Here is a 113500-nt window from a genome sequence, read left to right on the forward strand (position 1 = left end):
GCCGCCATTAACAGCGGGAAGTTCCACGGGATGATTTGCCCGACCACGCCCAGCGGTTCATGAAAGTGGTAAGCGGCGGTGAATTCGTCGATTTCCGCTGCGGTGCCTTCCTGTGCGCGCACGCAGCCCGCGAAGTAGCGGAAGTGGTCTACCGCCAGCGGCAAATCGGCAGCCAGGGTTTCACGCACCGGCTTGCCGTTATCCCAGGTTTCGTTGACTGCGATATATTCCAGTTTCTCTTCCAGTCGATCGGCGATTTTCAGCAACACCAGCGAACGTGCCTGCGGGGAAGTTTTACCCCAGGCATCCGCAGCGGCCTGTGCTGCCGCGACTGCGTTATCGACATCGGCCTTGTCCGAGCGCGGGAATTCGCCGATGGTGGAGCCGTTAATCGGGGTCGTGTTGACGAAGTAATGACCGTTCACCGGCGCAACGAATTCGCCGTTGATAAAGTTGCCATAACGCGATTGCAGAGTGATGAGAGAACCTTGTTCTCCCGGAGCAGCGTAACGCATGGTGTTTCTCCTTGCGGGACAGAGTGGCGAATAACAACTATGAAACCTGTTATTAACATTGATCGATCAATGTCAGCCTGTCAGATCGCAGAGCGGGAAACTGTGACCGCACCGAAGGAAAATTCCGGGATTGTTGATTTGAGATTTTGCACAGGCGCTAAACTAGGGTTGCGACTAAAGAAAAAGCCTCTGTCACAACAGTTTTCGGTCGCCAGAAATGGCAATCCTTCGACTATCGTGCAGGATTTTTAGTCGCCAGAAATGCCAACCCTACGAACATCGCGCAGGGTTTTCGGTCGCCAGAAATGCCAACCCTACGAACATCGTGCAGGATTTTTAGTCGCCAGAAATGCCAACCCTACGAGCATCGTGCAGAGTTTTCGGTCGCCATAAATGGCAGCCCTTCCGTCCTCATGCACGATTTTCGTAGGGTGCACATTTACGCACATCAAAAATACGCGTAAATCTCCCGCTTCGTTGCGGAAAATTCCGAGTTTTGCCGCATATGCAGCGAAAAGCGAAACAAACGCAATGAATTTGGTCAATATGAAACAGGATACTCATCAGGAGAAAGAGATGTTGGCTTCAGCCCTGACGTTAATGCGCGCCAAAGCGAACTTTGTTCAGCAATTTATTCGAAACCCGCGCAAGATGGGCAGCATCACGCCCTCCTCTGCTGCGCTGTGTCGCACCATGTGTGATGCCGCCAGCTGGGATCACAGCCTGCGTATCGCCGAACTGGGTGCCGGAGACGGGGTGTTAACCCGGCATATTCTGGACAGAATGTCGCCGCAAGCGCAGTTGGATGTGTTTGAGATCAGCCCGGATTTAGTCGAGAGCTTGCGCGAATGGACCGATCCGCGCATGCAGGTACGTGCCTGCTCGGCCGAATACCTGTCTGGTGAATACGATGTGATCTTTTCCGGCCTGCCGCTGCTGTCGCTGCCGCCGGAAACGCGTGAAGCGATTCTGAGTGCCGTCCACGATGTGCTGGGCCCGCGCGGTGTATTTATCCAGTTTCAATACACCTCATTGACCCAACTTACCCTGTCACGCTACTTCACGTGGCAGCGCCAGCGGGTGCTGAAAAATATGCCGCCCGCCTGGGTTTATCGCTGCACTCGGCATTACGCGCCCTGAGCCTGCACGCGCGGCTGCGGCCGCGTTTGCAACCAGAAACGACGCAACAACTCGCGTGACCAATCCTCACCAGCGACCTGCGCACCATCATCACACACGCCCGCCGGTAAACAGGCGGTCATGATGTCGCGGGTAAACTCCGGGTGGAACTGTACCGACAGCGCCTGCGGGGAATAGCGTAAAATCTGGCAACCATCCAGCTCAGATTGCGCCAGTACCACGGCGTGCTGCGGGGGACTAATCACCGACTGGCGATGCGAAAGCCATGCCTGAAACTCGCCGGGCAGCGTTGCTAGCCACGGATCGCGCTGCGCCTGCTGCGTCAGGGTTTTCAATCCACGTTCCCATCCGTTCGGGTTATCGCCCACTTTTCCGCCCAACGCATACGCCATCAGCTGATGGCCGTAACAGACGCCCAGCAGTGGCAGCTCGGCTTCCATGGCACCACGGATCCATGCGGCCGTGCGCTCGCTCCAGTCGGCGTGGTCGGTGACCATTGCCCAGGAGCCGCTAAGAATGGCGCCGCTGACGCGATCAAACGCCGGCAGCTCTTCGCCAAGATGCGGGCGGACAATCACATAGTCATCAGGCTGCAGTTGCAGCGCATCAATAAACCAGACGGGTTGTTCACCAATTTGCGCCACGACCTGCGGTGGCGGCACTTCGAGTTGAATCAGAGCAAGGGGTAACGCGCGGGTGTGTGTCATTCCGAATTCATTCCTTCACGGAGTCAGCTTTCGGACATCCACTTTGACAGGAAATCAGTGACCTGTCTTATTTTTTTCCTGCATAAGCTCATACCTTGATGAAAAAAATTTTTGCACAATGTCACAGAAATGCACGGCTTCGTGCCATGATTAGCCGGTGATACCCCCTTTCATGTGAAGGATGACATTGTGGCAGTGCGGCATTTCTTTTTGGTTCTGATGGTGGTTTCCATCTGGGCTTTCAACAACGTGGCGGTGAAGTGGGGATTGCTGGAACTTCCGCCGCTATTCCTTACCTGGATGCGTTTCGTGGTGGTGGCGATTGTGCTGGTGCCATTCTGCCGCATCACGCGTGAACAGCTGCCGTGGCTGCTCACCCTCGCCTTCACCTTTGGCTTTATGCATTTCTCGCTGCTGTTTGTCGGCATGCGCTACACCGATGCCGGAACCGGCGCAATTGTGGTACAGCTCGGTACACCGATTGCCATGCTGCTGGCGATGCTGGTGCTGAAAGAGAAACTGCGCCTGGTGCAGTTATTCGGCATCGCGGTCTCGTTAAGTGGTGTGGCGGTGCTCTCCGGCAGCCCAACCATTCCTGCGTGGTGGGTTTTATGTATTTTGCTGTGCAGTGCCTTTGGCTGGGCCATCAGCAATATGATCGTGAAGAAATCGCCGCCGATAAAACCGCTGACGCTCACCGGCTGGATCTCATTCCTTGCCGTGCCGATTGTCGGTGCCGCTTCCTGGCTTACCGAATCGCACCAGTTTTACGCATTAAGCCACGCGGGCTGGCGCGGCTGGTTTGGTATTCTTTACAGCGCGCTGGCTTCCTCGATCGTGGCTTATACCTTGTGGTATTGGTTACTGAAAAAGTACAACGTCAACTTAATCATGCCTTACTCGCTGCTCACGCCTGTGCTGGCGGTTTTGATGGGCGTATTCGTGCTGGGCGACAGCATGAACAGCTTCAAGATCCTCGGCGCGTCTCTGGTGGTGCTCGGCACGGCCATTGCGGTGATCAACCTGCGCAATCTGCGCATGCACGCGCGTTTTCCGCGTTTACGCCGCCGTTAGATCCCCTCTGCTATGCTTGAGTCTCGCGCGTTTTCCGGAGACTCAATATGGATACTCAATCTGCTGCCGCATTATGGCAGCAACTGTGGCAAGGATTGCGTGGCGCGGAACCCCTTCCCGCGCTTAGCTTTCTCCAGCCCGATACCTTTTCCTCTGCGTTTGCCGTCAGTGAACTGGCCGCCACCAGCATTGGGCTCGCAAGCCAGGCAGTGAGCGACTTGCTCGGGCAATCGGCCCCGGTTAGCGTCAATGTGCGGCTCGCCTCTCGCTGGTTTCAGCACAGCCTCACGCCGTTAAATCGTCCTCCTGCCGCACTTTGGGACCCTTTTGCTGGCGACTATGCCACCACCGATGGCTGGATCCGTCTGCACACCAACGCCCCGCATCATCGTGCCGCGATGGAGCAGGTGCTGGGGCAACAAGCCGACCGCGCCGCATTAGCGCAACGGGTGTCTCAGTGGCAAGCGGCCGCGCTGGAGCAGGCCGTGATCGAGGCTGGCGGCTGTGCTGCGCAGATGCGCAGTGAGCAACAGTGGCTACAGCATCCACAAGGCGTGGCCGTCAGCAGTGAAGCACTGATCGCCCAACAGGCCACGGGGGATGCGCCCACGCCTGGCTGGCAACTGCCCATTGCACGCCCACTGCTGGGCGTACGCGTGCTGGATCTGACGCGCATTATCGCCGGGCCGGTCGCCACGCGTTTTCTCGCCAGCCTTGGCGCGCAGGTTTTACGTATCGATCCTTACGGCTGGGAAGAGCCAACACTGGAACAGGAGATCACCTGCGGCAAACGCTGTGCGCGGCTCGATCTTAAATCCAGAGCGGGCATTGAGCAGCTGCGCGATCTGATCAAACACGCTGATGTGCTGGTGCATGGCTATCGCGCGGATGCGCTGGAAAAGCTGGGGCTGGATGCAGAATCACGCCGCAAACTGTCGCCCGGATTGGTGGATGTTAGCCTGAATGCGTGGGGCTGGAGCGGGCCATGGCGAAATCGGCGCGGCTTTGACAGCCTGGTGCAGATGGGATGCGGCATCGCTGAACAGGGCATGATCTGGCGTGGTAACGTCCAACCGACGCCGCTGCCAGTGCAGGCACTCGATCACGCCACCGGCTATATGATGGCCGCCGCCGTACTGGAAGGGATGAGACAGCGTCGGGAAAATCACGTTGGCTGGCAGGCACGCTTATCACTGGCGCGCACCGCAAGACTGTTGCAACAGTTTGGCGCGTCCCCGCCACAGCCGCAGCATGGCATTGCGGCACAGCACGGCGATGCCCTGCCGACAGTAGAGATCAACGCGTGGGGGATTGCCGAAAGATTGCGTGCCGCTGCGTATCTGCCCGGCACGCCGATGATCTGCGCCACGCCGGGCGTTAAGCTCGGCAGCAGCGTAGCCAGCTGGTGATTAGGCTTCTTCGCCGTTGCCTTCGTTCAGTTCATCGTACATCGCCTGAATGGCTTCACGGCTAAGCGCAGCCAGCGTGCGGTAGAAGGCGCTGGTTGCGTGCGCTTCCACTTTGCCCAGGAACGCACCGCACCATGGCAGCAGGTAGTCGTCAAACAGCGCCAGCTGCGCGGCGAACTCATCTTCCGCTGACTGATCTTCCAGCCACGAGGCCGCCAGCAGCAGCACGCCAAAATGATCGGCAGGTGCATCGCTTAACGGCATGCCACGTGAGGCGAGGAAGGCACGGACATCCGCTTCCTGCGGACCGTTTGGCCACTGTGAGGCGTAAGGCGGTACGCTGCATTCGCTGCCGACGAACAGTGCGTTGTAATCCGCCGCCAGGGCCTGCGGATCGCTATTCTGCTGCAGACGTGTTAACAGTTCATCCTGCTCCAGCGGCCACTGAGCCTTCAGTTTGCCTTCACGCAGCATGGTGAAGAGCGGCACCAGCAATGGATCTTGTGGCTGGCGGTTGAACAGCGAGCCGATGACGCGGCAGAGAATGGAAAACTCATTCATGCAACAGAATTCCTTGAGGCTAAAAGTTAAAAGTCCGCAAATTCAGCAATGTGCTTACCGGTTCGCTGTTCGAGGAAGTCGAGCAGGCGGCGCGGCGTGACATTTAACACGCGATCCTCGGGAAAATCCACTTCGCGCGTAATGCGGATGCAGTGTTCGAAATGACCAAGGGTAAATGCGGTGTGCGAATCCGACCCAAACGCCAGACGCCCGCCGGCATCACGCACCGCTTCAGCAATGGCGCGACAGTTCGGTTCGCTGCCCGGACGTGAGTGAGTAAAGGAAGAGTTGTTGATCTCCAGCGCCACATCATAATGCGCGGCCGCTTCGGCAATGGCGCGGATATCCACCGGGAATTTCGGGTTGCCAGGATGCGAAATAATGTGCACCAGCCCACCGGCCATGGCGGCAATCATCGCTTCCGTGTGATGCGCTTTATCACGCGGTGCATACACCGGCTCATGGAACCCCGCCACAATCAGATCCAGCGCATCCAGCATCGGGCCGCTGCAGTCAATTTCACCCTGCTGATTTTTGATGTTGGCTTCAATACCACGCAACACGCCTACGCCATCGATCACGCGTGGCCAGATACGCATATTAACGAAGTGCCAGTAGTGCGGCGCATCCGCCATATCCGGGCCGTGATCGGTGATGGCAAACAGCTTCAGGCCATTCTGCTTCGCCTGCACCATATAGTCATGCAGTGTGCTGTAGGCGTGGGTACTGGCAACGGTGTGCATATGCAAATCGACGGGATACATCCTCTTCTCCTGACTCAATGTGAATTAATAACCGCGCTGACGATCGACTAAACCGCCCGGTTGATCCCCTTGCTCCAGAGCAAGTATGGCACCAGCAATGAAATCCATCGCCTCGCCGGGCAACGTAATAGCCGCAGTATGTGGCGTCAATGTGACATGTGGATGAGACCAGAGCGGGTGATCCGCCGCCAGTGGCTCGGTCTGGAACACGTCCAGCGCCGCACCCGCCAGTTGACCGCTGTTCAATGCAGCCAGCAGATCGGCTTCCACCACGTGCGCGCCGCGCGCCAGATTGAGGAAAAAGGCACCCTGCGGTAACACGCGCAGAAACTTTTCATCGATCAGGTTGGTGGTTTCCGGCGTGGTGGGCAACAGGTCGATCAGCACCTGAGTGCCATCGAGAAACGCATCCAGCTGATCGCGACCATGGAAGGTTTGCACGCCTTCAATCTGCTTAGCCGAGCGGCTCCAGCAACGCAGCGGGAAGCCCCACTGACGTAAGCTTTCAAGCACGCTACTGCCCAGCACTCCCGCACCGAGCACGCCGATGGTGAAGTCGGCGCGATCCGCTGTGTCGAGTGGTTGCCAGTGCGCCTGTTGCTGCTGCTGACGATAGTCGGCAAAGCGGCGGTACCAGCCCAGCACGCACCAGTTCGCATACTCCTGCATCTGACGCGCCATACCGGTATCTTCGAGGCGGAACAGCGGCACGTCATCGGCTAGCATTTCAGGATGAGCGCGCAGTTGCTTAAGAATTTCGTCGACGCCCGCGCCCATGGCAAACACGCCTTTTAACGGACGGCCAGCCAGCATCTCGATGGGCGGCGAACGCACGATGGCATAATCCGCCGGAGCCGTGTCGCCCGGCTGCCAGTAGCGCACGTTGGCTTGCGGTAAACGCTGACGCAGTCCCGCAAGCCAGCGATCGGGGGCTTGCGACGGGTGATACCAGATAATCTCCATACAGCTCTCCTTTTTTCCTTCAGCCTCAGGCAAATAGCGGTGAAGGGCAAGCAAAAACCTCACTGTTAATGCAATTTCTTGCGTGATTAATTCCCACGGCTTCACATTTCCATGGCTTGAGGCGGCTAAGCGGCGCGTTAGCGACTAAAGTTGTTCGAGTGGTCAATGTGTTAGCACACCACCTTTTCGGACAAGGAGAAAAACCGATGATAAAAAATGTCAAATTCACGCCCGCGCCACTGACGTTGTTACTGAGCGCGGCGCTGCTGGCCGGCGCCTCTGTTGCGCAGGCGGAAGATACCAGCCGAATGCTAAGCAGCCAGCCCCAGCCGCCCGATATCCGCCTTGGGCCTCTGTTTAATGCGGTACAGCAGGCAAAATTTTATCCGGATCAGAAAACCTTTGCCGATGCGGTTCCGAAGTACAATCCTTCTTCGATACTGGCGGACTGGCAGATGCAAAAGAGCCAGCGCAACTTCGACCTCAAGCATTTCGTGGACGCTAATTTCACCCTGCCTAAAGAGCAGGACAAATACGTGCCGCCTGCCGGACAAAGCCTGCGTGAACATATCAACGGCCTGTGGCCGGTGCTGACACGATCAACACCGACCGCCAGCCAGTATGATTCCCTGTTGCCGCTACCGAAACCCTATGTGGTTCCCGGCGGCCGTTTCCGCGAAGTTTATTACTGGGACAGCTACTTCACCATGCTGGGCCTCGCCGAGAGCGGGCACTGGGATCGCGTGCAGGATATGGTGGATAACTTCGCCACCGAACTGGATAAATACGGCCACATCCCGAACGGCAATCGCAGCTATTATCTCAGCCGTTCACAGCCACCGTTCTTTAGCCTGATGGTGGATCTGCTGGCAACGCACAAAGGTGATGATGTTTACCGCCAGTATCTGCCGCAGTTGCAGAAAGAGTATGACTACTGGATGGCGGACAGCGATAAAGTCGCGGCCGGAGAAGCCAGCAAGCGCGTGATTAAACTGGGTGACGGCACGCAGCTTAACCGTTACTGGGATGACCGCGATGCTCCACGCACCGAGTCCTGGCTCGACGATGTGAATACCGCCAACAAAGCGCCAGATCGCAATAAACAGCAGGTGTATCGCGATCTGCGTGCCGGTGCGGCCTCCGGTTGGGATTTCAGCTCTCGCTGGTTTACCGATGCCCACAATCTGGCCTCGATCCGCACCACCCAGCTGGCACCGGTCGATCTTAACAGCCTGATGTTCCATCTGGAGCAGGTGTTGTCCAAAGCCTCGAAACTGGCACAGCAGGATGACAAAGCCAAACAGTTCGCGGCCGATGCTGAAAAACGTCAGGCGGCGATTAATCGTTATCTGTGGGATGAGAAGCAAGGCTGGTACGCCGACTATGACTGGCAGAAAAAACACGTTCATCCGCAGTTAACCGCCGCTACCCTGTTCCCGCTGTATATGCAGGTGGCGAGTGAAAAACAGGCGGACCGCACCGCCAAAGCGGTTGAGAAACAGCTGTTGAAACCGGGAGGTTTGGTGACGACAACCGTTAATAATGGTCAGCAATGGGATGCACCAAATGGCTGGGCGCCGCTGCAATGGGTGGCGGTGGAAGGTCTGGAACATTACAAGCAACCCAAGCTGGCGCAGGAAATTGGTCAGCGCTTCCTGCAGAACGTGCAGGCCACTTACGACAAAGAGCACAAGCTGGTTGAAAAGTATGTGGTGGAAGGCGCGCAACTGGGCGGGGGTGGTGGCGGTGAATATCCGTTGCAGGACGGCTTCGGCTGGACCAATGGCGTGACGCTCAAACTACTGGATAAATACTGCCCGAAAGATAACACCTGTAATAACGCGAGCGATATCCCGAATATGCCCGCGCTGAGTGCGGGGAAATAACCCTCATACTTTAAATAAAACCGCTGCTACTGCTTTGTTTGTCAAACGGTAGCAGCGCAATCGGTTCGCGCTGTCAAAGCCAGGGGGCTTAATGCCCCCCCCTCAGGCATGCGATGTCACACTTAACGCAGTGAAGTCATTACCTCAGGTTTCCACACCCTCGCGCACCGCGACAGATTGTATGACTGAATCATGAAACCATTACTCACTTAAAGCCGTACTCGCTACGCCACCCTTCCTGTTCATGTCCTCACAATCTCTTTCACTCACATTAACAACTTGAAACACACCTCACTTAAAGATAATAATTCTCACTCTTAATTTTAATCGCATTCTCAACTTTCGGCAGTGCCGGTTGAGTGCTGCTTTTGTTCTGCTGCCCGTTAAAGGATTTCCGATGACGCTTTTTACCCTTAATCGTGCCCGCGTGCTTTGTGCGCTGGCTCTGGCCCTTCCTGCTGCAACCTTCGCAGAAGAGTCCATCGTGGTCACCGCGCAACCGCAGGAGAGCGCCAGCTCACCGACGCAAGGCTATCTCGCCACCCGCAGCAGCAGCAGTAAAACCGATCAGCCGCTGATCACCACGCCGCAGTCCATCTCGGTGGTAACACGTCAGCAGATGGAAGATCAGGGTGCGCAGGATCTCAATCAGGTACTGAACTATACGCCGGGTGTATTCACCAACTTCGGCGGCGCCGCCACCCGTTATGACACCATCGCGCTACGTGGTTTCCATGGCGGCGATGTCGACAACACCTTCCTGGATGGCTTGCGCATCATGAGTGATGGCGGCAGCTTCAACATCTTGCAGGTGGATAACTGGTTCCTCGATCGCGTTGATGTGATCAAAGGCCCCTCCTCCGCACTTTACGGCCAGACTGTGCCAGGCGGATTGGTTAATCAGGTGAGCAAGCGGCCGCAGTTTGCTGAAGAGGGCCATTTCCGCCTGTCGACCGGCACTAACGCCACCAACAGCGCCGCCTTTGACTACACCAATGCGATTAACGATCAGTGGGCCTTCCGTCTCACCGGCATCACGCGTAACAGCGACACGCAATACGATCACACCCGTGAAGAGAAATATGCGATTTCGCCACAGCTGCTGTGGCAACCCAGCGAAGACACCAGTCTGGTGCTGCGTGCCTATCTGCAAAAAGATCCGTCCGGCGGTTATCACGGTTCCGTACCGGCTGAAGGCACGCTTTACAGCCATAATGGCCGCAAGCTGAGTGATGGATTCTATGAGGGCGACAGCGCACTGGATCAGTTCAAACGCCACGAACAGATTTACAGCTACGACTTCTCGCACCGCTTCAATGAAGTGTGGTCTGTCTACTCTACCGCCAGCTATAGCCACTCTAATGTCGATCTCGATCAGGTGTATCAGATTGGCTGGGACGCCACCAATCCTGATTTGCTGACGCGCTACTACTCCGGTGAACGTTCTTCGCTTAGCGCATGGGCCAACGACAACCGTCTGCAGGCTGATTTTGCTACCGGCGCGCTGCAGCATCGGGTGATCCTCGGTGCCGAATACCACCGTTATAAAAACGATTTGAGTAAAGCCAGTGGCTATGCGAGTTCATTAAACCCTTGGACGGGCGAAGCGGTCGGCAGCATGCCGGATTACAGCTGGACCGAACAAACGCGTCGCTATTATCAGACCGGGCTCTACTTGCAGGATGAAATGCAACTCGACCGCTGGCATCTGGATCTCTCTGGCCGCTACGATCGCATCGTCTCCAATAATGGCACCAGCCGTCGCCAGGATGACCACGTCAGCGGCCGTGCTGCGCTGCTGTATGCGTTCGACAGCGGCATCTCACCTTACGTCAGCTGGAGCCAGGCGATTACCCCGGCTTCTTTGACCGATCCAGACGGCAATCAGCTGAAACCAACCACTTCCGAGCAGTATGAAGCCGGTGTGAAATACCAGCCGGTGGGCACACGCGATATGTACTCCATCGCGCTGTACGATTTGACGCAAAACGATGTGGCGAACCGTAACGTGGTGGACAGCACCTACAGCCCTTCCGGCAAAGTGCATTCGCAGGGCATTGAGCTGGAAGCACGTAATCAACTGACGCCGCGACTCAGCACCATTGCCGGTTACACGCTGAACCATCTGCGTTTCAAAGATTCCGTTGACGGAAATGATGGCCATACACCTTACGTCACGCCGAACAGCATGGCGTCATTCTGGGGGCACTATCAGTTTGATTACGGCCTGAGCGCCGGTGCGGGTGTGCGTTATATCGGTAAGCAGTGGGCTGATAATGAAAACACCACACGTTTGCCGTCAGTGACGCTGTTTGATGCATCCGTACGGGCCGATCTCGGTGCGTGGAATTCACAGTTGAAAGGGGCATGGCTGCAGGTCAATGCCAATAACCTGACCGACAAAAAGTATCTCGCCGCCTGTTATGGCACCGGTTACTGCTATCGCGGTGCGGAGCGGACCATTACCGCCACCGTGGGTTACGATTTCTAACCGCCATAAAAAAATCCGCATCCCGTTGGGGATGCGGATTTCATAAAATCAGAGTGCGCTACTAGGTTCGAACTTTACGATAGATCCACAGCACCACGATGGCACCAATGACCGCCACCACGAAGCTGCCAAAGTTGAAACCGTCAACTTTGCCGAAGCCAAACAGGGTACTGATCCAGCCACCAACCACCGCGCCGACAATCCCTAATACCACAGTGATGATGAATCCGCCGCCATCTTTACCTGGCATGATCCATTTAGCGATGATCCCGGCAATCAAACCAAAAATAATCCATGAGAGAATACCCATTTACTGCTCCTTACGTTATGAATCAAGGTGTTCACTGCCATCAGTATAGTCGGATATTTTTAATTTGCTTGAGGATCATCACAGTAAATAGAGAGTTAGCAGGCTAAAGCTTTTTGTTAAAACGTCGATAACAGTTCGATAGCCGTGTCACCCGTGATAATAACAATCGGATAAGTGGAGCAGGATGTGAAAGACGCCGATAACGAACAATATCTCAAACGAGGCACCCTTGCTGTTTTAAACGTAATGAAGGATTTGTTGCGTTTCCAGACCCCTTTAATGGTCAGTTTTTCGCGCGGTCAATTTATTAGCCGCATGCTGGATGCGGATGAAGATCGCGTCATTTTCGATCTCGGCAGCAATGCGCTGGATAACGATTTAGCGCTGCAGGGCGGCGAAGTGAATATCGCGGCAGAAACCCAGGGGGCAAAAGTAGAGTTTGGCTTGATCAAACTTGAGCGCACCGAGTTTGAAGGCTTACCCGCTTTCACTGCCCCACTGCCTGAGCTGCTGTGGCAGATTCAGCGTCGTGAATTTTTCCGTGTTTCTGCCCCGATGGAGCCGGTGTTTTACTGCCATACGCAGTGGCCGGATGGCAGCAATGCGCGTTTTCGCTTGCAGGATCTCTCTCTCGGTGGTGCGGGCGTATTGCTGGATGACAGCTTGCCTGAAGGCCTGAATCGGGGTGATACCTTTAAGAACCTGCGTGTGGAATTGGGCGAATACGGTCATTTTGAGGTCACCGCACAGCTGCTGCATATTGGCGAGCGCAGCACGGTCACCAGCAAGAATGAAACCCGCACAACCCCCCGTCTCAGCTTCCGCTTTACCGCCATTGAGCCGGTGCAGGAACGCCAGCTACAGCAGGTGATCTTTGCGCTGGAGCGTCTGGCGCGCGACAAAGCGAATCGCTTCCAGTAATTGAGTAACATGCGGGGATCAGAGTGAACCCCGCCGATTTCTCTTCGACATGATTTATCACGCCTGGGCAAGCGCGGTGTGACTCGCCCTCGTGCGATACGTTGTCTTTGAGACGATAAAGATTAATGGTGCGGTTGATAGCGACAACGCGCCACCGCTTCCAGCCAGCCGCGATAATTCTCCTGCATAAGGGTCGCGCGATCGCTGCGCGGCTCAATCACGCTGCCACCCTGCAACGCCTGCATATCACTGCCCTGCTGCCACCAGCCTAATGAGCGCCCCGCCAGCAGCGCGGCACCAAGGGCGGAGACTTCAGCGGTGGGGGCACGTTTCAGCGGCCGCTGCAACACGTCTGCCTGTAACTGCATCAGCCAACTGTTTTCGGTTGCCGTGCCATCCACACAGAGCGCGGGCAACTGCACACCACTGGCCTGCTCCATCGCGAAGAACACATCGGCAATCTGGAAGGTGATCGATTCCAGTGCCACGCGCGCCAGCACCTCTGGCGTGGCGGCATCGGTAAGGCCACATACCATGCCGCGCGCCTTCAAATCCCACCAGGGCGCGCCCAGGCCTGACAAGGCAGGCACGAAATAGATGCCCTGATTATACTCGCTGCGCTGCGCCATTGCCGTCAGTTCACGCGGATCGCTGATGCCCAGCATGCGTCCCAGCCAGGCCGCGCCTGAACCGGTATGGGTGATGTTGCCTTCAAAGGCAAATCGCAGCGTGCCATCGTGCCACGCCACCGTGGTACTGAGGCCGTTTTCGGTCAGCAAAGGTGTGGCCATTGACATCATCAGCGATGAACCGGTGCCGTAAGTGGCTTTCACCACCTCTTCACCCGCACTGCGTTGCGCCTGCAGTGCCGCATGGGAATCGCCAATGCGCGACAAAATGGGCGTACCCGCTTTCAGTCCGGCGATGTCCTGTACCGTGACAACACCCTGCGCACTGGCGGAGGGCACAATATGTGGCAGCGCCGCGCGCGGGATATGGAACAGCGTCAGCAGTTCCTCATCCCAGTCACCGCTGTGCAAATTGTAGAGTTGGGTGCGGGCCGCATTCGCGTGATCGGTAATAAAACTTTCGCCGCCGCTGAGTTGCCAGCTGAGCCAGCTATCCACAGTGCCAATACAGAGTTCACCGGCCTGCGCACGCGCCTGGCCATCCGGTATCGCCGCCAGCATCCCGGTGAGTTTGCCTGCGGGAAACATCGGATCGACCGCCAGGCCCGTTAAGCCGGTGATGCGTGGCGCTTTACCCGCCATGCGTAAATCACGACAAAACGCTTCTGAGCGACGATCCTGCCAGCTCACCAGCGGCGTCAGCGGTTGCCCGTCGCGGCGCTGCCAGATCAGCACCGACTCGCGCTGATTGCTGATCGCGACGGCGGCCACCTCTGCTCCGTCGCACTGCGCCAGACAGCTTTCAATCGCCTGTTTCACCGCCTGCCAGATCGCCAGCGGATCCTGTTCGGCCAATCCGGGCTGCGGATGGGCTAGCGTCAGAGGCTGGCTGCCGCGCGCCACCACCTTGCCTGCGCGGTCCACCGCTATGGCTTTCGCGTTCGTGGTACCTTCATCAATTGCCAGTATTAATGGACCCGCCATGTTTACGCTCCTGCACACATGCGCACTGCACTCTTCACCACGCTGGCGGCGTCAATACCATGATGCGCGCGCGTGGAGGCACGGTCGCCAGCAATCGCGTATTGACCATCGGGGATGCCCAGACGTAACAGCGGAATGCCGCAGCCGCCTTCAGCCAGCACTTCGGCCACCAGACTGCCGACGCCGCCGTTAACATTGTGCTCCTCTACGGTGATCACCGCCGGATAATGCTTTAACAGCTCTTGCAGCCGTTGGGTATCGCAGGGACGAATTGATGGAATGGCGATCACACCTGCGCTGATTCCCTGTGCATGCAATTGCTCAGCCGCGCTCACCGCCTCATGCACGGTGGAACCCATCGCCACCAGCACGATGTCGTTGCCTTCACGCATGACGTCGATTTGACCGGGACGGAACTGGTAGTTTTCGTCGTGCAGCTGAGGCAGGTCCTTGCCATCCAGACGGATGTAAACCGGACCCACATGCGCAAGGGCATAATCGATGATCTGGCGGCACTCCAGCGGGCAGGATGGCGCGTAAATCTCGATATTACCTAAGCCACGCATCACCGCAATATCATCAATGCTGTGGTGGGTGCTGGCCAGCGGTCCGTAACTGGCACCGGCATTTAGGCCAAACAGTTTGACGTTGGTGTTGTTGTAGCAGACGTCCACTTTTACCTGCTCGTTGGCGCGGGAAATCAGGAACGGTGCGGCATTACAGGTCACCGCCACTTTTCCACCGATTGCCAGACCAGCTGCTGTGCCCACCAGCGTTTGTTCCGCAATACCGACGTTGATCAGGCGATCCGGGAACGCCTTAATGAAAGGTGATATTTTTGCCGTTGAGGTGGAATCCGCCACCACTGGCACCAGATCCACACCGCGATTGACCGCGTCAATAAAGGCTTCCACCATCACCGTGGCCAGGTGTTTTGCATTACTCATCTTTTAATTCCTCCAGTGCCAGTTCGATCTCTTCCCCTTTCGGCACACGGTGATGCCACTCTGGTTTGCCCTGAATAAAGGAGATGCCAAAGCCTTTCTCGGTATGCGCCACAATCACCTGCGGTTTGCCGTTACGTGGCAGGTTTTCAATGGTTTCCACCACGGAAGCCATGTCATTACCGTTGCACTCAGTGACCTCCAGGCCGAAGGCGCGCCATTTATCCGGCAGCGGATCGGTGTTCATGATGTCGCGCGTGTGCCCTGCCAGTTGCAGTTTGTTCTTGTCGTTGATGATCACCAGGTTATCGAGGTTGTAGTGCGCCGCCACCAGCGCAGCCTCCCAGTTACTGCCCTCGGCCAGTTCACCGTCGCCGGTTACCACGAAGACGCGGCGGTCGCTGTTATCTTTCTTCGCCGCCAGCGCAATACCCACCGCCACCGGTAAGCCGTGCCCCAGTGCACCGGTGTTGAGTTCCACGCCCGGCGTTTTCTGCCGCACCGGATGGCCCGGCAAATGTGAATCCGAATGCTGGTAAGTGGGCAGCCATTCGGTTGGGAAGTAACCCGCCTCTGCCAGCACACAGTAATAGCCGCCGACCGCATGCCCTTTCGATTGGATGTAGATATCACGCTGCGGATCGTTGGTGCGATCCGGCGCGCAATTCAGGATGCGGAAATAGAGCGCCGTCAGGATTTCGACCTGAGAGAGATCGGCACCGGTGTGTCCACCCGCCGGACTACCGGCATTGAGCTGGATGATGCGGCGACGTACGGCGCGCGCTTTCGCTGCCAGGTCCGCCACCGAATATTTGAAAGGATTCATAGACACCTCTGCATTTTAAAGCGTTATTGAATATATATTCACAACAGGTAAAAAAATTTACCCAGATTTTTACCCTAAATAAGCTGAGTTGCGGGAAGGCGGCCAACTCGTCAATCCCCAGGAGCCTACTCAGGTAAGTGACTGGGGTGAGCAAGTGCAACCCACGCACCTGCGGCTCAGCTTATGACGGGTAATGATTAACCTTTGGCCTCACCTTCCTGAATCAATGCCTTCTGCGCCACCACGGCGGCTTTTTGCTGCATGCGGCTTTGCATCTGATCGATGATAACCGCCACGATAATCACGATGCCTTTGATCACCATTTGCCAGAACTCACTGACGCCCATCATGATCAAGCCATCCGCCAGAAAACCGATGACAAAGGCCCCCACCAGCGTGCCGAGAATGGTGCCGCGTCCGCCAGCCAGTGAAGTACCACCGAGCACCACTGCCGCAATCGCGTTCATCTCGAATGAGGTGCCGTTCGCCGGATGGCTGGCCACCAGCTGCGAAGACACCACAATGCCAGCAATCGCCGCACAGAAACCTGAAAGGGTGTAAACCCAGATTTTCACCGACTTCACTTTGACGCCGGAGAGTTCCGCCGCACGCTCGTTATCACCAATCGCATACACCTGACGGCCAAACGGCAAGCGGCGCGCCACATAGGCAATCACCAACGCCAGCACCACCATCATCCAGATCGCCCACGGTAAGCCGAGAAAATACCCCGCACCGATTTTGTCGAAACCGGTGTTACCCAGCAGCGGATTGCCCTGCAAGCCGGGGAAGGTTTCGCCGCCAGAGGTCAGCATCGCCGCCCCGCGCAGGATGTACATGGTGCCCAGCGTGCAGATAAACGGGGCCACGTTGTATTTGGTGATGATCCAGCCATTCACCGCGCCAATCAGTCCGCCTACCACTAACACCACGGGCACAATCACCCAAACGCTGGGAAAGATGGCGATGCCAAACATCGGCAACACAATGCCTTTGGTGATCAACCAGCCGGCAATCATGCCGCACAGGCCCAGCGTGGCGCCGATGGAGAGATCAATACCCGCAGTGATAATGACAAAGGTGATGCCGAGTGCCAGAAACGCATTGATGGCGATGTGTTTGACCATGATCACCATGCTGCCCACGGCGAGAAAATCCGGCACGGTAATAGCAAAGAAGCCGACGATGAGGAACAACGCGATAAAGGTGCGCAGTTTTAACAGCAGCAGAATCATGCCTTCACGCGAGTTGAAAACCTTACCTGGCGAAGCGAGCGCCATTGCGCCATTGTTTTTCATGCTCAGAACCCCTGTGCACTTGCTTTAACCAGCGCCGCCTCTTCCGCTTCCGCGCGCGGCAGGTCAGCTGTCAACTTGCCGCCAGACATCACAAGAATGCGATCGGCGACGGCCATAATTTCTTTTAAATCGGAGGTGGAGAACACCACGGCAATGCCCTGCTCTGACAGTTTCACCATCATGCGGAACACTTCCGCTTTGGCACCCACATCAATGCCCCGGCTGGGCTCATCCAGCAGCAGTAAACGTGGATTGGTGAGCAATGAACGGCCAATCACCACTTTCTGCTGATTGCCGCCACTCAGCGCACTGATCGCCACGTCGGGCGACGAGATTTTGATGGCCAGATTGCCTACCGTACTGTTTACCGCTTCGCGTTCAGCTTGTTCGGAGATCACGGTGCGATGCGATAAACGTCGCCACAGGCTGGCAATGGTGAGATTGCTGGCCACGGAGGAGACCGGGAAAATACCGGCCCGTTTACGATCTTCCGGCACCAGGCTCATGCCCATACGAATACGTTCGGCGGTTGGCAAGCGTGTGGGTAGCGGTTTGCTGTCCAGCCACAGTTTGCCGAGATAGTTGCGCTGGCCGCCGAGCAGGCACTCAAACAGCTCGGTGCGCCCCGCGCCCATCAGGCCATAAATGCCGACGATCTCCCCGGCGCGCACATTGAAACTGACATCGTCCACCAGCGTATTGCCATGGGCACTGACACAGGTGATGTGCTCGGCTTCCAGCACCGCCGCCCCGAACTGACGATTAGGCGGCAGAAAGTTACTCACCGGTTCGCTGCCGAGCATTTCACGCACGATCCAGGGGACATCGATTTCGCTGACCTTCGCTTCCGCCTGAAAACGTCCGTCACGCAGGATGGTAATCACATCACCTATCGCCATCAGCTCTTCCAGCCGATGTGAGATATAAATGATGGAAACCCCCTGCCGCGTCAGTTCACGAATCACGCGGAACAGAATCTCCACTTCGGTTTTGCTCAACGCCGAGGTCGGCTCATCCAGAATTAAGATGTCGGCGTTTTCTGCCAGCGCTTTGGCAATTTCCACCAATTGCTGCTGACCCACTTTCAGGTTACCGACTATCTCGTCCGGTGAAATTGGCTGGTCGAGACGTTGCAATAACGCAGCCGTACGGCGCTTCTGTTCTGCTTCGTTAATCGGGCTGATGCCGCGCTGGATTTCCCGTCCCAGAAAGATGTTCTCCGCCACGCTCAGGTTTTCAAACAGGTTGAGTTCCTGGTGCACCATGCCGATACCGTGACGGGCGGCGTCTCGCGTACTGCTCAACACCACTTTTTCGCCGTTAAGGAACATTTCGCCGCTGGTGGGCTGCTGTACCCCAGCGAGGATCTTCATCAGCGTGGATTTCCCCGCCCCGTTTTCGCCGATGATGACGTTCACTTTGCCGCGCCACACGCGATAATCGACACGATCCAGCGCCAGGGTGCCTGGAAACAACATCGACATCTGTTTGGCCTGCAGGATGATTTCATCGCTCATCATGGATTCCCCTGCTGCAACTGAATCGCCACCACGTCATCCACCTGATTCGACTCGATACTGACGGCCAACAGCGCCTGCACCGGCTTGCCGACCCAACTGGCATCCACCGGCGGTAACTGCTGGACGGCATGGCGGTTCAACGCTTTAGTCAGTTGTGCGTATTGCACCTGATTGGTGAACTCTTCAAAGCGATAGCCCGCCGCATCACGAATCGCATTACTGCGCAGTACCGGCCCAATCAACACCTTGACCGGTTTGCCATTGATGGTGACGGTCAGGCTGCGTTCCCGTTCATTGCTGTTATCAAAGGCGGTGACGGTTCCTCCGGCACGCACAAACACGCTTTCGCTGCCCCCTGCCTTGACGGTATGACTTTTGGTTTCCATATCCGCCCAGCTCAGCGCCTGCTTCTCAGCCGGTTGCTGCACCCGGCTGGCCCAGCTCGATTCGGCGATCTGCTGTGGCGTCTGGTTGCTGTAGCCGGGTTTGGCATTCGGATCTTTCGGCATGATGGGATTGCCGTTTGCATCGAGATCCACCACGGTGCAGGCGGTCAATATCAGCGATAAGAGCCCAACCATCAGCCCGGCTGCTGCTTTTCCCTTCATGCCGACCTCCGTCTTATTTCGCCAGGTTGAAGTTTTTCAGCTTCGCGGCGTTGCTGTCGTCGATCAGCACGCAATCCATCAGCTGCTTCTCTTCTTTTTGCGCTTTGCCGTTTTTCAGGTAGTAATCCACCTGCTCAACCGCCATTTGTGCCTGATCCCAGCCTGGCTGCAGCACCGTGGCTTTGATGTTGCCTTTATTAATGATGGAGTCACGCGTGTAGTCGCTGCCATCAAAGCCGACCACGATCACGTTGGTTTTACCGGCGGCTTTCAACGCGGCTTCCGCACCCAACGCCATGGTGTCATTCCCGGAAATCACCCCGACGATGTTGGGATTTTTCTGCAGAATGGTTTCCATGCGACTGAAGGCTTCGGTCTGGCTCCAGTTGGCACTCTGCTGCGCCACCATCTTCATATCGGGATAGTCATCCAGCACATCGTGATAGCCTTGTGAGCGCACGCCCGCGTTGGTATCCGACTCTTTGCCCAGCAGCTCAACGTAGTCGCCTTTGCCGTTCAGTAACTTAGCGAACTTCTCTGCGCCCAACTGCGCGCCCTGATAGTTGTTGGAGACAATCTGCGCCACGGCGACGCCGGTTTTGTTGATCTCACGGTCAATCAGGAAGGTGGGGATGCCGGCATCTTTGGCTTTTTGCACCGGGCCGACAGTGGCGTCAGCACCGGCGTTATCCAGAATGATCGCTTTGGCTTTACGCGCGATGGCGGTTTCGATCAGCTGGTTCTGTTTGTTTACGTCATCATCGTGCGAGGCCACCAGCGTGGTGTAACCGAGTGCTTTGGCTTTCTGTTGCGCGCCATCGGCTTCGGCTTTAAAGAACGGGTTATCGTGAGAAGGCGTGATAATAGCAATCAAGCCTTTCTCTGCCGCCAGCGTTGCCGCTGAGGCCAACATCAGTGAAGCCAGTAGGGTCATTTTGAGGACAGAAGCTTTCATTGATTTTTCTCCGCTTGAATATATATTCAATTGCGATTTTATATGCATAATGACTATGCGCTGGCTTCCTGAACTCGTCCATCGCGCGATCCTGAAAAAGCGAAAACGATCACAAAATGTTCTGCGTTGTTATTTATGACAGCCTGATTAACAATACCAGGCAGGTTAAGAGAGAGAAAAAACCATGGCAAAACAGGACGAACAGCGGCTGATGGTGAAAATCGCCACGCTTTATTATGTGGAAGGCATGAAGCAGTCCGACATTGCGCAGCTGCTGAAGCTGTCGCAATCCTTTGTGTCACGCATTCTCAATCGCAGCGTGAAAGATGGCGTGGTGAAGATCAGCGTGGTGCCCCCCGCCAACGTCTTTCCCGAACTGGAGAAGGCGATTGAGCAGCAGTATCAGCTGCCACAGGTGATTGTGGTCGATGTGCCGGATCAGGCTTCCGCGCTGCAAATTAAACAGGCGATTGGCTCAGCGGCGGCGCACTATCTGGAAACCCGCCTGCGCGCCGATGAATTGATCGGCATTTCATCATGGAGTGGCACCATTCGCGCGATGGTGGACGCGTTGCATCCGCTGAGTGCGCCCTGCAAAGGCGTGATCCAGTTGCTTGGTGGGGTGGGTGCGAACGGCAACGTGCAGGCCACCATCCTGACGCAGAATCTGGCGGCGCTGCTGGATTGCCCGGCCTGGCTGCTGCCGTCGCAGTCGATTGAGCATTCAGTGCAGGATCGTCAACGCTTATCAGTCAACCCAGACGTGGCCGTGGTGCTGGAAAAGTTTGATCAAGTGGATCTGGCGATTGTCGGCATTGGCGATCTTGAGCCTTCCGCGCTGCTACGCAATTCCGGCAACTACTATGACGGCGAGATGCTGCGCACGCTGGCCGAGCGCGGTGCGGTGGGCGATATCTGTTTGCATTATTTTGATGCTGACGGAAAACCGGTGTTGAACGCCGAGGAAGATCCGGTGATTGGCATGGAGCTGGCGCAGGTTAAACAGTGTGCGCAAGTGGTGGCGCTGGCAGGCGGCAAAGAGAAAGCCCAGGCGATTCGCGGAGCGTTGCGCGGTGGATATGTGAAAGTGCTGATTGTGGATTATCCAACGGCACGATTGCTGATGGAATGATGTCATTGAAGCTGGCGCCATGAATGGCGCCTCTATCGGAAAAGAGTGCGCAGTGAAGCGCACCGGAAGATATCAGCCAATGGTGCGATAAGCCGTGGTGACCTTCCACAAATAACGTGGTGCCTGTGCCGCCGGATGTTTATCCTGCACATGCTGATAGAATTCGTCCGGCGTCATCGAGTTGATCATCGCAATCGCCCGATCGCGATTTCGTGAGAAGGTGCGCAGCAACGCACCGGCACCGTTGGCGTAAGAAACGATGGTGGCATAGCGCAGCGTCAGTGGATTTCGAATCCCGGCCAACTCAGAATCCTGCAGCAGCTTGAGATATGCCGCGCCGATATCGATATTTCTCGCTGGATCGCGCAATTCCGAAGACGTCGGCTGACCGTGACGTCCCTGAGTGCGATACACCGCACGCCCCGCCGTTGAGGCTTTAATCTGCATCAACCCTACCGCGTTTGAACGGCTGGTAACGGTGGGATTGCCCCCGGATTCGACACTAATAATGGCGCTGATTAACTTCTCATCAACGCCATAATGACTGGCGGCATCTTCGGTAAACATTGACCATGCATCATTCACTTTCGACGGGGGTGCCTGGGTTAATGGCGTATTTTTCTCTGGCACGACCGTTTTTTCTGGCTCACTGGCACAGCCCGCGAGCAACAGCGCAGATAGCATAAGTAGTCGAATTTTCACTGATTTTTGGTTCCGCAATAGAGTTGGCGCAAGCTATGATACCTGGCGCAGCGCAATGCAAAATTACCGTTTATCCTAAATACGTAAAAAACCTTGTGCTGCCGTGACATCGGTAACGGATTTCGCCATCATCGGCAGGCCACTTTAAATCAGGATGAACGCTATGCTTTCCCCCCGATCCATTCGTCTGATCGCCCCCTCCGGCTACTGCCATAATCAGGATGCGGCCCAACGTGCAGTGAGTCGTTTACAGGCTCAGGGACATCAGTTGGACAACTTATCAGCGATTACACGCCGCTTCCAGCGTTTTGCGGGCGAGGACGGGGAACGGTTGAATGATGTGAACCAGCTGGCAACACTGAGCACGCTGCCCGATATTGTGCTGGCGGTGCGCGGTGGCTACGGTGCCTCGCGCTTGCTGGATCAGATTGATTATGTCGGTCTGCAGCGCCGGCTGCTAAATCAACCTATCGCGCTTTGTGGACACAGTGATTTCACCGCGATTCAACTGGCGTTACTGGCGCAAACCGGGCTGGTGACCTTCAGCGGCCCGATGCTGGCCGGCAACTTCGGCGCAGAGGCATTATCCGAATTTACCCTGTCACACTTTTGGCAGGCGCTCTCTTCTCCTACAGTCAATATAGGCTGGCAGACCCACAGCCCGGATGCGGGACGCTGGCAAGGGACCTTGTGGGGCGGCAATCTGGCGATGATCTGCTCTCTGATCGGCACACCGTGGATGCCGCAAATTGAAAACGGCATTTTGGTGATCGAGGATGTGAATGAGCATCCTTTCCGCATAGAGCGCATGCTGATTCAACTGCAACAGAGCGGCATTCTGGCGCGCCAGCGGGCGATCATCACCGGCAGTTTCACCAGCACGTCACTGTCTGCATATGACAATGGTTTCGATTTTGCCAGCGTATGGCAACGCATCCGCGATGAATATCAGCTACCGGTGATCAGCGAACTGGCGTTTGGCCACGATGCCGACACCGTCACGCTGCCGCTGGGCGCCAGCGCCACCTTACAGCTTGAACAGGGCGAAGCACAGCTTGCCTTCACCGGCCACCCGACATTGCGCTAACGTTTTGCCGCAGGAGACCGACATTGAAGCCACTGTACGAAGATTTGTGGATCTCCACCCCGGAATTTCCCGCCGAAGAAACGGCGCAAGATTTAATGATGCATGGCTTTATGCTGCGCCATCCGCGCGGCAATCTGGTCATCGGCCGTGTCGAACATCCGCTCGATCATGAGTTTCTCAATGATGCGGGCGGCGTGATTCGTCACTACCTCACCCACTGGCATGAAGCCGCCCCAGGCGCCGTGGCGATCCAGCAGCGTTTTAACAGTGCGCTCTACTGTCACAGCCGTTCACTGGGGCCCGTCAGTCTGATTGTCGAACCCGATGAGACCTTCATTCAGCAGGAAAGCCACTTTGGTGACTTCCATCTGCTGCCCACACCCGGCCACACACCCGGCAGTTGCAGTTACCTTTATCACTCCCCGCTGGGCCAGACCTATCTGTTTGTTGGCGATACCTTGACCTGTGACTACAACCGCTGGATCAGCGTGTTGGTACCGGAGAGTAATCCGCTGGAGTTGCAGCAGTCGCTGGAACTGTATCGCGCACTGCGCCCGGATGTGGTGCTGATGAGTACCACGCGTGGTCACTTATCATGGGCGAAAGTCGATTTGCAGAGTTGGCTGGCGGCGATTGATGAGGCAGAGCAATCGCCGCTGGATTTGCGCCAGCAGCCACTGATCTAGTTACAGCGATTTACTGAGGTAATGACGCTGATGCAGACGCGGATAATTATCGAGGCTGAAGCGTAAGGTGTAGCCCATCTTTTCATAGAACGGGCGCGCCTGGAAACTGGCCGTATCAACCTGCGCATAAAGGCAACCACGGGCGCGGGCTTCTGTTTCGGCGGCCTGAATCAACTGTGCGCCAGCCCCCTGCCCGCGTAACGCATCGCCGACCCATAGCAGGTCGATGCGCAGCCAGTTACCAAAGGTGGAACCGGTCAACCCGGCCAGCTTGCGGCCAGAAGCATCCTTAATGAAGACGCCAATCGCCTGCATCTCACTGGGATCGATAAAGCGGCTGTTATATTCGGTGAGGCCGAGACGAACATCATCCAGATCCTCTGCGGTAACGGTGTTAGTTACGCTTAATTGCATCGTCTTCTCCTTTGACTGGCAACTATGAATTGGGCCGCTGGCTATCGTCGTAACGTTCCAGCGAAAGAATTTCCGCATCGCGTTTTTCGGTGCGATTGCAGGGGATCAGTTTATCGCTATCGGCATAGACAAAGAACGTATCGTCATTATTTTTGTTCACAATCAGCTGATCGCCATTACGAAAACGCGTGATCGCCACTTTATCCCCGCCTTGCAAACGCGTGCGCTGTTGCCCTGCTGCAATTTGAAAATGACGTGTTGGCCACATCAGCGTGCTTAAACCGTATTCCGCACGCGATACCGTCATGGTCGGGCGCCCCGGACAGGTAATTTGAAATTCGGTTTCGCTCCAGGCCGGCGCGATTTGGCACGCCATTAAGCCAACGGCAATAGCTATCGCCTTCATTGGGATCTCCGCTGAGGTTAGATGATGATTTCGTTGGGTTTTATGCAGAGAAGCGTAACACAGATAAAAGAGGGAAGACGAATAATGGCCCGTTGAGTACGGGCCTGCAAGGATAGAAGGGTAAAGAAAACGTTAGTTAACCGAGTTCATGTCTTTAATTTGATTACGGTTTATCTGCTGTTCTTTACCATCAATATCTTTGTAAGTAATCATGCCGGTATCTTCATCCACTTGAGGTTTACCCTGCACCACAATGGTTTGCCCATCGGTGGTGTGCATGACGTGATCGGATGCGCAGCCCGCCAGCAGTAGGCCGAGGCTAAAAGTACCGATTAAAAGCAATGTCTTTTTCATCTCATCCTCCTTTTGGATTCACTGTCAGGTTTAGCACAGCGCGGAGTCATGTGAACCAGGAGAAAGATTAATCTGTGCAGAACAATCGCTGCGCATCAGCCGATATCGACTGAGCAGCAGCTATATTGCATGGATTTCCATCGCAAACGGATGGGGAAGGAATGACCGGAAGGGATTACTCTGCTGCAACCTGTGCAGCGACTAACATTAACGCCAGACCCGCATCTTCCGGATCGAAGCCTTGCATCACTTCTTGTATGGCCGCTACACAGTTCATAATCTGCTTTTTTTTGTCGGCTTCTAATTTATCAATCGCGTGCTGAAGAATCATTAAACTGGCTTCTTCTTCTTTCATAGATTTGCCCTTGTTTTGCTTACCTGATGCGCAACGCTGGCAAGAATAACGTTTATCTGCTACCAAAGTCACCCCTTTACATTCTTACCGCTTAACGATTAAGCAAATGACAAATGGGAAGCGGTGCCAGACCTGCTATGATCAGCATATCAGTGGGCATTGACGGGCCACTGCAAACAAGGAATCGAACCAGGACAGGATCATGTTGCGAATCACGGTAGTACTCACCCTCTTATTATTGGCTGGTTGCAGCTCCACGTCCAAAGGTGTCGACTGCCCGGGCGAAGTCGCGACCATTTATGGACAATCAATGGGGCAGACTCGGGCGCGCATTTTCGATTTGGTGAATGCCTTTACGGTTACGCGTGATGGCGTGGCGGTGAAAAGCGGCACATTGCACTCCAGCGATCGTTTCCAGTATGTCCCTTCTGCCGTGACGCCTGAGGGCTTCACCGCTCAGCGGCTGTCAGATAAGCAATTCCGTCTGATCAACCCTTATCAGAACACCATGATTACCTGGACGTGCCCTTAAACGTGCTTAGCCGGGAAAGATGGTTTATTGTCAGGCTTCCTCACGCTGCGGACCTGTACTATGGAAAAGAGTCTGGACAATAACGGCTACATCGACTTCCCCTTCCCCGCTTCCACCAACGCAGATGGTTCGGTGAATCCTTGTGGATTTGACCTCACGCTGGAGACCGATCGCATCGACGAGATCTCAGCGGGTAAACATTCCGAAAATTTACGGCGTTTACTCGAAGAGGTGAATTTGCAGGAGGGAGTATTTATGACCTTAGCCTGTGACTGGCAGCAGCGTGATGACGGCGTGTGCGGATTTATCGATGTGGCTTTACGCCCGGCGCTATCGAGTGGCAGCAGTGAAGAGACGCAAAGTCTGGATCAGGCATTTGAACTCTATCTGAACCGACAAGAGAAGCAGCACAACATGCAGAGCGGCACCCTGGTCAATTACGCCCGCGCCGTGCTGGATTGGGGCTGGTCACCTTTGCATCAGCGTCATATGCGCTATGAGAAAGTCACCATTCGCTATTATTGTCAGCAAGCCGACGATGCCGAGTGGTGTTTCGATCATCTACGCCATTTTTTAGTGACCTGGTATCCGGCTTACCGCGGCAATCCCTGAGGGCGTCTCGTGACACCCTATCGGGCTTAGGGTTTGACCAGACGAATCGCATGCTCCAGCATCCGCTGTTCGTCGCGTTCATTATGGGCGCGATGATGCCGGGTTCGCTGCAGTAATTCGGTAATCTCTGCTCTTTTCGTTTCATGGCCACATTCGGAAAGGACGATCACCGCATCGCCAATTACCCGGCATACTTCATCGTAATCGTCGTCGTTCAGCACATCACGTTTCATATTTCCTCCCGCTGCCGTTGAGCTAGTTAGGCAAGATGCATCACGCCCCCTGCCATCTTCAAGCCTGGACAGAATTCTCTGTTCCTGCAAACAGCTGTTACAACCTGAATGCTCGTTGGGTTGCTGGTCTGAAAATCTGTGACTACGCTAAATCGTAATATTCACAACCAGCAGGGAGTCATCATGACTGATAAAGCGGAAGCAAAATTGAATGAAGCAGCGGGCGCAGTTGAAGAAAAAATCGGGGAATGGACCGGCTCTCGCAAACATCAGGCTAAAGGTGCCGCGCGTCGTTATCCCGCGCAAGCCAGTTATGCTGTGCAGGATGCGGCAGACTGTGTGGTAAAATCGGTACGTGATAATCCGGCAACTGGCCTGGCGGTAGCAGCCAGCATCGGCATTATTGTCGGTTTCCTGCTGGGCAGGAAATAAGCTGCGATGGGGGGCCTTCCTGGCCCCAACGCTTATTGATGATGACCGGCCTCATCCAACCTTTCCTGAATATGTTCATCCGGCGTCTCAGCCACATCAGCCGTGCTGTTATTCACATCCAGATGACGACCATGGTGCACAGTGATATTCACTGGCACGTCAGGTAATTGTGCACAGCTGCCAAATGACACCAGTAAAAAGAACCACGCGGCTAATGACGTCTTTGCCATCTTCACTTCCACCCACACTGTTTTGAGTCGGGCCAGATTGCCTGACAGAGTGCAAATTAGCGTCAGCACTGCGCAAAGCTGTGTGGGCAGTTGTGAGCAATCAGGCTTGTGAACGACGCGCTTTGTAACGTGCGACCATGGTCATCAGCGCCTGATAAATCAACCCGGCGTATAAGCTTTTCACTATAACCATCGGGATCGCCTCGCCTTGCGCCTGCCACGACATAAACCACATGAAGATGCCCCACAATAGAGAAAACAGCAGCCAGCCTTTAACGAATTTGATTACACCCTGCATACCACCTCCAAATCAGAAGCGTTGAAGATAGCGGTTTCAATCAGAAAAGGCACGATGAAGGCCGTCTGATTGCTAGCTGTTTCAAAGTTTTTCGAAATGTATTGTTCAAATCCGTTGATTCTCGCGGAGAGAGCTCGCAAAACGACATTGTAAGGCATGCATACCTTAAGTCAGCTTCGCTAAGTTACTCGCAGTCACACTCCAACCCCTAACAATCGCATTGCATGAGTGTGTATCGTGTGTATAATTTCACCTCAAGGACAGCAATGAAAAGCGCAGAGTTGATTAAGCTACTAAAGCGCAATGGATGGATTCTGGAGAGAATTAAGGGCAGCCATCATCAGTTTTCACACCCGGCATTTGTCCACCTCATCACCGTTCCGCATCCCAGGAAAGATTTAAAAAAAGGCACGCTGATGCAGATTCTTAAGGATGCAAACCTGTTTCATCATCACTAACTCACCTTTCAATTTTCAGGAGAAGCTATGCTGTTTCCCGCCTTAATCGAAGTCGATGCTGATGGCTCAGCCAGTGGTTTTTTTCCTGATGTCACAGGCTGCTATTTTGCTGGCAACACCCCGGAACATACACTGCACGATGCCCACAAGGCATTACATGCTCACTTTGAATTGATGGTCGAAAAAGGGTTGCTGATCCCTGAGCCTTCGCAGCGTTGGATGAACAATCTGAGTCAGCCGGGGATCTGGATGTATGTGGATATTGATATCACTCGCTATCTTGGAAAATCTGAGCGTATCAATATCACCATGCCACATCTGTTAATTGAGAAAATTGATCGTGTTGTGGGTCATGATGCGCGTTATACCAGCCGCAGCCATTTCCTCGCTGAAGCGGCACGCAAAGCATTGTCCCAATCGTGATGAACTATGCAGATTGCGCACGCGTCGCTTATAGCCCGCAGACGGATTGTGATTGAATCCCCGCCAACGTTGTCAGGCATGTTGTGAATATGAATTATTTAAGCGATATCCAGAAATTTATTGAGAGTAACACCCTGCTATCCACCACTTTTAGCTTGCTGCTGCTGGTGATTGCGGGAATGGTGACGCATCTGATCTGCAAATTCTTTGTGGTGAAGGTGGTGCGCAAGGTCTTCTTTAGCACCCACAAAAAACAGGTTCCACTCGATAAAGATGTGCGGCTTTCTGAAAAGCTCTCTAATTTTATTCCGGTGATCACGGTTTATTACCTGCTGCAGTTTATGCCAGACCTGCCCGAACATCTGCTGATTGCTATTAAGACTATCTGCGGCATTTTGTTCTTTGTTTATCTGTCGCTGTTCTTCACCGAAGTGCTGGAGATTGTTAACAACTCCTACTCCCGCAAATCAAAGCGTAAGAATCACTCGATCAAGGGCTATATTCAGGTCGGCAAGATCCTGGTGCACATTATTTCGGCAATCATGATCCTGGCCATTATGTCGAATAAATCGCCAGTGATTATTATCTCGAGTTTGGGTGCGGTTGCTGCGGTATTGATGTTGGTGTTCCAGCACACCTTAATGTCGCTGGTGGCGAATATTCAGGTGTCATCCAACGACGTGCTGCAACTTGGTGACTGGATTGAGATGCCGGATAAAGGCATAAGCGGCGAAGTAATTGATATTGCACTGCACACCATTACGCTGCGTAACTGGGATAACACGTTGTCACGCATCCCGACGAAAAACTTCCTCACCGAAACCTATACCAACTGGCAGGCAATGTTTTCCTCCGGCGCGCGCCGTATTATGCGTAGCTTCCACCTCGACCAAATGTCGATTCGCTTTCTCGATCACGAACTCATTCAGCAGATGAGCCAGATTCGCGGTGTTAACGAGCAGCTTTCAGCGTTAATGGATGGCCGTGACAGCAATGCCGTGGGCGAACGCTGGTTTGCTGACAATGGCATGACTAACCTGACGGTGTTCCGCAAATATCTCACCGCGTGGCTGTCGCAGCGCGATGATATTAAGCAGGATATGTATATCGTGGTGCGCACCATGAAGCCCTCGCCGGAAGGTTTGCCGGTAGAAGTTTATTGCTTCACCTCGTCGATATTTTGGGTCGAATATGAGAATTCGCAGTCAGCGATCTTCGAATATATCTATGCGATTGTCGGCCAGTTTGGGCTGCGCATGTATCAGCATCCGGGCGGCAATGATTTCTGGCGCTTGTCGCAGCAGCATGCGTCATCCGCCAAATCCGTTGAACAGCAGGCCGATTAATTTAGCGCATAAAAAACGGGAGCCATGGGCTCCCGTCTCAATTTCTGGCTGGCAGAAATTACATGTTCGCGATGATCGCGTCACCAAACTCTGAACATTTCAGCAGTTTAGCGCCATCCATCAGACGCTCGAAGTCATAGGTCACGGTCTTAGCGGCGATTGCGCCTTCCATGCCTTTAACAATCAGGTCTGCGGCTTCGAACCACTCCATATGACGCAGCATCATTTCTGCGGACAGGATAACGGAACCTGGGTTCACTTTATCCTGACCAGCGTACTTAGGTGCCGTACCGTGGGTGGCTTCGAACAGTGCACATTCGTCACCGATGTTTGCGCCTGGTGCGATACCGATACCGCCAACCTGTGCCGCCAGGGCATCAGAGATGTAGTCACCGTTCAGGTTCATACAAGCGATAACGTCGTATTCGGCTGGACGCAACAGGATCTGCTGCAGGAAGGCATCAGCGATCACGTCTTTCACGATGATCTCTTTGCCGGTGTTCGGGTTCTTGAACTTCATCCACGGGCCGCCATCGATCAGCTCGCCGCCGAACTCTTCTTTCACCAACTGGTAGCCCCAGTCTTTGAATGAGCCTTCGGTGAACTTCATGATGTTGCCTTTGTGAACCAGGGTCAGAGAATCACGATCGTTGGTGATGGTGTACTCAACCGCTGCGCGTACCAGACGTTTAGTGCCCTCTTCAGAGCACGGCTTCACGCCGATACCACACTGCTCAGGGAAGCGAATTTTCTTCACGCCCATCTCTTCACGCAGGAACTTGATCACTTTATCCGCTTCTGGCGTGCCCGCTTTCCACTCGATACCGGCATAGATATCTTCTGAGTTTTCACGGAAGATCACCATGTCGGTATCTTCTGGGCGTTTAACCGGGCTTGGGGTACCGGTGTAGTAGCGAACCGGACGCAGGCACACGTACAGATCCAGCTCCTGACGCAGCGCAACGTTCAGAGAACGAATACCGCCACCGACTGGGGTAGTCAGCGGGCCTTTGATGGCAACGCGGTATTCTTTGATTAAATCGAGGGTTTCTTGCGGCAGCCAGACGTCCTGACCGTAAAGTTCTACTGATTTCTCACCAGTATAAATTTCCATCCAGGAAATTTTGCGCTCGCCGTTGTAGGCTTTTTTCACAGCGGCATCAACCACTTTCAGCATAACAGGGGAAACATCAACGCCGATGCCATCACCTTCGATGTAAGGAATGACTGGGTTATTCGGAACAGTGAGTTTGCCCTGAACCAGGGTGATTTTTTGACCTTCCGCCGGAACAACTACTTTGCTTTCCATCAACCTCTCCTTCGAGCGATTTTTTGTTAATGATTTGTAAGATGCGGGTCAATACTACTTGAATATTTCCGCTACGCCAATCACCGCAGTTTCGCGTTATAATGCGCCGATTGTTTCTGACTGCAAAGCCCATGCGAAAAACTTCTCAACGAATTCACCAGGATAAGCGTCCAAACACCGCCGCACGCCAGCCCGTGCGCCGTGACACACGTCCAAAAGGACCGCGACGCGTCATACTCTTTAACAAACCTTTCGATGTTTTACCGCAGTTCAGTGATGAAGCGGGACGCCGCACGCTCAAGGATTTCGTGCCGGTGAGCGACGTTTATGCTGCCGGCCGCCTCGATCGCGACAGCGAAGGTTTGATGATTCTGACCAACGATGGCGCGCTCCAGGCGCAACTGACGCAGCCCGGAAAGCGCACCGGAAAAATCTATTATGTGCAGATTGAAGGTGCACCACAGGAATCAGATTTATCCCTGTTACGCAACGGCGTCACCCTCAATGATGGACCCACGCTGCCTGCTGGCGTGGAATTGGTCACTGAACCAGAGTGGCTCTGGCCGCGCCAGCCGCCGATCCGCGAGCGTAAAGCGATCCCGACCAGTTGGTTGAAAATCACCCTGTACGAAGGGCGTAACCGTCAGGTGCGGCGCATGACGGCACATATTGGTTTTCCCACCTTGCGCCTGATTCGCTTTGCCATGGGCAAATATCAACTCGACGATTTAGCCCTGGGAGAGTGGCGCGATATCAGTGCCAACGTTTAGAGCACCACTTTTCAATAACTTTTAGTTAACAATTTCGGAGGAAGGATGTTTAAACCTCATGTAACGGTAGCTTGTATCGTGCAGGCGCAAGGCGAATTACTGGTGGTCGAAGAGCGTGTTCACGGCCGTATTACGTGGAATCAGCCGGCGGGTCATCTCGAAGCCGATGAAACGTTGCTCGAAGCCGCACAGCGTGAGTTATTTGAAGAGACCGGAATAGACGCTAAACCCGAGTATTTCCTCGGTGTGCAGCAGTGGATCGCGCCTGACGATACACCTTTTGTGCGTTTCCTGTTTGGCCTCGATCTGCCAGAAAAATGCGAGACGTCTCCGCACGATCGTGACATCGATTGTTGCTGGTGGCTGCCGCCAGAGCAGATTCTGACGGCGAATCGCCTGCGTTCACCGCTGGTCGCTGAGAGTGTACGATTGTGGCAACAAGGCGCACGTTATCCGCTGCAACTGGTGGCGCCGTTCCAATGGCCGTTTCACGAAGGTGCGCGCCCGGCTTCGGCATGATAGAATGCGCCGCCTGTTTTTATCGTAATTAAGAGTGCGTCATGTCTGACAACAGCCAGAAAAAAGTGATCGTCGGGATGTCCGGCGGCGTCGATTCTTCCGTATCCGCCTGGTTACTGCAACAGCAGGGCTATCAGGTTGAAGGCCTGTTCATGAAGAACTGGGAGGAAGACGACGGCGAGGAATATTGCACCGCCGCTGATGATCTGGCTGACGCTCAAGCCGTGTGTGACAAACTCGGCATCAAACTGCACAAAATCAACTTCGCCGCTGAGTACTGGGACAACGTGTTCGAACACTTCCTGGAAGAGTACAAAGCGGGCCGCACGCCAAACCCCGATATTCTGTGCAATAAAGAGATCAAATTTAAGGCCTTCCTTGAATTCGCGGCTGAAGATCTCGGTGCAGACTTCATCGCCACCGGACACTATGTGCGCCGCGCCGATGTGAATGGCACCAGCCAGTTACTGCGCGGTCTCGACGGCAATAAAGATCAGAGTTACTTCCTCTACACCCTGAGCCATGAACAGATTGCGCAAAGCCTGTTCCCGGTGGGTGAACTGGAGAAGCCTGAAGTTCGGCGTATCGCTGAAGAACTGGATTTGATCACTGCGAAGAAAAAAGACTCGACCGGCATTTGCTTCATCGGCGAGCGCAAATTCCGCGACTTCCTTGGCCGTTACTTACCTGCACAGCCGGGCGAAATCGAAACCGTTGAGGGTGAGATTGTCGGTGAACACCAGGGGCTGATGTATCACACGCTGGGTCAGCGCAAAGGATTGGGGATTGGTGGACGCAAAGAGAGCAATGACGATCCCTGGTATGTGGTCGACAAAGACGTCGCACGCAATCGCCTGGTGGTGGCTCAGGGTGCAGAACATCCACGCCTGATGTCTGTTGGCTTGATTGCTCAGCAACTGGATTGGGTTGATCGCCAAACAATGACGGCCCCGTTGCGCTGCACGGTGAAAACCCGTTACCGCCAGACCGATATTCCCTGTGAAATCATTCCGCTGGATAGCAATCGTATTGAAGTGCGTTTTGACGAGCCGGTTGCGGCCGTCACGCCTGGCCAGTCGGCCGTATTTTATCTGGGTGATGTTTGCCTCGGTGGCGGCATTATTGAACAGCGCCTGCCCCTGGCAGAAGCCTGAGGTCGGCGCTGCCGACGCGATGACAGGAGTTAAGCGTGGCCAAGAACTATTATGAGATAACGCTCGCGCTCGCGGGTATTTGTCAGTCCGCGCATCTGGTGCAGCAATTAGCGCATCAGGGCAGTTGCAACAATGCCGCATTAACCGTGTCGCTGCGCAGCCTGCTGGATCTGAACCCCGGCTCGACGCTGGCGGTATTTGGCAATGATGAAGCGAATCTGCATCTCGGCCTGGAATCGCTGATGGCGGTGCTGAACAGCGGCAGCCGCCAGGGTGCCGGGGCCGAACTGACACGTTACACCCTGAGCATGATGGTGCTGGAACGCAAATTGCACGGCAACAGCGCGGCGCTGAACACCCTTTCTCAGCGTATTGCGCAACTTGATCGCCAATTAGCGCATTACGAGCTGGAATCTGAAACCATCACCAGTGCCATGGCCGGGATTTATGTCGATGTCATTAGCCCACTGGGTCCGCGCATTCAGGTCACAGGTTCGCCGCAGGTATTACAGAATTCTCAGGTACAGAGTAAAGTGCGTGCCGCCTTGCTGGCAGGTATTCGTGCTGCTGTACTGTGGCAGCAGGTGGGCGGTGGCCGCCTGCAGCTGATGTTCTCGCGTCAGCGTTTGCTGCGTGAAGCCAAAACCATTTTATCCCGGTTGGGCCCGGCGTATTAAGCGCCGCCCTGCCCTAATTTGTTAACGATTCAGGAGTTGCACTGATGGAATTATCCTCTCTGACCGCCGTCTCACCTGTCGATGGCCGTTATGGCGATAAAGTCAGCCCGCTGCGCGCCATTTTCAGCGAATACGGTTTGCTGAAATTCCGCGTTGAGGTTGAAGTTCGCTGGTTACAGAAACTGGCTACGACCGCAGAGATCAAGGAAGTTCCTGCATTTGATGCTGACGCAAACGCTTTCCTTGACGCCATTGTCGCCAATTTCAGCGAAGAAGACGCGGCGCGCATCAAAACCATCGAACGCACCACCAACCACGACGTCAAAGCGGTTGAGTACTTCCTGAAAGAGAAAGTGGCTGATGTCCCTGCGCTGCATGCGGTATCAGAGTTCATTCACTTCGCCTGTACTTCTGAAGATATCAACAACCTGTCGCACGCGCTGATGCTGGAAACCGCTCGCCGTGACGTCATCGTGCCTTTCTGGAACAAAATTATCGATGCGGTGAAAGGGCTGGCGCACGAATATCGCGATATCCCGCTGCTGTCTCGTACGCACGGCCAACCCGCTACGCCATCTACGATGGGTAAAGAGATGGCCAACGTCGCTTACCGCATGGAGCGTCAGCTGCGTCAGTTGAGCAAAATCGAGGTGCTGGGCAAAATCAACGGCGCGGTCGGCAACTACAATGCCCACATTGCTGCCTATCCGGAAGTCGACTGGCATCAGCTGAGCGAGCAGTTCGTGACCTCACTGGGCGTGACCTGGAACCCGTACACCACGCAGATCGAACCGCATGATTACATCGCAGAACTGTTTGATTGCATCGCGCGTTTCAACACCATCCTGATCGACTTTGACCGTGATATCTGGGGTTACGTTGCCCTGAATCACTTCAAGCAGAAAACCATCGCCGGCGAAATCGGCTCTTCCACCATGCCGCATAAAGTGAACCCGATTGACTTCGAAAACTCGGAAGGCAACCTCGGTCTGGCGAATGCGGTGATGCAGCACCTGGCGAGCAAACTGCCGGTTTCCCGCTGGCAGCGCGATCTCACCGACTCTACCGTACTGCGTAACCTCGGCGTCGGCGTGGGCTACGCGCTGATCGCTTATCAGGCAACGTTGAAAGGCATCTCTAAACTGGAAGTGAACCGCGATCGTCTGCTGGACGAACTGGATCACAACTGGGAAGTGCTGGCCGAGCCGATCCAGACCGTGATGCGCCGCTACGGTATCGAGAAGCCATACGAAAAGCTGAAAGAGCTGACGCGTGGCAAACGTGTGGATGCAGCCGGTATGCAGGCCTTCATCGACAGCCTCGAACTGCCGGAAGAAGAGAAAGTGCGTCTGAAACAGATGACACCGGCCAACTATCTCGGCCGCGCCATTCAGATGGTTGATGATTTAAAATAATCATTAAGGGTGTGCCTGCGGGCACACCCTACTCTTCCTCTCAGGCAGTCGAGCGCCTGCAAATCGGCAAGTGCATCAATCCCTTGTTGCCTGCGTCCGGAATGAATACTCGCCGCGTTTTCCTGCTGTCGTTCAAACGATGACAGTCAAGTGTTGTTCTCTTGTTTAGCTCGCTTAACATATACTCTTGCCATCATCACTGAGTTTGAAGGTAAGGAAATTCTATGCGTGTTCTGGTTGTGGAAGATAATGCACTGCTGCGTCATCATCTCGCCGTGCAGTTACGTGAAATGGGTCATCAGGTGGATGCTGCCGAAGATGCCAAAGAAGCCGACTATTTCCTGCAGGAACACATTCCCGACATTGCGCTGGTCGATTTAGGCTTGCCTGACGAAGATGGCATGTCGTTGATTCGTCGCTGGCGCGGTGATGCTGTGCGTCAACCGATTCTGGTGTTGACGGCGCGTGAAGGCTGGCAGGCTAAAGTGGAAGCACTCGAAGCGGGTGCCGATGACTACGTCACCAAACCTTTCCATATCGAAGAAGTGGCTGCACGTTTGCAGGCGCTGATGCGTCGCAACAGTGGACACGCTTCACAGATCATTGCGATGCCGCCGTTCCAGGTTGATCTGTCACGTCGTGAAGTCACCGTCAATGATGCGCCGGTTAAACTCACCGCATTTGAGTACACCATTGTAGAAACCTTGATCCGCAACGCCGGAAAAGTGGTCAGCAAAGATTCGCTGATGCTGCAACTCTATCCCGATGCCGAATTGCGCGAGAGCCACACCATTGATGTTTTGATGGGTCGCCTGCGTAAAAAGATTCTTGCGCTCCATCCGACCGAAGTGATTAACACCGTGCGCGGCCAGGGCTATCGCTTTGATCTCTGATTTATGAATTGGCTGAATCGCTTACGTCCTTTCTCATTACGCGCCCGGTTTTTACTGGCGACCGCCGCTATTGTGCTGTTTCTGTCGCTCTCCTACGGCATGGTTGCCGTAGTCGGCTATGTGGTGAGTTTCGATAAAAACACCTATCGCGTGATGCGCGGCGAGAGCAACCTGTTCTTCACCCTGGCGCAGTGGCAAAACAATAAGCTGACCATTGCCCAGCCAGAGCGTATGACGCTCAATTTCCCGACGCTGGTGTTTATCTACGATGAACACGGCAAGTTGCTGTGGCAGCAGCGTGATGTGCCGGACATCCGCAAAAACATTCGGCGTGAGTGGCTGCTCAAACCCGATTTTTATGAAATCGACACCACAAATCGCACCAGTCTGGCCGCCATCGGCAACAACTCCGAGGTCAAAGAGCGGTTGCATCAACTGGACAGCGACAACAACGACACCTTTACCCACTCGGTCGCCGTCAACCGTTACGATGCCACCACGAACTTACCGGCACTGACCATCGTAGTGGTCGATTCCATTCCCCAGGAACTGCAGCACTCGGATGTGGTGTGGTCATGGTTTAGCTATGTGCTGGCAGCGAACCTGCTGTTAGTGATTCCGCTGCTGTGGCTGGCCGCGCACTGGAGCCTGCGCCCTATTGGTGATTTAACCGCGCAGGTGCGGGAACTGGAAACGGGCCATCGCGAGAATCTGGACGACAATCCGCCGCAGGAGTTACGCAGCCTGGTGCGAAATCTCAACCTGCTGCTGACCAATGAGCGCCAGCGCTACACGCGTTATCGCACCACCCTGTCTGATTTAACGCACAGCCTGAAAACTCCGCTGGCGGTGTTGCAAAGTACCTTGCGCTCCCTGCGCAGCGGCAAGGAGCTCACCGTGGAGCAGGCTGAGCCGGTGATGCTGGAGCAGATCAGCCGTATTTCACAACAAATTGGCTACTACCTGCATCGTGCCAGTATGCAGGCCGATCATAATCCGCTGCAGCGCGATCTGCATTCGGTGTCGGCACTATTGGACAGCCTTTGCTCGGCGCTGAATAAGGTTTATCAGCGCAAAGGTGTCGAAATCACCCTGGATATTTCCCCCGAGTTGACCTTTATCGGCGACCAAAATGACTTTATGGAAGTGCTGGGCAACGTGCTGGATAACGCCTGCAAATACTGCCTGGAATTTATTGAGGTCAGCGCACGGCAAACCGACAAGGCACTGCATCTGTTTATTGATGATGACGGCCCCGGCATTCCTGAAAGCAAACGCGATCTGATCTTCGTGCGCGGTCAGCGTGCCGATACGTTACGTCCCGGCCAGGGCCTTGGCTTAGCCGTGGTCCGCGACATCCTCGAACAATACGCCGGTCAGGTGATCGCCAGCACCAGCCCACTGGGCGGTGCCCGCATGGAAGTGATTTTCCAGCGTCAGGAAGTTGAACATCACCGCGAGTAGAAAGGCCTGCGGGCTGTTATACTTGCCTGTATTCATGGCCCTAACCGGAACACTCGTATGGACTATCAGCTCGATATTAACTGGCCCGACTTTATTCAGCGCTACTGGCAAAAACGTCCGGTGGTGCTCAAGCGTGGTTTTAAAAACTTCATTGATCCTATTTCTCCTGATGAGCTGGCGGGTCTGGCGATGGAAAACGAGGTGGACAGCCGCCTGGTGAGCCATAACAACGGCAAATGGCAGGTTAGCCATGGTCCGTTTGAAAGCTACGATCATCTCGGCGAGAGCAACTGGTCGCTGCTGGTGCAGGCGGTTAATCACTGGCATGAACCTTCTGCCGCGCTGATGCGCCCGTTCCGTTTCCTGCCTGACTGGCGCATCGACGATCTGATGATCTCTTTTGCCGTTCCGGGCGGCGGTGTAGGCCCGCACTTCGACCAGTATGATGTGTTTATCATTCAGGGCACCGGCCGTCGTCGCTGGCGCGTGGGCGAAAAAGTGCCGATGAAACAGCACTGCCCGCATCCCGATCTGCTGCAGGTTGAGCCGTTTGATGCCATCATCGACGAAGAGATGGAGCCGGGCGACATTCTGTACATTCCACCAGGATTCCCGCATGAGGGCTATTCGCTGGAAAATGCCATCAATTATTCGGTCGGTTTCCGCGCACCCAATGGCCGCGAGCTGATTAGCGGTTTCGCCGACTTTATGCTGGCACATGAGCTGGGCAGCTATCGTTTCAGCGATCCCGATGTACCTTCGCGCGATTGCCCGTCACAGATTTTGCCCTCTGAAGTGGAAGGGATCCGTCAGGTAATGTTGGATGTGATCAACCAACCAGAACAGTTCAATCAGTGGTTTGGCGAGTTTATCTCGCAGTCACGTCACGAACTGGATATCGCCCCACCAGAGCCGCCGTATCAGCCTGATGAGATTTACGATGCGCTGCAGCAAGGCGATGCGTTGACGCGCCTTGGCGGCCTGCGCGTGTTGACGCTGGGCGACGCGGTATTTGTGAACGGGGAACGTGTGGCGTGCAGCCACCCAGAAGTGCTGGCGGCACTGGCACACAATCAGGTGTTAACGCTGGAAGATTTCGGCGATGCGCTGGACGATCCGTCGCTGCTGGCACAGCTTGCGGCGCTGGTGAACAGCGGCTACTGGTTCTTTGGTGAGTAATCTGTTGCACTAAAATCGCGCCTCTTTATCACGGCGCGATTTGTCACACGTGTTTGCCGCGACAGAGACGCTGTCGACTGCGCCGCCACGTAAGATTCTGATAAAAGGCCTGCTTAGCAGGCCTTTTTCATACTATTTCTTCTCTGCTGCCAGCGCAGACAAGCGTACTATCACATCTACCGCCTGCGACATCACATTTAATGACGCGAACTCGTGTTTACCGTGGTAGTTATATCCGCCGGTGAACAGGTTCGGACACGGCAAACCTTTCCACGATAGCGCAGAACCGTCGGTGCCACCGCGAATCGGCTTCACCACCGGTTCGATGCCGCAATCACGAATGGCCTGCAGCGCCAGCTCAATAATCTGCGGATGTGGCTCAACTTTCTCACGCATATTGCGGTAGCTGTCGCTGATCTCTACTTTCACTGAGCATTCAGCCTGCAGCCCCTTCCCAACGCGCGCAGCAATCTCTTCCAGCAGCTGTTTACGCTGTTCATAACTGTCGGCGTCGAAATCACGAATCAGATACATTAACTCGGCATGCTCAACCGTGCCTTTGATGGTATGCAGATGGAAAAAGCCTTCATAACCGTCAGTGAACTGAGGTTTTTCTTTGGCGGGTAGCTCAGCGTGGAAACGCATTGCCAGATCCAGTGCATTCACCATCACGTTTTTCGCACTGCCGGGGTGCACGTTATTGCCGGTGATTTTCACCATCGCGGTCGCGGCATTGAAGTTTTCAAATTCAAATTCGCCGAGATCGCTGCCATCAATGGTGTACGCCCAGTCCGCTGCAAAACCTTCAACATCGAAATGAGAGGTGCCGCGACCAATCTCTTCATCAGGGGTAAACGCCACACGAATCGCGCCGTGCGGAATATCCTCTTGGACCAGGCGTGCCATCGCCGTCATGATTTCAGCGATACCCGCTTTATCATCTGCGCCCAGCAAGGTTTTGCCATCGGTGGTGATCAGCGTATGGCCAATCAACTTGTGCAGGATCGGGAACATCACCGGCGAGAGGATTTCATCGCCGTTGCCCAGCGCAATGTCGCCGCCACGGTAGTTTTCGATAATCTGCGGATTGACGTTTTTAGCGGTGAAATCCGGTGACGTATCCATATGCGAGATAAAGCCAATCACCGGGGTCGGCCAGTCAACGTTGGCGGGCAAAGTGCCCATCACGCAGCAGTGATCGCTCAGGGATACATCAACAAATCCCAGTGCAATCAGCTCTTCCTGTAACTGACGCGCCAGCGTCCACTGCCCTTCACTGCTGGGCACCTGACGCGCCTGCGGTTTTGACTGAGTTTCTACTGCCACATAACTGAGAAAACGCTCAAGTAATTGATCCATTTGTCATCCCTCTAAAGAACGTGCGTTATTATCATGGCGCGTGAGGCGCGCCATGTTGCGTCAAATCATTATCCTTCAGGTTAGCGTTCTCAGCGCAAAGTGCTTAACCAGTTATCGTCTTACTTATACAGCCCGCGTAGAAAGGTATGCACAAAATCCGGTACCACTTCACTGGCTAAGCCGTACTGGCTTTCCGCGAACTCATTGCCAACCTGACTGGGCTCCAGATTGAGTTCAACGGTATGCGCACCCTGCAGTTTTGCTTCATGCACAAAACCGGCGGCGGGATAGACATGCCCGGAGGTGCCAATGGCGATAAACAGATTGGCTTTCTCGATCGCCTGATAAATCTCTTCCATGCCGAGCGGCATTTCGCCAAACCACACCACATGGGGACGGAGTCGGGCCGGGAACTGGCAGCAGGTGCAGCGATCGTCCGGCTTCACATCTTCCGTCCAATCCAGCACCTGTCCGCTGCTTTCACAGCGCACTTTTAGCAATTCACCGTGCATATGCAGCACGCGCTGACTGCCTGCCCGCTCATGCAGATTATCGATGTTCTGCGTCACCAACAGGAAGTTGTCGCCCAGTACCTGCTCCAGCTCGGCCAGCGCTTTGTGTGCGGCATTTGGCTGAATCTCCGGCTGTTGCAACTGACGGCGGCGCGCATTGTAGAATGCTTGCACCAGATCGGGATTACGATGAAATCCTTCTGGTGTAGCAACATCTTCAACCCGATGCTCTTCCCATAATCCGTCGGCAGCGCGAAAGGTTTGAATGCCTGACTCGGCGGAGATGCCAGCGCCGGTCAGTACCACGACGCGCGGTTGCGGGTGCGCAGCCAGTTCAGCTTTGCGATCGCGTTCAAAGATGCGCTGGCGAAAGCGCTGATGCACTTTGCGGCGATTTTTCTTGTCGCGGGCGAGTCGTAGGCGTCGGCGCGGTATGCGCATAAAAGCTCCTTATGCTGCGGTGGTTGTCACCGCATGTCGGGTGTTTGGCTCAGGATAATGGTTCCCGATAATAGCGGCTGCGCATGACGGCTGCATGCCACAGACGCTGAAAATGTGCGCAGCCGCGAAGGCGGCTGCGTTTTTTATCATTACTGTCCGCTCAGTACGCGAGCCGGATCGATTCGACTGGCACGCCGCGCCGGATACCAGCTGGCAATCAGGCTGAGCAGGATAGCGGTCACCAGCACCGAAATCACATCAATCCAGTGCAGCTCCGATGGCAGGAAATCAATGAAGTAGATATCCCCCGCCAGCAATTGATGACCGGTAAGATGCTCCAGTCCACGCACGATCGGCGTCAGGTTGAGCGCCACCAGCACGCCCACCACGACACCGCTGATGCTGCCGAGCAATCCGGCCAGCAAACCATACCAGATAAAAATGGCGCGGATCAGGCCATCTTTGGCGCCCAGCGTGCGCAGCACCGCAATATCACTGCTCTTGTCTTTCACCGCCATGACCAGCGTCGAGACGATATTAAAACAGGCCACGCCAATCACCAGCACCATCGCCAGATACATAATCGCGCGGATCATCTGGATATCGCGGTACATGTAACCGTAGGTGCCAATCCAGCTCTTAATATAGACATAGGAGTGCGTGGCTTCACCGGCATCGCGCACCAGTTTTTGCGCCTGGAAAGGATCGCTCATCTTCAGCGCAATGCCGCTGACGCTGTCACCCATATCAAGATATTTTTGCGCATCCGCCAGCGGCACCAGCGCCAGGCTGTGGTCGAGCATCCCGCTGAGTTGCAGAATGCCTGATACCTGCAGACGAATACGCTTCGGTTGCAGCAGCTTATTTTCACCGTCATTGTTCGGGATCATGATGGTGATCCAATCGCCTTGCTTCACGTTAAGCGATTTCGCAATGCCGCCACCGAGGATGATCTGCTGTTTATCCGCGCCGAACTGCTGCCACGCATCACCATCGACAAAACTCGGCAAGGCGCTCAGCCGCGATTCCTGTTGCGGATCGACACCCTTCACCTGCAACGCCTGCATCTTCGCGCCGCTCTCGATCAAGCCGGTAAAGTTAATGTAAGGCGCCGCTGCCGCGATACCCGGCACCTTTTCAATCGGTGCGATCATCGGCTGCCAGTTGCGGAAAGGCTGATTCACCGGTTCGATTTCACCGTGCGGGACCACGGCCAGAATGCGTTTGTTCAGCTCGCGTTCAAAACCGTTCATCGCGCTCAGGCCAATAATCAACACGGCAACACCCAGGGCGATGCCGATGGTCGAGATGATGGAGATCAGTGAGACCATGCCACCGCGCCGCCGACCGCGACTAAAGCGCAGGCCAAGCAGCAGGGATAATGACGAACCCATCAGATAGCTCCCAGCGTCAGATGCTCGCTTAGCTGACCGTCGCGCATCTCCATCTGGCGATTCAGACGTTTAGCCAGATTCAGATCGTGCGTCACCACCAAAAATGCGGTGCCCTGCTGCTGATTCAGCTCGCCCAGCAGTTTGAAAATCGCATCGGCATTACGCGCGTCCAGGTTACCGGTCGGTTCATCCGCCATTACCAGGCGCGGACGGTTTACCAGCGCACGCGCAATTGCGACACGCTGACGCTCACCGCCTGACAGCTCAGATGGACGATGCGCAGCACGTTTTTCCAGTCCGACCGCCGCCAGCATTTCCAGCGCGCGCGAGGCGGCTTCTGCTTTTGCAGTTTTGCCAATCAGCAATGGCATCGCCACGTTCTCCAGTGCCGTGAAGTCTGGCAAGAGATGGTGGAACTGATAGATAAAGCCCAGCTCGCGGTTGCGCAGTTCGGCTTTCGCTGCAGAGGACATGGCATTCAGTGATTTGCCGTCGAACACCACGTCACCCGAAGTGGGCGCATCGAGGCCGCCGAGCAGATGCAGTAAGGTACTTTTACCCGAGCCGGAGCTACCAACGATGGCCGTCAGTTCGCCTGGCTGCAGGCTAAAAGCCACATTGCGCAGCACATCGGTCTGCACGCTGCCTTCCTGATAGCGTTTGCACAGGTCACGACACTGCAACAAAGGGGTATTACTCATAACGTAAAGCCTCAGCGGGTTGAACGGCGGCAGCGCGCCATGACGGATAAAGGGTTGAGAGCAGCGCGACGATCATGGAGACCAGCGCGATAGTGACCACCTGCCAGACGTTGATATCGACCGGCAACGCCGCGCCATCCAGGAACAGGCCAATCACCGGCATCAAATTATTAAGCTGGCTGGCGAGCAGTACACCCAGCAGCGTACCGAGCAAGGTGCCGATAATGCCAGCACTGGCGCCCTGGACCATAAACACCGCGACGATCTGTCGACGGGTTAAGCCCTGAGTTTGCAGAATCGCCACTTCACCCTGCTTTTCCATGATCAGCAGACCGAGTGAAGTAATGATGTTAAACGCCGCTACCGCGATGATCAGGCTCAGCAGCAGCCCCATCATGTTTTTTTCCATGCGCACCGCCTGGAACAGATCGCCTTTGCGCTCGCGCCAGTCTTTTAACGTCAGGCTATCCGGCAGGTGCTGTTCACTGAAGGCATCCACATTCAGCGGTTTATCCAGCCACAAACGCCAGCCGGTGATGTTACCCAGCGGATAGCGCATCACGCGGGAGGCATCCTGCTGATTAACCAGAATCTGATAGGCATCGACTTCACTGTTAGCAGCATAGGTGCCTGCGACGGTGAAGATACGCTGGCTTGGCAAGCGACCTACCGGCGTGAACTGGCTCACCGTAGGCACCATCAGACGCAACTGGTCGCCACGTTTCACACCCAACTGAGACGCCAGTTGTTCGCCGAGAATTACATTATATTGGCCCGGTTGCAGCACGCTTTGCTGAGTATTGACGAGGTAAGGCGTCAACGGATCCTGCTCATCAGGATTGATGCCCAGCATCACGCCCACAGAAACGTTGCGCGCGCTTTGTAGCACCACATCCGCGGTCGTCAGCGGGGCGACACGCGTGACGCCCTGCAGTTTGAGGCTCTCCGCCGTCACCTGTTGTGGATTGATGCTGCCTTTGTCGCTGGTGACCAACGCTTGCGGCATCAGGCCGAGGATATTGCCCTCCAGCTCACGCTCGAAGCCGTTCATCACCGACAGCACGGTGACCAGCGCCAGCACGCCCAGCGTGATACCGATGGTGGAAAGCCAGGAGACGAAGCGACCGAAGCGGTCTGAGGCACGTCCACGCATGTAGCGCAAACCGATGAATAACGCGACTGGTTGATACATGAGATCCGTCTTGGCAGTTGCCTGAAAATAAGTAGTGGGATGATAAAGGAGCAGCCCTGTTTATGAAACCTCTAACCCTCTGAGTCTGTGGCAAAGTTGCATCCAAATACGTCGCAATCTGCGTCAATGCATAAAATTGCGACAAAATAATGATACTCATTGTGCGTTTATTAGGCATACCCTGCGGTAGACTCGCTCTTGCAGTTAAGAATTCATGTCCAACCGGCACCGCAGTCAGCCCAAAATAATTCGTGCTGTGGCAAGGCGGCAAGCCTGTGAATCCCCGGGCGCTTACTGAAGTCAGTGACGGGGGTTCGCAGACCCAGCCAACGCCGCCACAGCGCGAAGTATGCAGGGCGAAAAGGAGTACATCTCATGTTCAGATATCCCAAAGGCAGTATCGTGAAGCACAAATCGGGAGAAATCAGAGGCGAGATCGTCAACGTCTTTGAACAGGGAGATGCGGCAACCGGCTATTACGTGAAGTGGGACGACGGCAATCACAGCTATCATCTGGAAAAAGAGCTGTCCTGGGCCAATGTCGATCGCCCACGCATGCACTACACACAGCAATCCAGTAAGTGACTGGGGTTCGCAAACGCAGCCAACGCGGCCACAGCGCGAAATATGAAGGGCGATGAGAAATAGCACCGCGACAGATGATCCTCAGGGCGGATTATGGAATGATGACGCCCTGGAATCCAAGGAGAGAATGTCGAGTCCTTATGTCGGAACAGAGTCGTTATACCCTGCCTGCGAAAGCGGGCGATCATCGTCAGCTCGGCGAACTGATTGGCGCCGCGCAGGCGGTTGAGTGCGCCAGTATCACCGAACGCCACCCGGGTCCGGTGTTGATGATTACGCCGGATATGCAATCTGCCCTGCGTCTGCAGGAGGAGATTCGCCAGTTCACCGATCTGCCGGTCACCAATCTCGCCGACTGGGAAACGCTGCCTTACGACAGCTTCTCGCCACATCAGGACATTATCTCCGCCCGTCTTTCCACCCTTTATCAACTGCCCAATCTGACGCGCGGTATGCTGATTATGCCGGTCAACACGCTGATGCAGCGCGTTTGTCCGCACAGCTTCCTGCACGGCCATGCGCTGGTGATGAAACAGGGGCAAAAACTCTCGCGCGATGCGCTGCGTGATCAGCTGGAGCAAGCTGGTTATCGCCATGTCGATCAGGTGATGGAACACGGCGAGTACGCCACGCGTGGCGCGCTGCTGGATCTGTTCCCAATGGGCAGCGATCAGCCCTATCGCATTGACTTCTTTGATGACGAAATTGACAGTCTGCGCCTGTTCGATGTGGACAGCCAACGCACGCTGGAAGCGGTTGATGCCATCAATCTGCTGCCTGCGCACGAGTTTCCTACTGATAAAGCAGCGATTGAGCTGTTCCGCAGCCGCTGGCGCGAGCTATTTGATGTGCGCCGCGAGCCGGAGCATGTCTATCAGCAAGTGAGCAAAGGCACGCTGCCGGCCGGGATCGAATACTGGCAGCCGCTGTTCTTTGAGCAGGAGTTGCCCACCCTGTTCAGCTATCTGCCTGCTAACACGCTGGTACTCAACAGTGGCGATCTGCACGGCAGCGCCGATCGCTTCTGGCAGGATGCTAACGCGCGCTTTGAAAATCGTCGCATCGATCCTATGCGCCCGCTGCTGGAGCCTGCAACGTTGTGGCTGCGCCCGGACGCGTTGCTTGGCGAACTGAAAGCCTGGCCACGCATGCAGCTCAGCAGCGAAACGCTGCCAGAAAAAGCCGCCAATACCAATCTCGGCTATCAACCGCTGCCGGAACTGACGGTGCAGGCCCAGGCTAAAGCGCCACTCGATCTGCTGCGTCAGTTCATGGAGCAGTTTGATGGGCAGATCATTTTCTCGGTGGAAAGTGAAGGCCGCCGTGAAAGCCTGCAGGAGCTGCTGGCACGCATCAAACTGCGCCCACAGCCGATTGAACGCTTTGAAGAAGCCGCCAAACAGCCGCACAGTTTAATGATTGGCGCCAGCGAACGCGGCTTTATTGATAGCGCGGGCCATCGTGCATTGATTTGTGAAAGCGACCTATTGGGTGAGCGTGTCAGCCGTCGTCGCCAGGATAATCGCCGTACCATCAATCCCGATGTGTTGATCCGCAACCTCGCCGAGTTACACCCCGGCCAGCCGGTGGTGCATCTGGAACACGGTGTAGGCCGTTATATTGGCCTGACCACGCTGGAAGCCGGCGGTATTGTCGCGGAATATCTGATGCTCTCCTATGCGGGCGACGCCAAGCTGTACGTGCCCGTTTCATCACTGCACCTGATCAGCCGCTACGCGGGTGGCGCGGATGAGAATGCCCCGCTGCACAAGCTTGGCAGCGATGCCTGGTCACGCGCACGCCAGAAAGCGGCCGAGAAAGTGCGTGATGTAGCGGCCGAACTGCTGGATATCTACGCCCAACGCGCGGCCAAAACCGGCTTCGCTTTTAAGCACGATCGCGATCAGTATCAACTGTTCTGTGAAGGCTTCCCGTTTGAGACAACGCCGGACCAGGGTCAGGCCATTAATGCCGTGCTGAGCGACATGTGCCAGCCGCTGGCGATGGATCGTCTGGTGTGCGGTGATGTAGGCTTTGGTAAAACTGAAGTGGCGATGCGCGCCGCCTTCCTCGCGGTGGAGAATGCCAAACAAGTCGCCGTGCTGGTGCCCACCACCCTGCTGGCGCAGCAGCATTACGATAACTTCCGCGACCGTTTCGCCAACTGGCCAGTACGCATTGAGGTGCTGTCACGCTTCCGTAGCGCCAAAGAGCAAAATCAGGTGCTGGAACAGGCACGTGAAGGCAAAGTGGACATTTTGATCGGCACACATAAGCTGCTATCAAACGACCTGAAATGGCACGATCTCGGCCTGCTGATTGTCGATGAAGAACACCGGTTTGGGGTACGCCATAAAGAGCGTATTAAAGCAATGCGCGCGGACGTTGATATCCTGACTCTGACTGCCACGCCGATCCCACGTACGCTGAATATGGCGATGAGCGGCATGCGCGATCTGTCGATCATTGCGACACCGCCAGCCCGCCGTTTAGCGGTGAAAACCTTTGTGCGCGAGTACGACAGCCTGGTGGTGCGTGAAGCGCTGCTGCGTGAAATTTTGCGCGGCGGTCAGGTTTACTATCTCTACAACGATGTCGAGAACATAGAAAAAGCCGCACAACGCCTGGCGGAGCTGGTGCCTGAGGCCCGCATCGCCATCGGTCACGGCCAGATGCGCGAGCGCGAGCTGGAACGGGTGATGAATGATTTCCACCACCAGCGTTTTAACGTGCTGGTGTGTACCACCATCATCGAAACCGGTATTGATGTGCCGAGCGCTAACACCATCATCATTGAGCGTGCTGACCACTTTGGCCTGGCGCAGCTGCATCAGCTGCGTGGCCGCGTCGGACGCTCACACCATCAGGCTTATGCCTGGCTGTTAACGCCGCATCCAAAAGCCATGACCACTGATGCGCAGAAGCGTCTGGAGGCGATTGCCTCGCTGGAGGACCTGGGCGCGGGCTTTGCGCTGGCGACGCACGACCTTGAAATTCGCGGTGCCGGTGAACTGCTGGGCGAAGATCAGAGCGGTCAGATGGAAACGATCGGTTTCACGCTGTATATGGAACTGCTGGAAAACGCGGTCGATGCGCTGAAGGCCGGGCGCGAGCCGTCGCTGGAAGATCTCACCAGCAACCAGACCGAAATCGAACTGCGCATGCCTGCGCTGCTGCCGGATGACTTTATCCCGGATGTGAACACGCGTTTGTCACTCTATAAACGCGTTGCCTCAGCCAGTGACGAGCAGGAACTGGCTGAGCTGAAGGTTGAGATGATCGACCGTTTCGGCAAGTTGCCGGATGCGGCGCGCAACCTTCTGGATGTGGCGGCTTTACGTCTGGTGGCGCGAGAACTGGGCGTGCGTAAAATTGAAGCCAGTGAAAAAGGCGGGTTCTTCGAGTTCGCGCCGCAGAACCATGTCGATCCCGGTTGGTTAATTGGCCTGCTGCAAAAAGATCCTAAACAGTGGAAGTTGGATGGCCCAACTCGTCTGAGATTCACTCGTGATTTAGAAGAGCGCAAAGTGCGGATGGAGTGGGTGCAGGGCTTCATTGCCGAACTGGCGAAGAATCGGGTTTAGCGCCCTCAGCCGCATCTCGCCTGGCGAAGCAATACCTTGCGCTTCTGCATGCAACATTGTGTCTATCGGGATGCGAGATACATCTCGCCGCTCCGGTTTACACCATAAAAAAAGCGCCTTACGGCGCTTTTTTCGTTACTGCTGCTGTGACGTGTCTTTGCCCAATCAGGCCTGATTCGAATTCAGGATCAGCTGACCATTACGGTCGAGCGGAATGCGGGTGCCAGGGTCATTTTCCATGCGGATTTTGCCCTGCTGGTCGCCTATTTTATAGGTCACATCATAACCCAACATTTTTTCCTGTTTGTCATAAACGGTTTTGCAGCGCTGCTCGTTGGTGGTGTAGGTATCACGATCCTGCAGTGCCCCCTGCACCTGGTTACCACCGTAACCGCCCGCCAGCGCGCCCGCTACCGTTGCGACATCGCGCCCACGACCGCCACCAAACTGGTGACCGAGCACGCCGCCCGCCACTGCACCCAGTACCGAACCGGCGATGCGGTTCTCATCCTGTACCGGACGACGATGCGTTAACGTCACGTTGCGACACTCCTGTCGCGGTTGTTTAATGCTCTCTTTGATCGGCGTAGCCGAGAGAACTTGTGCATACTGCGGGCCGCGATCAAAGACATCCATGCTGGCGACTGCGGCAACCCCTAACGCTGCTGCCACACCGATACCGATACCCGCTAACATTGATTTATTCACAGGAATGTCCTCCTGAATGTTGTTACCGCGCATTCCTGCCGCTACGAAATCCTGTGTAGCCGAGGCATAACCGGCGTGCGCGCCGCGCCGTGTTTGTGGATATAAGTTTTACAGATGGCCCGTAATTGCAACATCAGATTAATGGAGGAAACGCAACGGAAAGCCGTCAGGGCCAGTTTTTCGGAGAGTTCTGAGAGAAGCTGAAATACCGCCGTAACCTTAAACTGAATTGTCGTTTTTCAGCGGGTTACGGCAGGCGGAGCGGCATCGGGCGGCAGATAACCGCCCGGAAATCATTAGTGCAGCTTGAGGCGAGGACGCAGCACGCGGTTTAGGCTGCCGACCAGCATCATCAGGCCGGTTTTGAAGTATCCGTGGAGCGCAATCTGGTGCATGCGATATAGAGAAATGTAGACGAAACGCGCAATGCGCCCTTCTACCATCATCGAGCCGCGCATCAGGTTGCCCATCAGGCTACCCACCGTGGTGAAGCGTGACAGTGACACCAGCGAACCGTGATCCTTATAGACGTAAGCTTTAAGCGGTTTGCCTTTGCGTTGCGCCAGAATATTTTCCAGCGCGCGTGACGCCATCTGGTGTGCAGACTGCGCGCGCGGTGGCACAAAACCGCCGCCCGGCAGTGCGCAGGAAGCGCAGTCGCCAATCGCGTAGATGTCATCATCCAGCGTGGTTTGCAGCGTGTCTTTCACCACCAGCTGATTGATGCGGTTGGTTTCCAGCCCACCAATCTCTTTCATAAAGTCCGGCGCCTTAATACCGGCAGCCCACACCATCAGGTCAGCATTGATAAATTCGCCGCCTTTGGTATTGAGCCCCTCTTCGGTCGCGCTGGTCACCATGGTTTGCGTCAGGACGCGTACGCCGAGCTTGGTCAGTTCCTGGTGTGCCGCAGCAGAAATGCGCGGTGGCAAGGCTGGCAGAATACGCTCACCGGCTTCCACCAGCGTCACGTTCAGTGCAGAGCTATCAAGGCCTTTGTAGCCATAGCTGTGCAGCTGCTTCACGGCATTGTAGAGTTCTGCTGACAGCTCAACGCCGGTGGCGCCGCCGCCGACAATCGCAATGTTCACTTTTTCCAGGCTACCTTCACTGGCGGAGAAGCGCAGGAACAGGTTAAGCATCTCGTTGTGGAAACGACGAGCCTGATGCGGGTTATCGAGGAAGATGCAGTGATCTTTCACACCCGGTGTGCCGAAGTCATTGGAAGTACTGCCCAGCGCCATCACCAGACGGTCATAAGCCATCTCGCGCTGCGGCACCAGTAATTCACCGTTAGCATCGCGGATTTCCGCCAGCTCAATGGTTTTGTTTTCGCGGTTGATTTGCGTCAGCGAACCCAGCTGGAACTGAAAACCGTGATTACGCGCGTGCGCCAGATAGCTCAGGGCATCGATCCCTTCGTCCATCGAACCGGTTGCCACTTCATGCAGCAATGGCTTCCACAGATGGCTGTGGTTGCGATCGACGAGAATAATCTCGGCTTTTTTCTTCCGACCCAGCTTGTGGCCGAGCTGCGTTGCCAGCTCTAAGCCGCCGGCACCACCGCCAATAATGACGATTTTTTCCATAGATGTAGTCAACAAAGACCCCCTCAAAGTTGTAAACCAATAGTTAATTAATGGTTACTAAAAACCTTAATAAACATAGGGTTGGCGACGTTAAATCGCGAGCTGAGGGCAGAATATCACGGCGCTAACGACATATCATAAGAAAATTGATGTACATCAATCTTTCAAGCGCATTATCAGAATGTTAAACGTTTTGTGCGCCGCATCACACGGCGCGTGAGGGCTCAGGCGAGGGATTTAAAGGCCTTAATGCGGTGTAAATGCGGCGAGATGTTCTTGAATTTATGGCTGGCCTGTTCGTCCCACACGATTTCATAGAAAGGATGCAGTTGCGCGGCCGTGCGCTGATTATCCAGCGCCTCGTCATGACGGGACAAAATGGTCAGGCAGCGATCGCGATTCTTCTCGCGATAATCACTGACGCACTTGGTGGCGATATCCAGATACTCTTCCGGACGATCAATCTTGCCTTCCATGTTCTCAAACGGAAACAGGTTGGGATTGAAGATCACCTGGCGCATACCGCAGAGAAAACCGATACGTTCGGCCCAGTAACCCCCAAGCCCCACCCCGCAAATCAAGGGATGCGCATCACCGCCCTGCTGCTGCAATTTACCGCACTCTTTCAACAGAAACTGCATGTCATGTTTGGGGTGTTGCGTGCTGTAACTGATGAGTCTGACGTCCGGGTCAATAAACTGCAGTTGCAGCACTTTTTCGTGGTTGCCCGGACTGTTGGAATCAAAACCGTGCAGATAGATGATCATGATTATCCTCAGCGTGGAATGAAATCCGGGCAGCGACGCTTATCTGCCCGACGCTTTATGCTCCAGCCAGCGCGCCTGCAATGCGCTCAGCTGATGATGATTCTGCTTCCAGCGTTCACTGGATTGCAGCGCTTCTCGGGTATAACGCCCCTGATGGTATAACTGCGTCACACGCTCCGCCTGGATCGGCGTCAAGTTATCCAGCACACTCACCGCTCCGGCGCGCTGATTGCACACCAGGATCATGTCGCAGCCGGCATTGAGCGATTGCTGCGCGCGCTCAGCATAACTGCCCATTACCGCAGCACCTTCCATCGACAGATCGTCGGAGAAAATGACACCGTTGAAGCCCAACTCTTTGCGCAACACCGTTTGCAGCCAGTAAGGCGAGCCGCTGGCAGGTAACGGATCCACCTCAGTATAGATAACGTGCGCGGGCATCACCGCATCCAGCAACTGCTCATCAATTAACTGTTTGAAGATGGCCATGTCATGCTGGCGCAGCGTGGCGGCATCGCGCGGATCACGCGGGGTCTCTTTGTGGGAATCAGCACTCACCGCACCGTGGCCGGGGAAATGCTTGCCGGTGGTTTTCATGCCCGCTTCGTGCATGCCGTTGATAAAACGGCGGGCAATTTGCAATGCAATCGCGGGATCTTCATGGAAGGAACGGTCGCCAATCGCCGCGCTGATGTGGCCAATATCCAGTACTGGGGCAAAGCTGATGTCGATATCCATCGCGATCATTTCCGCTGCCATCTGCCAGCCCGCCTGCTGGGCGACTTCACCTGCAGTGGCGATATCGTGCAGGGCAGCAAAAGATTGCATCGCGGGGAGTTGGGTAAAGCCTTCACGGAAGCGCTGCACGCGCCCGCCTTCCTGATCCACGGCGACCACTAAACGATTACGCGAAGCGGCGCGAATCTGGCGCACCAGTTCTGCCAGCTGATCCACATCGTGGAAGTTGCGGGCAAACAGAATCAGTCCGCCCACCAGCGGATGTTGCAGAATCTCACGCTCTTCGGCGTCGAGTTCGTAGCTTTCAACATCCAGCATCAGCGGGCCGGGAGTATTCATGGTCATGGTTACAATCCTGAGTTAAAGATCCTGCCAGCTGGCCTGCGCCAGCTGTTGTAAATGAGGGTCACCGCTCTGTTCAGCGCGCAGCTGATACCAGCTGGCCATCAGCAGGTGCAGCCACGGCTGCCAGCGCCGCATATGTCGCTTAAGTCGCGCTTCGTCAAGCTGGCTGCGTTGTGCGTAACCCGCAATCCAGTCGATTTGGTGTTCTCCATCGACCGCGCAGAGCGCCGCGAGTTCCAATGCCACATCACCATCGGCAGCATATTCCCAATCGATGAGACGTAAGCCGTCTGGTGTGGCAATCACATTGCCGGCGTGAACATCCATATGAATCGGCACGAGGCGTAACGGCCGGGGTTCACCCTGCCTGATCAGGCGCTGGAGTTGATGTTGCCAGCGCCAGTGGCGTCGCTGGCATAGCTGCCAGTAGTGTCGCAACAGCGGTGTCAGTCGCAAGCGATAGCCTGTCAGCGGCTGCTGATGCAGGCGATGCAGCAAGGCAAGCACCGCATCACGCTGTTGATTGAACTGCGCAGGGGTCAGCACCTCGCCGGGCAACCAGCTCTGTAATAACCAGGGATGATGCCAATCCAGTGGCGTTGGCCCGAGGTGCGCAGCACGCATTTGACGCAAGATGCGATATTCGCGCTGGCGATCAACAAACGGAAGCGGTTGCTGCGGCGCACGTCGCGCCAGCAGCTCACCCTGCTCGGTTTTCACCCGAACACTGTTGCCACTCAATCCCGGCAGCGCGAAAAAATGACCGGCAGCTTGCGCCGTCGGCCATTGTTGCTGAATCCGTTGTTGCAGTAAGGGATCAGGGTTGAGCAATACCATTGCCTGACCAGATAATTTCACCGGTCTGCACCAGCATCAGCTGCATCTGCAGCGTTGGCGCTTTCACATCGCCTTGCGCGCTGCTGTAAAGCACATACTGCGCGTTGACATTGCGTGCCAGGCCAATCGCTTTGCTGCGCGAATTGAGGCTGTCATCGGCTGATAAGCCCAGCGTCTGTTTGGCCTGTGCCAGCTGTTCTGGCGTCACTAGCGTGAATTTACCGTTGTTTGCCAGCGCATTCTGGATGGCATCGGTGGCTTTATCGCTCTGCAACGCGCCGTTGGTGCTGTTCTTGATGCGGTCCACCAGCAGCACACTGCCTGGATTCACACCCGCAGACTGCACCATATTCCCCACTAATGGCTGCACGCTGGCATTCCAGTTAATGGTTTTCAGCTTCGGTGGCTGCGGCACATTTTCCGGCGGCGGCACCGGCTGCACAGGTGGCTGCTCCGGTTGGGTTGGCGTCGTCGGCTGGGTCGGTTCAACCGGCGCCGGAGTTTGCTGTTTCACCACACAACCGGTGAGCATCAACGCAAATAACAGCGCGCTGGAACGTTTTACACTGCGAATCACAGGTTACTCCTCAGAGATAAAGATAGAGACGCACCTTACTGGCGGTCAGGTTACCGATTTGCGAGACAACTTCAGTGCTGCCATGCGCCGGGACAACTTGGGTCTGAACCGGCTCTTCCGGGGTAATCTCCAGTCCCTTCTCGTCATACCAATAGAAACGGTAATGTACGGTAACTGGCGTTTCCCGCTGATTAAAGAGGACGCTCGAGGCTCGCATTTGCCCATCACGGCTGGCCAGCGTGGGTTCATCGGTGATGATGCCCGCAGAAAGCACGGAAGACTCCATCACCAGCGATTGCGACGTGTTGATCATCGGTTTGTCACTGCTACACCCGGCAAGGGACAGCAGCAGCAGGCCACTCAGCCATTGACGCATCACAAGGTCCGCCTGAGGTTAGATAGACAGCATCGGACCCAGCGGCTGACCGCCGACCAGGTGCATATGAATATGATAAACCTCCTGACCACCATGACGATTACAGTTCATGATCAGGCGATAGCCATCTTCGGCAATCCCTTCTTCTTTCGCAATTTTCGCCGCCACGGTAATCATACGGCCCAACGCATGCTCGTGGGCTTCCTGCACGTCATTGGCGGTGGGGATCAATACATTAGGGATAATCAGAATGTGCGTTGGCGCTTTAGGCGCGATATCGCGGAAGGCGGTGACCAGTTCGTCCTGATAAACCACGTCGGCGGGGATTTCGCGACGAATGATTTTACTGAAAATGGTTTCTTCAGCCATGGTGCATTTCCTTAAGCCTGAGTTCAGTCAGGCAGTATGCGCGAGGAATTCGTTTGCTTTCAACCTCAGTACCACTTTTCTTCTGTTAAATGGCTGCCTTTACGCCATTTCATCCCCCAGGCAGCATTGCTGTGCTCTCCCTCTCAAATTTATGCCGTCGCCGATCGCTAAAATGAAACGCTGTTTTATAAATTAGAGATATCACGCCAGTTTCTTTGTGTTTTTGCCACTCAACCGTCAACCCTTGCCAAATCGCGAAGGTTTGCCGCTGCACGGCGCTCTACTTTCTATCCAATCCGGGCAAGCAGTACGGAGTAATGAGGGATGTGTCATCCGTCGATTTCAAGGAGAACCTGCCATGCAGTCTCGTAAAATTAGTCTGGGCCACTATCTGGCTTACGGTTCCGGGGATTTCCTCGGCGCCGGCACCACGGCGCTCACCGCTGCCTGGTTACTCTATTTCTACACCACCTTCTGCGGGCTTTCGCCGATTGAAGCCACCTTTATTTTTGCTGCTGCCCGCGTGATGGATGCGGTCGTCAGCCCGCTGATGGGCTTTCTCACCGATAACTTCGGGTCCACCTGGCTTGGCAAGCGCTTTGGCCGCCGCAAGTTCTTTATCCTGCTCGGTATTCCGTCTGTTTTCAGCTATAGCCTGATGTGGATAGGCGACATGAGTTTCTGGTGGTATCTGCTGACCTATCTGCTGTTCGATATGGTCTACACCATGATTCTGGTGCCCTACGAAACGCTGGTGCCGGAGATGACCGATGACTTTAAACAAAAGAGCCGCTTCTCCGGCGCGCGTATCGCGTTGGCGCAGCTCTCCTCCATTCTGGCGGCCTTCCTGCCAGGCATTTTGATTGGCTGGTTTGGCAAAGAGAATCCCATCTCCTTCTTTTATGCCAGCCTGGTGTTCTCGGTGATCTGTGCGCTGGTGCTAACCCTGGTGTGGCGCTTCACCTGGGAACGCGCACCGGAGGATTTTTCCGCCGAGTCACGTCGAGCCGAAGAAGAAAAGACGCAACTCTCGCTGTTCCAAAGCCTGAAACGGCTGTATATCGAGCTCGCCTCCACGCTGCGCATCCGTATCTTTCGTCAGCATCTTGGCATGTATTTGGGCGGTTACATCGCTCAGGACGTCTTTAATGCAGTATTTACCTGGTACGTGGTGTTGGTACTGATGCAGAGCGCGCAAATCGCTTCCAGCCTGATGGGCACGATGGCGGTGCTGCAATTTATCGCGGTGATGGCAATGATCCCGCTGTGTATACGCCTCGGACCGGCCCCCGCCTATCGTCTGGTGGTGGTGCTGTTTGGCCTCAGCGCCCTCTCCTACGCCGGACTGTGGTACAGCGGAATGCACGATAACTTCGCGCTGTTAGTGCTGATCTCGGCCTTCGCCGGTTTAGGACGTGGTGGCATCAACTACGTGCCATGGAATACCTACACCTATATCGCCGATGTCGATGAAGTGATCACCGGACAGCGGCGCGAAGGTATTTTCGCCGGGATCATGACGTTGACACGCAAAGCCTCGCAGGCCGGTGCCGTGATGATCGTTGGCATCCTGCTGCAACTGGCCGGTTTTACCTCCGGTAAAGCTGAGCAGGTTCCTGCGGTGAGCCACAGCATTCTGCTGATCCTCAGCATCGGCACCGTTGGCGTCCTGACCTGCGGTTTCATTGTGTCGCTGCGCTTCAAACTTAATCTGCATACCCACACCGTGCTGCGCGAAGAGACGCTGAAGATGCGTGAAGCCGGGCGCGTTGTCCCGGAACGAATTACGCCGCAGGCACGTGCCATCGTCGAAACGCTAGCGGGGATGCCCTATGAAAATCTGTGGGGCAATAACAATGTCGGTTACCTCAACCGCAATAAGCCCCCGGCGCCCGCGCTATCCACACAACACGGCAGCTTACCTCCTCTCCCTACCCTGATTAACGATAGGAATGAACCATGACTGTATTTCCTGTAAAACACAGCGCTCTGTTACGCCAGCCTGAATACCTGTTGCCACGCAGTGAGTTAGTGCAACTGATCCACAAACTCACCGACAACCTGGTCAATATCACCGATCATAGCGGCGAGTTTTTGCTGCGGCTGGATGATGGCCGCGTCATTGATACTAAAGGTTGGGCTGGCTGGGAATGGACGCACGGCATCGGGCTGTATGGCATGCTGCATTACACCCAGCAGACCGGGGATCAGGCGACACTCAAGATCATCGATGACTGGTTTAGCGCGCGCTTAGCAGAGGGCACGCCGACCAAAAACGTTAACACCGTGTGCCCGTTCCTGACGCTGGCTTATCGCTATGAAGAGACGGGTAACGCAGCATGGCGCCCGGTGCTGGAACGCTGGGCTGAGTGGGTGATGTATGAAATGCCGCGTACTGAGCAAGGCGGTTTGCAGCACATCGTTTACAACAACGAAAATACCCAGCAGCTGTGGGACGACACCCTGATGATGAGCGTGATGGCGCTGGCGAAGATCGGCCAGTTACTCGATCGTCCGGAGTTTGTCGAAGAAGCCAGTTATCAATTCCTGATTCACACCCAATACCTGATGGATCGCCAAACCGGTTTGTGGTTCCACGGCTGGACCTTCGATGGCCGACACAACTTTGCCAATGCCCGTTGGGCACGCGGTAATAGCTGGCTGACCATCGTCATCCCGGATTTCCTTGAGATGATGAACTGGCCGGAACAGCATGCCACGCGTCGCTTCCTGCAGCAGGTATTGGCCAGTCAGGTAAAGGCATTAGCCGCCTGCCAGCACAGCAGCGGTCTCTGGCATACCTTGCTTGTCGATCCACAAAGCTATCCGGAAGCGTCTGCCACTGCGGGATTCGCTTATGGGATTCTCAAAGCGGTGCGTAAACGATATTTATCTGATGAATATCGCCCGATGGCGGAAAAAGCCCTGCGTGGCGTGATCGCGAATATTGATGAAGACGGAGAGTTAAAACAGGTCTCTTTTGGCACCGCGATGGGCAGCGATTTGGACTACTACCGCCAGGTGCCGCTAACGTCAATGCCCTATGGCCAGGCGATGGCGCTGCTGTGTCTGACGGAGTATCTGCGGGTTTATCTGTAATCGCATTTACGTTCAAGTGGGAGATAGCGGTTGCAGACGTGTAGAGCTTTCCGAGTCAGGAACCATAGGCAGTGGAATTTAGCATGACCATCCAATACCGCTAACACCGAAACCCTAATTTCTGACGATGAGTCTGATAAATCCGATGAAGTACTGAGGTTTTTTCCAATACCGCACCTAAGGTGAGGTGCGAGGAAGCGGCGGCAGAAGAGTAAAGCGTCCCGCGACAGGGATGTCGCGGGCCGAGCCCCAGGGAGGGTTTATGGCGTCTTTACGATCTGACGCCGCTTCATCGCACAGGCTCGACCTCTGCCTTGACCTTGAGGTCAGCCTCAGACCGACCCCAACCCTTTACATATTACGAATATAATCATCCATCTCAGTTTTCAGGTTATCGGACTTGGTGCCGAAGATCGCCTGAACACCGGAACCGGCCACCACCACGCCACGCGCGCCGAGGTTTTTCAGTTCATTTTGATTCACTTTCGCCACATCCGCGACGCTCACACGCAAACGCGTAATACAGGCGTCGAGATTGGTGATGTTCTCTTTACCACCAAATGCAGTAACCAGTTTGCCTGCCATCTCGCTACCGGTGGCGCTGCTCTGTTCCATTGCGGTGTCCTCACGTCCAGGTGTTTTCAGATTCAATTTCACAATCAGTACACGGAAAACGGTGTAATAAATCAGGCCGTAAATGATACCGATAATCGGGAACAACCAGATCTTGCTGCTGTTACCGCTTAGCACCACAAAGTCAATCAGACCGTGTGAGAAGCTGGTGCCATCACGCATGCCCAGCAGAATACAGATTGGGAATGCCAGACCCGCCAGAATCGCATGGATGACATACAGAATCGGCGCCACGAACATGAACGAAAATTCAATCGGTTCGGTGATACCGGTCAGGAACGAGGTCAGCGCGGCGGAGATCATAATGCCGCCCACTTTGGCGCGGTTTTCCGGCTTAGCCGAGTGCCAGATAGCAATCGCAGCCGCAGGCAGACCGTACATTTTAAACAGGAAGCCGCCAGAGAGTTTACCTGCGGTTGGATCGCCCGCCATATAGCGTGGGATATCACCGTGGAACACCTGACCTGCGGCGTTGGTGAACTCACCAATCTGCATCTGGAAAGGCACGTTCCAGATATGGTGCAGACCAAACGGCACCAGCGAACGCTCAACCACACCGTAAATGCCGAACGCCACCACCGGGTTCTGATAAGCCGCCCATTGTGAGAAATCCTGAATCGCGGTGCCAATTGGTGGCCAGATAAAGGACAACACGATACCCGTGAAAATCGCGGTCAGACCGGAAATGATCGGTACAAAACGCTTACCGGCGAAGAAGCCAAGATATTCAGGCAGCTTGATGCGATAGAAACGGTTAAACATATACGCGGCGATCGAACCGGCAATGATCCCGCCCAGCACCCCGGTATCGGCAAGGTGTTTGGCCTCAATTTCCCCTGGCGGCAAGTGCAACACCAGTGGTGCAACCACCGCCATGGTTTTCACCATGATGCCGTAAGCAACCACGGAAGCCAGCGCCGATACGCCATCGTTATTGGTAAAACCGAGCGCCACGCCAATCGCAAAGATCAGCGGCATGTTGGCGAACACGGAACCGCCCGCCTCCGCCATCACATGTGAAACCACAGCAGGCAACCAGCTGAAGTTAGCCGAACCAACACCTAATAAAATACCGGCAATCGGCAAAACCGATACCGGCAACATTAGCGATTTACCTACTTTTTGCAGGTTCGCAAATGCGTTCTTGAACATAGAAGCTCCTGAGTATGAGTGCATATTTGCGCAGTGCGCTGGCAAAGGGGGAGGATCCTTCACCGGGGTGACGCTGAGCGTCTTTTGATTTATTACGAAGGGTAAAATAAATCGATATTTGTTACTTTGACGGCTATCACGTTTCGCTCAAGACGAACGCTTGCTTTCTGTTATTTTTGACTGAATTGCCTGGAGAAACAGCAATAAATCACTGCCCGTGCCGCGTTATATGCCGCACAGGTCAGTGATTATGGATTTATTACAGAGTTTGAAATAAAGCGGATTAGCCGCCGAGTCGGCTCATTGGGACATGGAACAGACGCGAGAAGTTTTCTGTGGTGGCCGCGGCCAGGGTTTCGATATCAACACCTTTCAGCACAGCCATATAATCCGCGACATCGCGCGTAAAGGCAGGCTGGTTTTCTTTGCCACGATGCGGAACCGGCGCCAGATACGGCGAGTCGGTCTCTACCAGCATGCGATCCAGCGGCACGTAGCGCGCGGCATCACGAATCTGTTCAGCATTGCGGAAGGTCAAAATGCCGGAGAAGGAGATATAGAAGCCCATATCCAGCAACTGCGCCGCAGTCTCTTTATCTTCAGTAAAGCAGTGCAGTACGCCACCACACTTTTCCACCTGCTCTTCACGCAGGATCGCCAGTGTGTCTTCACGTGCATCACGGGTGTGTACAATGATCGGCTTATTCAGCGCGATGCCGGTACGGATGTGTTCACGGAACGAGGCTTGCTGCTGCGCTTTGGTCTCCTGCTGATAGAAGTAATCCAGCCCGGTCTCGCCCAGCGCAATCACCTGCTCTTCAGCGGCCAGTCGACGAAACTCTTCGACATCGTACGGCGCTTCCTGATTCAGCGGATGCACGCCGCACGCCAGGGCGATGTTTTCCCTGTCGCCGACCAGTTGCTTGATCTTGTAGTAATCCGGCAGCGTGGTGGCAATCGCCAGCATAAACTTCACGTCACGCGCTGCGGCTTTGGCGATCACATCGTCCAGATCGCGGTGCTGCTTCTCATAATCCAGGCCATCAAGATGGCAGTGCGAATCAACAATAAACATACTTCTCTCTTTTGCGCTTAGCCGACCGCCGAGGGCGACATTAGGCGTCCCCAGGCTAACAGGCGATCGGTCAAAATCAGTTCACGGTTCAGGGCGGCGACATGCAACAGTTGCTCACGACACTGCATCCACTGCTGGGCGCTGGCGTTGAGCGCGCTGCTGCTAAGCTGCTGAGCCAGTTGCGATACGACCTCAGGATGGTCGCCGTTGCTCAACCAGTTGCTGGCACCCTGCTGCACTTTCATGGCATCCACCAGTAATGAAATCAGCCAGCTGAGGCGCTCTGCCACATCGTCGCTGTTCAGCGCAGGCAGCAGTTGCAGTACATCGCTGTTCAACGCGCTAAGCAAGGTTTCACACAGCTTCTCACGTGCCTGCCAGCGCTCAGGCTGCAGCAGGGTCAACGCCGCAGCAGGTGCGCCATTGCTCAAGCGCAGAGCGGCTCGCAGTACTGGCTCGGATTGCGGCAACTGCTTATGCAGCCATTGCAAACTGGGCAGCTCTTCTGGTGGGGAAAGATGCCATGTCATGCAACGGCTACGCAATGTTGCCAGCAAACGCGATGGCTCACGGACGCTGAGGAAAAACCAGCAGTTGGCAGGAGGCTCTTCCAGGGTTTTCAACAACGCATTCGCTGCGGCTTCAGTGAGCTGCGCCGCATCCGGCAACCAGACAATCTTTGCTCCGCCCTGCTGAGCAAAATGGTAAAGCTTCTCGGTGACGTCACGTACCGCATCAATACCCAGTGAGGATTTGCCTTTTTCTGCTTCCAGGCGATACCAATCAGGATGCGTCTGCGCCTGCATCAGCTGGCAGCCGTGGCAATGGCCGCAGCTCTTCAAGCCTTCTGGATGTTGGCACATTAACCAGCGGCTAACACCCCACACTAACGCATCGTCACCCATGCCATTAATGGCCTGTATCAGCAAGGCATGGTGTGCCTGACCGCTTTGATGACGGCTGATAATCTGCCGATAGGGCTGATTCAGCCACGGATACCAGTTCATGCCGCCAGACCTGCCAGCCATTTTTGTAGCGCTGATTTAAGTGACGATGTCACTTCTTCAATATTTTGTGTCGCATCAATGGTTAAAATGGTGTCATCGCAGGCAGCCAACGCCAGATAACGGGCACGCGTGCGTTCAAAGAAACGCAGTGATTCCTGCTCAATACGATCGAGTTCCCCTCTAGCACGCGCGCGTTGCAGGCCAATTTCCGGTGTCACATCCAGGTATAGGGTCAAGTCCGGACGGAAGTCGCCCAATACCGCATCGCGCAGGGTGGTCATCAACTGCGTATCCAGGCCACGGCCACCGCCCTGGTAAGCCTGGGATGAGAGATCGTGACGGTCGCCAACCACCCAGGCGCCACGCGCTAATGCAGGCTTAATCACGTTCTCGACTAGTTGAACACGGGCAGCATACAGCATCAGCAATTCGGCTTTGTCAGTCACCTGTTCGCCATCAATTCCCTGCTTCACCAGCACGCGCAATTGTTCTGCCAGCGGCGTGCCGCCGGGCTCACGGGTGAACACCACATCGTCGATACCCTGCTCATGCAGCACCGCCACGATAGCATCACGCGCAGTGGTTTTGCCCGCACCTTCAAGGCCTTCAATGACGATAAACTTACTTTTCATTTTTTTCCTTCATGGCCAGCCGATAGACCTGCACCGCTTTATTATGGCTGGCGAGATTGGTGGTAAAGGTATGTCCGCCTTTGCCATCCGCGACAAAATAGAGATAGTTGGTTTTTTCTGGATGCGCCGCCGCTTCCAGCGAGGCTCGACCTGGCATCGCGATAGGACCTGGCGGCAATCCGCTAATCGTGTAGGTATTGTAATCGGTCGGCGTTTCGAGGTCTTTACGCGTAATCGTACCGGTATAGTTATCACCCATACCGTAAATCACGGTAGGATCGGTTTGCAGCTTCATGCCGGTGCGCAAGCGATTAATAAAGACCGAGGCAACGCGCGCGCGCTCTTCCGTCACGCCGGTCTCTTTTTCGATAATCGAGGCCATGGTGACCAGATCTTGCTCTTTTTTATAGGGCAGATTGTCCATCCGCCCCTGCCAGATCTCATCCACCAGTTTATTCATGCGCGTGTGCGCACGCTCCAGCAGCGACACATCACTGGTGTTAGCCGTATACAAATAGGTGTCGGGGTAGAAAGCGCCCTCAAGCTGATTTGCATCCATTTTCAGCGCAGCGGCGACGGTCGCAAACTGATCGTCAGTTAGCGTATGTTTGATATAGGGCGCTTGACGTAGTTCGGCCAACCACTCCTTCAGGCGAGAACCCTCGACAAACCGCACCGGAAATTGCGCTTCTTTACCGCTGGCCAGCAACTGCAGCAGCTGCCTTACCGTCATATTGCTTTCCAGTCGGTAGGTTCCGGCTTTGAATTTGGCGAGCTCAGGCTCAAGTTTCAATAGCGGCCCAAACCAGATACTTTCCGGAATGATGTGCTGGCTTTCCAGTTGCGCTTCCAGCACGACCCGACCACTACCTGCGGGCAATGTGTAGATCGTTTCCTGATTAATAGTCAAAGGGGTATCGGCTAAACGTTCAATCTGCCAATAACTCAATGCCGCCGCGAGGCCGGCAATCGCCACAGCGCTGGCGAGTATTTTTTTCATTCGGGTCATGATGCTTCCATCTTCTGGCAACTGTTATACAGCTGCTGGTACAGCGTGCGTGCGGTGAACGAAACATCGTCAATTTTCCGCACAGGTAAAACCGGCATCAGGGCATTGCAGATCACCACTTCATCGGCGTTCAGCACATCGTCCCTGCTTCCTTCAATCAACTGACAAGCCTGGCCTTCCGACGCCATCTTCGCCATCAGATAACGGCGCATAATGCCATCGACACCCGCTTGCTCAAGACGCGGCGTGAAAACCTGATCGCCTTTGCGCCAGAATAAATTGGCCGCACAGCATTCCACCACCGTCCCCGCAGTGTCAAGCACCAGCGCCTCATCAGCATCGGTGTGGTCGAGCTGCTGACGGATCAGCACCTGTTCCAGTCGGTTAAGATGTTTGAGGCCGGCGAGCAGTGGATTACGCGCCAGTCTCACGGGGCTGGTTTTCAGCGCTGCACCCTGCTGCTGCAAAGTGGTGTAGTGTTGCGGCCACGGCGAAAGGGAGAGGATGCGCGTCGGGGTTGTGCAACCGGTTCGGCTATATCCCCGTCCACCGACACCTGGCGTCAGAATCACTTTTAAAACCGACTGGGTTTGACCATTGGCGGCATGCTGCATCTCCTCGGCCAGCTGCGCCATATCCGGTAAGGGAATGAATAAACGCTCACAGCCTTCCTGCAATCGCTGCAAATGGGCGTTCAGCAGTTGTATCTTGCCTGCCACTACCGCAGCAGTGGTAAAACAGCCATCACCAAACTGCACCGCGCGATCGCGCGCAGAAAGTTCGAACTGCTCTACGCCGTTTATCCACATACCGCTCACCTTTGGCTACCCTGCCAGTCTGAATACCACTGACAGCGGTAAGAATCCACGTCACTGCGTGACAAAATATAAAAAAGGCCCGCATTGCGGGCCTCTGTTTGGCTGGGTAAGGCTTATACCTTGCGGAAGATCAGCGAGCCGTTGGTGCCGCCAAATCCGAAGGAGTTACACAGCGTGTACTCCAGTCCGCTCACCTGACGTGCTGTATGCGGCACGAAGTCGAGGTCACAACCTTCATCTGGGTTATCCAGGTTGATGGTTGGCGGTACCGCCTGGTCGCGCAGCGCCAGAATCGAATAAATCGCTTCTACCGCGCCTGCCGCACCCAGCAAGTGCCCAGTCATGGATTTGGTAGAACTCACCATCACGCTGTGAGCCGCTGCACCAAACACAGACTTGACCGCCTGAGCTTCAGCTTTGTCACCCGCTGGCGTTGAGGTGCCATGCGCGTTGACGTAGCCAATCTGTTCAGCGTTCAGCTGCGCATCACGCAATGCATTCACCATCGCTGCTGCAGCACCTGAACCATCCTCCGGCGGAGACGTCATGTGGTAAGCATCGCTGCTCATGCCGAAACCGATGATTTCAGCATAAATTTTCGCACCGCGCTTTTTCGCATGCTCGTACTCTTCCAGCACCACAATGCCTGCACCATCACCCAATACGAAACCATCACGGTCTTTATCCCACGGACGGCTTGCCGCCTGAGGATTATCGTTATTGGTTGAGAGCGCACGTGCAGCACCAAAGCCACCCACACCCAGCGGGGTACTGGCTTTTTCAGCACCACCGGCCAGCATGACATCGGCGTCGTTGTACGCAATGATACGCGCAGCATGACCAATGTTGTGCACACCTGAAGTACAAGCGGTTGCAATAGAAATGCTTGGACCTTTCAGACCATACATGATGGTCAGATGACCTGCCACCATGTTAACAATGGTAGAAGGAACAAAGAACGGGCTGATTTTGCGCGGACCGCCGTTAACCAGTGAACTGTGGTTGTCTTCAATCAAACCCAGTCCGCCGATGCCGGAACCGATAGCTGCGCCGATGCGACCAGCATTCTCATCAGTTACGACCAGACCGGAGTCCGCCATAGCCTGAATACCAGCAACAATGCCGTATTGGATGAAGTCATCCATCTTGCGCTGATCTTTGCGCGAGATGAATTCATCGCAATTAAAATCTCTTACTAAGCCCGCAAAGCGTGTTGCGTAGGCACTAGTATCAAAATGGTCGATCAGGCTGATGCCGCTCTGACCGGCAAGGAGAGCACTCCAGGTAGACTCTACGGTATTGCCGACAGGAGACAACATGCCAAGACCAGTCACAACTACACGACGCTTAGACACGTACGTCCTCCAGGGAGGGAAAAAATAACGCTATGTGGGGCAAACATAAAACTCAGGCGGTCGAGGTGACCGCCTGAAGATATTCATTAGCCTTGGTGGCTATTGATGTAATCGATCGCTGCCTGAACGGTAGTGATTTTCTCAGCTTCTTCGTCTGGAATTTCAGTATCAAACTCTTCTTCCAGAGCCATTACCAGCTCAACGGTGTCAAGAGAATCTGCACCCAGGTCTTCAACGAAAGAAGCAGTGTTAATCACTTCGTCTTCTTTAACACCCAGCTGCTCAGCTACGATTTTCTTAACGCGTTGTTCGATATCGCTCATACTATTTAATTTCCTATCAAAACTCGCTTTCGCGATGGTTTTCGTAGTGTATAAAATGTTGAAAAAGATGCAACAAAATCCCGGCTGGTCGAACCACGATTTTGCGCTATTCTGCGGTGTTTACCGCACATAATGCAAATGTTTTCGTGATTATCAGACCATGTACATGCCGCCATTGACGTGGAGCGTCTCACCCGTGATGTAAGAGGCTTCGTCAGAGGCTAAGAATGCAACAGCATTGGCAATCTCCTGCGGGTCGCCTAAACGACCTGCCGGCACTTCTGCCAAAATGCCCGAGCGCTGATCTTCGTTCAGTGCACGCGTCATGTCCGTCTCAATAAAGCCCGGAGCCACGACGTTTACGGTAATGCCACGTGACGCGACTTCTCGCGCCAGTGATTTGCTAAAGCCAATCAAACCAGCTTTTGCTGCCGCATAGTTTGTTTGACCCGCGTTACCCATGGTTCCAACTACAGAACCGATGGTAATGATACGGCCCACGCGTTTTTTCATCATGGCACGCATAACCGCCTTAGAAAGACGGAAGACAGATGTCAGGTTGGTATCGAGGATATCCGCCCACTCATCGTCCTTCATGCGCATCAACAGATTGTCACGCGTAATGCCTGCATTATTGACTAAAATGTCCACTTCGCCAAATTCAGCGCGAACTTTCTCGAGCACGCTCTCAATAGAGGCCGCATCGGTCACGTTCAACAGCAGACCTTTGCCGTTATCGCCGAGGTAAGCACTGATTGCTTCCGCACCGCTTTCGCTGGTGGCGGTTCCCACCACTTTCGCACCGCGCGCAACCAGCGTTTCCGCGATTGCACGGCCAATGCCGCGGCTTGCGCCAGTCACCAGCGCTACTTTACCTTCAAAGCTCATGTTTTTCCTCTTATTCCTGTGTAAGCGCAACAGACAGTGAAGCAGAATCGTTCACGGCTGCAGCGGTCAGGCTATCCACAATACGTTTGGTCAGACCGGTCAGGACTTTACCTGGACCGATCTCCAGCAACTGGCCAACGCCTTGGGTGGCAATAAATTCAACAGATTCGGTCCAGCGCACCGGGCTATACAACTGGCGAACCAGTGCACTACGAATCGCCGCGGCATCGGTTTCACACTTGACGTCTACGTTATTAACGACAGGCACAGTCGGTGCATTGAAAGTGATGCTTTCCAGTGCCACAGCCAGTTTATCTGCTGCAGGCTTCATCAACGCGCAATGCGAAGGAACGCTCACCGGTAATGGCAACGCACGCTTGGCACCGGCCGCTTTACAGGCAGCACCTGCACGCTCAACCGCTTCTTTGTTACCCGCGATGACCACCTGGCCTGGCGAGTTGAAGTTCACCGGTGAAACCACCTGACCTTGCGCGCTTTCTTCGCACGCTTTACGGATAGACTCATCGTCGAGTCCGATGATTGCCTGCATGGCGCCGGTCCCTTCAGGAACCGCTTCCTGCATCAGTTTGCCGCGTAATTCGACTAACTTGATCGCGTCCGCAAAGTTCAATACGCCAGCACACACCAGCGCAGAGTATTCACCCAGGCTATGGCCGGCCATCAGCGTAGGCTGCGGGCCATTTTTGCTCTGCCAGACGCGATAAATCGCGACGGAAGCCGCCAGCAACGCAGGTTGCGTCTGCCAGGTCTTATTCAGTTCTTCAGCTGGACCTTGTTGTACCAACTGCCATAAGTCATATCCCAGTGCGTCAGAAGCTTCACGGAAAGTGGCTTCAACCTGCGGGTTTTCCACAGCCAGATCGGCCAACATGCCGACGGTCTGTGAGCCCTGTCCTGGGAAAACAAAAGCAAATTGTGTCATCTGTCGTTCCTGTCAATCAAAAGCGAACCAGCGCAGAACCCCAGGTGAAACCACCACCAAAGGCTTCCAGCAAAATCAGTTGGCCAGGCTTGATACGGCCATCTCGCACCGCTTCATCCAGTGCACTTGGCACCGAAGCCGCTGAAGTGTTGCCATGACGATCCAGCGTCACCACCACTTTTTCCATGCCCATGCCGAGCTTTCTGGCTGTTGCGCTGATAATGCGCAGGTTGGCCTGATGTGGCACCAGCCAATCGAGCATTTCGCGATCAAGGTTGTTGGCTTGCAGCGTCTCGTCCACGATATGGGCAAGCTCGGTCACAGCGACTTTAAAGACTTCATTACCGGCCATCGTGAGATAGGCTGGTTCATCCTGATGTTCACGATCCTGATACGGCAGCGTCAACAGCTTGCCATAACGACCATCAGCATGCAGATGCGTTGACAGGATACCCGGCTCTTCACTTTGACCCAGCACCACAGCGCCAGCGCCGTCACCAAACAGGATGATGGTGCCACGATCGTTAGGATCGAGGGTGCGGGCTAAGACGTCCGCACCGATCACCAGCGCGTGTTTGACCACACCGTTTTTGATGTATTGATCGGCAACACTTAGTGCATAAGTGAAACCTGCACAGGCAGCAGCCAGATCGAAAGAAGCGCAGTCATTAATTTCCAGCATCTGCTGGATCATGCACGCTGAACTTGGGAAGGCATGGCTGGAAGAGGTGGTCGCCACAATAATCAGGCCGACATCGCTGGCCGCAACGCCCGCCATCTCTAGCGCGCGCTGTGCAGCCGCAAAGCCCATAGTGGCAACCGTTTCATCTGGCGCAGCAATGCGGCGCTCACGGATACCGGTACGCGTGACAATCCACTCGTCCGAAGTCTCCACCATTTTTTCCAGATCCGCATTGGAGCGAACCTGCTCAGGCAAATAGCTGCCCGTACCGATAATTTTGGTAAACATCTACGCTTTGTCACTCCTGGCTAATACAGCGTCAAGGCGCGCCGCAATCCTCTCTGGGACTTGCCTGCGCACCGCCTGCTCTGCCTGCTCTATCGCCACGGCAAACGCACGTTGATTCGCCGCACCGTGGCTTTTGATCACTGTTCCGCGCAATCCTAACAGACAAGCGCCATTGTACTGGTCGGGGTTGAGATGGCCGAAACGTTTAGCCAGACGCTTTTGCAGCCAGCGCCCTACCCATTTCAGCCACCATGCCCGTTTTTTCCCATCCTCTGACGACTTGAGCAGAGAAAGAAACATTCTTACCACGCCTTCCATGGTTTTAAGCGTGACGTTTCCCACGAAGCCATCACAGACCAGCACATCCGTCTTGCCGGTGAGGAGATCATTCCCCTCAAGATAACCAATATAGTTGATTTGCGGCGTCTCCCGAAGAACCGCAGATGCTGTGCGAATCGTTTCCAGCCCCTTGGTCTCTTCCTGCCCAATGTTGAGCAGCGCGACACGCGGTCTGTCGATTTCCAGCACTTCCTCAGCCATGACAGCGCCCATGATGGCAAACTGCACCAACATATCGCTATCCGATTCCACATTTGCGCCGAGATCCAGTACCACCGTTTTACCCTGCTGCTGATGCGGCAGAACGGTCATCAACGCCGGACGCTCAATGCCATCCAGCGGCTTCAACAACATTTTTGCCAGCCCCATTAACGCGCCGGTGTTGCCTGCACTGATACAGGCTTGCGCGTTACCCTCTTTCACCAGTTCGAGTGCCACACGCATCGAGCTGCCGCGGCTGTTCCGAATGGCTTGTGAAGGCTTGGCATCACTTGCAATAACCGATTCGGCAGGGATAACCTGCACACGCCCCAGTAACGAGGAATCCGCTTTGGCAAGAAATGACGAGATGATGTCGGGATCACCGACCAGAAGAAGAACCAGATTCGTATGAGAGGCCAGTGCCTGCAAGGATGCAGGCACTGTCACGCAGGGACCGAAATCCCCGCCCATGGCATCAACTGCCAGGGTCAAACGTGTCAAGGTATCGCCTTGCGTAACCGCAAAGAATTACTTGGTGATAACCTTGCGACCGCGGTAGTAACCATCCGCAGTGATATGGTGACGCAGATGAGTTTCACCAGAAACTTTATCTACTGACAGAGCTGCGGTGGTCAGCGCATCGTGCGAACGACGCATACCACGCTTAGAACGGGTTGGTTTATTCTGTTGTACGGCCATGGACCTTACTCCTATTACTTACGCTTTAAACTGGCTAATACGGCAAAGGGATTTGGTTTTTCTGCCTCTTCAGGCAACTTGCCAAATACCATGTCCGCGTCGGACACTTCACAGTGTTCAGAATCATGCACCGGAACTACAGGCAGCGCGAGGATGAGTTCATCTTCGATAACTGCCAGCAAGTCGATTTCGCCGAAATCATTGATATCAACTGGCTCGTAAGCTTCCGGCAGTGCCTCGGCCTGCTCATCAGAAGAGACAGGACTGAAGCAATAGCTTACGTGAACAGCATGCGGGAATGACTGGTTGCAGCGTTGACACGACAATGTCACCTGCACATCAGCTGTTCCTTGCAGAACCGCTAAGCGCTGGTTGTCAATCGCAAACGACATGGTGCATTCCACATCACTGTCCACACTCACGACCGTTTCGGCCAGGCGCGCCACCAATTCAGGTGCATACACACCTTGGTAATCAAGGCGCTTTTGCGCGGCGCGGGCCACATCGATCGTCAGGGGTAATTTTACCTTTTGCATAGGGCGCGCATATTAACTTTGTAACGTCATAGAGTCAAAGAAAAAGGCCGGTTTACAGCATCTTTCACCCGTTAGTCGCATCCAGTGCGGCGCATAGTTTAAAATGCCTGTCATCTTTACGCTATCTATTCTGAAAAAAAATCATGACACCGTTAATTCTGGCCTCCACCTCCCCATTCCGTCAGGCCTTGCTGAGCAAGCTTGGCCTGCCTTTTATTGTCGTTGCGCCCGATTGCGACGAGACGCCGCAACCGAACGAAACCGCACCGCAGTTAGTGCAACGCTTAGCACTGGCTAAAGCCCAGGCGCTAGCCGCTCAGCATCCACAAAGCTGGATTATTGGTTCCGATCAGGTCTGCGTGCTTGATGGCAACATCACCGGAAAACCGCATACGGTAGAGAATGCCTGCCGACAACTGGCTGCGGCCAGCGGCAAAGTGATTACGTTTTATACCGGGCTCGCCCTGATTCAGCCACAAACGGCACAACAGCAGGTGATTTGTGAACCGTTCAACGTACATTTTCGTCATCTAAGCCAGGAAGAAATTCGTCACTATGTGGAAAAAGAGCAGCCGTTGAATTGTGCGGGCAGCTTTAAAAGTGAAGGTATGGGAATTTGCTTGTTTGAGCGGCTGGAGGGGCGCGATCCCAATACGCTGATTGGATTACCGCTGATAGCGTTAAATAAGATGCTGATTAAAGTGGGCATCAACGCGCTGGGTTGATGCCCGGAAAATCAGGCTTTTTTCTGACGCAGCTGCGCCAGGCAGTGTTTCAGTGCATTATCCAGCGGCGCTTCCATTCGCAGGACTTCCCCGGTATTCGGATGGGTAAAGGTCAGCGCTGCAGCATGCAGGAACAACCGCGCCAGGCCCGTTGACGCGAGTTGGCGATCAAAGTCCCGATCGCCATAGCGATCGTCAAAGGCGATAGGATGGCCACCATGCAGCGTGTGCACACGGATCTGGTGCGTGCGCCCGGTCACCGGACTGGCTTTCACCAGGGTGGCGAATCCAAAACGCTCTTCCACTTTGAAACGGGTTTCGGATGGCTTGCCTTCCGCACTGACGCGCACCACGCGCTCACCGCTTTGCAAAATATTTTTCAGCAACGGTGCCTGCACCACTTTCAAATGTGAAGGCCAGTCACCGCGCACCAGCGCCAGATAATCTTTCTGCATGCCTTTTTCACGTAACTGCTCGTGCAGCGAACGCAGCGCAGAACGTTTTTTTGCCACCAGCAAAATACCGGAAGTGTCGCGGTCAAGACGATGTACCAGTTCGAGGAAACGGGCTTCAGGACGCAGCGCGCGCAGGCCTTCAATCACACCAAAGCTAAGACCGCTACCACCATGTACTGCAGTACCCGATGGCTTGTTCAGCACCAGCAGATGATCGTCTTCATACAGAATGGCGTTCGCCAGCGCGGCAACTTTATCGAGTTTCGGTGATACTGCTTGCTCTTCACGCTCGGCCACGCGCACCGGAGGAATACGGACTTCATCCCCCGCCTGCAGTTTGTATTCGGGTTTCACGCGCCCTTTATTTACGCGCACCTCGCCTTTACGCAAGATGCGATAAATCATACTTTTCGGCACGCCCTTGAGCTGAGTGCGCAAAAAGTTATCGATACGTTGTTCGGCATTTTCAGCCGTAATGGCGACATAAAGTACGCCGGGATTCTCTGTTTTCATGGCGGCGATTCTAAATAGTGTCCCTGGATAGCGCCACCCCTTTTTCTGTGCTTAACTCTCTCTTTGTCGCGCCGGAAAAAGGTCATAATGATGACTTTTTCACCGATGCGATGTTAAGCCCTGCAAATGAACAGGTTAAGGATGCACAAACTTCACAGCTCGGCAAAAGTCGCCTTGCTATATGTGAGTGAGCAATGGAATAATGCAGGGGTTTCTGCCCTGGAAAAATTCAGGCAGGAAAAAAGAGCGAAATAAGTCATTTTGCCGGATTGAACGGACACGCAGCAATGGCGTAAGACGTAATGTTAAATCAGGCACTTAGCGGGCTGCGGGTTGCAGCCTGGACGACAGACTGGGATGTGTGGATTTCTGAATTTTCTATAGCTATTCCACCTTCAGGCGCTGTTTTTCCTTATGAAAAACAGGCCACCGACAAGATTTGCGCCCCTTTAGCCGACGACAGCCGTGAGGTTGACGTCAGTGCATTAAGACACGGGGCCATCGGTTGATTCTCGTCCAGGGTAACGATGCCCGCAGCTACATCACTCATGTGAGAATAACGAGTAAGTCACGATGAAAAGAATGTTAATTAACGCATCTCAGCAGGAAGAGTTGCGCGTTGCCCTTGTTGACGGCCAACGTCTGTACGATCTGGATATCGAAAGCCCCGGACACGAGCAGAAAAAAGCCAATATCTACAAAGGTAAAATCACCCGTGTTGAACCCAGCCTTGAAGCGGCATTTGTCGATTACGGTGCTGAACGCCACGGTTTCCTCCCTCTGAAAGAAATTTCCCGCGAATACTTCCCTGCTAATTACAACGCACACGGCCGTCCAAACATCAAAGAGGTGTTGCGTGAAGGTCAGGAAGTTATCGTGCAAATCGATAAAGAGGAGCGTGGAAATAAAGGTGCGGCCTTAACCACCTTCATTTCTCTGGCCGGTAGCTATTTAGTCCTGATGCCGAATAACCCGCGTGCCGGGGGTATTTCCCGCCGTATCGAAGGTGACGATCGTACCGAACTGAAAGAAGCGTTGTCCGCACTGGAACTGCCAGACGGCATGGGCTTGATCGTGCGTACCGCAGGCGTTGGCAAATCTGCCGAATCGCTGCAGTGGGACCTGAGTTTCCGACTGAAGCACTGGGAAGCGATCAAAAAAGCCGCTGATAGCCGCCCTGCCCCGTTCCTGATCCACCAGGAAAGCAACGTCATCGTGCGTGCCTTCCGCGACTATCTGCGTCAGGATATTGGTGAGATTCTCATTGATAACCCGAAAGTACTGGAGCTGGCGCGTCAGCATATTGCTGCGCTCGGTCGCCCGGACTTCAGCAGCAAAATCAAACTGTACACCGGTGAAATCCCGCTGTTCAGCCACTACCAAATTGAGTCGCAGATTGAATCTGCATTCCAGCGTGAAGTGCGCTTGCCTTCCGGTGGCTCGATTGTTATCGACAGCACCGAAGCGCTGACCGCTATCGATATCAACTCCGCCCGTGCAACACGCGGTGGCGACATCGAAGAGACGGCCTTCAATACTAACCTCGAAGCGGCTGATGAAATCGCTCGTCAGTTGCGCCTGCGCGACCTCGGCGGCCTGATCGTCATCGACTTCATCGACATGACACCGGTTCGACACCAGCGCGCGGTTGAAAACCGTCTGCGTGAAGCGGTTCGTCAGGATCGTGCACGCATTCAAATCAGTCACATTTCACGTTTCGGTCTGCTGGAAATGTCGCGTCAGCGTCTTAGCCCATCATTGGGTGAATCCAGCCATCACGTCTGCCCACGTTGTAGCGGCACCGGCACCATCCGTGATAACGAATCGCTCTCGCTGTCTATCTTGCGTCTGATTGAAGAAGAAGCGCTGAAAGACAACACCAAAGAAGTGCATGCGATTGTACCTGTGCCCGTCGCCTCTTACCTGCTGAACGAAAAACGTGATGCAGTCAGTGCGATCGAGAAACGCCAGGGTGGCGTGCGTGCCATCATCGTGCCAAACGATCAGATGGAAACGCCACATTACTCTGTGCTGCGCGTGCGCAAAGGCGAAGAAACGCAGACACTGTCTTACCACCTGCCGAAACTGCATGAAGCCGAGATGGCGCTGCCTTCGGAAGAAGAGCATGCCGAACGTCGTCGTCCTGAGCAGCCAGCCCTGGCCGCCTTTGTGATGCCTGATGCGCCACCTGCGCCGGTTGAAGTGGAGAAAGAGAGCCGTTCTGCGGTTAAAGCGGATGCAAAACCAGCAGCAGCTGCCGCGGCGCCTGCCGTTGCCAGCACTGGCTTTGTCGCTCGCCTGTTGGGCGGTTTGAAAAAACTGTTTGCTGGCGATGCACCTGCTGCTGCACCTGTTGAAGCTAAACCAGAAGAGAAAGCCGCTGAAAGTGAGAACAATCAGCAGCGTGGTGACCGCCGCAACAATCGTCGTAGCAATAATCGTCGCGATCGCACTCCGCGCAACGGTGAAAATGCTCAGGGTCGCGAAGGCCGTGAACCGCGTGAAGCTCGTGAGCCACGCGAATCGCGTGAACCACGTGAAGCCCGCGAGCCGCGTGACAATCAGGACAATCGCCGTAACAAGCGTCAGAACGAGCCTCGTGGTGAACGTCCAGCGCTGACCGATGAGCAGCTGCAGCAGCGTGATGAGCAGCAGCAACAGCGTCGTGAGCAGCGTGCTGAACGCCAGCGTCGTCGTCAGGATGAGAAACGTAATCAGCAGCAGGATCAGAAAGTCGCTGAAACCGTTGCTCAGACCGATATCGCTGATGAAAACGTTGCGCAGGAAGAAGAGCGTGTGCAGGTCATGCCACGTCGTAAACAGCGTCAACTGACCCAGCGCGTGCGTGTGGGTGATACCGGCGAAGTGGCGGCAGCTATCCCGGCACCCGCAGCCACTGAAGCGGTTGTAGAAAATGCACAGCGCGCTGCATTCAATGAGCAACCTGAAGTCGCTCAGGATGAACAGGATGATAACGAGAACCGTGATAGCGCCAACATGCCGCGTCGCTCACGTCGTTCACCACGTCATCTGCGCGTGAGCGGCCAACGTCGTCGTCGCTATCGTGATGAGCGTTACCCAACGCAATCAGCCATGCCGCTGGAATCGGCTGCGTCTTCTCCAGAGATGGCATCCGGCAAAGTCTGGATTACCTACCCGGTTGCCCAGGCCCACGATCAGTTCTCCTCTCAGGAAGCGCTGAACGAAATGCCAGATTACAGCTATCAACACACCGGTGAAGCGGACGCACTGCCGGTTGCGGCAGCAGCAGAACAGGTTGCTCAGCCAGCAGCGCAAGAGGCTGTTCATCAGTCTGAGCCACAGGCACAGACTGAAGTGCCAGTGGTGAACACCGATGACCTGACCCCAGTCGCTGCGCCTGTCAACGAAGAGCCTGCCGTGATTTCTGCCGCTGTTGAGCAGATTGCACAACAAACCGCTGCTGAAGCCGTACCGGCCGATGAAGTGACAACGGCACCGGCTGAAACTGCCATCACTAATGAAGTCGAAGATGTTCAGGCTGACGTCGCACCGGCTGCGGATGTTGTTGCTGCATCGTCTGAAATGGCACCTGCTGCTGAAGTGGCGCCTGCATCGACTGAAACGGTTTCTGCTACTGAAGTGACACCGGCTGAAGCGGTTCCTGCTGCGGAAACTGCCGCACCACAGGCAAGCGAAGCAGTTGTAGCAGCAGCGCAAGCGCCTGCTGAAGTTGAGCCTGCTGTTGCAGCGGCTGAGCAAGCGCCTGCTGAAGTTGAGCCTGCTGTTACAGCGCAAGTGGAAGAAGTACTGGCTGCACCCGTGGCTGCTGAAGCGCCTGCTGCACCGGTGACTGAACCGCATGCGCCTGTTGCTGCACGTGACACCGCAGTGAGCAACGCTGAAACCCGCTGGAAGCATCACGCCACGGCGCCGATGACCAAAGCACCTGCTCCGGCATGGGAGCCAGAAGTCGTTCGTCACAGCGATTGGGTTCGCCCACCGTTTGACTTCGAAGGCCGTGGTTCTGCGGGCGGCCATAGCGCCACGCATCAGGCGACGGCACCGGCAACACGTCCGGAAAGCGTTTAAGTCTTAGTCGCTAATCAGCATTAACAAAACCCCGACTGGTTCGGGGTTTTTTATTGCCTGTTGATCCTGCTTTTTCGCAGCATCAGGTGGTGAACTGGCAGATGACACAAACAGACCGCTGCTCCGCAGGAGACAGGTGCGAAGAGGTAGTGAACTGGCAGATGACACAAACAGACCGCTGCTTCGCATGAGGCAGGTGCGAAGAGGTGGTGATCTGGCAGAGTATGCAAACAGACCACTGTTCCGCAGGAGGCAGGTGCAATGAACTGTGCGACGAAATGACAGGCAAAAAAAATCCCACGGCCCCAAAAGGCAGTGGGAGAAACTAAGCGCGCCCGGTTTAAGCACGCTCAAATTTTCAAGTCAGATCTTATGAATTCAGCTGGAACAGTGACATCTTCGACATATCAGTGAAGGTCTTGTAAGACGCTTGCAGTGCTGTCTGTTGCATGGTGTAACTGGAAATGGCGGAGGTGTAATCGACATCCACCAAATCACTCATTTGCGAGGTCATAATAGTATCGCGATCGTCACCCTGCGCATTCAGCGTGTCGATCTCTGACAACTGTGTACCGACTGCAGAACGCACGGTCAAAACGTTGTTCAGTGAATTACTGAGGCCACGGTTGGTTTTATCCATCGCATCCTGGAACGTTTGTTTGGTCGCATCATCCGCATTGTCTTGTGGCACTTTAAGGGCCGCAATGGCACTGTCGAGCATATTAAAGACATTGGTCTCGCTCGCCGTTCCATCTGGCTCAGCTTTCGCATTGCTGGTAATCGACATGAACACAGAAGATCCCGTGCTGCTCACATCCATTGTGCGACCATCATCGACTTTCTGCGTGATAGCCTGATCGCCGCCCACATAGCTCACGCCAATGCCGGCAGTATCGGTGAATGGCGCCGTATCGGTTTTGTATCCGGCAAAGATATAGCGACCATTCCCATCCTGGCTGTTGGCCTGATTGAGCAATTGGGCGCGAATACCTTCCAGCTGGGTGGCGATAGAGGCACGGTCATCATCGCTAAGTGTGCCGGTAGAGCCATAAACAATCAGGGTTTGTGCATCCTGAATGCTACTGGTCGCGCCTTTAAGCGCATTCTCTTCCATCGACAAGCTTTGATCCGCGAAACTACGCGCTGTCGCATATTGGGTACTTTTCGCCTGAGACTGCGACAGCACCACGGCACGAGAGGCCGCAATCGGATCATCAGATGGGTTGTTAACACGACGACCACTGGAAAGCTGTTCGCCCACTTTTAACCAGGAAGATTGCGAGTCAGTAATCCCGCGCACCTGCTGGTCAAAAATCATATTGGTACTAAGACGCATGGTTTTTATCCTCTATGCTTAGCCGCGGATGTCCATCAGCGCATTGAAAATAGTGCTGGCGGTTTGCAAGACCTGCGCATTCGCCATATAAAACTGCTGATATTTGGTCAGGTTGGCGTACTCTTCATCAAGGTTCACCCCTGAGACCGACTGCTGACGGTCGGTAAGCTGGTCGACCACGTTTTTCTGCGTGGTACTGGCCGTTTCCAGTGTGCTGGTTTTGTTACCCACCGTGCTGACGATGCTGGCATACGCTTGCGCAATCGTTGCGTTGCCGTTAACCAACTTCGCATCCTGCAAATCCAGCATTTTTTGGGCGTTGGTGTTGTCACTTTCGCCACTGGTCGCACTGGATGCAGCCGCGATTTGCGATTCATCCGTGATAGCCACAGACATACTGCTAATCACGTTCTGGACCGGTTTTACCAGGAAACTATCTTTATTATCAGGCGTGCCGCTAACGGTTAGTTTCAGACCATCAAAGCTCAGGGTGCCGTCTGTCGCATCAGGCGTAACGCTAAATTTCACGTTGTCAGACAAGCGAGTCACAGACCAGGTACTGCTGGCGCTGTCATAGCTCATGGAGTAGTTAGAGGCTTTAAGTGCACTGGTATCAGACCATTCTGCGGTCACCGTTGCAGTGGACGTATTCTTGCTATTACTCACTACGTTCGGTGAGCCGATGTTGAAGAATTTCGTGCCCTGATCGCCGTTACTGTCATAACCTGCAGTTTGCACGGCGTTAAAGCTGGTGGTGAAGGCAGCCGCTAACTGGCCAAGCTGATTCTGTGCGGTATCTAAATCCTGCGTGCGGAACGCCAGCAAACCACCCAGTGAGCCGGTCGTCAGGGTTTTTTCAGGAATTTCGACATTACCCGCTTGCTTGTCGACATAACCGACAGTGATACGCGAGTTATCGGCGCTGGAAGGCATCGCGACCAAATTAGTCGAGTTTTTGCCGTTAACCAGAGTGACACTCCCCATCGAGACGATATAGCTACCATCTTGCTGAGAGACGTTTACCCCAACGATGTTATTGAGGTTGTTCACCAACTGATCGCGTTGATCCAGCAGATCGTTCGGTGCAGCACCGTTGCCGGTGGTCAGTTTTGCGATCTGGGTGTTGAGGTCGGCAATCTGGCTGGTGTAAGTGTTAATCTGGTCAACGTTGGACGCAATGTCCGTATTCACGCTGGTTTGCATATTATTCAAGTACTGCGCCGTGGTCTGGAACTGATTGACCAACCCCTGGGCATAGCTCAGCATTGATTGACGTGCAGACGGATCGTTTGCATTACTTACCACGTTTTGCACATTGGTAAAGAAGCTTTGAATCGACGTTGAAAGGCTGGTGGTCGATGTCGACAGCAGGTCATCAATGTTTGAAATCTGACTGTATTGGGTATTCACCGCGCTGTAATTGGCACTGGATCCGCGCAACTGAGCAGTAACAAACTCATCATATTCACGCTGCACGCCATTCAGCGTCACGCCATTGCCATAGTAGCTGTTGCCCTGCAGGGTGCTATTGGCCTGCGACAGAATGGTCGTCTGACGTGAGTAACCCGCTACCGTGTAGTTGCTGATGTTGTTACTGGTGGTGCTTAATGCGGCCTGTGCGGCGCTCAGCCCACTCATCGCTGAGTTAATTATGCTGGACATCTCGGTTCCTTTATTTCCCGTTAACCGGGCTGGCAGTCATCAGTGCGATTGGGCGGGCTAAAACGCCCGCAGCTTATGATGGTTATCGGCGTGCTTAAGTGAAACTTGAGGTAAAAAATCAGAACAAATCGCTAATATCCTGGCTGTAAGCCTTCACGACTTTTTCGCCCATGTTTTTGAATTGCTGGATCATTCCCACCAATTTCTGCGCATATTTCGGATCGGTGGCATAGCCCGCTGCCTGCAGGGCTCGTGCGCCCTGCTCCGGCGTTGCGGCGTTGGCAACGGCGGCATAGCGCGGGTTATTGGACAGCAGTTTGACGTAGTCGCTGAGTGCTTCCATATAGGAGCCATAAACACGGAAGGTGGCACGCACTTTCTTCGCCACGCCACCTTCATATTCGGTGGTCATGATGTCGGTGGTTGCGCCCTTCCAGTCACCACCGGCCTTGATGCCAAACACGTTGTAGCTCGGCTTGCCGTCGCGCGTCAGAATCTGGCGTTGTCCCCAACCCGATTCCAGCGCCGCCTGGGCAAGGATCAAGTGATGAGGAATACCACTCTGCTGACTCGCGGCCTGCGCGGGTTGGGATAACTGGGCAATAAAGTCGTTGCTATCCGCTGGGAAGCTGGATGGCGATACCGGCAGACGCGGCACCGCTTTGCGTACCATCTGCTCCAGTTGGTTGGAAGGCAGATTGCTATAAATGAAGCTGTTATCCAGCTTCATCGGTACCGTGCCAGCGGTTTCATCAGGCTCTTGCGCGGGCTGCATCTGTTTGACGATCAAATCCGCCATACCCAGCCCGCGTTTACCGATTTCCTGCGCAATCTGCTGATCGTACATTGAGGTGTACATCTTTGTTGAGTCGCTGCTGAAGATGCCATCCTGCGGCAACGCTTCACGCATGCTCTTCAACATCATCTGTACGAACATTCCCTCAACCTGTTTTGCCACTTGCAGCGCCTTCCCTTTCGGGTCGGCGGCGGCTTCGCGTTTCAGGTTGTTCAGTGAGCGGCTGTCATAAGCCGCACTCATCAGCGATTGCGTATCGGTCATCAGATGATTTCCAGTTTGGCGCGCAGACAGCCTGCACTTTGCATCGACTGCAGAATCGACATCAGCTCAATCGGCGTTGCGCCCAGGGCGTTAAGGGCACGGACCACGTTATTAAGGTTGGCGCTGGCGTTAACACGCTGCAAGGCTCCGCCGCTCTGGCGCAAGTCGATCTGCGTCTGCGTCGTCGCCACGGTTTGTCCACCGGCGAACGGCGTGTTCGGCTGGCTGACGTTCTGCTGCTGATTCACTGTCACCGACAAGTTGCCTTGCGCCACAGCACAGGTATTGAGCGTTACCTCGCGGTTCATGACCACCGAACCGGTACGCGAGTTGATGATGACTTTGGCATCTTCAACCGGCACGGAAACGTCTATATTCTGGATTTCTGACAGCAGGCGCACCTGTGAACTGTTGTTGGGCGAAACGCGAATCTGCACGGTACGCGCATCAAGTGGCTGCGCTGAACCCACGCCACGGCTATTAATCGCATCGGCAATACGCTGCGCCATGGTGAAATCTTCAGTATTCAGTTGGAGATTGATGGTGTTTTGGCTGCCAAAGTTACTTTGCAGCTCGCGCTCTACCGTTGCACCATTAGTAATGCGGCCACCGTTTAGCTGGTTAACCTGCACACTGCTGCCGCCTGCAGATGCACCTGCACCGCCCACCAGAATATTTCCCTGCGCCAGCGCGTACACCTGGTTATCGACCCCTTTCATCGGCGTCATTAACAGCGTGCCACCGCGCAGGCTTTTGGCGTTACCCAGCGAAGAGACCACCACGTCAATATTCTGCCCCTGCCGCGCAAACGACGGCAGCTTCGCCGTGACCATCACCGCCGCCACGTTTTTCAGCTGCATATTGGTGCCGGTGGGCACGGTGATACCGAGCTGCGACAGCATGTTGCTTACCGTCTGGGTGGTAAACGGCGTTTGTGTGGTCTGGTCACCTGTCCCATCAAGCCCCACCACCAGGCCGTAACCGATCAGCTGGTTTTCGCGCACGCCCTGCACGGATGTCAGATCGCGAATGCGGTCAGCCTGGGCCATGAGACTGACACCGAGCAGCAGGCTCAGGCTCAGACGCAGCAGAGTGTTCATTTTCATCATTACCTCGATTACATCGGCGACACGTTCAGGAAGAAACGCTGGAACCAGCCCATGGTTTGCGCCTCATTGATATACCCGTTTCCGACATACTCAATACGTGCATCGGCCACCTGCGTTGACAACACGGCGTTGCTGGCGCTGATGGTGCGTGGGTTAACCACACCGGAGAAGCGAATAAATTCGGTTCCCTGGTTAATTTCGATCTGTTTCTCACCGACCACGCGCAGGTTGCCATTCGACAACACCTGATTCACGGTGACGGTGATGGTGCCGGTAAAGGTGTTATTGGCCGTTGCGCCACCTTTGCCAGCGAAGTCATTTTTACCATTGGCATCCAGACCGGCTTTCTCACCGGCGGCGCCGACCAGACCGCTCAGGCCGGTTGGCACAGTGCTCACGCCAAAGCTGTTGCTGCCATCGCGGCTCGCATTAGCTGAAGAACTTTTGCTGGCGCTGACATTTTCTTGCAGCGTAATCGTCAGAGTATCGCCAATGTTACGTGGACGGCGGTCTTCGAACAGCGGCTGATAGCCATAGTTCAGTGGCGCAACGCCCTGGAAAATTGAACCGTTTACCACTGGTGGTGCGGAAGGCGTAGGTTCTGCCGTTGTGGCACCCTGCACCAGAGGCGTACGCGGGACTAACGCACAACCGTTTAATGTCAGTAGCAGCGTGGCTACTAACCAATGCCCAGGCTTGAGAATCACTTGCTTCGCCACGGAGTTCTGACCTTATTCATGTTCTTAATCGGGCCAGCCAGGCTGGCCCAACGACCCCAGATTAAACCTGGGTTAATTTCTGCAGCATCTGATCAGAGGTGGTGATCGCTTTGCTGTTGATTTCATAAGCACGCTGCGTCTGAATCATGGTGACCAACTCTTCCGCCACATTGACGTTAGAAGTTTCAACATAACCCTGATACAGCAAACCCGCGCCGTTCTGGCCTGGCGTACTCTGCGTCGCCGCACCGGATGCCTGCGTTTCCTGATAGAGGTTTTCACCCAGGCTATCGAGGCCTGCATCGTTCATAAAGGTGCTCAGCGTCAACTGTCCCACCTGCGCTGGGTTGGTCTGCCCCTGCTGTGTCACGCTCACCACACCGTCACGCGAGATGGTGATGCTGGTGGCGTTCGCCGGGATAGTGATCCCAGGCTGAACCGGATAGCCGGCGTTGGTCACCAGCTGACCGTTCTGATCCACCTGGAATGAACCGTCACGCGTATATGAAGAGGTACCGTCTGGCATCTGCACTTCGAAATAACCCTGACCGTTGATCGCCACGTCTTTTGAGTTGCTGGTCTGCGACAGGTTGCCCTGGGTATGCAGACGCTCGGTAGTCACTGGGCGCACACCGGTACCAATCTGCAAGCCTGAGGGCAATGTGGTCTGTTCCGATGACTGCGTGCCCGGCTGACGCAGCGTCTGATACATCAGATCTTCGAACACGGCACGCGAACGCTTAAATCCGTTGGTTGAAACGTTCGCAAGGTTGTTCGAAATGACGTCCATATTGGTTTGCTGGGCGTCAAGGCCGGTTTTAGCGATCCATAAAGAACGAATCATGTTGTTTTCCTTACGCCTTAGCTGCTCATGTTGAGCAGTTGATTGGCTTTTTGTTCGTTTTCATCGACGTTAGTGATGACTTTCATCTGCATCTCGAAACGTCGGGCGTTGGCGATCATGTCGACCATGGTTTCCACTGGCTTAACGTTGCTGCCTTCCAGCACACCTGGCATGACCGCGACCGTTGCATCAGGCGCTAGAGCCGCACCGCGTGTCGCCTGCGTCGCCTGGGTTGGACGGAACATACCATCGTCACCGCGCTGTAACTCTTTGCCCGTGGCCTTAACCAGCTTCAGCTTACCAATCTGCACCGTGGCGTTTGGCGCATCACCCGCATTACGCGAGGTGATGGTACCGTCAGCCGCGATAGTCAGCTCGGAGCCTTGTGGAATGGCGATTGGACCGCCATCGCCCATCACGGGATTGCCCTGAATGGTCAAAATACCGGTCGAGCTGATCTGCATGTTGCCGTTGCGGGTATAGGCTTCAGAACCGTCAGCGGTACGCACCGCCAGCCAGCCATCTTGCTGTACCGCCACATCGAGCGGGCGTCCGGTGTTGTCCATGGCGCCTGGCGTCATATCGGCACCCGGCGTTGAGGCAGCCACTAAGGTGCGCGTCGGCAGCGACCAGCCGTTGACCGGCACCGCGCGCAACGCGTTGAGCTGGGCGCGGAAGCCCGGCGTTGAGGCGTTGGCGAGGTTGCTGGCGGTCACCGATTGTTGTTCCATCGTCTGACTGGCGGCGCCCATCGCGGTATATATTGCGTGATCCATAATGCAATCCCGTTAGCGAATTAACGTAAGTTGATCAGGGTGTTGAGGATCTGATCCTGCGTTTTAATCGTCTGGCTGTTCGCCTGATAGTTACGTTGTGCAACGATCATGTTGACCAGCTCTTTACTCAGATCGACGTTGGAGGCTTCCAGTGCACCTGAAGTCAGTGAACCGTAAGTGCCGGTGTTTGCCAGGCCGATTGCCGCCTGACCCGAAGAGTTGGTCGCAGACCAGACGTTATCGCCTTCTGACTTCAGGCCTTCCGGGTTAGAGAAGCTGGCCAGAACGATTTGACCCAGCAGCTGAGTTTTCTGGTTCGAATAGGTACCGGTAATGGTGCCGTCATCGTTGATGGCGTAGCTGGTCAGGTCGCCCGGCGCATAACCATCCTGCGTTGGGTTTCCGAATGACGTGGTGCCGGTGTTTTGTTGCTGGCTTCCAAGTACGCTCAACGTGATGGCCTGATTAGCCGCAGCACCATTAGATCCCTGAATAGTCAAGCCAACAGTGGTTGCACCTGCGGTGGTTGTCCCGCCGCTTGTGATTGATTGCAGCTTACCGTTGGAGTCGAAGGTCATCGAGAAATCACCTGCTGACGCTCCAGTCGTGGAATCAATCGCGTGCACAGCCCAGTTGTTATCACTGGTTTTCACATAATAGAGGTCGAGAGCATGATCGTTACCCTGTGAGTCATACACAGTGACGGTGCTTTTGGCGTTGTAGCTATCGACGTCTGACGAGCTGAAGGTTGCCACTGTTGGCACGCTATCTGTGGAGTTCAGGTTAGACACCAAACCGGCCGTCGTGGTCGCGCGCGCCGACATCTGCGTCGTCGGTACGCTCAATGCCACCGGGTTTGCACCCGTCTGAATGGTCGGCGGGGTACCGGTTGCCGGATAGCCGGTCACGCTCATGCCCTGGGTGTTCACCAGGTTACGGTTGGCATCCAGCGTGAACTGACCATTACGAGAGTAGTAAACGCTACCCGCAGCATCGGTCATACGGAAGAAACCGTTACCGCTCAGTGCCACGTCCAGACCACGGCTGGTTGAGGTCGTGGTACCGTCGTTGAAGTTCTGAATAACCGCAGCGACCTTGGTACCCATACCGATATTGGAACCAGCAAACATATCTGCGAACGAAATGGTGCTGGATTTGAAACCCGCGGTCGCGGAGTTGGCGATGTTGTTACCAATGACATCCAGGTTACTGGAGGCCGCATTCATACCACTGACAGCTTGAGAAAAAGACATAACGTGTCTCCTGCTAAAATTGAATTAGAGAATCTGACGAACTTCATCAAGAGTGGCGGAGCCCATGGTGCCGAGGTCCAGTTTTGAGGTGTTATTCACCGTACTCACGCCATTCACGTAAGCGTAATTAAGCGGTTGTGCCACCAATTGTGTGCTGCCATTACTGGCGGCAATCGATACAGAATATTTGCCATCAGCCACTGTCGTGCCATTCGCGTCTTTGCCGTCCCAGGAGAAGGCGTGAACGCCGGACGTCAATGCGCCCAAGTCGACAGTGCGAACCACAGTGCCGTTCGAATCTTTGATGGTCGCGGTGGTGGCGGTAGAGGCGGTACTCAACTCCACCCCGAATGGGGTCGTGGTACCACTGCCAACCAGGATCTGGCTGCCATCAATCATCACACCATGTCCAATCAGCGTCGTACTCTGCAGTGACTGGCTGGTGGTGAGCTGACCAGAGATAGAACCCAACGTGGTATTCAGCTTCTCAATGCCGCTCAGGGTGTTAATCTGCGCCAGCTGAGTAGTGAGCTGGCTGTTGTCCATTGGGTTGGTGGGATCCTGGTTCTGCAACTGCGTCACCAGCATGGTCAGGAATTGGTTCTGCAAGTCCTGAGCACTGTTTCCCGTCCCTGTTGAACTGGACGAACTCAGTACCGTTGGGTCAAGATTGGCATTAACGCCGACTGCTACGCTCATGTTCGTGCTCCGTTATTGACCCATCGTCAGGGTTTTCATCATCATTGATTTCACCGTGTTCAACACTTCGACGTTGGCCTGATAGCTGCGGGACGCTGACATGGTGTTAACGGTTTCTGATACGACATCGACGTTTGGCATCTTGACGTAACCCTTCTCATCCGCCATCGGATTACCTGGGTCATACACCAATTTGGCCGGGGTAGGATCGTTCACCACGCCCGCGACTTTGACGCCACCGGTCGCCGCGCCAGGGGCGGCATCGGTCTGGAATATCACCTGTTTTGCCACATAAGGCTGACCATCCGGCCCGGTGACACTGTCGGCGTTAGCCAGGTTACTGGCGCTGACGTTGAGGCGCTGTGATTGCGCGGTCATCGCCGAACCGGCGATATCAAAAATATTCAGCAATGCCATGGTTATTGCCCCTGCAGAACGCTCATCATGCCTTTGATTTGGCTACTGATGAGGGTGAGATCGGTTTGGTATTTCAGGCTGTTATCAGCAAACTGCGTACGTTCACGATCCATATCCACGGTGTTGCCATCCGCGGCAGGTTGATCGGGAATGCGGTACATCAGGTCCATGGATGGCTGAGAGTTGGTTTCAGCGGCGATGTGGCGTGAAGAGGTGACTTTCAGCGCCATGCTGCTCCCCTCCGCGCGACCGTTTTCCATCACCTTGCTCAGCTGGCTGGCAAAGTCGATATCCCGCGCCTGGTAGCCCGGGGTATCGGCGTTGGCAATATTGGACGCCAGGATTTCCTGGCGCTGAGCACGCAGATTTAACGCTTCTGTACCAAATCGCAGCGCGGCATCGAGTTTGTCGAGCATGCTTCCTCCGCGAATGAGAATTTCGAGCTGACAGCTTAAGTGGACAAATGCAAGGGCGATCGTCTGAATAGCAGCAAAAATCACGGCTATTTTTGACATTGAATTTTTCGCGCGAAGAGTAGACTCAGGCCATCTTCTCGACAGGAGGCGTTTATGCGCAGATCTTTACCTTTGCTGGCCACGTTGTTGTTGGCCTTCGCGCTGCCCGGCCATGCGGCGGACCTGACCGCACAGTTAACGCAGTTTTTTAAAGCGCGCGATCCGCAACATGCCGCGGGGATGACCGTAGTGGTGCGCACGCCCAAAGAGCAGTGGCCGACCTGCGAGGCGCCGGCGTTACAACTGCCGGGCAACAGTCGCCAGTGGGGCAATCTCAGCATTGCCGCCAGCTGCGATCAGAATCGTCGTTTCCTGCAGGTTCAGGTACAGGTGACTGGTCAGTATTTAGTTGCCAGCCGTCAGGTAGCACGTGGCAGCACTCTCGACCCGAATGATTTCCGTCTCGAGACCGGGCGTCTGGATGAACTGCCTCCGCGTGCCTTGTTCGATAACAACAGCGTGGCCGATGCGATTGCGCTGCGCGATATCCCGCCTGGACAGCCGGTGACCGCGATGATGCTGCGCCAGCCCTGGCGGGTTAAAGCAGGACAAAATGTGATGGTGGTAGCCAGCGGAAACGGGTTTAATGCCAGTAGCGAAGGACGTGCGCTGAACAACGCCAGCGCGGCACAAATGGTGCGCGTGCGCATGGGAAATGGTCAGGTTGTCAGTGGGCGCGTCGACGCGGATGGGAATATTCTGATATCGCTATAAAGCGTTAAAGAACCCTGTTGTTCTGCCGATAGAGATATCAACAAAGACATTACCCTATGCTGACTCAGTTGACTGACCCTCAACTGACCTTACAGGAGCAAGACCATGAGCATCGACAGAACGCAGCCTTTAAGCCCGGTGAGCACTGTACAATCCCGCGACACCAACGATAACAACGGCAAGGTGCGCCAAAACGTGACTGCTTCAACCAACGCCAGCACCAGCGAAAGCGGTGCCGAAGTGAAGTTGAGCACGGCTCAGGCGCAGTTAATGCAGCCGGGCAGCAAAGACATCAACACGGCACGTGTTGAACAACTGAAAACCGCTATTCGTAATGGCGAACTGAAAATGGATACCGGTAAGATCGCCGACGCGCTGATCGCCGATACCAAGGCGTATTTAGAGGGTAACTAATCCCAATGGACAATCTGCTGACCACCTTAGATAAAATGCAGGACGTGCTGGCTTCACTCACTGTGGTGATGGATGAAGAGCAACAGCAACTGTCTGCCGGCCAGGTTAATGGCAACCTGTTGCAGCGCATATCAGAAGATAAAAGCGCGCTGCTGACGACGTTGAATTATCTGGACGAAATGCGCCGAAATACCGAAAAGTCACTCGGTACTCAGGCGCCCTATGGTGGTCACAGCGATCGTGAACGCCGCTGGCAGAGCATTCAGCAGCATACCCGCCGTTTGCGCGATACCAACACTCATAACGGTATTCTGCTGCAGCATCAAATCAGCTTCACCAATGATGCGCTCTCGATACTGAAGCCGCACCAGACTCAGGCGTTTTACGGTCCCGATGGGTTAGGCAAAGGTCAGTCGACGCTCAGCCGCAAAGGTTAATAAAGAAAAATCCCGCCGAGGCGGGATTTTTTTATGCCAGCGTACGGCGGGCAAAATCTCTCGGGCGGAAGCCCAACAGACCCAGCATGACAAAGTAAGCACCACCGCCAATGGCGCAGACTGCAGCCAGACGCAGTAACCGCCACCACATCTGCCCTTCATCCCAGGCCGGCATCACATGCAGAATGCCCAGCAGTGCTGCCGCCATGACCAAAACCGCAATCATCAGACGCACCAGGAAGCTAAACCAACCCGGCTGCGGCTGGAAGATATCCTGTTTACGTAATTGCCAGTACAGCAGCGCGGCGTTAAGACAAGCCGCTAATCCGATCGACAACGACAATCCGGCATGTTTGAGCGGGCCGATAAACGCCAGGTTCATCACCTGCGTCATGATCAATGTCACAATCGCAATCTTCACCGGGGTTTTAATGTCCTGACGCGAATAGAAGCCGGGCGCCAGCACTTTGACCACAATCAGCCCCATCAATCCTACCGAATACGCCACCAGCGCACGCTGCGTCATGGCGGCATCGAACGCGGTAAATTTGCCGTACTGGAACAACGCCACGGTCAGCGGGCCAGAGAGGATCCCAAGAGCAACGGCGCTCGGCAGGGCCAGCAGGAAGCAGAGGCGCAGGCCCCAATCCATTAGACGCGAGTACTCATCATGATTGCCGCTGGCGAAGCTCTTCGCTAACGATGGCAGTAAAATCGTGCCCAAAGCGACACCCAATACGCCCGACGGGAACTCCATCAGACGGTCGGCATAGTACATCCACGACACTGAACCCGAGACGAGGAATGAGGCGAAAATGGTGTTGATGATCAAGGAGATTTGGCTCACCGAGACGCCAAGAATCGCCGGTCCCATTTGGCGCATGACGCGCCATACGCCGGCGTCACGCAGGTTGAGGCGCGGCAACACCAGCATGCCGATTTTCTTCAGGTGCGGCAGCTGGTAGAACAGTTGCAACACCCCACCGACGACCACAGCCCATGCCAGCGCCATCACCGGTGGATGGAAATGCGGGGCAGCAAATACCGCAAAGCCAATCATGCTGATGTTTAATAACGTCGGCGCAAATGCCGGCACCGAGAAGCGATTCCAGGTGTTGAGTATCGCACCGGCCAGCGACGCCAGAGAGATCAGCAGAATATAAGGAAAGGTGACGCGCAGCAGTGAACTGGTCAGTGCGAATTTATCGGCGGTATCGGCAAATCCGGGTGCGGTGACCACAATCACCCAGGGCGCGGCAATCATGCCGAGCACCGTCACCACCGCCAGCACCAGCGTCAGTAAACCGGAAACGTAGGCGACAAATACGCGCGTGGCCTCTTCGCCCTGCTTGCTTTTGTATTCAGCAAGAATGGGCACAAACGCCTGAGAAAAGGCGCCTTCTGCAAAGATACGGCGCAGCAAATTGGGCAGTTTAAAGGCCACGAAGAAGGCATCGGTGGCCATACCGGCACCGAACACGCGTGCCACAATGGCATCACGGGCAAAGCCCAGCACGCGAGAAAAAAGGGTCATCGAACTGACCGCAGCCAGCGATTTCAACAAATTCATTTTGAGTGGCGCATCCTGAAAAGTGTCGGATAAATGAGCAACTTAGCGCGGACATCTGCTGATGTCCGGCGATAGTCTACTGCCACTGCGGGAAATGACCAGCATTGAGTGTTACAAGGGGTTATTCCTGTTCGGCATCGCGCCACAGTTTTTCCACCAGACGCTGCGCCGCCAGCGCCTGTTCACCGCTGGTTTCAGGCATCGTCTGATTTTGAACGCATTGGATAAAATGCTGTGCCGCACCGCTGAAACCGCGCTGAACAAGATGGCTTTGCCAGGAGGCTATCGGATCGGTGCGTAAGCCGCCGAGGTTCTCCTGCTGCCAGTCACGCATCTCATTAATTTCGATGTAGTCACCGTCGCAGATGGCGCTCACCACTTCGCGCTGTGTGCCGGCGCGACGATGCATACTGGTGGTGATTTGCAGCGCCCCTGCTGAGAAGTGATGTTCAGCGTACAGCATCGCCCCCTCCTCATTGGTTTCAATAAAGCCCTGCTCACGCGTCAGTTTGCCCCCTGCCAGCCACAACGCCGTATCCACCACGTGCAGGTAGTCATCCAGCAGAGTAAAGCGCAAATCCCCCGGACCCACGCTATCCGCGCGATGCTTTTCAATACGCAGTGAAGCCGCTCGCGGCATTTCCGCTTTCAACTGTTGATAGCGTGGCGCAAAGCGACGATTAAACGCCACCATCAGTTTGCGTTTGCGCTTCTCCGCTAAAGCCACCAGCGCTTCCGCCTGCTGCAGGGTTTCGGCTAAAGGTTTATCCACGCAAACATCTTTGCCCGCCAGCAGCAACGCCTGCACCACCTCAAAATGACTGGCGGTACTGCTGTGCACAAAGACCGCATCACTGGCGGCCGCCAGCGCGTCCAGCTGGTTGAAATAAGGCATGCGATAACTGTCGCAGATGGGCTGAGCTTTTGCCTGGCTGGGCGAAAACGCCCCCGCCAGTTGCCAGTCGGTGGCGTGAGACAACACCGGCAACCAGGCTTTCTGCGCGATGCCGCCTAATCCGACAATGCCGATACGAAGTGTCATGTTATTGCTCCTTCTGCAGCAGTTGTTCCAGTTGAGATTGCAGTTGAGCCACCTGCTGTTCCAACTGCGCAACCCGGCTCAACAGGTCATCGCTGTCCCTCTCATCTGCACTCATGGCAGGCTCTTCAGCCACTTCCCCGCCAAACAGATGCATGTAACGGCTTTCGCGTTTACCCGGCTCGCGTGCCAGACGTATCACCATCGGCCCGTCATCACGGGTGATTAAGCCGTTTAGCGTCTGCTCAACCTCGTTCATATCGCTAAACTCATGCAAACGTCCACTGCGGGTGCGCAGTTCACCCGGCGTTTGTGCGCCGCGCAGGAACAGCAAAGCCAGTACCGCCACTTCCGCGCTGCTGAGTTGCAAATGACCGAATGCGGAGTTACAGAAGCGCTGTTCATACTTGCTGACGCGTTGACCGAATCCGTTGTTGGAGGTCACCAGGTGCTTCTTCACCAGCTCATCAAGTTGAGATTGCACCTCCATTTCACTCAGATTCATCACCGGTTCACGGTTGGACTTTTGATTACAGGCGGTGACCACACCATTGAGGGAAAGCGGATATTGATCCGGAGTGGTGACCTGCTTTTCTAGCAGGCAACCGATCACACGCAGCGCCTGCGCGGATAAAGCCATTTTCATGCGTATTTCCTTATTATTGTCCACGACGATCTGGGGTCCACTCCTGCCAGGTCAACGCGGTCAACACGTGATCCTGCCAGCGTCCATCGATCAGCAAATAATCTTTGGCATACCCCTCTTTCTCGAACCCAAGACGTGCCAGCAGATCACCGCTGCGCTGATTGTGCGGCATATAGTTGGCCATGATGCGGTGTATGCGTTGCTGCCGCTGCATGTAGCGAATCGCTGACTGCAACGCTTCAAACATCATGCCTTGCCCCTGCCACTTTTCGCCTAATGAGTAACCAAGGTAACAAGCGTGAAATGAACCGCGCAGCACGTTGCTAAAATTGGCCACACCGCGCACTTCATGCTCTTCCGGGTCCATCAGCACAAAATAGTAGGCTGAGCCCTGTTTATGCATATCCGCGATCAGTCCAAGGCGTGCCTGCCAGCCTGAGGGGTAGCAGTGGCTTTCGTCGCGCACCGGCTCCCAGGGTTTAAGGAAGACGCGGTTCTCTGCATAATAATCTGCCAATCGCCAGGCATCGCGCTCGTGAACTAAACGGACCACCAAACGATCGGTAGTCAGGCGCACGCGGGGTCCAGCAGAACGATAGCCAAACATCATGACTCCTGAAATCCATAACTTTAAGAAAGATGTACGCCGGAGGCGATACTTCTCACTATAACCGTCACCTTCGCTACGGTAAAACCCTCGACAACATGCAACGTGATTCATCCTTAATCAGGATTAATTTTTCTGCTCATTCGATGAAAAAATATCATCCTGGATACGCTGTCTTTCCCGTCAGCGCAGGCGGAAAATAGACCAACTGGTCACTTTTCTCATCACTTGCTCAGGATTAAGCATGTCTCGGGTAGCGCGGGCACGACGCCTCGGTAAAACATTCCTCTTAGTCGATAACATGTTGGTGGTGTTAGGCTTTTTCGTGGTATTTCCACTGATTTCCATCCATTTCGTTGAACAGCTGGGCTGGGCGGCATTAATGGTGGGTATCGCGCTGGGTTTGCGTCAGTTTGTGCAGCAGGGACTGGGCATTTTCGGCGGCGCGATTGCCGATCGTTTCGGCGCGCGTCCGCTGATCGTGACGGGAATGCTGATGCGTGCAGCTGGATTCGCTTGCATGGCGCTGGCGCATCAACCCTGGATGCTATGGCTGGCCTGTTTGCTATCCGGCCTCGGTGGCACCCTGTTTGATCCTCCCCGCAGCGCCATGGTGGTGAAACTGGTACGCGCTCGCGAGCGCGGTCGTTTCTTCTCGCTATTGATGATGCAGGACAGCGCAGGCGCCGTGCTGGGTGCGCTGGTTGGCAGTTGGCTGCTGGCGTGGGATTTCCGTCTGGTGTGCTGGGTAGGTGCGGCGGTGTTTGTCGCCGCGGCGCTATTTAACGCCGTGTGGTTACCGGCGTGGCGCATCTCAACGGAACGCATTGCAATGCGCGAAGGTATGCAGCGCGTCTGGCAGGATAAACGTTTCCGCCTTTATGTGCTGACGTTGACCGGCTACTACATTCTGGCCGTGCAAGTGATGTTGATGTTACCGGTGATGGTGAATCAGGTGGCTGGCGCACCCGCCGCCGTGAAATGGATGTACGCCATCGAAGCCATGTTGTCGCTCAGCCTGCTCTATCCGCTGGCTCGCTGGAGCGAAAAACGCTTCCGCCTGGAAACCCGGCTGATGGTGGGTTTATTCCTGATGACCTTTAGCCTGTTGCCTGTCGGCATGGCCCAATCTCTGCCCTCGCTGTTTTTGTTAATCGGCGTGTTCTACCTGGGTTCCATCATCGCCGAACCGGCACGCGAGACGCTCAGCGCATCGTTGGCCAGTTCACGCGCGCGGGGCAGTTACATGGGATTCAGTCGTTTAGGTCTGGCCATCGGCGGTCTGATTGGCTACTCCGGTGGCGGGTGGATGTTCGATATGGGCCAGCAATTGGCTCTGCCTGAACTGCCCTGGATGTTGCTGAGCAGCGTTGGCATCATCACCCTGCTGGCCTTGTGGTGGCAGTTCCAGCCGCGCCCGGTGGCACCGATCATCTTCAGCAGCTAGTTTGCCCCTTCGAAGGATCTCTTCCATACTTCCCGCACGTCCGGAAAAAGGGTGACCTTTGTCACCCTTAGATTTACACAGGAGAAACGGGATGAAACTCTACATCTACGATCACTGCCCTTTCTGCGTGAAAGCACGCATGATTTTTGGCTTAAAGAGCCTGCCGGTTGAATTGATCGTTATGCTCAATGACGATGAGCAGATGCCCAAAAAACTCATCGGGCAGAAGATGGCGCCCATTCTGCAAAAAGCCGATGGCAGTGCGATGCCAGAAAGTATGGACATTGTTCGACTGGTGGATAAACAGGATCGCGAGCCGCTGCTTAACGGCAAAAACAACCCCGCCATCAGCGAATGGCTGCGCCGCGTTAACGGCTATATCAATAAGCTACTGATTCCGCGCATCGCTGATGCCTCGTTTGCGGAATTTGCCACGCCGGCAGCGCGTCGCTATTTCCGTGAGAAAAAGCAGGCCAGCGTCGGAGATTTCACGGAGCTGCGTAAACACGCACCCGGGCTGATAAAAAACATCAGTGATGACCTGCGTCAGCTCGATAAGCTCATCGTCAAACCCAATGCCGTGAATGGCGAACTGTCTGAAGACGATATCAATCTGTTTCCGCTCCTGCGTTCGCTCACCTTAGTGGCAGGCATCGAATGGCCGAGTCGCGTCGCGGATTACCGCGACAATATGGCGAAGCAAACCCAGATTAATCTGCTCTCTTCCATCGCGGCATAGCCCCGTCCGATGAGAAACGCTGCGGCGTTTCTCATCCCTCTCCTGGTGACACCTGGCCCGGTTTCAGGCAGGCTATGGCTGTTTTGCCGTATCGTTCAGGATGAGGATCTATGAAAAAGGCGATGTCTGGGCTATTGGCCCTGTTTTTAGCCGTGCTGTTGAGCGGCTGCAATCAATTGACGCAATACACCATCAGCGAACAGGAAGTGAATCAAGCGCTGCAGAAGCGCAATAACTTCGAAAAAGACGTCGGCGTATCCGGGCTGGTCAATGCACACATCGTGCTCAGCGATCTCACCAGTCAGATTGGTCGTGAAGAACCCGGCAAGATTACCCTGTCCGGCAAAGCAAACATCAACGTCAGCTCGCTATTTGGTCCGCAGCAGGCTGAAATGCAGCTGAAGATGAAAGCGCAGCCGATTTTCAATGCACAGGAAGGCGCGATTTATCTGCATGATATTGAAATTGTCGACGCGCAAGTACAGCCAGAAAAGATGGCGTCCATCATGAAAACACTGACGCCTTATCTTAATGAGTCTCTCAAACGCTACTTCAATGAGAAGCCTGCCTATGTACTAAGCGAAGACCGCAGCAAAGGTGAAGCACTGGCGAAGAAATTTGCCAAAGGCATTGAAGTGAAGCCGGGACAATTGGTGATTCCGTTTACGGATTAACCTCAACCACCGCACCTTCGGGTGCGGTTTTTGTTTCCGGCAATAAAATCCCGTGCAAACGGTTGCTCACACCCTTATGATTACTCCCCGGCCTAAACGTGCCCATTCGTTTTTTCTCAGCCGGAGCCTTTTTGAATGACAGCCCAACCCCAGCAAATCACGATTCGCCGCCCTGACGATTGGCATATCCATCTGCGCGATGGCGCGATGCTCAATGCCGTTTTGCCTTATACCAGTGCGGTCAATGGTCGTGCGATTGTCATGCCAAACCTGGTTCCACCGGTAACCAGCGTAGAGGCCGCCATTGCCTATCGCGAGCGCATTATGGCTGCGCTGCCTGCTGAACACGCTTTTACGCCACTGATGACCTGCTACCTCACTGATTCCTTAGATCCGGATGAAATTGAGCGTGGCTTCCGCAACGGGACTTTCACCGCAGCGAAACTCTATCCCGCGCATGCCACCACCAACTCCAGCCACGGCGTCACCAATATTGATTCTATCGCCAGCGTGCTGGACCGTATGCAGCAGATCGGCATGCCGATGCTGGTGCACGGTGAAGTCACAGATTCGCACATCGATATTTTTGACCGCGAAGCGCGCTTTATCGAAACCGTGCTGGAACCGCTGCGTCAGCGCTTCCCTGCCCTGAAAGTCGTGATGGAACACATCACCACTAAAGAAGCGGCAGAATATCTGGCCGCGGGCAACGACCTGCTGGGTGCCACCATTACGCCGCAGCATTTGATGTTTAACCGCAATCACATGCTGGTGGGCGGTGTACGTCCTCATCTCTATTGCCTGCCAATTCTGAAACGCAACATTCACCAGGAAGCACTGCGCAGCCTGGTGGCCAGTGGCAATCGTCGCGTATTCCTCGGTACGGACACCGCACCGCATCTGCGTCACCTGAAAGAGGCGAGCTGCGGCTGTGCCGGCGTGTTTAACGCACCGACATCACTGCCTGCCTATGCCACGGTATTCGAAGAGTTGAATGCGCTGGAACATTTCGAAGCGTTCTGTTCAGAAAACGGGCCGAACTTCTACGGGCTGCCGCTGAATGAGGGCACACTGACGCTGGTCCGTGAGTCCTGGACAGTGCAGGACACCATCAACGTGGCCGATGACACGCTGGTGCCGTTCCTCGCAGGTGAAACCCTAAACTGGCGTATTAAAGAATAATATTGCACAGCTTGCCTTTGGGATAACTTTACTGTACAAATAACCAGTATATTATCCCGGAGGCTTTTATGCGTGTTGAAATTACCGTAGCGAAAACTCAGCCCCTTCCCGCAGGTGCACTGGATGCACTCAGTGCCGAACTCACCCGTCGTATTTCCCGTGATTTCCCCGATGACGATCACCATGTCAAAGTCCGTTATGCGGGCGGCAATCAATTGAGCGTATTTGGTGGCTGTAAAGCGTCACGCGAACGCATTAGCGATATTTTACAAGAAACGTGGGAAAGCGCAGACGACTGGTTTATTACTGATTAACTGCCACTGTGCCGTTTTTGCCGGGTTTCGCCACCCGGTTTTTTTGTTTTAATTTCCCTCTCGCCAGATAAAGTCGCTGCATCTAGACTCATGTTTAACGATCCCCTATCCTTGCCTCGTCATGCTTACGGGAGGTGTTTTACATGACTACTGAAAAACCAGAAGAGGCGATGACCTTCGGTGAATTGCTGGCATTAATTGCCGAACAGCAGCGACGTTTAACGGTGCTGGAAAATGCCTTTGCCAGTTTGACGTTCTGCCTCGACGATCGCGCCAGTCAGTTACTGGTGCATAATCTGTCGCTCGAAGCGCAAAATCAGAACCACGACGCACAGTTACAACAGCACTTTACTCGGCTGGCAGAAGAGATTCAGCGGCGTAATGGTCAGGTACCTCCGGCAGAACAAGCCTGAAGCCTTCCCCTTTTTTCGGCATAAAGTTTTCCCTTAACACCGCCGATAACTACGCTATAGCCACTGTTCAGACTATTGAATAAATGCCCAGCACACCGGGCACTTTATTATTCGACAAAAGTCGCATTCTGAACGCATTTATTATCGTTCTCTTTTTAATCGCCACACGTTTTAACTATTGTACCGCCTGTTTCATGTTATAATTGTTCCGCTAGTGCAAGAAAAGCCGCATTGAACCTCAAGAAGCACTTCGTTTAACGAGTAATAAGGAGGTTATAATGGACAGAAATAAAGACGTCATTCAGACTCATCCGCTGGTTGGATGGGACATCAGTACCGTAGACAGTTATGACGCCATGATGATCCGCCTGCACTCGCTATCATCGCAGGATCAGAAAGAAGAAGAAGCTGACGTGGGCCCCACCTACTGGCTGACTACTGATGTAGCCAGACAGTTCATCTCGATACTCGAAGCTGGCATTGCAAAGATTGAGTCCACAGAGCAATACCTACGCGATAATCAAAAGCACTAATTTCTTACTTCGCGTGAAAGGGCACCCAATAGGGTGCCTTTTTCATGGGCGTGATTTTTTTGATATGCTGTTGAAAAATTTCGTCGTTTGGCAGGAGTGATGTGGTTATGGTTTATGATCTGATTGTGGTGGGCAGTGGATCGGTGGGTGCCGCCGCCGGTTTTTACGCAACCCAGGCAGGCTTATCGGTATTGATGATTGATAGTGCCCATCCTCCGCACAGCCAGGGCACACACCACGGTGAAACACGCCTGATTCGCCATGCCTATGGCGAAGGTGAACGCTACGTCCCGCTGGTGCTGCGCGCACAAACCTTATGGGATGAGCTGGAACGTCAGAGCGGTGAACGCATCATGCATCGAAGCGGCATCCTCAATCTGGCCCCCCTCACCTCCTCATTTATCCAAAATGTCATCGACAGCGCCAAAACATATCAACTGGAAGTAAAAATCCTGCAGGCAGACGAAGTGCGCAAGCGCTGGCCGCAGATCTCTGTGCCCGACGGCTACATTGGGGTATTCGAACCTCACTCCGGCTTCCTGAAATGTGAGCAGGCAGTTCGTAGCTGGATACAGCTGGCTGAACAGGCGGGTTGTGCGCAACTGTTTAATTGCCCGGTGAGTGAAATCGCACGCGATGGCGATTTGCAGCAAGTCACTACTCGCGACGGTGTGTTTCGCGCGCGTAAATTATTGGTCAGTGCCGGTACCTGGGTGAGTGAACTGGTAAAAGATCTGCCGGTACAACCGGTGCGTAAAGTCTTCGCCTGGTATCAGGCTGATGGTCGATACAGCGAGAACAACCAATTTCCTGGCTTCACGGTGGAGATGCCTGATGGCAGCCACTTTTATGGCTTCCCTGCCGACAATAATGCATTAAAAGTGGGGCGTCACGATGGCGGGCAGCTGATGCAGAAACCCGAAGATCGTAAACCTTTCGGCAGTATCGCTGCAGACGGCAGTGAAGCCTTCAGCTTCCTGCGTCAGTTCTTACCAGGGGTTGGCGTTTGCTTACACGGTGAGGCCTGCAGCTATGACAACACACCTGACGAAGACTTTATTATAGATACCCTTCCAGGCGAGCCCAATCGATTAATTATTACCGGCTTGAGTGGACACGGATTTAAATTTGCCAGCGTTTTAGGTGAACTTGCCAGTGAATTTGCCCAGGATAAGCCCTTCTCCTTTGACCTGAAGCCGTTTTCACTTTCGCGCTTTGCTTAACGTTGTCTCGCTGGCGCCCCAGGCGCCAGCATTATTGACGCAAGCTGACATTAATAGTTTTTTCCTGACATTTTAGCGTTAAGATTGCCGCATTAGGTGTAGCAATATTCCATTCCATTTTATTTCCCCGCCAGCCGTACAACCATCGTCAATATTTCTGACGCAGACATCGATATAAACGCACAATTTCCGAATGTCTTTTTAAATTTTATAGAAAGGTAAGCTTAATTGCTTTCATATTTCAAAATATGGATGCTTATTACCCTCTATTTCCAGATATGGATTCACTTTTATGTGGCGTAACTCCAGACAACATTTCGGGCTAATGACCATTATGTTGCATTGGCTAATGGCGCTGGTCATTTACGGCATGTTTGCGCTGGGTCTGTGGATGGTCGGATTGGGATATTACGATGGCTGGTATCACAGCGCCCCGGAAATCCACAAGGGTATTGGCATCCTCCTGTTTGCCACATTACTGCTGCGCCTTGGCTGGCGTGTTATCTCTCCTCCGCCCGCCCCCTTACCACACTATTCCCCCTTAATTCGCCGATCCGCCAGCCTGACTCACGGGCTGTTGTATGGCTTGTTGTTGCTGCTACTGGTAAGCGGCTACCTGATATCGACCGCCGATGGCAAAGCTATCTCTGTGTTTGGGTGGTTCGAAGTGCCCGCCCTGTTAAGTGGAGCAGGTGCACAGGCCGATTTGGCTGGCGCTCTGCATTTGTGGCTTGCCTGGGGGTTAGTGCTGTTTTCCGCCCTGCATGGGCTGGCTGCATTAAAACACCATTTTATTGATCGAGACTTCACATTGAAAAGGATGCTGGGTTACCGCATCCCGTTAACCTCTGAAAAGGAGAAGTAAAATGCTAAAGAAGACGCTACTGACACTGAGTGCCGCCAGTCTGTTAGGCACCAGTTTGCTGGCCAGCGCAGCAGACTATAAATTTGATAAAGAAGGCCAGCACGCCTTCGTACAGTTCCGTATTCAGCACCTGGGTTATAGCTGGTTATACGGCACGTTTAAGGATTTTGACGGGACTTTCACCTTTGACGAAGCCAACCCTGCGAGCGATAAGGTTAACGTCACCCTGAACACCGCCAGCCTCGACACTAACCATGCCGAACGCGACAAGCATATTCGCAGTGCCGATTTCCTTAACACCGCCAAATTCCCGCAAGCGACTTTCGCCTCAACGGCAGTCAAAAAAGAGGGTAACGATTACAAGATCACAGGTGATCTGACGCTCAATGGCGTGACGAAGCCGATCACCCTGGATGCACGCCTGCTGGGCGAAGGAAAAGATCCCTGGGGTGGCTATCGTGCCGGCTTTGAAGCTAACGGTGAAATTGTCTTGAAGGAATTCAATATCACTAAAGATCTTGGACCGGCATCGCAGAAAGCAGAGCTGATTATTTCAGTGGAAGGTGTGCGGCAGTAAGGCAGTAAGGCAGTAAGGCAGAACCAGCCTGAGATCATGTGATTTCAGGCTGGATGTCGTTTACTTTTTCTCTGGCGCGGGGATCGCCATCGTCATATTGAGTAAACCACGCGACTTGTTAAACACTTTATTACCGTTTTCACGGCCTGCGCGGCGTGAACGCTGCTCTTCCGGTGTTAATGTCGCCTCTTCCATGCACAGCGGGCTGCAGCAGTTGTGGTATTTCTCCGCACAACTCGGGCACTGAATGAACAGCAGATGGCATCCGTCATTGACGCAGTTAGTGTGACTGTCGCACGGCACGCCGCACTGGTGGCAACTTGAGAGAATGTCGTCAGAAATACGTTCGCCCATACGTTCATCAAACACAAAGTTTTTGCCTTTGAAACGGACAGGTAAACCCTGCTCACGCGCACGGCGGGTATATTCAATGATGCCGCCTTCAATGTGGTAAACATCATTGAAGCCTTTGTGTTTCATCCACGCACTGGCTTTTTCACAGCGGATCCCGCCGGTGCAGTACATGACAATCTTTTTGTCTTTATGCTCCTGCAGCATATCCACGGCCATCGGCAGCTGATCGCGGAAGGTGTCGGCGGGGACTTCCATCGCCTGATCGAAATGGCCCACTTCGAATTCGTAGTGATTGCGCATGTCGACAAACACCGCATCGGGATCATCCAGCATCGCATTGACGTCTGCGGCTTTTAAATAGGCACCGACATCGCTGGCATCAAAGCTTTCATCTTCAATGCCATCGGCCACGATGCGCTCACGAACTTTCAGGCGCAGTACCCAGAAGGATTTGCCATCATCGTCCAGCGCAATGTTCATTCGCAGGTTATTTAACGCCGGATCAAACGCATACAGTGCGGTTTTCATGGCTTCATACTGGCTGGCAGGTACGCTGATTTGCGCGTTGATCCCCTCTTTTGCCACGTAGACGCGTCCAAATACCTTGAGCTTTGTTAGCGCAACGTAGAGGGCATCACGGAAGGCTTTCGGGTCGGCAATCTGGAAGTACTTATAAAAAGAGACTGTGGTACGCGGCTCGTTTTCAGCCAGCATACGTTCTTTCAGCTCTTTATTGGAAACAAGGTTATGTAACACTGGCATGGTGTTCGATCCTGTTAGCAATCAGAGAAATTTAGCGCGCACATGATACCTGAATTCCGCTCGATGCAAAGCCCCTGGTCAGATAATCCTGAATGGCGGGATTACCGACGCAATTCTCCGCCGCAGTTGTAGATTAATGCGCAATCTGACTGCCTTACACCCGCCTGCAGGCTATGCTTGATTTCAGTCAGCACGAAAAAATGGCATAATCACGACAAATAACAGAAACCGGACTCTCTGGCACAAGACGCAGGATACTGACATTTCCATGACTCAACTTCCCCAATTTTCCCGTGAACTTCTTCACCCGCGTTACTGGCTGACCTGGATAGGTATCGGCTTTCTTTATCTGCTGGTGTTACTTCCTTACCCGGTGCTGCATACGATTGGCTGTGGCCTGGGCCGCATTGCCATGCGCTTCTTAAAACGTCGTGTGGAAGTCGCGCAACGTAACCTGGAACTCTGTTTTCCGGATATGCCCACCAGCGAACGTGAAGCCATGGTGAAGCACAACTTTGAATCGGTTGGCATGGGGCTGATTGAAACCGGTATGGCGTGGTTCTGGCCTGACTGGCGTATTCAAAAATGGGTGGCCACTTCCGGGCTCGAACATGTCAGCCATGCGCTTGCGGAAAAACGCGGCATTTTATTGATTGGCATGCATTTCCTGACGCTGGAGCTAGGTGCTCGCGTGTTTGGCATGCACAACCCAGGCATTGGCGTTTACCGGCCGAATGACAATAAGCTCATCGACTGGCTGCAAACCTGGGGACGCATGCGCTCAAATAAGAGCATGCTGGATCGTAAAGATCTCAAGGGCATGATTCGCGCCATGAAGAACAACGACATCATCTGGTACGCGCCTGATCATGATTATGGCCCGCGCAGTAGCGTGTTTGCCCCTTTCTTTGCCGTGCAGGATGCCGCAACCACCACGGGCACGCATATGTTGATTCGATTGGGCAATCCCAGCGTGATCCCGTTTCTCGCTCGCCGCCTGCCCAACGGACGCGGTTATGAGCTCAAAATGATGCCTGACATTCGCCATAAGTTCTCGCTAGAGAATGAACTCGATACCGCTATCGTGATGAATAAAGTGGTAGAAGAGACCGTTCTGTTGGCACCAGAGCAGTACATGTGGTTGCACCGCCGTTTTAAAACCCGCCCTGAAGGTCAACCATCGCTGTATTAATGTGATGTGGAGCACAGTCCGTGCTCCACGCTTTCCTGAGAAAATTTGCGTTATTTCACGACGATAGTCTGTCAATTTTAGTCAAACCGGGCCAGTCTGAATTCAGGCTGATGGCATTGTTCGGTCCATATTTAACTTTATCCATGGAGCAGAATAACCTGTAGAAATGCAGAATATTAATCTTTGTTAACGAAATGTAAACACTAAAATGCGCATCTCTTTGAATTCTCATCCAGCCGCATCAAAAAGCTTCATCCATGGAAACAGGTGGTCACGGATCTAATTTTGACGCATTCCAGGCCTATTCCTATTTAATATTGCTGAATGCTTTTGATCCGCTTATCAATCCAGTAAAATTAACTTACATAACAAGGCATTGTCTTAGTCCACCCCCTCTATATTCTGTTTCTATAAAAGAAGAGCTATGCTTATTCCTTTCTGGAATTTGTTAGCGAAATCGATTCCAGTTAATTTCAACCGTGACAGTTAGCCAAATAACTGCCCTTCTAAAAATATAAAAAGATTACACACAGCAAATATATCGCAGGAACCTATAATATGAATAAAGGCATCTATTACTACGTGACAATCAGTACTGATCAAGAGGGCTACCACCTCTTGCATCGGAAAGAGTGTAAACGTCTACCCGTTAAGGAGGATATGGTTTTTATCGGTACGCTCTATAATTTAAATCAGGCTTTATCAACCGCTCGTATTAATTTTAAAAAGGTGAAACCCTGTATTAAATGCTGCATTCGTTACTCTGCTCCTATTATTCGCGAGTCAGTACGTCCTGTACTGCATTTCCCGCAAAAGATGATCTAAACGGTTTGGGCGGTTGAATTGCATTCATCCGCCCGCCGTTATTCTATGCCTGCCCTGCACACTTCCATTTTTCGTCTATTCTTCTGTGAAATCCCTTTCAACAGACATGGAGTTCATTATGAGCTTATACAGCACGCTTGAAGAAGCTATCGACGCCGCACGCGAGGAGTTTCTCGCAAGCCAGACGGATGTGCACGAGGACGATGTCAGCGTGAGCCAGTTCTCGCTACAAAAGTACGTGATGCAGGATGGCGACATCATGTGGCAGGCAGAGTTCTTTGACGGTGAAGGTGAACAAGGTGAGTGTTTACCGATCTGCAGCGGTGAAGCCGCTCAGGCGGTATTTGACGGCGATTTCGACGAGGTGGAACTGCGTCAGGAATGGCAGTCGGAAAACACCCTGCACGAGTGGGATGAAGGGGAATTCCAGCTGGAGCCCCCACGCGATCTTGAAGAGGGTGAAGCTGCGGCAGAGGAATGGGAAGATGACGATAGCCCATCGGATAAATGGGCATAAGCGTTACTCGTAAGGGCCGTGGCTGGCATCGACGGGCAGCAACAGCGTATCCATCACCAGCGAGAGTGGCAGATCAAGGATGGTCAGCACGCGCCATGGCCCGTCACGCACATCCCATTGCACACCGGGATAATACTGGCTGCCATGTCCCTGTCCTGGAATGGTTCGGCTGATAATACTGCCGCAACCGCTCAACACGAGTGTGGTGGCACACAATACGGTTAATTTAAGGAAATAATTCACAACATTTACTCACAATGAACTGGCGTTAGTTTAACCGGGTCTCGGGTGGAATAACTACACCTGCGCGCGTAAAGATTGTGTTAGTCAGAATGTTGGCAAAAAAAAAGCGGCATCGCTGCCGCTTTCAGGGTTTTCAAGGTTAGCGCTGTGGAAGCGCCTCAGGATTGAGTTTCAATTTCTGATAACTCTCCACCCATTGATGATATTTCTCTGCACTTTCCCACAGGCGTGAGTGCACGCGCGCCAGCACGACTGGGTCACTGATCAACTGCAAACGTTGTTCACGGTTGAGTTTCTCAGGCGCATCGCTCAGAGCCTGGTCGACACGACGGTCACGCGCATGATCAAGCAACGCACTCTGTTTATGGCGCGACGTGGCCATAGCGGTTGCCAGGGCGTTGAATGCCGGGTTGAACAAGGCGTGCATAAAGCCATTCTTCAACGCACGCTCGCGATTCAGTTGCAGGTAGTGATCGGTATCAACCAGTTCTTTCGGTGGTTCATACTCTTCCGGGATTAGGAACAGCTTCGCATTCTTACTCTTCTGCCCCACCGTTGCACGGCTCGACATCACCGACACAAACGGCGACAGGATCAGTGAGAATACAATCGGCGCCAGCCACCACAGGAAGTTCAGATCGAGCACACCCATACCGGCCGCCCAAACGATACCTAACAGCATCTGAGAACCATGACGACGGAAAGCTTCGCCCCATGGTGTGGCATCGTCATCACGCTGCGGTGAGTTCCACACCACTTCCCAGCCGAGGAACGCGCTGACCACGAATACTGTATGGAACAGCATACGCACCGGTGCCAGCAGCACCGAGAACAGCATTTCCAGAATCAGCGAGCAGAACAGGCGAATGGCACCGCCGTACGGCTTGGCACCTTTGAACCAGATCAACACCACACTGAGCAGTTTCGGCAGGAACAGCAGGACCAACGTGGTAGAGAACAGCGCGATCGCCAAATCAGGACGCCACTGCGGCCACACCGGGAACAGCTGGCGCGGTTGCAGGAAGTAGGTTGGTTCCATCAGCGTATGTACCACCTGCAACGCGGTGGACAAGGCGAGGAACATAAACCACAACGGCGCTGACAGATAAGACATCACACCGGTCAGGAACACTGCACGGTGAACCGGGTGCATCCCCTTCACCAGGAACAGGCGGAAGTTCATCAGGTTACCGTGGCACCAGCGACGGTCACGCTTCAGTTCATCCAGCAGGTTCGGCGGCAGTTCTTCATAGGAGCCCGGCAGGTCATAGGCGATCCACACCCCCCAACCCGCACGGCGCATCAGCGCGGCTTCAACGAAGTCATGCGACAGAATTGAACCGGCGAAAGAGCCTTCACCTGGCAGCGGCGCTAACGCACAGTGCTCGATGAAAGGCTGAACACGGATGATGGCGTTATGCCCCCAATAGTGCGATTCACCCAACTGCCAGAAGTGCAGACCGGCGGTAAACAGTGGACCGTAAACACGGGTGGCAAACTGCTGGCAACGCGCATACAGCGTATCCATGCCTGACGCTTTTGGCGACGACTGGATAATACCGGCGTTCGGATTGGCTTCCATCATGCGCACCAGGCCGGTGAGACACTCACCGCTCATCACGCTGTCAGCATCCAGCACCACCATGTAGCTGTAATTGCTGCCCCAGCGACGGCAGAAGTCATCGATGTTACCGCTTTTACGCTTCACACGACGACGGCGACGGCGATAGAAAATCTTGCCTGCACCTCCGACATCACGCACCAGCTCCATCCAGGCTTTCTGCTCAGCGATGGCGATATCCGCATCGTAGCTGTCGCTCAGAATATAGACATCGAAGTGCTCGGCATTACCGGTGCGCTGCACAGATTCCCAGGTGGCACGCAGACCGGCGAATACGCGTTCAACGTCTTCGTTACAGATCGGCATGATCAGTGCAGTACGATGCTCCGGATTGAGCGGCTCATCACCGGTGGTCGAATACGAAATGCTGTACTTGTCGCGACCCATCATCAACTGCAGGAAGCCCATCAACGCGGTCCAGAAACCCGCAGACACCCAGCAGAACAGAATGGCAAACAGGAATAATATCCCGGTTTGCAAAATGTAAGGCAGGATCAGCTCTACCGATTGCAGCCAGTTCTGGTTAAACAACTCAATCGGATCGAGCAGCGTCCAGCCCTGATAGGGCAGAATGGTTTTCATGTACCAGGTCGCCACTACCGTCTGCAAAATCGTCAGAATCAGCAGGACATAACGGCGCATAGAACCAACATGACGCCACTTATCCTCGGTCTTTTGCTCTTCCGCTGTGGCATAACGCGGCGTGGATTTTTTCCCACGCACAGAATCCCATGCACGCGCGATAGGGTTGGTGCGCCAGATCTCAGGGAACATCAGCGAGCGCTTCACTTTAGGCATCGCCTTCAGCGTGGTGCGGTCGAGATAATCCTTACTGAGTTGTTGACCCTCAGCCAGTGAATCCGGCCAGGCCATCTGTACGCGTGATGACACCGATTTTAGCGGCGCATCATCCGGGCGATCGCTGGCGGCAACATCTTGCCCCAGCGCCGTATGAATAGCGTGGAACGCCTGGGCATTCTGTAACGAATCACTCAGACGAGCGCGCCCCGCCGCATCAAGCGGCAGGGCCTCCACGTAAGATTGAGGTAAAAAAGTCGATTTATTCATTGGCAGGTAGCTGATAGCTCCAGGTTTCCGTCAATGTCTTGTCGTCGCTCACCAGCGCCGCACGCATTTCGGTCGGCTGCTTGTTATCTTTCACGCGCAGACGCAAGACCAGACGCCAGCCTTTAGTCACCGGGTTGTAGCGCACACTCTGCTCAACCACATCGGCGTTGTTGCCCACACTGACCTGAGGCGCGACCTGGGTATTGTCCGGCAGTTTGCTCATCGCTTTACCGACGAAGTCGATGGTAAAGGCGATAGAACCATCCGGTTGACGCACCAGGTTAGACTGCTTCACATCACCCGCAGAACGCAGCGTGTTTTTCACCCAGGCCACATCATCCTGATGCAGTTGGTTTTCATCACGCGTGAAGTGCAGACGATACTGGAAGTTCATCTCTTTGCCCGGCTCAGGCAATGACTCTGGCGTCCAGAAGGCCACAATGTTGTCGTTGGTTTCATCGGCCGTCGGGATTTCGACCAGTTCGACACGGCCTTTGCCCCAGTCACCCTGTGGCTCAACCCAACCGCTTGGACGCAGATCGTAGCGATCGTCGAGATCCTGATAATGGCTGAAATCACGGCCACGCTGCAGCAAACCGAACCCTTTCGGGTTTTCGATGGTGAAGGTGCTCACCGCCAGGTGTTTCGGGTTGTTCAGCGGACGCCAAATCCACTCACCGTTGCCCGCGTGAATGGACAGCCCATTCGAGTCATGCAACTCGTTACGGAAATTGGTCACTGGTGAAGGCTGGTTAGCGCCAAACAGGAACATACTGGTGAGTGGTGCCACGCCCAGTTTGCCGACGTTATCACGCAGGTAAACTTTAGACTGCACATCCACCGTCGACTCTTTGCCCGGTTTGATAATGAAGCGATAGGCACCGGACGCACGTGGTGAATCCAGCAGTGCGTAGATCACCAGCTGCTTGTCCTGAGGTTTTGGACGTTCAATCCAGAACTCTTTAAAGCGTGGGAACTCCTCGCCTGATGGCAGCGCGGTATCAATGGCCAGGCCACGCGCAGAAAGACCATACACCTGACCTTCGCCAATCACGCGGAAATAGCTGGCGCCCAGGAAACTGGTGATTTCGTCGTCTTTACCCTTTTTGTTTAAAGGATACAGCACTTTAAATCCGGCAAACCCGAGATTCTTGACGGAATCAGCATCGTGTTTCACGTTGCCGAAGTTGAAATAGTCAGGGTTATATTTGATTTCACGTACTGATGAAGCGGTGACTTCATTAATTTTCACCGGCGTATCGAAATACATGCCCTGATGGTAAAACTCGAGCTTAAACGGCGTGCGCAGTTTGCCCCAGTATGCTTTGTCGTGGTTAAACTGGATCTGCTGATAATCCGCAAATTTCATATCACGAAACTGAGAGGGTAAATTGCTCTTCGGCGCTTCGTAACCTTTCCCTGCCAGCGCCTTGGCTTGTTTTGCCACATCATCAATGTTGAACGCCCAGCTATTGTTGGCGTACAACGCCAGCAGAACTGCCGCGCCTACCCAGCGCATTTTTACCAGTCCCACTTTTTTATTCACATTATTTAGCACATCCCCCCCTTTCGTGTGCTCAGATCAAACCCGTTTATCTTAAAGGATTATTCGGTTTTCCGACAGCTTATGCACAAGATTGTTCCGCTGATTTGTAAGCTGAAAGTGTGCTTTTCGGATAATTAAACCCTTCAGGTTAAGATACAGAATCACCTGATAGTATACGCTGTTTACAGGCGGTAGAATTTTCATCCAGCATAATCCGGTTTCAGGGTGAAACCGGCAAGTAAACTGACAAATTGGAAGCTTATGAGTTCAGCAAAACCCGAACGCGAATATTTTCTCGACTCCATTCGAGCGTACTTAATGTTATTAGGCGTGCCCTTTCACGTCTCGTTGATTTACTCCACACAGCGCTGGGCCGTGAATAGCCACGATGCCTCGATGTGGTTAACCGTTTTGAATGACTTCATCCACGCCTTTCGCATGCAGGTGTTCTTTGTTATTTCTGGTTATTTTTCCTACATGCTTTACCTGCGCTATCAGCCTCAACGCTGGCTGAAGGTCCGCATGGAGCGCGTGGGGATCCCGCTGTTAACCGCCATTCCGCTCATTACCCTGCCGCAGTTTTTTATGCTAAAAAATCTGACCGACAAAGTGGGTAATTGGGACAGCTTTTCTCTGTATGACAAGTACAACACGCTGGCGTGGGAACTGATTTCTCATCTGTGGTTTTTACTGGTTTTAGTGATTCTGACGGCACTCGGCATGCTGACCTTCCGCTGGCTGCGCACTCAGCAGCGGAAGATTGATTATCAGCAGGTAGGCTGGGGGAAACTGACGCTGGCATTGATGGCTTATGCATTGGTCTGGTGCCTGTTCCGCCGCGCGCTGTTCTATGCCGTACCGGCCGTGTTCGCCGATGGTCTGTTCAGCGTGGCCGTGATGCAAACCCTGACGTTCCTGCCGTTCTTTATGCTGGGCGCATTAGCATGGAAACATCAGGCGCTCAAAGCCTTGTTTGTGCGTTTTAATCCGGTGATGTGTTTTGGCGCCATTGCGGTATTTATCGCTTACAGCCTGAATCAGCGATACAGCAGCGGCGATGGCTGGCTGTATGAAATTGATGAAGTGATCTCAACCCTGATGGGACTTTGTATGCTGAATGTCTGCTTCAGCTTTGGCCACAAGCTGCTGAACAGCCATTCACCTCGTATCATGTATTTAGTGAATGCCTCGCTGTTTATCTATCTGGTGCACCATCCGCTGACGATTATGTATGGCATTTACGTTACCCCGCACATTAGCAGCAACACCCTGGGTTTCTTTGTCGGTCTGCTGATGGTGTTTGGGATGGCCTTTCTGCTGTATGAAATCCATCTGCGCATCCCGCTGCTGCGTTTCCTGTTCTCCGGTAAACCACAGCGCAATACGGTTAAAGCGCCCTCCGCCACACGGTAATCTGCATTAGCCCCTGCAATGCGGGGGCGATTATTGTCCGGTGCGCCAGGATGTCTTTGTCATTTACAACAACCACTCCACCGGTAAGCGCCACACCAATCGCACCAGCAGTCGTTGTATCCACGTACACTGCGGCTCATGCTTGTGCACCACCTCACCGGCTTCACCGGCATACTCAACCCAGTTCACCCGCCCCCAGTTGTCCAGACGCAGTGTCCAGGCGCGATCGCGCATCCCGGCTATAAAGCGCTGATGGGTTTGCTGCGCCAGGGCTTCACTCTCAATCACCAGTCCCATTTCGGTATTCAGCACCGCAGAGCGGGGATCAAAATTAAACGAGCCGATAAACACCTTTCGGTTATCGACGGTGAAGGTTTTCGCATGCAAGCTTGAGCCGGAATTACCGGTTAACCCACGGTCATGCGGGGCTTCACTGGCATTAGCTTGTGGCTTCATTTCATACAGCGCAATTCCATGACGCAGCAGCTTTTTACGCCAGCGTGCATAACCTGCGTGCACCACGGACACATCATTGGCCGCCAGTGAATTGGTGAGTATGGCGATTTTGACACCCCGCCGCTTCAGTGCGACCAGATGAGCCACGCCGGCACGCGTGGGCACAAAATACGCCGAGATGATATCGAACTGCTGCTGCGGCGTGCCAATCACCTCCAGCATGCGTTGCGGCAACAGACTGGAACGTTTTGCTTTGCCCAGTCCCTTGCGCGGATCGTCACTCAACAGACGCGATTCGGCCCACGTCATCTGCATTGATCCCTGTTCCATTTGGCTGACAAAAGAAGAGTGCTCCAGCCGCGCCAGATAACGCTGAACGGCTTCACTCTGCTGCCACTCTGCCGGTAAACGCACGGCCTGATGGGCATCGCCCGAGACATCCACCACCGCGCGCAAGGGTGAAACCGCTTTGCTCTGCCAATAGCGCTCGAAATCGTGCGCGACCTGATGTACCACCGGGCCAATCGCCAGCACATCCAAATCGGTAAACAGCGGCTCATCGCCAGTACCGAAATATTCGTCACCGATATTGCGCCCACCGACCAGTGTCACGGCCCCATCCACCGTCAGGCTCTTGTTATGCATGCGTCGATTAAGTCGGGCGAAATCGGTCAGGTAGCCGAGCGCGCGTAGGGTGCGAAAGGAAAACGGATTGAACAAGCGCACCGCAATGTTCGGATGGCGATCCAGTTCGGCCAGCGTGTCATCCAGGCCCGGCGTATTGTTGTCATCTAATAGCAAGCGCACTTTGACGCCCCGTTCGGCAGCATCCAGTAGCGCGCTAAACAGCAAACGCCCTGACATATCGTTGTGCCAGATGTAGTACTGCACATCAATGGTGTGCTGCGCCATGCCCATCAACAGATAGCGCGCGGCAAAGGCGTCCAAACCATCGTTGAGGGGATGGATGCCACTCATCTCGGGATGCAGCGCACAACGTGCATCAACAATCTCTCGTAACCCTTCGCCCGATGGCGGCTGCTGAACGGATGCTGCTTCACTCATACCGAATCCCTGAATTCACTGGATCTATTATTGTTGGTCTTGCTCGCGGCGGATGGCAATCAGAGACATCTGCTACTGCTCGCTGACGCGCCTTTAATTTACAGTCTAGACTTAGGCTTGCGTTCTGCCCCCGACGTTTACCGTGAGGAGAGGATGATGACTCAACAATCCCCGCGCCATCACCCGCAGCTTTTCCGCAGTTTCTTCCAGGGTAGCTTCCCCTGCTCCACCGCCTGTCGCAGTGGTGGCCGTCGTATGGATATGGTGATCAGTAGTGGTCACGACATGTTACTGGAGAAAGATTACGCTGCACTGGCGCAGGAAGGATTACACACTGCCCGCGACGGTGCACGCTGGCATTTGATCGAAGCCACGCCTGACAAATACGACTGGCGCAGTTTTTTACCCATGGTTCATGCCGCCGCACGCCATGATATGCAGATTATCTGGGAGCTGGCGCATTTTGGATACCCGGAACATCTCGATATCTGGCGCAGCGCCTTTGTCGATCATTTTGAGCGTTTCGCACGTGCCATGGCACAACTGATGCGTGATGAAGGCGTTGAACACCCTTTTTTCACCCCGATAAACCAAATCTCGTTCTGGTCATGGGCAGGAGCCGATGTTTCCTGGCTTGATCCCTATGCCAGCGAGCGTGGCCGCGAACTTAAACGCCAGCTGGTACGCGCCTCGCTGGCGGCGATGCAGGCGATTCGTGAAGTTTATCCTGACGCGCGCTTTGTGCTCACCGATCCGCTGGTACAAATCGCCGCCGATCACGACAATCCCGACAGCAAGCCCTATGCAGATGCACAGCATCAGTCCCAATTTGAAGCCTGGGACTGGATTGCCGGGCGCGATGCGCCGGAGCTGGGCGGACGTGAAGATTTCCTCGATATCCTCGGCCTGAATTACTATCCCGATAACCACTGGTTCTTTTCCGGCGATACCATCCCAGCTGAACACGCGACTTATCAACCGCTGCATCGCCTGATGCTGCAGTGCTGGCAGCGCTATCAACGTCCACTGTTACTGGCAGAGACCGGTGCGGAAGGTGACGCACGCGCTCCCTGGCTGCGGCATGTCACGGAAGAGGCGCTTTTAGCACTGGATGAAGGGGTGGCGCTGGAAGGGATTTCGCTTTATCCGGTAGTCGAATATCCGGCCTGGGCCGACGATCGACGTTCACCTGGCGCGCTGTTTGGCCTGGGCGATCCGAATGGCAATCGCACGCTGCACGAAGCGCTGGCGCTAGAGCTGCGCAGTCAGCAAATTAAGTGGCACAACCGGGAGCAGCAGGATTAAGAATTTTGCGTCGGATGAACTTTTGGCGGACAGGTTTGTACATCAAGTGTGGGATCGGCGGGATGGCGCACATCAGTTAGCCACGTCATAGTAAACAGAAACACCACGCCAATTAAACAGGCGGAGAGCAGGCCAATTATGGCGATCAGTTTGTCATCTCGGGCTTCCATCGACATCTCCTTGCAGGCTTCCATGAACTGTTGCTGACCTTAGCTCATCCATAATGTCACCATCAGGACGAAGATTA

119 protein-coding genes are annotated in these 113500 nt (G+C 54.4%); 48 read left to right on the forward strand and 71 right to left on the reverse strand.

Annotation, left to right across the window (positions count from 1 at the left end):
- The coding region (locus tag VH86_RS12305; RefSeq protein WP_045833024.1) for an aldehyde dehydrogenase family protein at positions 1–515 on the reverse strand (515 nt) is incomplete at its 3' end.
- Positions 516–1091: 576 nt separating this feature from the next.
- On the opposite strand from VH86_RS12305, the gene VH86_RS12310 reads away from it, so the two are divergent.
- The gene (locus VH86_RS12310; RefSeq protein WP_045833025.1) at positions 1092–1655 is read left to right on the forward strand and encodes a class I SAM-dependent methyltransferase; all 564 of its coding nucleotides are present in this window, start codon (positions 1092–1094) and stop codon (positions 1653–1655) included.
- Here the strand turns inward: VH86_RS12310 and VH86_RS12315 are convergent.
- Positions 1643–2362, reverse strand: a complete 720-nt coding sequence (locus VH86_RS12315; protein ID WP_038647485.1) for a glutamine amidotransferase — start codon at positions 2360–2362, stop codon at positions 1643–1645. The genes VH86_RS12310 and VH86_RS12315 overlap by 13 nt on opposite strands.
- A gap of 189 nt (positions 2363–2551) precedes the next feature.
- On the opposite strand from VH86_RS12315, the gene VH86_RS12320 reads away from it, so the two are divergent.
- Positions 2552–3436 (forward strand): DMT family transporter, encoded by an 885-nt coding sequence (locus VH86_RS12320; protein WP_045833026.1) that lies wholly within the window; start codon positions 2552–2554, stop codon positions 3434–3436.
- A gap of 47 nt (positions 3437–3483) precedes the next feature.
- Positions 3484–4845: a CoA transferase gene (locus VH86_RS12325; RefSeq protein WP_045833027.1), complete on the forward strand. Its 1362-nt coding sequence runs from the start codon at positions 3484–3486 to the stop codon at positions 4843–4845.
- On the opposite strand, the gene VH86_RS12330 is transcribed toward VH86_RS12325, so the two are convergent.
- The 3 genes from VH86_RS12330 to ghrA are packed head-to-tail and all read right to left on the reverse strand — an operon-like array spanning position 4846 to position 7133.
- The gene (locus tag VH86_RS12330) at positions 4846–5406 is read right to left on the reverse strand and encodes a molecular chaperone (RefSeq protein WP_045813907.1); all 561 of its coding nucleotides are present in this window, start codon (positions 5404–5406) and stop codon (positions 4846–4848) included.
- 26 nt (positions 5407–5432) lie between these two features.
- Complete coding sequence (locus tag VH86_RS12335) at positions 5433–6170, reverse strand: phosphatase (protein WP_045833028.1); 738 nt, start codon at positions 6168–6170, stop codon at positions 5433–5435.
- A gap of 24 nt (positions 6171–6194) precedes the next feature.
- Positions 6195–7133: a glyoxylate/hydroxypyruvate reductase GhrA gene (ghrA, locus tag VH86_RS12340; RefSeq protein WP_045833029.1), complete on the reverse strand. Its 939-nt coding sequence runs from the start codon at positions 7131–7133 to the stop codon at positions 6195–6197.
- Between the two features lie 206 nt (positions 7134–7339).
- Here ghrA and treA point away from each other — a divergent pair, with 206 nt between their 5' ends.
- Together treA and VH86_RS12350 are read left to right on the forward strand one after the other, a co-directional pair.
- Entirely contained in the window at positions 7340–9019 is a 1680-nt protein-coding gene (treA, locus tag VH86_RS12345; protein ID WP_045833030.1) for an alpha,alpha-trehalase TreA, read from the forward strand.
- 397 nt (positions 9020–9416) lie between these two features.
- The gene (locus VH86_RS12350) at positions 9417–11510 is read left to right on the forward strand and encodes a TonB-dependent siderophore receptor (protein ID WP_045833031.1); all 2094 of its coding nucleotides are present in this window, start codon (positions 9417–9419) and stop codon (positions 11508–11510) included.
- Positions 11511–11571: 61 nt separating this feature from the next.
- On the opposite strand, the gene VH86_RS12355 is transcribed toward VH86_RS12350, so the two are convergent.
- Positions 11572–11820, reverse strand: a complete 249-nt coding sequence (locus tag VH86_RS12355; RefSeq protein WP_038647498.1) for a GlsB/YeaQ/YmgE family stress response membrane protein — start codon at positions 11818–11820, stop codon at positions 11572–11574.
- 186 nt (positions 11821–12006) lie between these two features.
- Here VH86_RS12355 and VH86_RS12360 point away from each other — a divergent pair, with 186 nt between their 5' ends.
- On the forward strand, positions 12007–12741 hold the full coding sequence (locus tag VH86_RS12360) for a flagellar brake protein (protein WP_045833032.1): 735 nt from the start codon (positions 12007–12009) through the stop codon (positions 12739–12741).
- Positions 12742–12863: 122 nt separating this feature from the next.
- Here the strand turns inward: VH86_RS12360 and VH86_RS12365 are convergent, their stop codons facing one another.
- From VH86_RS12365 to VH86_RS12395, 7 genes are all read right to left on the reverse strand, one after another.
- Positions 12864–14354, reverse strand: a complete 1491-nt coding sequence (locus VH86_RS12365; protein WP_045833033.1) for an FGGY family carbohydrate kinase — start codon at positions 14352–14354, stop codon at positions 12864–12866.
- 2 nt (positions 14355–14356) lie between these two features.
- Entirely contained in the window at positions 14357–15301 is a 945-nt protein-coding gene (locus VH86_RS12370; RefSeq protein WP_045833034.1) for a transketolase family protein, read from the reverse strand.
- Positions 15294–16124: a transketolase gene (locus tag VH86_RS12375; protein ID WP_045813900.1), complete on the reverse strand. Its 831-nt coding sequence runs from the start codon at positions 16122–16124 to the stop codon at positions 15294–15296. The genes VH86_RS12370 and VH86_RS12375 overlap by 8 nt, the downstream gene beginning before the upstream one ends.
- A gap of 197 nt (positions 16125–16321) precedes the next feature.
- Positions 16322–17422: an ABC transporter permease gene (locus VH86_RS12380; protein ID WP_045833035.1), complete on the reverse strand. Its 1101-nt coding sequence runs from the start codon at positions 17420–17422 to the stop codon at positions 16322–16324.
- 2 nt (positions 17423–17424) lie between these two features.
- Complete coding sequence (locus tag VH86_RS12385; RefSeq protein ID WP_045833083.1) at positions 17425–18939, reverse strand: sugar ABC transporter ATP-binding protein; 1515 nt, start codon at positions 18937–18939, stop codon at positions 17425–17427.
- A complete protein-coding gene (locus VH86_RS12390; RefSeq protein ID WP_045833036.1) occupies positions 18939–19550 on the reverse strand; it encodes a DUF2291 family protein in 612 nt (203 codons plus the stop codon). Before VH86_RS12390 ends, VH86_RS12385 begins: the two co-directional genes overlap by 1 nt.
- Positions 19551–19563: 13 nt before the next feature.
- A complete protein-coding gene (locus tag VH86_RS12395) occupies positions 19564–20505 on the reverse strand; it encodes a D-ribose ABC transporter substrate-binding protein (protein ID WP_045833037.1) in 942 nt (313 codons plus the stop codon).
- A 184-nt stretch (positions 20506–20689) separates the two neighbouring features.
- On the opposite strand from VH86_RS12395, the gene VH86_RS12400 reads away from it, so the two are divergent.
- On the forward strand, positions 20690–21637 hold the full coding sequence (locus VH86_RS12400) for a sugar-binding transcriptional regulator (protein WP_045833038.1): 948 nt from the start codon (positions 20690–20692) through the stop codon (positions 21635–21637).
- A gap of 72 nt (positions 21638–21709) precedes the next feature.
- Here VH86_RS12400 and emtA read toward each other — a convergent pair whose 3' ends face one another.
- Positions 21710–22339 carry a membrane-bound lytic murein transglycosylase EmtA gene (gene emtA, locus VH86_RS12405; protein WP_075564066.1) on the reverse strand — a complete coding sequence of 210 codons (630 nt, stop codon included), beginning with the start codon at positions 22337–22339 and terminating at the stop codon, positions 21710–21712.
- A gap of 163 nt (positions 22340–22502) precedes the next feature.
- Here emtA and ldcA point away from each other — a divergent pair, with 163 nt between their 5' ends.
- Positions 22503–23426 (forward strand): muramoyltetrapeptide carboxypeptidase, encoded by a 924-nt coding sequence (gene ldcA / locus VH86_RS12410; protein ID WP_045833039.1) that lies wholly within the window; start codon positions 22503–22505, stop codon positions 23424–23426.
- Positions 23427–23449: 23 nt separating this feature from the next.
- The gene (locus tag VH86_RS12415) at positions 23450–24112 is read left to right on the forward strand and encodes an MBL fold metallo-hydrolase (protein WP_038647517.1); all 663 of its coding nucleotides are present in this window, start codon (positions 23450–23452) and stop codon (positions 24110–24112) included.
- On the opposite strand, the gene VH86_RS12420 is transcribed toward VH86_RS12415, so the two are convergent.
- The 4 genes from VH86_RS12420 to VH86_RS12435 form a co-directional block, all read right to left on the reverse strand.
- Positions 24113–24526, reverse strand: coding sequence for an N-acetyltransferase (locus VH86_RS12420; RefSeq protein WP_045833040.1), 414 nt, complete (start codon positions 24524–24526; stop codon positions 24113–24115).
- Positions 24527–24548: 22 nt separating this feature from the next.
- Positions 24549–24932 carry a hypothetical protein gene (locus VH86_RS12425; RefSeq protein ID WP_045813894.1) on the reverse strand — a complete coding sequence of 128 codons (384 nt, stop codon included), beginning with the start codon at positions 24930–24932 and terminating at the stop codon, positions 24549–24551.
- 132 nt (positions 24933–25064) lie between these two features.
- Positions 25065–25286: a YgdI/YgdR family lipoprotein gene (locus VH86_RS12430; RefSeq protein ID WP_045833041.1), complete on the reverse strand. Its 222-nt coding sequence runs from the start codon at positions 25284–25286 to the stop codon at positions 25065–25067.
- Positions 25287–25461: 175 nt separating this feature from the next.
- Positions 25462–25641, reverse strand: a complete 180-nt coding sequence (locus VH86_RS12435; RefSeq protein WP_045813892.1) for a hypothetical protein — start codon at positions 25639–25641, stop codon at positions 25462–25464.
- 202 nt (positions 25642–25843) lie between these two features.
- Here VH86_RS12435 and VH86_RS12440 point away from each other — a divergent pair, with 202 nt between their 5' ends.
- Positions 25844–26173, forward strand: coding sequence for a hypothetical protein (locus tag VH86_RS12440; protein ID WP_045833042.1), 330 nt, complete (start codon positions 25844–25846; stop codon positions 26171–26173).
- Between the two features lie 60 nt (positions 26174–26233).
- Positions 26234–26785 carry a hypothetical protein gene (locus VH86_RS12445; protein WP_045833043.1) on the forward strand — a complete coding sequence of 184 codons (552 nt, stop codon included), beginning with the start codon at positions 26234–26236 and terminating at the stop codon, positions 26783–26785.
- Positions 26786–26811: 26 nt separating this feature from the next.
- On the opposite strand, the gene VH86_RS12450 is transcribed toward VH86_RS12445, so the two are convergent.
- Positions 26812–27018, reverse strand: coding sequence for a DUF2767 family protein (locus tag VH86_RS12450; protein WP_045833044.1), 207 nt, complete (start codon positions 27016–27018; stop codon positions 26812–26814).
- A gap of 183 nt (positions 27019–27201) precedes the next feature.
- Between VH86_RS12450 and VH86_RS12455 the strand changes: the two genes are divergently transcribed.
- Entirely contained in the window at positions 27202–27450 is a 249-nt protein-coding gene (locus VH86_RS12455; RefSeq protein ID WP_034822005.1) for a DUF883 family protein, read from the forward strand.
- Positions 27451–27482: 32 nt separating this feature from the next.
- On the opposite strand, the gene VH86_RS12460 is transcribed toward VH86_RS12455, so the two are convergent.
- Both VH86_RS12460 and VH86_RS12465 read right to left on the reverse strand, forming a co-directional pair.
- Positions 27483–27680, reverse strand: coding sequence for a hypothetical protein (locus VH86_RS12460; RefSeq protein WP_045833045.1), 198 nt, complete (start codon positions 27678–27680; stop codon positions 27483–27485).
- 100 nt (positions 27681–27780) lie between these two features.
- The gene (locus tag VH86_RS12465) at positions 27781–27978 is read right to left on the reverse strand and encodes a DUF6404 family protein (protein ID WP_045813888.1); all 198 of its coding nucleotides are present in this window, start codon (positions 27976–27978) and stop codon (positions 27781–27783) included.
- 266 nt (positions 27979–28244) lie between these two features.
- Between VH86_RS12465 and VH86_RS12470 the strand changes: the two genes are divergently transcribed.
- The 3 genes from VH86_RS12470 to VH86_RS12480 all read left to right on the forward strand — a co-directional run bounded on the left by VH86_RS12470 (position 28245) and on the right by VH86_RS12480 (position 30205).
- A complete protein-coding gene (locus VH86_RS12470) occupies positions 28245–28436 on the forward strand; it encodes a type II toxin-antitoxin system HicA family toxin (protein WP_045833046.1) in 192 nt (63 codons plus the stop codon).
- 27 nt (positions 28437–28463) lie between these two features.
- Positions 28464–28859: a type II toxin-antitoxin system HicB family antitoxin gene (locus VH86_RS12475; RefSeq protein WP_045813886.1), complete on the forward strand. Its 396-nt coding sequence runs from the start codon at positions 28464–28466 to the stop codon at positions 28857–28859.
- An 89-nt stretch (positions 28860–28948) separates the two neighbouring features.
- Entirely contained in the window at positions 28949–30205 is a 1257-nt protein-coding gene (locus tag VH86_RS12480) for a mechanosensitive ion channel family protein (RefSeq protein WP_045833047.1), read from the forward strand.
- 58 nt (positions 30206–30263) lie between these two features.
- Here VH86_RS12480 and icd read toward each other — a convergent pair whose 3' ends face one another.
- On the reverse strand, positions 30264–31514 hold the full coding sequence (icd, locus tag VH86_RS12485) for an NADP-dependent isocitrate dehydrogenase (protein ID WP_038647536.1): 1251 nt from the start codon (positions 31512–31514) through the stop codon (positions 30264–30266).
- A 101-nt stretch (positions 31515–31615) separates the two neighbouring features.
- Here icd and rluE point away from each other — a divergent pair, with 101 nt between their 5' ends.
- The 8 genes from rluE (at position 31616) to VH86_RS12525 (ending at position 39585) form a co-directional block, all read left to right on the forward strand.
- Positions 31616–32284 (forward strand): 23S rRNA pseudouridine(2457) synthase RluE, encoded by a 669-nt coding sequence (gene rluE, locus VH86_RS12490; RefSeq protein WP_045813884.1) that lies wholly within the window; start codon positions 31616–31618, stop codon positions 32282–32284.
- A gap of 45 nt (positions 32285–32329) precedes the next feature.
- Positions 32330–32803, forward strand: a complete 474-nt coding sequence (locus tag VH86_RS12495; protein WP_038647540.1) for an NUDIX domain-containing protein — start codon at positions 32330–32332, stop codon at positions 32801–32803.
- A gap of 41 nt (positions 32804–32844) precedes the next feature.
- On the forward strand, positions 32845–33957 hold the full coding sequence (gene mnmA, locus VH86_RS12500) for a tRNA 2-thiouridine(34) synthase MnmA (protein WP_038647542.1): 1113 nt from the start codon (positions 32845–32847) through the stop codon (positions 33955–33957).
- Positions 33958–33992: 35 nt separating this feature from the next.
- Positions 33993–34634, forward strand: a complete 642-nt coding sequence (hflD, locus tag VH86_RS12505) for a high frequency lysogenization protein HflD (RefSeq protein WP_038647544.1) — start codon at positions 33993–33995, stop codon at positions 34632–34634.
- A gap of 44 nt (positions 34635–34678) precedes the next feature.
- On the forward strand, positions 34679–36049 hold the full coding sequence (gene purB / locus VH86_RS12510; protein WP_045833048.1) for an adenylosuccinate lyase: 1371 nt from the start codon (positions 34679–34681) through the stop codon (positions 36047–36049).
- 224 nt (positions 36050–36273) lie between these two features.
- Positions 36274–36942, forward strand: coding sequence for a two-component system response regulator PhoP (phoP, locus tag VH86_RS12515; RefSeq protein WP_034822036.1), 669 nt, complete (start codon positions 36274–36276; stop codon positions 36940–36942).
- A gap of 3 nt (positions 36943–36945) precedes the next feature.
- Positions 36946–38406 carry a two-component system sensor histidine kinase PhoQ gene (phoQ, locus tag VH86_RS12520; protein ID WP_034822039.1) on the forward strand — a complete coding sequence of 487 codons (1461 nt, stop codon included), beginning with the start codon at positions 36946–36948 and terminating at the stop codon, positions 38404–38406.
- A gap of 57 nt (positions 38407–38463) precedes the next feature.
- Positions 38464–39585: a cupin domain-containing protein gene (locus VH86_RS12525; RefSeq protein WP_038647550.1), complete on the forward strand. Its 1122-nt coding sequence runs from the start codon at positions 38464–38466 to the stop codon at positions 39583–39585.
- Positions 39586–39717: 132 nt separating this feature from the next.
- Here VH86_RS12525 and pepT read toward each other — a convergent pair whose 3' ends face one another.
- The 5 genes from pepT to lolC all read right to left on the reverse strand — a co-directional run bounded on the left by pepT (position 39718) and on the right by lolC (position 45184).
- Positions 39718–40944 carry a peptidase T gene (gene pepT / locus VH86_RS12530; RefSeq protein WP_045833049.1) on the reverse strand — a complete coding sequence of 409 codons (1227 nt, stop codon included), beginning with the start codon at positions 40942–40944 and terminating at the stop codon, positions 39718–39720.
- A gap of 119 nt (positions 40945–41063) precedes the next feature.
- A complete protein-coding gene (cobB, locus tag VH86_RS12535; RefSeq protein WP_045813881.1) occupies positions 41064–41897 on the reverse strand; it encodes a Sir2 family NAD+-dependent deacetylase in 834 nt (277 codons plus the stop codon).
- Positions 41898–42046: 149 nt separating this feature from the next.
- Positions 42047–43291 (reverse strand): lipoprotein-releasing ABC transporter permease subunit LolE, encoded by a 1245-nt coding sequence (lolE, locus tag VH86_RS12540; protein ID WP_038647554.1) that lies wholly within the window; start codon positions 43289–43291, stop codon positions 42047–42049.
- Positions 43291–43992: a lipoprotein-releasing ABC transporter ATP-binding protein LolD gene (gene lolD / locus VH86_RS12545; RefSeq protein WP_034822051.1), complete on the reverse strand. Its 702-nt coding sequence runs from the start codon at positions 43990–43992 to the stop codon at positions 43291–43293. Before lolD ends, lolE begins: the two co-directional genes overlap by 1 nt.
- Complete coding sequence (gene lolC / locus VH86_RS12550) at positions 43985–45184, reverse strand: lipoprotein-releasing ABC transporter permease subunit LolC (protein ID WP_045833050.1); 1200 nt, start codon at positions 45182–45184, stop codon at positions 43985–43987. The genes lolD and lolC overlap by 8 nt, the downstream gene beginning before the upstream one ends.
- Positions 45185–45559: 375 nt before the next feature.
- Between lolC and VH86_RS12555 the strand changes: the two genes are divergently transcribed.
- Complete coding sequence (locus VH86_RS12555; RefSeq protein ID WP_038647560.1) at positions 45560–45769, forward strand: hypothetical protein; 210 nt, start codon at positions 45560–45562, stop codon at positions 45767–45769.
- Positions 45770–45909: 140 nt separating this feature from the next.
- Entirely contained in the window at positions 45910–49353 is a 3444-nt protein-coding gene (mfd, locus tag VH86_RS12560; protein WP_045833051.1) for a transcription-repair coupling factor, read from the forward strand.
- A 165-nt stretch (positions 49354–49518) separates the two neighbouring features.
- Here the strand turns inward: mfd and VH86_RS12565 are convergent, their stop codons facing one another.
- The 8 genes from VH86_RS12565 to hinT form a co-directional block, all read right to left on the reverse strand.
- Complete coding sequence (locus tag VH86_RS12565) at positions 49519–50061, reverse strand: glycine zipper 2TM domain-containing protein (RefSeq protein ID WP_034822117.1); 543 nt, start codon at positions 50059–50061, stop codon at positions 49519–49521.
- A gap of 296 nt (positions 50062–50357) precedes the next feature.
- Positions 50358–51662, reverse strand: coding sequence for an NAD(P)/FAD-dependent oxidoreductase (locus VH86_RS12570; protein ID WP_156102801.1), 1305 nt, complete (start codon positions 51660–51662; stop codon positions 50358–50360).
- A gap of 212 nt (positions 51663–51874) precedes the next feature.
- Positions 51875–52417, reverse strand: a complete 543-nt coding sequence (gene ycfP / locus VH86_RS12575; RefSeq protein WP_045833052.1) for an alpha/beta hydrolase YcfP — start codon at positions 52415–52417, stop codon at positions 51875–51877.
- 39 nt (positions 52418–52456) lie between these two features.
- Positions 52457–53500 (reverse strand): beta-N-acetylhexosaminidase, encoded by a 1044-nt coding sequence (nagZ, locus tag VH86_RS12580; protein ID WP_045833053.1) that lies wholly within the window; start codon positions 53498–53500, stop codon positions 52457–52459.
- 15 nt (positions 53501–53515) lie between these two features.
- On the reverse strand, positions 53516–54358 hold the full coding sequence (gene thiK / locus VH86_RS12585; protein WP_369800330.1) for a thiamine kinase: 843 nt from the start codon (positions 54356–54358) through the stop codon (positions 53516–53518).
- Entirely contained in the window at positions 54318–54914 is a 597-nt protein-coding gene (lpoB, locus tag VH86_RS12590) for a penicillin-binding protein activator LpoB (protein WP_038647572.1), read from the reverse strand. Before lpoB ends, thiK begins: the two co-directional genes overlap by 41 nt.
- Positions 54915–54924: 10 nt before the next feature.
- The gene (locus tag VH86_RS12595; protein WP_045833055.1) at positions 54925–55290 is read right to left on the reverse strand and encodes a YcfL family protein; all 366 of its coding nucleotides are present in this window, start codon (positions 55288–55290) and stop codon (positions 54925–54927) included.
- Positions 55291–55308: 18 nt separating this feature from the next.
- Complete coding sequence (hinT, locus tag VH86_RS12600) at positions 55309–55659, reverse strand: purine nucleoside phosphoramidase (RefSeq protein WP_038647576.1); 351 nt, start codon at positions 55657–55659, stop codon at positions 55309–55311.
- A gap of 358 nt (positions 55660–56017) precedes the next feature.
- Between hinT and VH86_RS12605 the strand changes: the two genes are divergently transcribed.
- Together VH86_RS12605 and VH86_RS12610 are read left to right on the forward strand one after the other, a co-directional pair.
- On the forward strand, positions 56018–57622 hold the full coding sequence (locus VH86_RS12605) for an MFS transporter (protein WP_045833056.1): 1605 nt from the start codon (positions 56018–56020) through the stop codon (positions 57620–57622).
- Positions 57619–58758: a glycoside hydrolase family 105 protein gene (locus VH86_RS12610; protein ID WP_045833057.1), complete on the forward strand. Its 1140-nt coding sequence runs from the start codon at positions 57619–57621 to the stop codon at positions 58756–58758. The genes VH86_RS12605 and VH86_RS12610 overlap by 4 nt, the downstream gene beginning before the upstream one ends.
- A gap of 351 nt (positions 58759–59109) precedes the next feature.
- Here VH86_RS12610 and ptsG read toward each other — a convergent pair whose 3' ends face one another.
- From ptsG to yceD, 14 genes are all read right to left on the reverse strand, one after another.
- Complete coding sequence (ptsG, locus tag VH86_RS12615; protein WP_045833058.1) at positions 59110–60543, reverse strand: PTS glucose transporter subunit IIBC; 1434 nt, start codon at positions 60541–60543, stop codon at positions 59110–59112.
- Between the two features lie 283 nt (positions 60544–60826).
- A complete protein-coding gene (locus tag VH86_RS12620) occupies positions 60827–61618 on the reverse strand; it encodes a metal-dependent hydrolase (RefSeq protein ID WP_034830707.1) in 792 nt (263 codons plus the stop codon).
- A gap of 17 nt (positions 61619–61635) precedes the next feature.
- Positions 61636–62625 (reverse strand): DNA polymerase III subunit delta', encoded by a 990-nt coding sequence (gene holB / locus VH86_RS12625; protein WP_045833059.1) that lies wholly within the window; start codon positions 62623–62625, stop codon positions 61636–61638.
- A complete protein-coding gene (gene tmk / locus VH86_RS12630; RefSeq protein WP_045833060.1) occupies positions 62622–63257 on the reverse strand; it encodes a dTMP kinase in 636 nt (211 codons plus the stop codon). Before tmk ends, holB begins: the two co-directional genes overlap by 4 nt.
- The gene (mltG, locus tag VH86_RS12635) at positions 63247–64266 is read right to left on the reverse strand and encodes an endolytic transglycosylase MltG (RefSeq protein ID WP_045833061.1); all 1020 of its coding nucleotides are present in this window, start codon (positions 64264–64266) and stop codon (positions 63247–63249) included. Before mltG ends, tmk begins: the two co-directional genes overlap by 11 nt.
- Positions 64263–65075, reverse strand: a complete 813-nt coding sequence (pabC, locus tag VH86_RS12640) for an aminodeoxychorismate lyase (RefSeq protein WP_045833062.1) — start codon at positions 65073–65075, stop codon at positions 64263–64265. The genes mltG and pabC overlap by 4 nt, the downstream gene beginning before the upstream one ends.
- A gap of 122 nt (positions 65076–65197) precedes the next feature.
- Positions 65198–66439 carry a beta-ketoacyl-ACP synthase II gene (fabF, locus tag VH86_RS12645; RefSeq protein WP_034830699.1) on the reverse strand — a complete coding sequence of 414 codons (1242 nt, stop codon included), beginning with the start codon at positions 66437–66439 and terminating at the stop codon, positions 65198–65200.
- Positions 66440–66525: 86 nt separating this feature from the next.
- On the reverse strand, positions 66526–66762 hold the full coding sequence (gene acpP, locus VH86_RS12650; RefSeq protein ID WP_007885774.1) for an acyl carrier protein: 237 nt from the start codon (positions 66760–66762) through the stop codon (positions 66526–66528).
- A gap of 153 nt (positions 66763–66915) precedes the next feature.
- Positions 66916–67650, reverse strand: coding sequence for a 3-oxoacyl-ACP reductase FabG (gene fabG, locus VH86_RS12655; protein WP_034830697.1), 735 nt, complete (start codon positions 67648–67650; stop codon positions 66916–66918).
- Positions 67651–67660: 10 nt separating this feature from the next.
- Complete coding sequence (gene fabD / locus VH86_RS12660) at positions 67661–68593, reverse strand: ACP S-malonyltransferase (RefSeq protein WP_045833063.1); 933 nt, start codon at positions 68591–68593, stop codon at positions 67661–67663.
- A gap of 16 nt (positions 68594–68609) precedes the next feature.
- A complete protein-coding gene (locus VH86_RS12665; protein WP_034830694.1) occupies positions 68610–69563 on the reverse strand; it encodes a beta-ketoacyl-ACP synthase III in 954 nt (317 codons plus the stop codon).
- The gene (plsX, locus tag VH86_RS12670; RefSeq protein WP_045813864.1) at positions 69564–70604 is read right to left on the reverse strand and encodes a phosphate acyltransferase PlsX; all 1041 of its coding nucleotides are present in this window, start codon (positions 70602–70604) and stop codon (positions 69564–69566) included. It lies immediately after the preceding gene.
- Between the two features lie 27 nt (positions 70605–70631).
- On the reverse strand, positions 70632–70802 hold the full coding sequence (gene rpmF / locus VH86_RS12675) for a 50S ribosomal protein L32 (RefSeq protein ID WP_007885783.1): 171 nt from the start codon (positions 70800–70802) through the stop codon (positions 70632–70634).
- A gap of 14 nt (positions 70803–70816) precedes the next feature.
- Positions 70817–71338, reverse strand: a complete 522-nt coding sequence (gene yceD / locus VH86_RS12680; protein ID WP_045833064.1) for a 23S rRNA accumulation protein YceD — start codon at positions 71336–71338, stop codon at positions 70817–70819.
- A 143-nt stretch (positions 71339–71481) separates the two neighbouring features.
- Here yceD and VH86_RS12685 point away from each other — a divergent pair, with 143 nt between their 5' ends.
- The gene (locus VH86_RS12685; protein WP_197080213.1) at positions 71482–72063 is read left to right on the forward strand and encodes a nucleoside triphosphate pyrophosphatase; all 582 of its coding nucleotides are present in this window, start codon (positions 71482–71484) and stop codon (positions 72061–72063) included.
- Positions 72064–72074: 11 nt separating this feature from the next.
- Here the strand turns inward: VH86_RS12685 and rluC are convergent, their stop codons facing one another.
- Complete coding sequence (rluC, locus tag VH86_RS12690; protein WP_045813862.1) at positions 72075–73031, reverse strand: 23S rRNA pseudouridine(955/2504/2580) synthase RluC; 957 nt, start codon at positions 73029–73031, stop codon at positions 72075–72077.
- 302 nt (positions 73032–73333) lie between these two features.
- Here rluC and VH86_RS25745 point away from each other — a divergent pair, with 302 nt between their 5' ends.
- Positions 73334–73540 carry a hypothetical protein gene (locus VH86_RS25745; protein WP_141399045.1) on the forward strand — a complete coding sequence of 69 codons (207 nt, stop codon included), beginning with the start codon at positions 73334–73336 and terminating at the stop codon, positions 73538–73540.
- Positions 73541–73604: 64 nt separating this feature from the next.
- The gene (gene rne / locus VH86_RS12695) at positions 73605–77102 is read left to right on the forward strand and encodes a ribonuclease E (protein ID WP_045833066.1); all 3498 of its coding nucleotides are present in this window, start codon (positions 73605–73607) and stop codon (positions 77100–77102) included.
- Between the two features lie 370 nt (positions 77103–77472).
- Here the strand turns inward: rne and flgL are convergent, their stop codons facing one another.
- The 11 genes from flgL to flgB all read right to left on the reverse strand — a co-directional run bounded on the left by flgL (position 77473) and on the right by flgB (position 87393).
- Positions 77473–78438, reverse strand: a complete 966-nt coding sequence (flgL, locus tag VH86_RS12700) for a flagellar hook-associated protein FlgL (protein WP_045833067.1) — start codon at positions 78436–78438, stop codon at positions 77473–77475.
- 18 nt (positions 78439–78456) lie between these two features.
- Positions 78457–80100: a flagellar hook-associated protein FlgK gene (flgK, locus tag VH86_RS12705; protein ID WP_038647608.1), complete on the reverse strand. Its 1644-nt coding sequence runs from the start codon at positions 80098–80100 to the stop codon at positions 78457–78459.
- Positions 80101–80218: 118 nt separating this feature from the next.
- Positions 80219–81160 carry a flagellar assembly peptidoglycan hydrolase FlgJ gene (flgJ, locus tag VH86_RS12710; protein ID WP_045833068.1) on the reverse strand — a complete coding sequence of 314 codons (942 nt, stop codon included), beginning with the start codon at positions 81158–81160 and terminating at the stop codon, positions 80219–80221.
- A complete protein-coding gene (locus VH86_RS12715; RefSeq protein WP_045813994.1) occupies positions 81160–82266 on the reverse strand; it encodes a flagellar basal body P-ring protein FlgI in 1107 nt (368 codons plus the stop codon). The genes flgJ and VH86_RS12715 overlap by 1 nt, the downstream gene beginning before the upstream one ends.
- A gap of 11 nt (positions 82267–82277) precedes the next feature.
- Positions 82278–82988, reverse strand: a complete 711-nt coding sequence (locus VH86_RS12720; RefSeq protein ID WP_034830679.1) for a flagellar basal body L-ring protein FlgH — start codon at positions 82986–82988, stop codon at positions 82278–82280.
- A gap of 61 nt (positions 82989–83049) precedes the next feature.
- Complete coding sequence (flgG, locus tag VH86_RS12725) at positions 83050–83832, reverse strand: flagellar basal-body rod protein FlgG (protein ID WP_034830678.1); 783 nt, start codon at positions 83830–83832, stop codon at positions 83050–83052.
- A gap of 17 nt (positions 83833–83849) precedes the next feature.
- Complete coding sequence (locus VH86_RS12730) at positions 83850–84608, reverse strand: flagellar basal body rod protein FlgF (RefSeq protein ID WP_034830676.1); 759 nt, start codon at positions 84606–84608, stop codon at positions 83850–83852.
- 20 nt (positions 84609–84628) lie between these two features.
- Entirely contained in the window at positions 84629–85861 is a 1233-nt protein-coding gene (gene flgE / locus VH86_RS12735; RefSeq protein ID WP_045833069.1) for a flagellar hook protein FlgE, read from the reverse strand.
- A 24-nt stretch (positions 85862–85885) separates the two neighbouring features.
- Entirely contained in the window at positions 85886–86560 is a 675-nt protein-coding gene (gene flgD / locus VH86_RS12740; protein WP_045813859.1) for a flagellar hook assembly protein FlgD, read from the reverse strand.
- A 12-nt stretch (positions 86561–86572) separates the two neighbouring features.
- A complete protein-coding gene (flgC, locus tag VH86_RS12745; RefSeq protein ID WP_034830669.1) occupies positions 86573–86977 on the reverse strand; it encodes a flagellar basal body rod protein FlgC in 405 nt (134 codons plus the stop codon).
- Positions 86978–86979: 2 nt separating this feature from the next.
- Positions 86980–87393: a flagellar basal body rod protein FlgB gene (gene flgB, locus VH86_RS12750; RefSeq protein WP_034830667.1), complete on the reverse strand. Its 414-nt coding sequence runs from the start codon at positions 87391–87393 to the stop codon at positions 86980–86982.
- Between the two features lie 153 nt (positions 87394–87546).
- Between flgB and flgA the strand changes: the two genes are divergently transcribed.
- The 3 genes from flgA to flgN all read left to right on the forward strand — a co-directional run bounded on the left by flgA (position 87547) and on the right by flgN (position 89057).
- Complete coding sequence (gene flgA, locus VH86_RS12755) at positions 87547–88206, forward strand: flagellar basal body P-ring formation chaperone FlgA (RefSeq protein WP_045813858.1); 660 nt, start codon at positions 87547–87549, stop codon at positions 88204–88206.
- Between the two features lie 105 nt (positions 88207–88311).
- Positions 88312–88620, forward strand: a complete 309-nt coding sequence (flgM, locus tag VH86_RS12760; protein WP_038647616.1) for a flagellar biosynthesis anti-sigma factor FlgM — start codon at positions 88312–88314, stop codon at positions 88618–88620.
- Between the two features lie 5 nt (positions 88621–88625).
- On the forward strand, positions 88626–89057 hold the full coding sequence (gene flgN, locus VH86_RS12765) for a flagellar export chaperone FlgN (RefSeq protein ID WP_038647618.1): 432 nt from the start codon (positions 88626–88628) through the stop codon (positions 89055–89057).
- Positions 89058–89088: 31 nt separating this feature from the next.
- Here flgN and murJ read toward each other — a convergent pair whose 3' ends face one another.
- From murJ to rimJ, 4 genes are all read right to left on the reverse strand, one after another.
- Positions 89089–90627: a murein biosynthesis integral membrane protein MurJ gene (gene murJ / locus VH86_RS12770; protein ID WP_045833070.1), complete on the reverse strand. Its 1539-nt coding sequence runs from the start codon at positions 90625–90627 to the stop codon at positions 89089–89091.
- Positions 90628–90748: 121 nt separating this feature from the next.
- Positions 90749–91669 (reverse strand): Gfo/Idh/MocA family protein, encoded by a 921-nt coding sequence (locus VH86_RS12775; RefSeq protein WP_045833071.1) that lies wholly within the window; start codon positions 91667–91669, stop codon positions 90749–90751.
- A 1-nt stretch (position 91670) separates the two neighbouring features.
- Positions 91671–92312: a DUF480 domain-containing protein gene (locus VH86_RS12780; RefSeq protein ID WP_038647624.1), complete on the reverse strand. Its 642-nt coding sequence runs from the start codon at positions 92310–92312 to the stop codon at positions 91671–91673.
- Between the two features lie 13 nt (positions 92313–92325).
- Positions 92326–92919: a ribosomal protein S5-alanine N-acetyltransferase gene (rimJ, locus tag VH86_RS12785; RefSeq protein WP_038647626.1), complete on the reverse strand. Its 594-nt coding sequence runs from the start codon at positions 92917–92919 to the stop codon at positions 92326–92328.
- Positions 92920–93163: 244 nt separating this feature from the next.
- Here rimJ and mdtH point away from each other — a divergent pair, with 244 nt between their 5' ends.
- From mdtH to VH86_RS12835, 10 genes are all read left to right on the forward strand, one after another.
- Positions 93164–94366, forward strand: a complete 1203-nt coding sequence (mdtH, locus tag VH86_RS12790; RefSeq protein ID WP_045833072.1) for a multidrug efflux MFS transporter MdtH — start codon at positions 93164–93166, stop codon at positions 94364–94366.
- Positions 94367–94457: 91 nt separating this feature from the next.
- Complete coding sequence (gene grxB, locus VH86_RS12795) at positions 94458–95105, forward strand: glutaredoxin 2 (protein ID WP_045833073.1); 648 nt, start codon at positions 94458–94460, stop codon at positions 95103–95105.
- Positions 95106–95215: 110 nt separating this feature from the next.
- Entirely contained in the window at positions 95216–95779 is a 564-nt protein-coding gene (locus VH86_RS12800) for a lipoprotein (protein WP_038647632.1), read from the forward strand.
- A 135-nt stretch (positions 95780–95914) separates the two neighbouring features.
- The gene (gene pyrC / locus VH86_RS12805) at positions 95915–96961 is read left to right on the forward strand and encodes a dihydroorotase (protein ID WP_045833074.1); all 1047 of its coding nucleotides are present in this window, start codon (positions 95915–95917) and stop codon (positions 96959–96961) included.
- A 68-nt stretch (positions 96962–97029) separates the two neighbouring features.
- Positions 97030–97275, forward strand: coding sequence for a DNA damage-inducible protein I (gene dinI / locus VH86_RS12810; RefSeq protein WP_034820137.1), 246 nt, complete (start codon positions 97030–97032; stop codon positions 97273–97275).
- A gap of 143 nt (positions 97276–97418) precedes the next feature.
- Positions 97419–97688, forward strand: coding sequence for a hypothetical protein (locus tag VH86_RS12815; protein WP_038647637.1), 270 nt, complete (start codon positions 97419–97421; stop codon positions 97686–97688).
- A gap of 278 nt (positions 97689–97966) precedes the next feature.
- Positions 97967–98221 (forward strand): biofilm formation regulator BssS, encoded by a 255-nt coding sequence (bssS, locus tag VH86_RS12820; RefSeq protein ID WP_013508627.1) that lies wholly within the window; start codon positions 97967–97969, stop codon positions 98219–98221.
- 107 nt (positions 98222–98328) lie between these two features.
- Positions 98329–99444: an N-methyl-L-tryptophan oxidase gene (gene solA, locus VH86_RS12825; protein WP_034820146.1), complete on the forward strand. Its 1116-nt coding sequence runs from the start codon at positions 98329–98331 to the stop codon at positions 99442–99444.
- A gap of 292 nt (positions 99445–99736) precedes the next feature.
- On the forward strand, positions 99737–100309 hold the full coding sequence (locus tag VH86_RS12830; RefSeq protein WP_038647638.1) for a cytochrome b: 573 nt from the start codon (positions 99737–99739) through the stop codon (positions 100307–100309).
- Position 100310: 1 nt separating this feature from the next.
- Positions 100311–100886 carry a YceI family protein gene (locus tag VH86_RS12835; RefSeq protein ID WP_045833075.1) on the forward strand — a complete coding sequence of 192 codons (576 nt, stop codon included), beginning with the start codon at positions 100311–100313 and terminating at the stop codon, positions 100884–100886.
- 60 nt (positions 100887–100946) lie between these two features.
- Here VH86_RS12835 and VH86_RS12840 read toward each other — a convergent pair whose 3' ends face one another.
- The gene (locus tag VH86_RS12840; RefSeq protein ID WP_038647642.1) at positions 100947–102002 is read right to left on the reverse strand and encodes a rhodanese-related sulfurtransferase; all 1056 of its coding nucleotides are present in this window, start codon (positions 102000–102002) and stop codon (positions 100947–100949) included.
- Positions 102003–102270: 268 nt separating this feature from the next.
- Between VH86_RS12840 and VH86_RS12845 the strand changes: the two genes are divergently transcribed.
- From VH86_RS12845 to VH86_RS12855, 3 genes are all read left to right on the forward strand, one after another.
- Complete coding sequence (locus VH86_RS12845; RefSeq protein WP_034820169.1) at positions 102271–103194, forward strand: Kdo(2)-lipid IV(A) acyltransferase; 924 nt, start codon at positions 102271–102273, stop codon at positions 103192–103194.
- 558 nt (positions 103195–103752) lie between these two features.
- Entirely contained in the window at positions 103753–104019 is a 267-nt protein-coding gene (locus VH86_RS12850) for a hypothetical protein (protein WP_034820172.1), read from the forward strand.
- 118 nt (positions 104020–104137) lie between these two features.
- A complete protein-coding gene (locus tag VH86_RS12855) occupies positions 104138–104536 on the forward strand; it encodes a MysB family protein (protein ID WP_038647646.1) in 399 nt (132 codons plus the stop codon).
- A 3-nt stretch (positions 104537–104539) separates the two neighbouring features.
- Here the strand turns inward: VH86_RS12855 and VH86_RS12860 are convergent, their stop codons facing one another.
- The 3 genes from VH86_RS12860 to VH86_RS12870 all read right to left on the reverse strand — a co-directional run bounded on the left by VH86_RS12860 (position 104540) and on the right by VH86_RS12870 (position 108996).
- Positions 104540–104779 (reverse strand): YceK/YidQ family lipoprotein, encoded by a 240-nt coding sequence (locus VH86_RS12860; RefSeq protein ID WP_038647648.1) that lies wholly within the window; start codon positions 104777–104779, stop codon positions 104540–104542.
- A gap of 139 nt (positions 104780–104918) precedes the next feature.
- Positions 104919–107468: a glucans biosynthesis glucosyltransferase MdoH gene (gene mdoH / locus VH86_RS12865; RefSeq protein WP_038647650.1), complete on the reverse strand. Its 2550-nt coding sequence runs from the start codon at positions 107466–107468 to the stop codon at positions 104919–104921.
- Entirely contained in the window at positions 107461–108996 is a 1536-nt protein-coding gene (locus VH86_RS12870; protein WP_197080214.1) for a glucan biosynthesis protein G, read from the reverse strand. Before VH86_RS12870 ends, mdoH begins: the two co-directional genes overlap by 8 nt.
- A 279-nt stretch (positions 108997–109275) precedes the next feature.
- On the opposite strand from VH86_RS12870, the gene mdoC reads away from it, so the two are divergent.
- The gene (gene mdoC, locus VH86_RS12875) at positions 109276–110427 is read left to right on the forward strand and encodes a glucans biosynthesis protein MdoC (RefSeq protein WP_045833076.1); all 1152 of its coding nucleotides are present in this window, start codon (positions 109276–109278) and stop codon (positions 110425–110427) included.
- A 63-nt stretch (positions 110428–110490) separates the two neighbouring features.
- Here mdoC and VH86_RS12880 read toward each other — a convergent pair whose 3' ends face one another.
- A complete protein-coding gene (locus VH86_RS12880; RefSeq protein WP_045816203.1) occupies positions 110491–111948 on the reverse strand; it encodes a phosphatidylserine/phosphatidylglycerophosphate/cardiolipin synthase family protein in 1458 nt (485 codons plus the stop codon).
- Between the two features lie 156 nt (positions 111949–112104).
- On the opposite strand from VH86_RS12880, the gene VH86_RS12885 reads away from it, so the two are divergent.
- A complete protein-coding gene (locus tag VH86_RS12885) occupies positions 112105–113253 on the forward strand; it encodes a beta-glucosidase (protein ID WP_045833077.1) in 1149 nt (382 codons plus the stop codon).
- On the opposite strand, the gene VH86_RS25900 is transcribed toward VH86_RS12885, so the two are convergent.
- Complete coding sequence (locus tag VH86_RS25900; RefSeq protein WP_197079606.1) at positions 113250–113423, reverse strand: hypothetical protein; 174 nt, start codon at positions 113421–113423, stop codon at positions 113250–113252. The genes VH86_RS12885 and VH86_RS25900 overlap by 4 nt on opposite strands.
- Between the last annotated feature and the right edge of the window lie 77 nt (positions 113424–113500).

It is taken from the genome of Pantoea sp. BL1 (genome assembly GCF_000963985.1).
Lineage (GTDB): Bacteria > Pseudomonadota > Gammaproteobacteria > Enterobacterales > Enterobacteriaceae > Pantoea > Pantoea rwandensis_B.

What these genes read in the sequence shown, in the direction of transcription:
- pyrC (WP_045833074.1), top strand. Translation starts at nt 95,915, where the DNA reads ATGACAGCCCAACCCCAGCAAATCACGATTCGCCGCCCTGACGATTGG.
- VH86_RS12495 (WP_038647540.1), top strand. Translation starts at nt 32,330, where the DNA reads ATGTTTAAACCTCATGTAACGGTAGCTTGTATCGTGCAGGCGCAAGGC.
- VH86_RS12475 (WP_045813886.1), top strand. Translation starts at nt 28,464, where the DNA reads ATGCTGTTTCCCGCCTTAATCGAAGTCGATGCTGATGGCTCAGCCAGT.
- VH86_RS12460 (WP_045833045.1), bottom strand. Translation starts at nt 27,680, where the DNA reads ATGGCAAAGACGTCATTAGCCGCGTGGTTCTTTTTACTGGTGTCATTT.
- phoP (WP_034822036.1), top strand. Translation starts at nt 36,274, where the DNA reads ATGCGTGTTCTGGTTGTGGAAGATAATGCACTGCTGCGTCATCATCTC.
- VH86_RS12815 (WP_038647637.1), top strand. Translation starts at nt 97,419, where the DNA reads ATGACTACTGAAAAACCAGAAGAGGCGATGACCTTCGGTGAATTGCTG.
- rluC (WP_045813862.1), bottom strand. Translation starts at nt 73,031, where the DNA reads ATGAAAACAGAGAATCCCGGCGTACTTTATGTCGCCATTACGGCTGAA.
- VH86_RS12470 (WP_045833046.1), top strand. Translation starts at nt 28,245, where the DNA reads ATGAAAAGCGCAGAGTTGATTAAGCTACTAAAGCGCAATGGATGGATT.
- VH86_RS12780 (WP_038647624.1), bottom strand. Translation starts at nt 92,312, where the DNA reads ATGAAAATGGCTTTATCCGCGCAGGCGCTGCGTGTGATCGGTTGCCTG.
- solA (WP_034820146.1), top strand. Translation starts at nt 98,329, where the DNA reads ATGGTTTATGATCTGATTGTGGTGGGCAGTGGATCGGTGGGTGCCGCC.
- VH86_RS12685 (WP_197080213.1), top strand. Translation starts at nt 71,482, where the DNA reads ATGACACCGTTAATTCTGGCCTCCACCTCCCCATTCCGTCAGGCCTTG.
- bssS (WP_013508627.1), top strand. Translation starts at nt 97,967, where the DNA reads ATGGACAGAAATAAAGACGTCATTCAGACTCATCCGCTGGTTGGATGG.
- VH86_RS12450 (WP_045833044.1), bottom strand. Translation starts at nt 27,018, where the DNA reads ATGAAACGTGATGTGCTGAACGACGACGATTACGATGAAGTATGCCGG.
- VH86_RS12350 (WP_045833031.1), top strand. Translation starts at nt 9,417, where the DNA reads ATGACGCTTTTTACCCTTAATCGTGCCCGCGTGCTTTGTGCGCTGGCT.
- VH86_RS12730 (WP_034830676.1), bottom strand. Translation starts at nt 84,608, where the DNA reads ATGGATCACGCAATATATACCGCGATGGGCGCCGCCAGTCAGACGATG.
- VH86_RS12420 (WP_045833040.1), bottom strand. Translation starts at nt 24,526, where the DNA reads ATGCAATTAAGCGTAACTAACACCGTTACCGCAGAGGATCTGGATGAT.
- mdoH (WP_038647650.1), bottom strand. Translation starts at nt 107,468, where the DNA reads ATGAATAAATCGACTTTTTTACCTCAATCTTACGTGGAGGCCCTGCCG.
- ptsG (WP_045833058.1), bottom strand. Translation starts at nt 60,543, where the DNA reads ATGTTCAAGAACGCATTTGCGAACCTGCAAAAAGTAGGTAAATCGCTA.
- VH86_RS12775 (WP_045833071.1), bottom strand. Translation starts at nt 91,669, where the DNA reads ATGACACTTCGTATCGGCATTGTCGGATTAGGCGGCATCGCGCAGAAA.
- VH86_RS12430 (WP_045833041.1), bottom strand. Translation starts at nt 25,286, where the DNA reads ATGAAAAAGACATTGCTTTTAATCGGTACTTTTAGCCTCGGCCTACTG.
- ycfP (WP_045833052.1), bottom strand. Translation starts at nt 52,417, where the DNA reads ATGATCATCTATCTGCACGGTTTTGATTCCAACAGTCCGGGCAACCAC.
- VH86_RS12595 (WP_045833055.1), bottom strand. Translation starts at nt 55,290, where the DNA reads ATGCGTCAATGGCTGAGTGGCCTGCTGCTGCTGTCCCTTGCCGGGTGT.
- VH86_RS12435 (WP_045813892.1), bottom strand. Translation starts at nt 25,641, where the DNA reads ATGAAAGAAGAAGAAGCCAGTTTAATGATTCTTCAGCACGCGATTGAT.
- VH86_RS12455 (WP_034822005.1), top strand. Translation starts at nt 27,202, where the DNA reads ATGACTGATAAAGCGGAAGCAAAATTGAATGAAGCAGCGGGCGCAGTT.
- mnmA (WP_038647542.1), top strand. Translation starts at nt 32,845, where the DNA reads ATGTCTGACAACAGCCAGAAAAAAGTGATCGTCGGGATGTCCGGCGGC.
- pepT (WP_045833049.1), bottom strand. Translation starts at nt 40,944, where the DNA reads ATGGATCAATTACTTGAGCGTTTTCTCAGTTATGTGGCAGTAGAAACT.
- cobB (WP_045813881.1), bottom strand. Translation starts at nt 41,897, where the DNA reads ATGCGCATACCGCGCCGACGCCTACGACTCGCCCGCGACAAGAAAAAT.
- fabG (WP_034830697.1), bottom strand. Translation starts at nt 67,650, where the DNA reads ATGAGCTTTGAAGGTAAAGTAGCGCTGGTGACTGGCGCAAGCCGCGGC.
- hinT (WP_038647576.1), bottom strand. Translation starts at nt 55,659, where the DNA reads ATGGCTGAAGAAACCATTTTCAGTAAAATCATTCGTCGCGAAATCCCC.
- tmk (WP_045833060.1), bottom strand. Translation starts at nt 63,257, where the DNA reads ATGAAAAGTAAGTTTATCGTCATTGAAGGCCTTGAAGGTGCGGGCAAA.
- VH86_RS25745 (WP_141399045.1), top strand. Translation starts at nt 73,334, where the DNA reads ATGTTAAATCAGGCACTTAGCGGGCTGCGGGTTGCAGCCTGGACGACA.
- VH86_RS12605 (WP_045833056.1), top strand. Translation starts at nt 56,018, where the DNA reads ATGCAGTCTCGTAAAATTAGTCTGGGCCACTATCTGGCTTACGGTTCC.
- flgB (WP_034830667.1), bottom strand. Translation starts at nt 87,393, where the DNA reads ATGCTCGACAAACTCGATGCCGCGCTGCGATTTGGTACAGAAGCGTTA.
- VH86_RS12385 (WP_045833083.1), bottom strand. Translation starts at nt 18,939, where the DNA reads ATGAGCGATGAAATCATCCTGCAGGCCAAACAGATGTCGATGTTGTTT.
- yceD (WP_045833064.1), bottom strand. Translation starts at nt 71,338, where the DNA reads ATGCAAAAGGTAAAATTACCCCTGACGATCGATGTGGCCCGCGCCGCG.
- ghrA (WP_045833029.1), bottom strand. Translation starts at nt 7,133, where the DNA reads ATGGAGATTATCTGGTATCACCCGTCGCAAGCCCCCGATCGCTGGCTT.
- VH86_RS12800 (WP_038647632.1), top strand. Translation starts at nt 95,216, where the DNA reads ATGAAAAAGGCGATGTCTGGGCTATTGGCCCTGTTTTTAGCCGTGCTG.
- VH86_RS12480 (WP_045833047.1), top strand. Translation starts at nt 28,949, where the DNA reads ATGAATTATTTAAGCGATATCCAGAAATTTATTGAGAGTAACACCCTG.
- acpP (WP_007885774.1), bottom strand. Translation starts at nt 66,762, where the DNA reads ATGAGCGATATCGAACAACGCGTTAAGAAAATCGTAGCTGAGCAGCTG.
- mltG (WP_045833061.1), bottom strand. Translation starts at nt 64,266, where the DNA reads ATGACCCGAATGAAAAAAATACTCGCCAGCGCTGTGGCGATTGCCGGC.
- flgK (WP_038647608.1), bottom strand. Translation starts at nt 80,100, where the DNA reads ATGTCCAGCATAATTAACTCAGCGATGAGTGGGCTGAGCGCCGCACAG.
- VH86_RS12395 (WP_045833037.1), bottom strand. Translation starts at nt 20,505, where the DNA reads ATGAAAGCTTCTGTCCTCAAAATGACCCTACTGGCTTCACTGATGTTG.
- VH86_RS12315 (WP_038647485.1), bottom strand. Translation starts at nt 2,362, where the DNA reads ATGACACACACCCGCGCGTTACCCCTTGCTCTGATTCAACTCGAAGTG.
- VH86_RS12845 (WP_034820169.1), top strand. Translation starts at nt 102,271, where the DNA reads ATGACTCAACTTCCCCAATTTTCCCGTGAACTTCTTCACCCGCGTTAC.
- VH86_RS12355 (WP_038647498.1), bottom strand. Translation starts at nt 11,820, where the DNA reads ATGGGTATTCTCTCATGGATTATTTTTGGTTTGATTGCCGGGATCATC.
- VH86_RS12715 (WP_045813994.1), bottom strand. Translation starts at nt 82,266, where the DNA reads ATGAAAATGAACACTCTGCTGCGTCTGAGCCTGAGCCTGCTGCTCGGT.
- flgN (WP_038647618.1), top strand. Translation starts at nt 88,626, where the DNA reads ATGGACAATCTGCTGACCACCTTAGATAAAATGCAGGACGTGCTGGCT.
- ldcA (WP_045833039.1), top strand. Translation starts at nt 22,503, where the DNA reads ATGCTTTCCCCCCGATCCATTCGTCTGATCGCCCCCTCCGGCTACTGC.
- flgC (WP_034830669.1), bottom strand. Translation starts at nt 86,977, where the DNA reads ATGGCATTGCTGAATATTTTTGATATCGCCGGTTCGGCGATGACCGCG.
- VH86_RS12840 (WP_038647642.1), bottom strand. Translation starts at nt 102,002, where the DNA reads ATGCCAGTGTTACATAACCTTGTTTCCAATAAAGAGCTGAAAGAACGT.
- nagZ (WP_045833053.1), bottom strand. Translation starts at nt 53,500, where the DNA reads ATGACCATGAATACTCCCGGCCCGCTGATGCTGGATGTTGAAAGCTAC.
- rluE (WP_045813884.1), top strand. Translation starts at nt 31,616, where the DNA reads ATGCGCCGATTGTTTCTGACTGCAAAGCCCATGCGAAAAACTTCTCAA.
- fabD (WP_045833063.1), bottom strand. Translation starts at nt 68,593, where the DNA reads ATGACACAATTTGCTTTTGTTTTCCCAGGACAGGGCTCACAGACCGTC.
- VH86_RS12555 (WP_038647560.1), top strand. Translation starts at nt 45,560, where the DNA reads ATGTTCAGATATCCCAAAGGCAGTATCGTGAAGCACAAATCGGGAGAA.
- VH86_RS12445 (WP_045833043.1), top strand. Translation starts at nt 26,234, where the DNA reads ATGGAAAAGAGTCTGGACAATAACGGCTACATCGACTTCCCCTTCCCC.
- purB (WP_045833048.1), top strand. Translation starts at nt 34,679, where the DNA reads ATGGAATTATCCTCTCTGACCGCCGTCTCACCTGTCGATGGCCGTTAT.
- flgE (WP_045833069.1), bottom strand. Translation starts at nt 85,861, where the DNA reads ATGTCTTTTTCTCAAGCTGTCAGTGGTATGAATGCGGCCTCCAGTAAC.
- VH86_RS25900 (WP_197079606.1), bottom strand. Translation starts at nt 113,423, where the DNA reads ATGGAAGCCCGAGATGACAAACTGATCGCCATAATTGGCCTGCTCTCC.
- rne (WP_045833066.1), top strand. Translation starts at nt 73,605, where the DNA reads ATGAAAAGAATGTTAATTAACGCATCTCAGCAGGAAGAGTTGCGCGTT.
- phoQ (WP_034822039.1), top strand. Translation starts at nt 36,946, where the DNA reads ATGAATTGGCTGAATCGCTTACGTCCTTTCTCATTACGCGCCCGGTTT.
- murJ (WP_045833070.1), bottom strand. Translation starts at nt 90,627, where the DNA reads ATGAATTTGTTGAAATCGCTGGCTGCGGTCAGTTCGATGACCCTTTTT.
- VH86_RS12610 (WP_045833057.1), top strand. Translation starts at nt 57,619, where the DNA reads ATGACTGTATTTCCTGTAAAACACAGCGCTCTGTTACGCCAGCCTGAA.
- flgM (WP_038647616.1), top strand. Translation starts at nt 88,312, where the DNA reads ATGAGCATCGACAGAACGCAGCCTTTAAGCCCGGTGAGCACTGTACAA.
- VH86_RS12365 (WP_045833033.1), bottom strand. Translation starts at nt 14,354, where the DNA reads ATGGCGGGTCCATTAATACTGGCAATTGATGAAGGTACCACGAACGCG.
- VH86_RS12325 (WP_045833027.1), top strand. Translation starts at nt 3,484, where the DNA reads ATGGATACTCAATCTGCTGCCGCATTATGGCAGCAACTGTGGCAAGGA.
- VH86_RS12335 (WP_045833028.1), bottom strand. Translation starts at nt 6,170, where the DNA reads ATGTATCCCGTCGATTTGCATATGCACACCGTTGCCAGTACCCACGCC.
- VH86_RS12525 (WP_038647550.1), top strand. Translation starts at nt 38,464, where the DNA reads ATGGACTATCAGCTCGATATTAACTGGCCCGACTTTATTCAGCGCTAC.
- icd (WP_038647536.1), bottom strand. Translation starts at nt 31,514, where the DNA reads ATGGAAAGCAAAGTAGTTGTTCCGGCGGAAGGTCAAAAAATCACCCTG.
- pabC (WP_045833062.1), bottom strand. Translation starts at nt 65,075, where the DNA reads ATGTGGATAAACGGCGTAGAGCAGTTCGAACTTTCTGCGCGCGATCGC.
- dinI (WP_034820137.1), top strand. Translation starts at nt 97,030, where the DNA reads ATGCGTGTTGAAATTACCGTAGCGAAAACTCAGCCCCTTCCCGCAGGT.
- VH86_RS12855 (WP_038647646.1), top strand. Translation starts at nt 104,138, where the DNA reads ATGAGCTTATACAGCACGCTTGAAGAAGCTATCGACGCCGCACGCGAG.
- VH86_RS12375 (WP_045813900.1), bottom strand. Translation starts at nt 16,124, where the DNA reads ATGAATCCTTTCAAATATTCGGTGGCGGACCTGGCAGCGAAAGCGCGC.
- treA (WP_045833030.1), top strand. Translation starts at nt 7,340, where the DNA reads ATGATAAAAAATGTCAAATTCACGCCCGCGCCACTGACGTTGTTACTG.
- VH86_RS12830 (WP_038647638.1), top strand. Translation starts at nt 99,737, where the DNA reads ATGTGGCGTAACTCCAGACAACATTTCGGGCTAATGACCATTATGTTG.
- VH86_RS12310 (WP_045833025.1), top strand. Translation starts at nt 1,092, where the DNA reads ATGTTGGCTTCAGCCCTGACGTTAATGCGCGCCAAAGCGAACTTTGTT.
- mdoC (WP_045833076.1), top strand. Translation starts at nt 109,276, where the DNA reads ATGAGTTCAGCAAAACCCGAACGCGAATATTTTCTCGACTCCATTCGA.
- flgJ (WP_045833068.1), bottom strand. Translation starts at nt 81,160, where the DNA reads ATGACCGATACGCAATCGCTGATGAGTGCGGCTTATGACAGCCGCTCA.
- rpmF (WP_007885783.1), bottom strand. Translation starts at nt 70,802, where the DNA reads ATGGCCGTACAACAGAATAAACCAACCCGTTCTAAGCGTGGTATGCGT.
- lolE (WP_038647554.1), bottom strand. Translation starts at nt 43,291, where the DNA reads ATGGGTTCGTCATTATCCCTGCTGCTTGGCCTGCGCTTTAGTCGCGGT.
- holB (WP_045833059.1), bottom strand. Translation starts at nt 62,625, where the DNA reads ATGAACTGGTATCCGTGGCTGAATCAGCCCTATCGGCAGATTATCAGC.
- VH86_RS12620 (WP_034830707.1), bottom strand. Translation starts at nt 61,618, where the DNA reads ATGTTTATTGTTGATTCGCACTGCCATCTTGATGGCCTGGATTATGAG.
- flgL (WP_045833067.1), bottom strand. Translation starts at nt 78,438, where the DNA reads ATGCGTCTTAGTACCAATATGATTTTTGACCAGCAGGTGCGCGGGATT.
- VH86_RS12370 (WP_045833034.1), bottom strand. Translation starts at nt 15,301, where the DNA reads ATGAGTAATGCAAAACACCTGGCCACGGTGATGGTGGAAGCCTTTATT.
- VH86_RS12885 (WP_045833077.1), top strand. Translation starts at nt 112,105, where the DNA reads ATGACTCAACAATCCCCGCGCCATCACCCGCAGCTTTTCCGCAGTTTC.
- lolC (WP_045833050.1), bottom strand. Translation starts at nt 45,184, where the DNA reads ATGTATCAACCAGTCGCGTTATTCATCGGTTTGCGCTACATGCGTGGA.
- VH86_RS12390 (WP_045833036.1), bottom strand. Translation starts at nt 19,550, where the DNA reads ATGAAGGGAAAAGCAGCAGCCGGGCTGATGGTTGGGCTCTTATCGCTG.
- VH86_RS12835 (WP_045833075.1), top strand. Translation starts at nt 100,311, where the DNA reads ATGCTAAAGAAGACGCTACTGACACTGAGTGCCGCCAGTCTGTTAGGC.
- VH86_RS12440 (WP_045833042.1), top strand. Translation starts at nt 25,844, where the DNA reads ATGTTGCGAATCACGGTAGTACTCACCCTCTTATTATTGGCTGGTTGC.
- VH86_RS12850 (WP_034820172.1), top strand. Translation starts at nt 103,753, where the DNA reads ATGAATAAAGGCATCTATTACTACGTGACAATCAGTACTGATCAAGAG.
- VH86_RS12880 (WP_045816203.1), bottom strand. Translation starts at nt 111,948, where the DNA reads ATGAGTGAAGCAGCATCCGTTCAGCAGCCGCCATCGGGCGAAGGGTTA.
- flgA (WP_045813858.1), top strand. Translation starts at nt 87,547, where the DNA reads ATGCGCAGATCTTTACCTTTGCTGGCCACGTTGTTGTTGGCCTTCGCG.
- VH86_RS12665 (WP_034830694.1), bottom strand. Translation starts at nt 69,563, where the DNA reads ATGTTTACCAAAATTATCGGTACGGGCAGCTATTTGCCTGAGCAGGTT.
- flgG (WP_034830678.1), bottom strand. Translation starts at nt 83,832, where the DNA reads ATGATTCGTTCTTTATGGATCGCTAAAACCGGCCTTGACGCCCAGCAA.
- VH86_RS12425 (WP_045813894.1), bottom strand. Translation starts at nt 24,932, where the DNA reads ATGAAGGCGATAGCTATTGCCGTTGGCTTAATGGCGTGCCAAATCGCG.
- grxB (WP_045833073.1), top strand. Translation starts at nt 94,458, where the DNA reads ATGAAACTCTACATCTACGATCACTGCCCTTTCTGCGTGAAAGCACGC.
- VH86_RS12380 (WP_045833035.1), bottom strand. Translation starts at nt 17,422, where the DNA reads ATGAAAAACAATGGCGCAATGGCGCTCGCTTCGCCAGGTAAGGTTTTC.
- rimJ (WP_038647626.1), bottom strand. Translation starts at nt 92,919, where the DNA reads ATGTTTGGCTATCGTTCTGCTGGACCCCGCGTGCGCCTGACTACCGAT.
- lolD (WP_034822051.1), bottom strand. Translation starts at nt 43,992, where the DNA reads ATGAGTAATACCCCTTTGTTGCAGTGTCGTGACCTGTGCAAACGCTAT.
- VH86_RS12400 (WP_045833038.1), top strand. Translation starts at nt 20,690, where the DNA reads ATGGCAAAACAGGACGAACAGCGGCTGATGGTGAAAATCGCCACGCTT.
- flgD (WP_045813859.1), bottom strand. Translation starts at nt 86,560, where the DNA reads ATGAGCGTAGCAGTCGGCGTTAATGCCAATCTTGACCCAACGGTACTG.
- mdtH (WP_045833072.1), top strand. Translation starts at nt 93,164, where the DNA reads ATGTCTCGGGTAGCGCGGGCACGACGCCTCGGTAAAACATTCCTCTTA.
- VH86_RS12465 (WP_045813888.1), bottom strand. Translation starts at nt 27,978, where the DNA reads ATGCAGGGTGTAATCAAATTCGTTAAAGGCTGGCTGCTGTTTTCTCTA.
- mfd (WP_045833051.1), top strand. Translation starts at nt 45,910, where the DNA reads ATGTCGGAACAGAGTCGTTATACCCTGCCTGCGAAAGCGGGCGATCAT.
- VH86_RS12330 (WP_045813907.1), bottom strand. Translation starts at nt 5,406, where the DNA reads ATGAATGAGTTTTCCATTCTCTGCCGCGTCATCGGCTCGCTGTTCAAC.